At 54.0% G+C, this 92972-nt stretch carries 106 protein-coding genes, 3 tRNA genes, 1 rRNA gene, 1 pseudogene and 1 riboswitch; of the genes and pseudogenes, 33 read left to right on the top strand and 78 right to left on the bottom strand.

Going from position 1 to position 92972, the window contains the following annotated elements:
* From EJL02_RS14225 to EJL02_RS11385, 3 genes and pseudogenes are all read left to right on the top strand, one after another.
* A pseudogene (locus EJL02_RS14225) lies at positions 1-197 on the top strand (site-specific integrase); the annotation flags it as partial.
* Complete coding sequence (locus tag EJL02_RS11390) at positions 190-465, top strand: helix-turn-helix domain-containing protein (RefSeq protein ID WP_125116510.1); 276 nt, start codon at positions 190-192, stop codon at positions 463-465. The pseudogene EJL02_RS14225 and the gene EJL02_RS11390, both read left to right, overlap by 8 nt.
* Positions 446-1630 carry a tyrosine-type recombinase/integrase gene (locus tag EJL02_RS11385; protein ID WP_125116509.1) on the top strand — a complete coding sequence of 395 codons (1185 nt, stop codon included), beginning with the start codon at positions 446-448 and terminating at the stop codon, positions 1628-1630. The genes EJL02_RS11390 and EJL02_RS11385 overlap by 20 nt, the downstream gene beginning before the upstream one ends.
* Positions 1631-2157: 527 nt before the next feature.
* Here the strand turns inward: EJL02_RS11385 and EJL02_RS11380 are convergent.
* From EJL02_RS11380 to EJL02_RS11365, 4 genes are all read right to left on the bottom strand, one after another.
* Complete coding sequence (locus EJL02_RS11380) at positions 2158-3324, bottom strand: helix-turn-helix domain-containing protein (protein WP_125116508.1); 1167 nt, start codon at positions 3322-3324, stop codon at positions 2158-2160.
* 15 nt (positions 3325-3339) lie between these two features.
* Complete coding sequence (locus EJL02_RS11375; protein WP_125116507.1) at positions 3340-3990, bottom strand: hypothetical protein; 651 nt, start codon at positions 3988-3990, stop codon at positions 3340-3342.
* A gap of 222 nt (positions 3991-4212) precedes the next feature.
* Positions 4213-4989 carry an N-acetylmuramoyl-L-alanine amidase gene (locus EJL02_RS14475; RefSeq protein ID WP_125116506.1) on the bottom strand — a complete coding sequence of 259 codons (777 nt, stop codon included), beginning with the start codon at positions 4987-4989 and terminating at the stop codon, positions 4213-4215.
* Entirely contained in the window at positions 4986-5480 is a 495-nt protein-coding gene (locus EJL02_RS11365; RefSeq protein ID WP_125116505.1) for a phage holin family protein, read from the bottom strand. The genes EJL02_RS14475 and EJL02_RS11365 overlap by 4 nt, the downstream gene beginning before the upstream one ends.
* 113 nt (positions 5481-5593) lie before the next feature.
* Here EJL02_RS11365 and EJL02_RS11360 point away from each other — a divergent pair, with 113 nt between their 5' ends.
* Complete coding sequence (locus tag EJL02_RS11360; RefSeq protein WP_164510404.1) at positions 5594-6544, top strand: tyrosine-type recombinase/integrase; 951 nt, start codon at positions 5594-5596, stop codon at positions 6542-6544.
* On the opposite strand, the gene EJL02_RS11355 is transcribed toward EJL02_RS11360, so the two are convergent.
* Together EJL02_RS11355 and EJL02_RS11350 are read right to left on the bottom strand one after the other, a co-directional pair.
* Positions 6534-6968: a putative ABC transporter permease gene (locus EJL02_RS11355; protein ID WP_125116503.1), complete on the bottom strand. Its 435-nt coding sequence runs from the start codon at positions 6966-6968 to the stop codon at positions 6534-6536. The genes EJL02_RS11360 and EJL02_RS11355 overlap by 11 nt on opposite strands.
* Positions 6925-7599 carry a hypothetical protein gene (locus tag EJL02_RS11350; protein WP_125116502.1) on the bottom strand — a complete coding sequence of 225 codons (675 nt, stop codon included), beginning with the start codon at positions 7597-7599 and terminating at the stop codon, positions 6925-6927. Before EJL02_RS11350 ends, EJL02_RS11355 begins: the two co-directional genes overlap by 44 nt.
* Here EJL02_RS11350 and EJL02_RS11345 point away from each other — a divergent pair.
* Positions 7585-8235: a hypothetical protein gene (locus EJL02_RS11345; protein WP_125116501.1), complete on the top strand. Its 651-nt coding sequence runs from the start codon at positions 7585-7587 to the stop codon at positions 8233-8235. The two genes, EJL02_RS11350 and EJL02_RS11345, sit on opposite strands and share 15 nt — an antisense overlap.
* On the opposite strand, the gene EJL02_RS11340 is transcribed toward EJL02_RS11345, so the two are convergent.
* The 20 genes from EJL02_RS11340 to EJL02_RS11250 form a co-directional block, all read right to left on the bottom strand.
* Positions 8232-9128, bottom strand: coding sequence for a hypothetical protein (locus tag EJL02_RS11340; RefSeq protein WP_125116500.1), 897 nt, complete (start codon positions 9126-9128; stop codon positions 8232-8234). The genes EJL02_RS11345 and EJL02_RS11340 overlap by 4 nt on opposite strands.
* A gap of 12 nt (positions 9129-9140) precedes the next feature.
* On the bottom strand, positions 9141-11219 hold the full coding sequence (locus EJL02_RS11335; RefSeq protein ID WP_125116499.1) for a hypothetical protein: 2079 nt from the start codon (positions 11217-11219) through the stop codon (positions 9141-9143).
* Positions 11216-11599, bottom strand: a complete 384-nt coding sequence (locus tag EJL02_RS11330; RefSeq protein WP_125116498.1) for a hypothetical protein — start codon at positions 11597-11599, stop codon at positions 11216-11218. Before EJL02_RS11330 ends, EJL02_RS11335 begins: the two co-directional genes overlap by 4 nt.
* Positions 11599-14772, bottom strand: a complete 3174-nt coding sequence (locus EJL02_RS11325) for a phage tail protein (RefSeq protein WP_125116497.1) — start codon at positions 14770-14772, stop codon at positions 11599-11601. Before EJL02_RS11325 ends, EJL02_RS11330 begins: the two co-directional genes overlap by 1 nt.
* A gap of 155 nt (positions 14773-14927) precedes the next feature.
* Positions 14928-15551 carry a Gp15 family bacteriophage protein gene (locus EJL02_RS11320; RefSeq protein ID WP_164510403.1) on the bottom strand — a complete coding sequence of 208 codons (624 nt, stop codon included), beginning with the start codon at positions 15549-15551 and terminating at the stop codon, positions 14928-14930.
* Complete coding sequence (locus tag EJL02_RS14220; protein WP_164510402.1) at positions 15532-15981, bottom strand: DUF6673 family protein; 450 nt, start codon at positions 15979-15981, stop codon at positions 15532-15534. The genes EJL02_RS11320 and EJL02_RS14220 overlap by 20 nt, the downstream gene beginning before the upstream one ends.
* 15 nt (positions 15982-15996) lie before the next feature.
* Positions 15997-16506 (bottom strand): phage tail tube protein, encoded by a 510-nt coding sequence (locus tag EJL02_RS11315; RefSeq protein WP_125116495.1) that lies wholly within the window; start codon positions 16504-16506, stop codon positions 15997-15999.
* The gene (locus EJL02_RS11310) at positions 16503-16937 is read right to left on the bottom strand and encodes a chloramphenicol resistance protein (RefSeq protein ID WP_125116494.1); all 435 of its coding nucleotides are present in this window, start codon (positions 16935-16937) and stop codon (positions 16503-16505) included. Before EJL02_RS11310 ends, EJL02_RS11315 begins: the two co-directional genes overlap by 4 nt.
* Positions 16934-17314 carry a minor capsid protein gene (locus EJL02_RS11305; protein WP_125116493.1) on the bottom strand — a complete coding sequence of 127 codons (381 nt, stop codon included), beginning with the start codon at positions 17312-17314 and terminating at the stop codon, positions 16934-16936. Before EJL02_RS11305 ends, EJL02_RS11310 begins: the two co-directional genes overlap by 4 nt.
* Entirely contained in the window at positions 17311-17655 is a 345-nt protein-coding gene (locus tag EJL02_RS11300; RefSeq protein ID WP_125116492.1) for a DUF6751 family protein, read from the bottom strand. The genes EJL02_RS11305 and EJL02_RS11300 overlap by 4 nt, the downstream gene beginning before the upstream one ends.
* Positions 17631-18008, bottom strand: a complete 378-nt coding sequence (locus EJL02_RS11295; protein ID WP_125116491.1) for a hypothetical protein — start codon at positions 18006-18008, stop codon at positions 17631-17633. Before EJL02_RS11295 ends, EJL02_RS11300 begins: the two co-directional genes overlap by 25 nt.
* A gap of 16 nt (positions 18009-18024) precedes the next feature.
* The gene (locus EJL02_RS11290) at positions 18025-19200 is read right to left on the bottom strand and encodes a phage major capsid protein (RefSeq protein ID WP_125116490.1); all 1176 of its coding nucleotides are present in this window, start codon (positions 19198-19200) and stop codon (positions 18025-18027) included.
* Between the two features lie 6 nt (positions 19201-19206).
* The gene (locus EJL02_RS11285; RefSeq protein WP_125116489.1) at positions 19207-19719 is read right to left on the bottom strand and encodes a phage scaffolding protein; all 513 of its coding nucleotides are present in this window, start codon (positions 19717-19719) and stop codon (positions 19207-19209) included.
* Positions 19720-19844: 125 nt separating this feature from the next.
* Positions 19845-21029 (bottom strand): phage minor capsid protein, encoded by a 1185-nt coding sequence (locus EJL02_RS11280; protein WP_125116488.1) that lies wholly within the window; start codon positions 21027-21029, stop codon positions 19845-19847.
* Entirely contained in the window at positions 21029-22390 is a 1362-nt protein-coding gene (locus EJL02_RS11275; protein WP_125116487.1) for a phage portal protein, read from the bottom strand. Before EJL02_RS11275 ends, EJL02_RS11280 begins: the two co-directional genes overlap by 1 nt.
* The gene (locus EJL02_RS11270) at positions 22378-23694 is read right to left on the bottom strand and encodes a PBSX family phage terminase large subunit (protein WP_125116486.1); all 1317 of its coding nucleotides are present in this window, start codon (positions 23692-23694) and stop codon (positions 22378-22380) included. The genes EJL02_RS11275 and EJL02_RS11270 overlap by 13 nt, the downstream gene beginning before the upstream one ends.
* Entirely contained in the window at positions 23678-24187 is a 510-nt protein-coding gene (locus EJL02_RS11265; RefSeq protein ID WP_243114466.1) for a terminase small subunit, read from the bottom strand. Before EJL02_RS11265 ends, EJL02_RS11270 begins: the two co-directional genes overlap by 17 nt.
* Positions 24188-24229: 42 nt before the next feature.
* The gene (locus EJL02_RS11260; protein WP_125116485.1) at positions 24230-25105 is read right to left on the bottom strand and encodes a hypothetical protein; all 876 of its coding nucleotides are present in this window, start codon (positions 25103-25105) and stop codon (positions 24230-24232) included.
* A gap of 119 nt (positions 25106-25224) precedes the next feature.
* Positions 25225-25300, bottom strand: a tRNA-Met gene (locus EJL02_RS11255).
* A gap of 105 nt (positions 25301-25405) precedes the next feature.
* Complete coding sequence (locus EJL02_RS11250; protein ID WP_125116484.1) at positions 25406-25813, bottom strand: hypothetical protein; 408 nt, start codon at positions 25811-25813, stop codon at positions 25406-25408.
* A 167-nt stretch (positions 25814-25980) separates the two neighbouring features.
* Between EJL02_RS11250 and EJL02_RS11245 the strand changes: the two genes are divergently transcribed.
* The gene (locus EJL02_RS11245) at positions 25981-26181 is read left to right on the top strand and encodes a molecular chaperone GroEL (RefSeq protein ID WP_442858019.1); all 201 of its coding nucleotides are present in this window, start codon (positions 25981-25983) and stop codon (positions 26179-26181) included.
* A 59-nt stretch (positions 26182-26240) separates the two neighbouring features.
* Positions 26241-26474, top strand: a complete 234-nt coding sequence (locus EJL02_RS11240) for a hypothetical protein (RefSeq protein WP_125116483.1) — start codon at positions 26241-26243, stop codon at positions 26472-26474.
* Positions 26475-26679: 205 nt separating this feature from the next.
* Here EJL02_RS11240 and EJL02_RS11235 read toward each other — a convergent pair whose 3' ends face one another.
* The 9 genes from EJL02_RS11235 to EJL02_RS11195 form a co-directional block, all read right to left on the bottom strand.
* Positions 26680-26991: a hypothetical protein gene (locus EJL02_RS11235; protein ID WP_125116482.1), complete on the bottom strand. Its 312-nt coding sequence runs from the start codon at positions 26989-26991 to the stop codon at positions 26680-26682.
* A 1-nt stretch (position 26992) separates the two neighbouring features.
* Positions 26993-27385, bottom strand: a complete 393-nt coding sequence (locus tag EJL02_RS11230) for a RusA family crossover junction endodeoxyribonuclease (RefSeq protein WP_125116481.1) — start codon at positions 27383-27385, stop codon at positions 26993-26995.
* Between the two features lie 141 nt (positions 27386-27526).
* Positions 27527-29446, bottom strand: coding sequence for an ATP-binding protein (locus EJL02_RS11225; protein ID WP_125116480.1), 1920 nt, complete (start codon positions 29444-29446; stop codon positions 27527-27529).
* Between the two features lie 324 nt (positions 29447-29770).
* Positions 29771-29968 (bottom strand): helix-turn-helix domain-containing protein, encoded by a 198-nt coding sequence (locus EJL02_RS11220; RefSeq protein WP_442858018.1) that lies wholly within the window; start codon positions 29966-29968, stop codon positions 29771-29773.
* Positions 29969-29987: 19 nt separating this feature from the next.
* Positions 29988-30437, bottom strand: coding sequence for an RNA polymerase sigma factor (locus EJL02_RS11215; RefSeq protein ID WP_125116478.1), 450 nt, complete (start codon positions 30435-30437; stop codon positions 29988-29990).
* A 482-nt stretch (positions 30438-30919) separates the two neighbouring features.
* Complete coding sequence (locus EJL02_RS11210) at positions 30920-31108, bottom strand: cysteine-rich KTR domain-containing protein (protein ID WP_082402094.1); 189 nt, start codon at positions 31106-31108, stop codon at positions 30920-30922.
* A 9-nt stretch (positions 31109-31117) separates the two neighbouring features.
* Entirely contained in the window at positions 31118-31762 is a 645-nt protein-coding gene (locus EJL02_RS11205) for an ABC-2 transporter permease (protein WP_125116477.1), read from the bottom strand.
* Entirely contained in the window at positions 31759-32619 is an 861-nt protein-coding gene (locus EJL02_RS11200; RefSeq protein WP_164510401.1) for an ABC transporter ATP-binding protein, read from the bottom strand. Before EJL02_RS11200 ends, EJL02_RS11205 begins: the two co-directional genes overlap by 4 nt.
* Position 32620: 1 nt before the next feature.
* The gene (locus EJL02_RS11195; protein WP_054323360.1) at positions 32621-32995 is read right to left on the bottom strand and encodes a GntR family transcriptional regulator; all 375 of its coding nucleotides are present in this window, start codon (positions 32993-32995) and stop codon (positions 32621-32623) included.
* 301 nt (positions 32996-33296) lie between these two features.
* On the opposite strand from EJL02_RS11195, the gene EJL02_RS11190 reads away from it, so the two are divergent.
* The 3 genes from EJL02_RS11190 (at position 33297) to EJL02_RS11185 (ending at position 34174) form a co-directional block, all read left to right on the top strand.
* Positions 33297-33554, top strand: coding sequence for a transposon-encoded TnpW family protein (locus EJL02_RS11190; protein ID WP_125116475.1), 258 nt, complete (start codon positions 33297-33299; stop codon positions 33552-33554).
* Positions 33555-33557: 3 nt separating this feature from the next.
* Positions 33558-33707: a hypothetical protein gene (locus EJL02_RS14215; RefSeq protein ID WP_164510400.1), complete on the top strand. Its 150-nt coding sequence runs from the start codon at positions 33558-33560 to the stop codon at positions 33705-33707.
* A 95-nt stretch (positions 33708-33802) separates the two neighbouring features.
* Entirely contained in the window at positions 33803-34174 is a 372-nt protein-coding gene (locus EJL02_RS11185; protein ID WP_055145291.1) for a TnpV protein, read from the top strand.
* 60 nt (positions 34175-34234) lie between these two features.
* Here EJL02_RS11185 and EJL02_RS11180 read toward each other — a convergent pair whose 3' ends face one another.
* Genes EJL02_RS11180 through EJL02_RS11170 form a run of 3 tightly spaced genes read right to left on the bottom strand, consistent with a single transcriptional unit; the run spans position 34235 to position 37447 of the window.
* Complete coding sequence (locus EJL02_RS11180) at positions 34235-35602, bottom strand: ATP-binding protein (RefSeq protein WP_055145294.1); 1368 nt, start codon at positions 35600-35602, stop codon at positions 34235-34237.
* The gene (locus EJL02_RS11175; protein ID WP_055145297.1) at positions 35595-36521 is read right to left on the bottom strand and encodes a hypothetical protein; all 927 of its coding nucleotides are present in this window, start codon (positions 36519-36521) and stop codon (positions 35595-35597) included. Before EJL02_RS11175 ends, EJL02_RS11180 begins: the two co-directional genes overlap by 8 nt.
* A gap of 47 nt (positions 36522-36568) precedes the next feature.
* A complete protein-coding gene (locus tag EJL02_RS11170) occupies positions 36569-37447 on the bottom strand; it encodes a hypothetical protein (RefSeq protein ID WP_055145300.1) in 879 nt (292 codons plus the stop codon).
* A 250-nt stretch (positions 37448-37697) separates the two neighbouring features.
* Here EJL02_RS11170 and EJL02_RS11165 point away from each other — a divergent pair, with 250 nt between their 5' ends.
* The 9 genes from EJL02_RS11165 (at position 37698) to mobQ (ending at position 46034) form a co-directional block, all read left to right on the top strand.
* Positions 37698-37907 carry a transposon-encoded TnpW family protein gene (locus EJL02_RS11165; protein WP_055145303.1) on the top strand — a complete coding sequence of 70 codons (210 nt, stop codon included), beginning with the start codon at positions 37698-37700 and terminating at the stop codon, positions 37905-37907.
* On the top strand, positions 37904-39952 hold the full coding sequence (locus tag EJL02_RS11160) for a recombinase family protein (RefSeq protein WP_055145306.1): 2049 nt from the start codon (positions 37904-37906) through the stop codon (positions 39950-39952). Before EJL02_RS11165 ends, EJL02_RS11160 begins: the two co-directional genes overlap by 4 nt.
* Before the next feature lie 83 nt (positions 39953-40035).
* Positions 40036-40671 carry a CHC2 zinc finger domain-containing protein gene (locus tag EJL02_RS11155; protein ID WP_055145308.1) on the top strand — a complete coding sequence of 212 codons (636 nt, stop codon included), beginning with the start codon at positions 40036-40038 and terminating at the stop codon, positions 40669-40671.
* A complete protein-coding gene (locus EJL02_RS11150) occupies positions 40634-41959 on the top strand; it encodes a DNA primase family protein (RefSeq protein WP_330375650.1) in 1326 nt (441 codons plus the stop codon). Before EJL02_RS11155 ends, EJL02_RS11150 begins: the two co-directional genes overlap by 38 nt.
* Positions 41960-41990: 31 nt before the next feature.
* Positions 41991-43172 carry a ParM/StbA family protein gene (locus tag EJL02_RS11145; protein WP_330375651.1) on the top strand — a complete coding sequence of 394 codons (1182 nt, stop codon included), beginning with the start codon at positions 41991-41993 and terminating at the stop codon, positions 43170-43172.
* A complete protein-coding gene (locus EJL02_RS11140; protein WP_055145314.1) occupies positions 43169-43543 on the top strand; it encodes a hypothetical protein in 375 nt (124 codons plus the stop codon). The genes EJL02_RS11145 and EJL02_RS11140 overlap by 4 nt, the downstream gene beginning before the upstream one ends.
* Positions 43544-43746: 203 nt before the next feature.
* A complete protein-coding gene (locus EJL02_RS11135; RefSeq protein WP_055145756.1) occupies positions 43747-43935 on the top strand; it encodes a hypothetical protein in 189 nt (62 codons plus the stop codon).
* Positions 43936-44099: 164 nt separating this feature from the next.
* Positions 44100-44330 carry a hypothetical protein gene (locus EJL02_RS11130; RefSeq protein WP_055145317.1) on the top strand — a complete coding sequence of 77 codons (231 nt, stop codon included), beginning with the start codon at positions 44100-44102 and terminating at the stop codon, positions 44328-44330.
* 6 nt (positions 44331-44336) lie between these two features.
* A complete protein-coding gene (gene mobQ, locus EJL02_RS11125) occupies positions 44337-46034 on the top strand; it encodes a MobQ family relaxase (RefSeq protein ID WP_055145320.1) in 1698 nt (565 codons plus the stop codon).
* Between the two features lie 133 nt (positions 46035-46167).
* Here mobQ and EJL02_RS11120 read toward each other — a convergent pair whose 3' ends face one another.
* Both EJL02_RS11120 and EJL02_RS11115 read right to left on the bottom strand, forming a co-directional pair.
* Positions 46168-46836, bottom strand: coding sequence for a hypothetical protein (locus EJL02_RS11120; RefSeq protein ID WP_055145323.1), 669 nt, complete (start codon positions 46834-46836; stop codon positions 46168-46170).
* Complete coding sequence (locus EJL02_RS11115) at positions 46833-47393, bottom strand: RNA polymerase sigma factor (RefSeq protein WP_055145326.1); 561 nt, start codon at positions 47391-47393, stop codon at positions 46833-46835. Before EJL02_RS11115 ends, EJL02_RS11120 begins: the two co-directional genes overlap by 4 nt.
* A 401-nt stretch (positions 47394-47794) precedes the next feature.
* On the opposite strand from EJL02_RS11115, the gene EJL02_RS11110 reads away from it, so the two are divergent.
* The 7 genes from EJL02_RS11110 (at position 47795) to EJL02_RS11080 (ending at position 55057) form a co-directional block, all read left to right on the top strand.
* Complete coding sequence (locus EJL02_RS11110; protein WP_055145329.1) at positions 47795-48007, top strand: helix-turn-helix domain-containing protein; 213 nt, start codon at positions 47795-47797, stop codon at positions 48005-48007.
* The gene (locus tag EJL02_RS11105; RefSeq protein WP_055145332.1) at positions 48004-48672 is read left to right on the top strand and encodes a response regulator transcription factor; all 669 of its coding nucleotides are present in this window, start codon (positions 48004-48006) and stop codon (positions 48670-48672) included. Before EJL02_RS11110 ends, EJL02_RS11105 begins: the two co-directional genes overlap by 4 nt.
* A gap of 1 nt (position 48673) precedes the next feature.
* On the top strand, positions 48674-49681 hold the full coding sequence (locus tag EJL02_RS11100; protein WP_055145335.1) for a sensor histidine kinase: 1008 nt from the start codon (positions 48674-48676) through the stop codon (positions 49679-49681).
* Between the two features lie 100 nt (positions 49682-49781).
* The gene (locus tag EJL02_RS11095; protein ID WP_055145338.1) at positions 49782-50462 is read left to right on the top strand and encodes an ABC transporter ATP-binding protein; all 681 of its coding nucleotides are present in this window, start codon (positions 49782-49784) and stop codon (positions 50460-50462) included.
* Positions 50462-52966, top strand: coding sequence for an ABC transporter permease (locus tag EJL02_RS11090; protein ID WP_055145341.1), 2505 nt, complete (start codon positions 50462-50464; stop codon positions 52964-52966). The genes EJL02_RS11095 and EJL02_RS11090 overlap by 1 nt, the downstream gene beginning before the upstream one ends.
* Positions 52967-53008: 42 nt before the next feature.
* Positions 53009-53371: a hypothetical protein gene (locus EJL02_RS11085; RefSeq protein WP_055145343.1), complete on the top strand. Its 363-nt coding sequence runs from the start codon at positions 53009-53011 to the stop codon at positions 53369-53371.
* Between the two features lie 147 nt (positions 53372-53518).
* Positions 53519-55057, top strand: coding sequence for a recombinase family protein (locus tag EJL02_RS11080; protein WP_243114465.1), 1539 nt, complete (start codon positions 53519-53521; stop codon positions 55055-55057).
* Positions 55058-55403: 346 nt separating this feature from the next.
* On the opposite strand, the gene EJL02_RS11075 is transcribed toward EJL02_RS11080, so the two are convergent.
* The 10 genes from EJL02_RS11075 to EJL02_RS11030 all read right to left on the bottom strand — a co-directional run bounded on the left by EJL02_RS11075 (position 55404) and on the right by EJL02_RS11030 (position 64036).
* Positions 55404-57650: an AAA family ATPase gene (locus EJL02_RS11075; protein WP_125116473.1), complete on the bottom strand. Its 2247-nt coding sequence runs from the start codon at positions 57648-57650 to the stop codon at positions 55404-55406.
* Positions 57651-59231, bottom strand: coding sequence for a DEAD/DEAH box helicase (locus EJL02_RS11070; RefSeq protein ID WP_125116472.1), 1581 nt, complete (start codon positions 59229-59231; stop codon positions 57651-57653).
* Positions 59232-59711 (bottom strand): DUF669 domain-containing protein, encoded by a 480-nt coding sequence (locus EJL02_RS11065; RefSeq protein WP_243114464.1) that lies wholly within the window; start codon positions 59709-59711, stop codon positions 59232-59234. It lies immediately after the preceding gene.
* Positions 59712-59729: 18 nt separating this feature from the next.
* Positions 59730-60776, bottom strand: a complete 1047-nt coding sequence (locus EJL02_RS11060; protein ID WP_125116471.1) for an ATP-binding protein — start codon at positions 60774-60776, stop codon at positions 59730-59732.
* The gene (locus EJL02_RS11055) at positions 60776-62089 is read right to left on the bottom strand and encodes an ATP-binding protein (protein ID WP_125116470.1); all 1314 of its coding nucleotides are present in this window, start codon (positions 62087-62089) and stop codon (positions 60776-60778) included. The genes EJL02_RS11060 and EJL02_RS11055 overlap by 1 nt, the downstream gene beginning before the upstream one ends.
* Before the next feature lies 1 nt (position 62090).
* Positions 62091-62348, bottom strand: a complete 258-nt coding sequence (locus EJL02_RS11050; RefSeq protein WP_125116469.1) for an AbrB/MazE/SpoVT family DNA-binding domain-containing protein — start codon at positions 62346-62348, stop codon at positions 62091-62093.
* 84 nt (positions 62349-62432) lie between these two features.
* Entirely contained in the window at positions 62433-62648 is a 216-nt protein-coding gene (locus EJL02_RS11045) for a hypothetical protein (protein WP_125116468.1), read from the bottom strand.
* Positions 62645-62836, bottom strand: a complete 192-nt coding sequence (locus tag EJL02_RS11040) for a helix-turn-helix domain-containing protein (protein WP_125116467.1) — start codon at positions 62834-62836, stop codon at positions 62645-62647. The genes EJL02_RS11045 and EJL02_RS11040 overlap by 4 nt, the downstream gene beginning before the upstream one ends.
* A 707-nt stretch (positions 62837-63543) precedes the next feature.
* A complete protein-coding gene (locus tag EJL02_RS11035) occupies positions 63544-63798 on the bottom strand; it encodes an XRE family transcriptional regulator (RefSeq protein ID WP_125116466.1) in 255 nt (84 codons plus the stop codon).
* Positions 63799-63835: 37 nt separating this feature from the next.
* On the bottom strand, positions 63836-64036 hold the full coding sequence (locus EJL02_RS11030; RefSeq protein ID WP_125116465.1) for a helix-turn-helix transcriptional regulator: 201 nt from the start codon (positions 64034-64036) through the stop codon (positions 63836-63838).
* A 148-nt stretch (positions 64037-64184) separates the two neighbouring features.
* Between EJL02_RS11030 and EJL02_RS11025 the strand changes: the two genes are divergently transcribed.
* On the top strand, positions 64185-64808 hold the full coding sequence (locus EJL02_RS11025; protein WP_164510399.1) for a LexA family protein: 624 nt from the start codon (positions 64185-64187) through the stop codon (positions 64806-64808).
* A 38-nt stretch (positions 64809-64846) separates the two neighbouring features.
* On the opposite strand, the gene EJL02_RS11020 is transcribed toward EJL02_RS11025, so the two are convergent.
* The gene (locus EJL02_RS11020) at positions 64847-65635 is read right to left on the bottom strand and encodes a BRO-N domain-containing protein (protein ID WP_125116463.1); all 789 of its coding nucleotides are present in this window, start codon (positions 65633-65635) and stop codon (positions 64847-64849) included.
* Positions 65636-66117: 482 nt separating this feature from the next.
* Between EJL02_RS11020 and EJL02_RS11015 the strand changes: the two genes are divergently transcribed.
* Entirely contained in the window at positions 66118-67182 is a 1065-nt protein-coding gene (locus tag EJL02_RS11015; protein ID WP_125116462.1) for a tyrosine-type recombinase/integrase, read from the top strand.
* Positions 67183-67316: 134 nt separating this feature from the next.
* On the opposite strand, the gene EJL02_RS11010 is transcribed toward EJL02_RS11015, so the two are convergent.
* The 3 genes from EJL02_RS11010 to EJL02_RS11000 all read right to left on the bottom strand — a co-directional run bounded on the left by EJL02_RS11010 (position 67317) and on the right by EJL02_RS11000 (position 68263).
* Positions 67317-67401, bottom strand: a tRNA-Tyr gene (locus EJL02_RS11010).
* Positions 67402-67431: 30 nt separating this feature from the next.
* A tRNA-Thr gene (locus EJL02_RS11005) sits at positions 67432-67507 on the bottom strand.
* A gap of 78 nt (positions 67508-67585) precedes the next feature.
* Complete coding sequence (locus EJL02_RS11000; protein WP_125116461.1) at positions 67586-68263, bottom strand: helix-turn-helix domain-containing protein; 678 nt, start codon at positions 68261-68263, stop codon at positions 67586-67588.
* A 332-nt stretch (positions 68264-68595) separates the two neighbouring features.
* On the opposite strand from EJL02_RS11000, the gene EJL02_RS10995 reads away from it, so the two are divergent.
* From EJL02_RS10995 to EJL02_RS10980, 4 genes are all read left to right on the top strand, one after another.
* Positions 68596-69018, top strand: a complete 423-nt coding sequence (locus EJL02_RS10995) for a PaaI family thioesterase (RefSeq protein ID WP_164510398.1) — start codon at positions 68596-68598, stop codon at positions 69016-69018.
* A complete protein-coding gene (mutY, locus tag EJL02_RS10990; RefSeq protein WP_125116459.1) occupies positions 69015-70064 on the top strand; it encodes an A/G-specific adenine glycosylase in 1050 nt (349 codons plus the stop codon). Before EJL02_RS10995 ends, mutY begins: the two co-directional genes overlap by 4 nt.
* On the top strand, positions 70061-70546 hold the full coding sequence (locus EJL02_RS10985; protein ID WP_125116458.1) for a DNA-deoxyinosine glycosylase: 486 nt from the start codon (positions 70061-70063) through the stop codon (positions 70544-70546). The genes mutY and EJL02_RS10985 overlap by 4 nt, the downstream gene beginning before the upstream one ends.
* Positions 70547-70615: 69 nt before the next feature.
* A complete protein-coding gene (locus EJL02_RS10980) occupies positions 70616-71953 on the top strand; it encodes an MATE family efflux transporter (RefSeq protein ID WP_125116457.1) in 1338 nt (445 codons plus the stop codon).
* A gap of 70 nt (positions 71954-72023) precedes the next feature.
* Here the strand turns inward: EJL02_RS10980 and EJL02_RS10975 are convergent, their stop codons facing one another.
* From EJL02_RS10975 to EJL02_RS10895, 18 genes are all read right to left on the bottom strand, one after another.
* Positions 72024-73643, bottom strand: coding sequence for a mannitol dehydrogenase family protein (locus EJL02_RS10975; protein WP_125116456.1), 1620 nt, complete (start codon positions 73641-73643; stop codon positions 72024-72026).
* Between the two features lie 168 nt (positions 73644-73811).
* Positions 73812-74408: a folate family ECF transporter S component gene (locus tag EJL02_RS10970; RefSeq protein ID WP_125116455.1), complete on the bottom strand. Its 597-nt coding sequence runs from the start codon at positions 74406-74408 to the stop codon at positions 73812-73814.
* Positions 74409-74477: 69 nt separating this feature from the next.
* A riboswitch (THF riboswitch) is annotated at positions 74478-74581 on the bottom strand.
* 27 nt (positions 74582-74608) lie between these two features.
* Entirely contained in the window at positions 74609-75415 is an 807-nt protein-coding gene (locus tag EJL02_RS10965) for a Cof-type HAD-IIB family hydrolase (RefSeq protein ID WP_125116454.1), read from the bottom strand.
* Positions 75416-75464: 49 nt separating this feature from the next.
* Positions 75465-77489 carry a ferrous iron transport protein B gene (gene feoB, locus EJL02_RS10960; RefSeq protein ID WP_164510397.1) on the bottom strand — a complete coding sequence of 675 codons (2025 nt, stop codon included), beginning with the start codon at positions 77487-77489 and terminating at the stop codon, positions 75465-75467.
* Positions 77486-77716 (bottom strand): FeoA family protein, encoded by a 231-nt coding sequence (locus EJL02_RS14210; RefSeq protein ID WP_164510396.1) that lies wholly within the window; start codon positions 77714-77716, stop codon positions 77486-77488. The genes feoB and EJL02_RS14210 overlap by 4 nt, the downstream gene beginning before the upstream one ends.
* 139 nt (positions 77717-77855) lie before the next feature.
* Positions 77856-78545 carry a YoaK family protein gene (locus EJL02_RS10955; RefSeq protein ID WP_125116453.1) on the bottom strand — a complete coding sequence of 230 codons (690 nt, stop codon included), beginning with the start codon at positions 78543-78545 and terminating at the stop codon, positions 77856-77858.
* 79 nt (positions 78546-78624) lie between these two features.
* Positions 78625-79026 carry an ATP synthase F1 subunit epsilon gene (gene atpC, locus EJL02_RS10950; RefSeq protein WP_125116452.1) on the bottom strand — a complete coding sequence of 134 codons (402 nt, stop codon included), beginning with the start codon at positions 79024-79026 and terminating at the stop codon, positions 78625-78627.
* Position 79027: 1 nt separating this feature from the next.
* The gene (gene atpD, locus EJL02_RS10945; protein WP_125116451.1) at positions 79028-80425 is read right to left on the bottom strand and encodes a F0F1 ATP synthase subunit beta; all 1398 of its coding nucleotides are present in this window, start codon (positions 80423-80425) and stop codon (positions 79028-79030) included.
* 26 nt (positions 80426-80451) lie between these two features.
* Entirely contained in the window at positions 80452-81321 is an 870-nt protein-coding gene (gene atpG, locus EJL02_RS10940) for an ATP synthase F1 subunit gamma (RefSeq protein WP_125116450.1), read from the bottom strand.
* 21 nt (positions 81322-81342) lie between these two features.
* Positions 81343-82848, bottom strand: a complete 1506-nt coding sequence (atpA, locus tag EJL02_RS10935) for a F0F1 ATP synthase subunit alpha (protein ID WP_125116449.1) — start codon at positions 82846-82848, stop codon at positions 81343-81345.
* A gap of 16 nt (positions 82849-82864) precedes the next feature.
* A complete protein-coding gene (gene atpH / locus EJL02_RS10930; RefSeq protein ID WP_125116448.1) occupies positions 82865-83407 on the bottom strand; it encodes an ATP synthase F1 subunit delta in 543 nt (180 codons plus the stop codon).
* Between the two features lie 6 nt (positions 83408-83413).
* The gene (atpF, locus tag EJL02_RS10925; protein ID WP_243114462.1) at positions 83414-83917 is read right to left on the bottom strand and encodes a F0F1 ATP synthase subunit B; all 504 of its coding nucleotides are present in this window, start codon (positions 83915-83917) and stop codon (positions 83414-83416) included.
* Between the two features lie 59 nt (positions 83918-83976).
* Positions 83977-84234, bottom strand: a complete 258-nt coding sequence (atpE, locus tag EJL02_RS10920; protein WP_125116447.1) for an ATP synthase F0 subunit C — start codon at positions 84232-84234, stop codon at positions 83977-83979.
* Between the two features lie 76 nt (positions 84235-84310).
* Positions 84311-85030 (bottom strand): F0F1 ATP synthase subunit A, encoded by a 720-nt coding sequence (locus EJL02_RS10915; protein ID WP_125116446.1) that lies wholly within the window; start codon positions 85028-85030, stop codon positions 84311-84313.
* Between the two features lie 3 nt (positions 85031-85033).
* Positions 85034-85417 (bottom strand): ATP synthase subunit I, encoded by a 384-nt coding sequence (locus EJL02_RS10910; RefSeq protein ID WP_164510395.1) that lies wholly within the window; start codon positions 85415-85417, stop codon positions 85034-85036.
* Entirely contained in the window at positions 85414-85671 is a 258-nt protein-coding gene (locus EJL02_RS10905; RefSeq protein WP_164510394.1) for an AtpZ/AtpI family protein, read from the bottom strand. The genes EJL02_RS10910 and EJL02_RS10905 overlap by 4 nt, the downstream gene beginning before the upstream one ends.
* A 361-nt stretch (positions 85672-86032) precedes the next feature.
* Positions 86033-86443: a hypothetical protein gene (locus EJL02_RS10900; RefSeq protein ID WP_125116443.1), complete on the bottom strand. Its 411-nt coding sequence runs from the start codon at positions 86441-86443 to the stop codon at positions 86033-86035.
* A 98-nt stretch (positions 86444-86541) separates the two neighbouring features.
* Positions 86542-87669, bottom strand: a complete 1128-nt coding sequence (locus EJL02_RS10895) for a D-alanyl-D-alanine carboxypeptidase family protein (protein WP_125116512.1) — start codon at positions 87667-87669, stop codon at positions 86542-86544.
* A gap of 127 nt (positions 87670-87796) precedes the next feature.
* On the opposite strand from EJL02_RS10895, the gene EJL02_RS10890 reads away from it, so the two are divergent.
* A complete protein-coding gene (locus EJL02_RS10890; protein WP_164510393.1) occupies positions 87797-88732 on the top strand; it encodes an AEC family transporter in 936 nt (311 codons plus the stop codon).
* Between the two features lie 55 nt (positions 88733-88787).
* On the opposite strand, the gene EJL02_RS10885 is transcribed toward EJL02_RS10890, so the two are convergent.
* From EJL02_RS10885 to rrf, 6 genes are all read right to left on the bottom strand, one after another.
* On the bottom strand, positions 88788-89537 hold the full coding sequence (locus EJL02_RS10885; RefSeq protein ID WP_125116441.1) for an exodeoxyribonuclease III: 750 nt from the start codon (positions 89535-89537) through the stop codon (positions 88788-88790).
* A 4-nt stretch (positions 89538-89541) separates the two neighbouring features.
* Positions 89542-90708 (bottom strand): aminotransferase class I/II-fold pyridoxal phosphate-dependent enzyme, encoded by a 1167-nt coding sequence (locus tag EJL02_RS10880; RefSeq protein WP_125116440.1) that lies wholly within the window; start codon positions 90706-90708, stop codon positions 89542-89544.
* A gap of 5 nt (positions 90709-90713) precedes the next feature.
* Positions 90714-91436, bottom strand: a complete 723-nt coding sequence (locus EJL02_RS10875; protein ID WP_125116439.1) for an alpha/beta fold hydrolase — start codon at positions 91434-91436, stop codon at positions 90714-90716.
* A 3-nt stretch (positions 91437-91439) separates the two neighbouring features.
* A complete protein-coding gene (locus EJL02_RS10870; protein WP_125116511.1) occupies positions 91440-91910 on the bottom strand; it encodes a VOC family protein in 471 nt (156 codons plus the stop codon).
* A gap of 228 nt (positions 91911-92138) precedes the next feature.
* Positions 92139-92786 carry an HAD hydrolase-like protein gene (locus EJL02_RS10865; protein ID WP_125116438.1) on the bottom strand — a complete coding sequence of 216 codons (648 nt, stop codon included), beginning with the start codon at positions 92784-92786 and terminating at the stop codon, positions 92139-92141.
* Between the two features lie 75 nt (positions 92787-92861).
* Positions 92862-92972 (bottom strand): 5S ribosomal RNA (rrf, locus tag EJL02_RS10860); the annotation flags it as partial.

Here is a 92972-nt window from a genome sequence, read left to right as displayed (position 1 = left end):
CCGACCGACACCGTCCGCTGACCTGCCACGGCCTGCGCCATACATACGCGGTCGAGCAATATCTGACCTGCCGCAAGCAAGGGCTGGACGAGCACGCCGCCTGTCGGCAGGTATCCCGCCTGCTGGGACATGAGCGCGAGGATGTGACGCGCATCTATCTCGCGTCCCTGCGAGAAGGAGATGAGCGATATGTCTAAACACTTCTTGCTGGATGATATTGACTGTCCGGATTTGATGACCGTTTCTGACTTGCAGCACATACTCCATATTGGACGTAACACCGCATATCATTTACTTTCCAGCGGCCAAATTCAACATCTGCGCGTTGGTCGTTCGATTCGTATTCCCCGCTGCTACTTGCTTGCGTATTTACAAACCACTTGTTACAATAAGGATACCGTAACACAGCAAGCAGTCGGGAAAGGAGGCAAGGAGGCTAAATCAAATGACTGCTACGATTTATGAAAAATCCGGACACTATTATATTTTGGTGCAATGGAACGAGCATGGCAAACGCTTTCGCAAAAACTGCGCCACAGGTCTTGCTGCCACTGCCAAAAATGAACGAAAAGCAGAAAAACTCCGCCAGCAAACGCTGGCGGAGTGGGAGCAAAAAATCTGTCCAAACTACTCCGATATTTTGTTTTCCGACTATCTCCGGCTTTGGCTCGAAGAAATTGAACCTACGGTATCGCCTTCTACCTTTTATGAATACCGTCTTCAAGTCAACAACCGGATTTGTCCTTGGTTCGATGAGCGCTCCATCAAGCTGGTTGATTTGACTGCACAGGACATAGAAGCGTTTTACCGCAAAAAACTTTTTGAAGAACAGGTGAAAGCTGTAACAATCCATCGGTATCACAGCAATATTCATAAAGCGCTGCGGCGCGCTGTACAGACCGGACGGCTCCGGCAAAATCCTGCCGACAACGTTTTGATGCCGCAAAAGCAGAAATACATTGGCGCTTATTACACAGTCGAGGAACTTCGCTATCTACTCGAGCATGTACGCGGCGAATCCATCGAAGTCCCGGTCACATTAGCGGTTTGGTTGGGATTTCGTCGCGGTGAGGCAATCGGCCTGCGCTGGAGCGACGTTGACTTTGCACGCGGCACGATCTGTGTGCAGGGTTCTATCTCCACACGCTGCGGCCGCAAAACCAAAAGCGCTGATGCCATTTACTACAAAGCGCCGAAAACACCCTCCAGCTATCGTGTACTTGCTCTGCCGCGCGAACTAGCAACCTATTTGCACGATTTACACCGACGGCAGCAAAAGCAGCGGCTGTTGTTAGGCAGCGCCTACCATACGGAATGGAGTGATTATGTCTGCGTCGATTCGGTCGGGCAGCTGATCAAACCTGATTTGGTAACACGGAACTTTCCCCTGCTGCTTGAGCGCATCGGGCTTCGCCACATTCGTTTTCACGATTTGCGCCACTCCTGTGCGACTCTGCTGCTGGAAGAAGGCGCATCGCTCAAAGAAGTACAGGACTGGCTCGGGCACAAGAATTTTACCCTGACTGCCGACACCTATGCACATGTCACCGTACGCGCCCGATCGAAGCTGGCAGCCACCTTATCAAATGCGATCGTCCCAAAGCCGTCTCGCGCTTCCGGAGAGAAATGACAGAAAAATGACAGAAATCTCCCATTTCTTACCTGCACCATTTTCAGCAAAACCTACAAGAAGTTGAAAAAACCGACCTTTTCAAAAGAAAAGGTCGGTTTAGATTCTGGTGGGAGGTGGTGGATTCGAACCACCGAAGTCATAGACGACAGATTTACAGTGTGGGATAAGGCCGCAGGAAGTCTAAGAAAATAGGCGGTTGCGCCAAAAATGACCCAAAATTAAAATTTATTGAGCAATAACAATCGGGTTTTCCTGCATGTAACCTGTCTTACCATAAGCGCATTTTCCCCAACTAAATATGCTTTTTATTGCTTTATTTTGTTTCTTATACTACCCAAAAAGCAACAAGAATATCGCCAGATTACACACAGGCGGTTGAAACCTGATGTCAATGATCTAAACGATACTCTTGTGTTTCATATAAAGCTTTTTTAACCTAACTATTCTCAATGGTACTATGATTACACAAAAAAACATGCTGTTTCTCAACCAAAAAATATCTGGATGCTAAATTATAGAAGTAATTAAATAGTTCCAAAGTTTAAGTGAATAACATTATCCATTTTTTGATTCGTTTGATCAAAAAAGCCTTTCGGCAAAGAACAAATTTCTTCTACATCTTTTGGAGATAAACAAAACCTATCTACAAATGCATTTTTAGTGTAAATTCCTGCTTCAATCAATTTCCTTACAGCAATTCCAAGCATTTGCGGTATCTCAGCTGGAATTTCATCATCCAACGGTTCCACTTTTCTCATATGCTGCGCTGACATTTGCTTTCGCAAGTATAATACTTGGTTTTCTGTAAACAATCCTAAATCACTACATCTATATATGATAGCAGCAATAGAAACTTTCCATCGTTGTTTCAACGTGATCAAATGTCTAAGCGACACTGACATTACTTCGCGTCTAAAGCTTTCTTGTGGCAACAAAAAGCATGACGCAAACCGATCTGCCTGTTTTTCCACTGAATTAAAAAGTTCTTTGTTGGATAATAATTCTTCTTCTGAAATATCTTGGTGTAGAACCAAGTGCCCTAGTTCATGCGCTAGACTGAAGCGAGTTCTACATGTTGACCTTTTATCTCGCACAGAAAAAACAAACGGACGACCATCGATTCGCTGAGAGCAGGCATCTGCTTTTTCCTGTTCTGTATCAGCACCAGAAATTACAAATCCTTTGGTTTCTAATAAAAGAGTTAGATTAGGAATTGGTCCTAGTCCCAATCCCCAATCTTTTCTTAATTGCATAGCAATTTCTTCTATGCATTCATTTGTTATTCCTTTTTCAATCAAATTATCATAATTGGGAATGACTTCTTGTGGCATTGTTAGGTATTTATTGCACTCTTGGAAGACCATAAACGCCCACTTATTCCTTACCCTAATCATATCCCTATTTTTTGCATCGGCAGTCTTTCGACTACGAAAGAAGACAGTCCCTAACTTTTTATACTCATAGTCCTCCATTGTAAAAAAAGAAACCGGTAGATTTAAATATCGTGATAAATCAGCGATCGTTTGACTTTTGGGAGAAAGGTCTCCATTTTCGTATCGTGAAACAGCTTGTCTTGTTACCCCCAAAAGCTTGGCTAGCTCTTGAGCAGAATATCCGCGCGCCTGCCGAGCCTCACGTATTCTTGCTCCCAGCAAACTTACGTCCACATTCCCAAGGCCTATGCGTTTCATTTTTCTCACCTTAATTTAAGCATTTTTAATTGTAGCAATTGCAGTCTCCAACTCAATCTTAAGCGCCGCTTCGGCATCCTTAAGCGAGGAGTCTTCTATAATCAAACCATCATTATCACATGTTGTCAAGTCTAAAAACGCGTTCCATCCATTGCATTCCGCCGTCGGATAGCCAATGCCAATAAAATCCGGCTCCTGCCACAATTCATTTCGCATTGTACCGTGTGTTAAAATGAGATAATGATTTATAACATCATCATCATTTTCTTGAAACTCGTTAAAAATAATCTGATTATTTGATGCCAATGCATTACGATACTTAGCTTCTCTCGGATACGCATACTTGCTATGAACTTGGCTAATCGTCATGACACAGTCTTGTGAAAGTATCTCGACATGCTGATAATTATGTGCACGATTGGGAGCCAATCGATAACTAAGGCCACAATTTGTGGTCTCAATTAACCTTTTAAGCTGAAACTCAACAGCAATATTTCTGAAATATCCCAGAAATTCACGTCCGACTGTCCAGTTGAGTATCTCATTCCCGTCAACCAACTGATCAGCGCAAGAATATGCCAGATTGATACCTGCGCTCATCTGTCTCATCACATCCATCGGGAACGCATTGGTGATTATTTTTTCATGGTTCACAATCTGAAGCATCAAGTAGTCCTCCGGTTAAAATAATTTGATGTAACCATATTACCATTTTTAATTGAATTTGTAAACCTATTCTACCAAATTATTTTTATTTAGAAATATAAAGGGGTCGCTTTACATAATATAAGCGCCGAAACTAACTACAAAGCCATCGAAAACAACGCCAAACGCCAAAAAGCCCGAAGCACAACGCCCCGGGCTTTCCCGTGTCCAAATTGAACACCACTATTCCATTGCCTTTGCCAGCTTGGTCACCAACTCATCGCCGTATTCATACCTGCGCAGATAGTTAATCGTCTTTTCCTCCAAACCGCACTTCTCCTGCAGCGTGTCGATCGCGTCCTGCACTGCTTCATCACCGTCCGGCACGAACGTGCGGCACTGCGGCGCGGTGATCGCGGGCAGCTGGCGTGCGGCGTCGAACACCACCGAATATCCCGCCTGTGAAAGCGACCGCAGCTTGACAAAGTTGTTGCCGCCCTTTTCAATGCACTCGCAGGCATATTCCTTGCCGTCAACCAAAACGTTTTTCGTCTCGATCACTTCGTCGTCCTCCTTCTCTTCGTTCATGTAGTTCTGCGCCTCCGACCACGGGAAGTTCTTGCCCGGGCAGTCGGTACTGTTGACATCTTTGTGTCGGAGCAGCGTCAACTTGCCGTACCGCCCCATGATATCCCGCAGCAGCGCCTTGAGGCTCGCCAACTGCGCCGCCGGCATGGTCTCGGTCATGTACGCGCCCTCGCAGCAGATGCCGATCGAGCGGTCGTTGTGGCCGACCGCATGCGCGCCGAGCGCCCACTCCGGGCGGCCTCGGTACACACTGCCGTCCTTGCGGATGTAATAGTGGTAGCCGATGCCCGTCCAGCCATTATCCAGATGCCAGTCGTTGATATCCCACACGGTCGCGCTAGACGCTTCCGCGTGGTGCAGGATGACCTCGTCGGTCTTACTGCGGCGCGTGAAATTGCCGTTTCGCGGCAGATTGCATTCGATGATTTTCATTCGTCCTTGTCCTCCTCCGTCTGTTCCGGCAGCACCTTGTCCCCTGCCGCATCGACCACGCTGTGCGCTGCGTTCAGTCCGCGCACGAAGATCTCCGGCACGTCGTAACCCAGCACCACCAGATTTTCCACGATGCTTGTCAGCTCATTGAGGATGTACACGCCCAGCGTAAACCAGCCGAGCAGCCGCAGGAAAGAAAGCGGCGCGCCGATCGTCTCACCAAAGTCCACCAGCACCTCGGACACGGCGAACGACAACGCGATCACAACCCAATAGCTGACCTTTTTGCAGATGCCGTTTGCCCCTTTGGCACTCGACAGCGTGTCCGTCCGCTTGGCCTTCAGCATACCATAGATGAAATCGACGACGTTGAGCGCCAGAAACAGCACGAACACCTGCCAGTGCGCGCCGAACGCCCAGCTGAGCACCGCGACCACCGCCGCACCGATGAGGTTTGCCTTGTCCGCAAACGCGGTGAATAACTGATCCATTGTAAGTTCTCCTTTCTATTTTGGCGCCCGGCATGGGCGCTTTTTTACGTCTTTCGGTCAACCCTGTTCAAAGCTTGCGCAGTCTGGTATGCTGGCGAAAAGGAGGTATTGCCATGAACCTGCAACCCGTTTCCGCCCTGTTTGCCGAGCTGTGCGCCATAACCGGCGCGGACAACGCCCTGCGCCGCCGGCTCTGGGTCTGTCTGGACAAATACGAGATCACGCCCCGCGCTGCCCACCTGTCTTTTTCCGCCAGCTGCCGCCAGTTTCTTGACGCTAAGCGCGTGGACGGCCTGTCCGCCCGCACGCTCAAAAACTACGCCGACGTGCTGCGCCTGTTCGGCGGGTACACCCGCCAGAAAGCGCCTGCCCGCGTCACGACCGCGGATATGCGCGGCTTTCTGTCCTATTTGCAGGCCGAGCGCGGCTTGCAGCCCAATAGCGCCGCTACCTATCTCAACAGCCTGCGGTCGTTCTTCTCGTGGCTGGTGCGCGAGGAGCAGATCCCGCGCAACCCCTGCGACAAGATCCGCTCGGCCAAGCCCGACCGTCTGCGCACCCGGCAGCCCCTGTGCGCGGACAGCGTCGAGCGTGCCCGGCAGGCCTGCACCTCGCTGCGCGAGCAGCTGCTGCTGGAGCTGCTGCTATCCACCGGCTGCCGCCTGTCCGAGCTGGCCCACCTGCCGCCGCAAGCGGTCAATCTACAGGCGCGGTCGCTGACCGTGATCGGCAAGGGCAACAAGACCCGCTTTGTCTACTTCTCCACGCGCGCCAAACTGCTGATCGTCGAATACCTGCAGCGCCACCCGCACGCAACCCGCCTGCTGCCCGGCCCGCGCCAGATCGAGAAAACCACGCGCGCGATCGGCTGCCGCGCTGGGCTGGAGCGCCGTCTGGTGCCCCACCAGCTGCGGCACACTTTCGCCACACACGCACTCGAAGCCGGCATGAACATCACGATCATCCAGCAGCTGCTCGGCCACACCAGTCTGGACACCACGCAGATCTACGCGCATGTGTCGCAGGCGGCCGTGCAGCGCGCCTACACGCAGATTATCGCTTAGTGGCACCCCATCGATAAACCAACTTCGCCAACCGATGCAGTGCGTTCTCGAGCCACACGGCCAGCGCCGACAGAAAAAACCACGCGACCGCAAACGGCAGGCACACCTGCCCCCAAAGATTGAGCGGCACGTCGGAATAGTCCCACACATTCCAGCCAAGCCACCGGTTGACGATCAGTCCGGTGATCAGCTCGAGCGCGGTCACAAGCGCCGCGCCCTCCAGCATTTGCAGCCAGAGCGGCGGGTGGTCCTGCCACTCGTCGAGCAAGCCGATCAGGACGAAACACACCCCGCCCAAGATCCCCATTGACCAGTGCGTGTGTCCGCGCCAAAGGATCTCGATACCCATGTACACCAGCCCGCCGATCACGGCGAGCACGCTATGCAGCAGCACCGACGCTGCCGTAGTCGATCTCGATTGCATCCAACTCCTCCTTGCTCTGCGCCATGTAGATGGCTTCCTTGACCGCCTCTTGATACCTAAGATATGGATAAACATACGCTGCAATAGCCAGCGACAATGCCGTAAAATCCTCAACGCTAAACGTGTAGCAGCGCTTTTTCTGCGTGTGCCACTCCAGCACGGCGGGCTGATTGGCCGATACGGCCAGCTGATACTGCATGTAGTTGAGTGCCATTTCATCCTGATCCTCTTTTGTGGTGCCATAGACGTTGCCGTCTGTCCACGTCAGAGGATGAGCGGCGAGCCAGTCCGCGAGGGCCTTTTTATTGGCCGCCTGCTTGGCTTCACGCAGCGTGTCCAGATCGACCACGGGCGCGGGGTGCTCAGCCTCCCATGCGGACAGCTCCTCGGCGGTTGCGCCCTCGACCCATGTTTCCGCGTCCTCATCCCAACAGGGACAAACAAAGCCGGGACTGCCCGCGTGAACTTTGATGATGGGCGGCAGCACGTCGAGCAGGCGTTCGCCCTCGGCGAGCTTGTAGCCCTGCACGGTTTCAGTGGTTTCACCGTCCTCGTCCTGCTCCAGCAGCACAAGAACAAAGGTTTTATATGCGCCGTCCGCACCGACGACGCAGCAGTGTTTGTAGTTCATTTCTTTTTCACTTCCTTTGGTTCGTCTTTGTCAAATAAGGTCATGCAAATAGGTAGTGTCACGCAGAGCCAAGTAGATAAATTAACATATGATCGTACTATGGTAGCTTCATTTCAGCCTCATATTACCGGCTTGCCCAAATCCGGATACGGAATAATAACGCTATATTCGTATGAGGATTTCACTAAACAGAATGGTGCACAAGAGGTGTTTTACACCGATGGGGAGCGTTATTGGCGTAAAGCTGTCAATGATTCGGTATCCCCGTGGTATCGAGTCGCTACCGGTACACCACCGCAGGAATATAATCTACCACTGGTAGATGGAATCTCAGGGACAGCAAAATACTCCAAAGACCAGTTTGGAATTGTCAGAGTTTATATGGCGGCGGTGAAGGATTCGGGAACAATCACAAACAATGAGATTTTAGGGACACTTCCGGAGGGTTTTCGTCCGAAAACAAGCTTTGCGGTAGTTGGCTATGGAAATAGCAATCCTAACTCTATATCGGATCGTCATCCCGTCAATATGTATATTTCATCCAATGGAGACATAACTGCATCTTTCCTTTCTGAAACCGATGCGATGAAGATCGCATCATTATATGGAACAACAGAATTTCTGTCCGAGAGTTAACCAATTGCCAAATATGGTTCAAACGATCCGACGATAAATGTTGCAACTGACGATCCAATTCCCCAATACACCTGTACCGCTCCGGATGGCTGTATTACCAGTCGGCACGCAAACCACGAGGAGCCAGAAACATAACCTGTTGCGTCCGTATCAATGGCTTTCATAGGCCGAAATCCTTCCGGGAGCGTCGCAATTGTTGCACCATTTTGTATAGCGTTAGTTACTGATACAGAGACTCGCACCGAAACTTCATTGAATTGGTTTTTATGATAAACGCTTGTTGCGTAATTAGTGATATCAGCCGCCAGCGGTAGTTCATATTCTTGTGGCGGTGTGGCGGTGGCAAGTTTTATCCAATCTCCAACCGACTGACCGAATGAAAAAAACGTGCGAAAAAAAGGTGCCCGTCCGTTATAGTCAAATACAATTTGTGTTCCCCACACGCCATTTTCCCACCCGGGAATCGTAATGCCAACACCTGACGAACCGCCATACGGATCATCTGGGCATGTGTTGTTAAACCCAAAAAGTGATGCTGTAATCTGCGTTGCAATCGCTATATTGTCCAATGGCGGACCTATATAAGAAACCTTATTTGACAAAGACGCCCTTACGTCCGCCAGCTCCGAGACGACGGTCGTCGCCGTCCAGTGCGCCGCGTTCCACGCCTCACCGCTCTCGATGGGTGTATTGCATTTATACAAGTTTCCGTCATTCGTGCAATAGTCTCCTATTACATATGTTCCGGACGGGTTATAAGCTACGGCCGCCGCAACGGCCAGCAAACTTAACATTGCTCTATCAACAGAATCGTCGATTTCCTGTGCGGTATGGTCGAACTCGGTCACCTCGGTAACCACGCCATTCACAACTATTTCAGTCTGATGTGCCACAAAGACACCTCCTCAGTAATAAATCAGCAGAATACCGTCCGCGCCGTCGCCGCCCTCGCCGCCTTGGCCGGGTGTACCGGATGCGCCGGGCGATGACTCACTGCTACTTTGGCCATGTGTGCCGCCGCCTTCACCGCCGCCACCGCCGCCGTGACCACCATAGCCGCCCTGTCCACGGATCGTCCCGTTGGGCGCCTTGACCGGTGTTGCACCAGCACCGCCGTCACCGCCATTTGCAAAGTAATTCGTTCCGGAAAAGCGGCCGTTTTTGCCGTTTTCACCATTTGCACCGACTGCCGGGCCACCGCCATAGCCACCATAAGCGTCATAGCTTCCGTGATCATCGCTTTCACCCCGCTCGCCGGGCACATAGGTGGCGCCGTTCCACACGACGTTCGTGCCTTCGCCGCTGGACGACTGCCCATGGCCGCCTGCAACGCCCTGTCCACCCGGAACGGCGTACGCCACGCCATTGAGCGCGTCGATGTAACCGTCCTCGCTCGGAAAACCGTCTGCGGATGAATAGCTGCCAAAGGTGGTCGCACCACCCTCTTGTGCCGCGGTGCTTTGGGTTGCACCAATGCCGCCCGTGCCGATCAAAACCGCAAACTGCTGTCCGGGCTGCGCTGCCAAGGTGACGACAAACACGCGTCCGCCTTCGCCCGCCTCACCGGGTTCGCCGCCTGCGGTCGCAGGGTTGATGTTGTCCCAGCTCGATGTGCCCGTCTCGCCCGGATTGCCCAGATAGCCGCCGTGCCCGCCGCCAATCAGCACCGCCCGGATCTTACCCTTACATGCAGCCGGCACCGTGACCGTCTGGCTGCTTGTGATAATCAGCACATGCTCATAGTAGTTGCCGCCCGACGTGGGTGTGTAATTCGCTGCAACCGTACAGGACGCTTTGAGGATACCAGAAACGACAATGTCCATGTCTCGGATATAGCCGTCCTCCGCGTCGCCGAATGGGTCTGTCAGCGCAACATGGTCGCCCGGCGCTTCGCTGTGCATAACAATGTCGCTTGAGATCAAGCGCGCATTCGCGTAATATCCCATCAGGCGATCCGCGACCAGCTCAGAGTTGAGCGAATTGACCAGATAAGCCTCTTTCGCACTCAGTACATTGGGCGTTCCACCAGTCTGTCGGCGGCTGACAATGCGCGTCGTGTGCGTGTAGGCGCTGCCGGTCAGCACGCAGGACGGAGACTGCCCCAATACTGCGTAGTTGACGCCGGATTCCAAAATCGTACCGTTTTCCGCGTGCAGGTCGTGGTACGGTGCGGAAAACGTCACCAGCGCGCCGAATACCGTCCTGCCGCCCGGCGTCGTGATCGTGTCCGCTGCCACTTCACCGTCATACAGGGTTTCGACGCTATCCGACGGCAGCACCAGATAGCTATGTTCGGTCACGTCCACGCCGGTCACGGGCGTGTCCAGATCCACGCTGCCGCCCTCATAGATGTCGTCGTCCGCGATTTGAGACGCAGCTGCCGCCGCGGGGTACACGATACGGATCTCCCCCGCCGTGTCCTTTTGCAGCACCGCGCCGATCGCGAACAGCACTGCGCGCAGGTTGTCACGCCGCACGCCGACCGGCAGCCAGCCAAACAACAGGGTCGCGGCCACATCGGACGCAATCGTATACGGCACGATGCCGCCGATGATGTCCGCGATCACCGCGCCCGCAGTCTCTCCGGCGTACAGGCCGCCGTAGTGGTCGCTATCGAGCAGCAGCCCGACACCGGACACGCAGCTGACCGTGTAAAACACGCTGCCGTCACGCACTGCATTCTTAAAGAAGAACTTGCCGAGCAGTGTGTCGCCGTGGTAGGCATAGACCGGCGCGCCGTAGGCATAGGCCGCAATGCTGTGCCTATCGCCTTTGGCGATCAGCAGCCCGCTGCCCGCAGTTACCAGCATGCCCTCCGCCGCAAGCAGACGGGTCTGCGCACTCTGATCGACGACGTTCGCTGTCAGCGTATCCACGCCCAGCTCATCCGCAACCAGACTGTCGCTGACATAAAGCTGCGCGTCGAGCAGTTTGTCGTTTTCGGTGGAAAACTCCCGTTTTCCGAATAACAGTCTGTTGTTCATACCGGCACCCTGTTCGGCTTTCGCGCCTGAAATGTGATCGTGAGTTCTTCCCAGTGGTTGTAATCCGGCTCGCACAGAATGAGGTCGTCCGAACCTTCCAAAATCTCCGCTTCAAACTGGTAGGTGGTCTGCCCATACGGGAACACCACTACATGGCTTGCCACCGGCTCGCACAGCACCTCATACAGGCTGTCGTATTCGTCCGGCGTGAGCAGTGATGCGTCAATCGTCAGCTCATAGGCAAAATAGGTGCCGGTGATGTCGCGAATGGTCTTGCCCGACTGCGCCGTGCCGCTGTTCTTGCCGTCCCGGATCGCAAAGCTGCGCCGCAGGCTGGAAACCAGCACGCCGTCATATGTTACCCCGTCGATTGAAAACATCAGGTCACCAGCCCCTTTCCGGAAATCATGGATTTGCCGCGCCGGCGGCTCTCCTCCTCCACCAGCGTGAAGATACCGCGCCCGTCCGGCACGACGCGCATCGTACTGGTCGTGTTGCGGTTGATGGTCTGCACAGTGTGCTGGGTGCGCACGCCAAAGCCGCCCGGCTGATCGGTCAGGCTGCGCATGCGTGCCGAGGTCTGCGCCATGGACGCCGCAAAAGCGTTTTTCAGCTTGGCCATCACCGCCGGATAGGCCTTGTCAAACCCGATGCCCACACCCTGCGCGAGCGGTGCACCGACCAAACTGGCCGTCTTGCGAGACGGGCTGTGGATTTCCGCTTCGTCCCGCATAGCGTCCATCGCGCCGGTGATCACGGTGCGTGCCGCCGAAAACAGCACGCCCGCCTGTGACAGCATGCCGTCCATCAGTCCCTGTATGCTTTGCACGCCGATGTCGGCCATTTCCTCCCGGACGCCCTCGAGTTCCTCCGGGATCTTGTCCACGAACTCGCGCCCCAGCGTGTCGATCTCGCTCTGGTAGAACTGCGCGGCCACCTGCTGCGCGGCCTGCTGCTTCTGTTCCCACAGCGCCATATACTCGGCATAGCGGTCGTCGGTCATCGCGAGCAGCTTGTCGGTATAGGCCAGCGCGTCGTCTACGTCCATCGACGTGATCTCGCCCAGCAGACTGTCCGAAATGCCGCGTGCCTTGAGCTGCTCAAGCGCGTCGCCGTACCGGGTGATCGCGTCGATGTCCGCTTCCAAGTCGCCCAGTTCGATCCACTCGCGCGAACCGTCCTTGACCGTCTGGAACAGGTCGCCGTAATCCGCGAGCTTGTCCGACATACTCTGTTGCGACTTCTGAATCTCGCCCAGCGCGTCCTCATACTGCTTTTTGAACTCGCTCAGCGTGTCCAGCTGCGCCTGCAGCTTTTCCTGCTCCGCGTCGCGCTGCGCTTGCAGCTGTTTTTCGTTCCAGTCCGCCTCGAGCTGCGCGATCTCGCTCTCGAGCTTCTGCCGCTCGGCTGTCTCCGCCTTGGCAAGCTCGGCATACTTCTCTTTGATCGTACGCTCGTGGTCAGCAAGCTCCTCTGCTGCACGACGGTCACGCTCCGCCTGTTCCATCGCGGCGATCTGTTCCTGCAAGTCCTGTTCTTCGGCAAGCAGCTTGTCGCTCAGCCAGTCGGCCACATCAAGCACCTGCTGCTCGCCCTTGGTCATACCCAGCGCCATACCGCGCATGATCATCAGACCGACTTGATCGCGGAACACGCGCGACGGCGAATGAATGCCCAAAGCGCTCTTGGCCTTGCTGATCGCGGACGAAACCACGCTGCCGATCGCGCTGACCACGCCGGAAGCGCCCGCCTTGATGCCGTTGACCAAACCCTGAATGATCTGCTTGCCGAGATTCAGCAGCTGGCTTGGAAGCGACTTGACGCCATTTACGATCGCCTTGGCGATGCCGGACATCGCGCTGCCCACCGAGCCGAGCAGCGATTTGATGCCGTTAATCAGGCCCTGTATCCCTTGCTTGCCGAGGTTCAGCAGCGTGGACGGCAGGTTGCGCAGTGCATTATTGATCGCACTCAGTACATTTCCGGCCGCGCCCTGCACCGTACCGACCATTGCCAAAATACCGTTTTTGAGCGCGGTAATGATTGTTTTGCCGAGATCGAGCCAGTTGAACGCCAGAAAGACCGACACGATCGCCTCTATGATCTGCGGGATATTGGCGACCAGCGTCGGGATCGCTTGTATGAGCCCCACTGCCAGCTGACCGATCAGGCTAAGCGCGGTCTGGGCCAGCTTGGGCGCGTTGTCGTTGATGATACCCGCGATGTTGGTGACGATCTCGGGCACACTTTCAATCAGCGCCGGCAGGCTCTGAATGATGCCGCTGCCGATTGCCTGCACAATGGCGAGCGCGCCGTCCACCAGCTGCCCGACGCCCGACCGCAGCCCACCGCTGATCTCGGTCAGCATGGACAGCGCCGCCGGAATCAGGGTCGGCAGATTCGCGGCGATCCCCGATGCAATATTCTGTAAAATCGCCAGCGCAGCAGATAGCAGCTGCGGCGCCGCCGTCAGCAGTGCCATGCCGATGGCCTGCACAATCTGCCCCGCCGCCGTCACGATCTGCGGCAGGTTGGTTTGCAGATAGCTTAAAAAGCCGGTGACCAGTGCCGTCGCAGAGGACAGCAGCAGCGGCAGGTTTTGCACCAGCGCGCCGCCGAACGCGGTCAGCATCGAGCCTGCCGCCTGCGCAAGGCCGGGCAGCACATCGCTCAGCAGCGCCGGGACCGCCTGCGCGATTTTGGGCGCAAGCGCGGCGATCAGATCGCCGATGCCGGAAAAAATCACCTGCAACCGTGGCAGGATATTATCCGCCGCAGTCTCGACACTCGCAACAAAGCCGTCCACCAGCCCGCCGAGGTCGGCATTATCATCTGCAATGCCGGTCAACAGGTTTTTCCACGCGCTGACCATCGCCGCGACGCTGCCCTCGATGGTGGTCGAAGCCTCAAGCGCGGTCGTGCCGGTGATGCCCATTTCGGTCTGCACCGCATGGATCGCGGTGATGATATCCGAGAACTTGCCCGGGTCAAGCGCCTGTCCGGTCAGCTTTTCCGCATCCTCGACCAGCCGCTCCAGCTCGGCCTTGGTGCCGCCGTAGCCCAGCTTGAGGTTGTCGAGCATCTCGTAGTTGCCGCGCGCAAGACTCTGGTAGGTCTCGACGATGCTCTCCATGCTCGTGCCCATCTTGTTGGCGTTGTCCGCCATATCGACGACCGCCTGATTGGCCAGCTGCGCGGCCGCCTGCGTATCCCCGCCGAGGTTTTGCAGCAACGACGCGGAAAACGCCGTGATGGACGACATGTATTCATTGGCGGAAAGGCCAGCGGTCTTGTAGGCGTTCGCCGCATACTGCTGCACCGCTGCGCTGCTCTCTTTGAACAGCGTGTCCACGCCGCCGACCAGCTGCTCATAACTCGCGTAGCTGTCGAGCGCTGCCTTGCCAAGCGCCACAACGCCCGCGGTCGCCGCGGCAGCCCCTGCCGCCAGTCCCTTGACCGCGCCGCTCGCTGCGCTTTTCAGCCCCTTGAGCGTTTTCTCAAATCCGCTGTCGTCGCCGTCAATCTGAATGATAACCGAACCGTCCGCTGCCAATGGTCGCACCTCCTTCGTGCGCAAACCATCGGCAGCTCAGGCTCTACTTGGTTTTTTCCTCGATTTTGATTTCAAATACTCTCTTGCAGTTCCGCCCCTTGCAGCGGATAAAAACGCCCCTGCATACCGCCTTTTCCGCGTATGTCAGGGGCATTTCATACCCGCAGTACGGGCATTTTACCTTGTGCGGCATGTTGTGCCTCCTCAAACCGACGCTGCACGCGCGCCTTCATGGCCGCGTCGCGCTCGGCCGCCGTCATTTTGCGCCGCTCGGGTTGACGCAGTGCGTACAGGCGGCGCATCTTGCGATAGTGCCGCCGCTGCTCCTTGGGCAGTTTGTCAAGGTCCGCCACACGATAATGCACCCGCTGCATGAACGGCGTCTCGGGCGGCAGACCGAACAGCAGCCGCCGGAACTTCCACCAGTGCAGGCTGTCGCGTTCGAGGTCGATGCCGTACGCCTGTTGGAACGATGCCAGCAGCGCGTCCGCGTCCTGCGTAAAATCATACCAGCGCGCCGAGCTACCGCTCGGCGTCTCGTCGTCCTGCCCGGCTTCATCCGTGTGCGCGTAGAACCAGATCATGCGGTCGGCCGCTGCCTCCACGTCCTGTGGCACGCCGTCCGGATAAAAAGCGCGCAATAGCCCGTCCACGTCCGGGGAATCGGTCAGCATCTCGGTCTCGATCGCAACACCGATCCGGAAATCCGGATCAATACGCACCCGCGCGCCGCCGACCTCGACCGTGTCCGGCAGCTGCTCAAACGGGTTCGGCCGCATCGGTCTGCGTGCGTGCCTTTTCCGATGCCGCATGGCGCGCCGCAGCACGGCGCTGCGCCCGTTCGGCCGCGCGTCTCTGCTCACGGTTGCCCGATGCGTTGGACGTGGACGGCACGGCAAAGGCCGTGCGCTGCTTTTGCAGTACATCCTGCGTAAACGCGCGGTATGCCTGCGAAAGGTCGCGGATGTTTACCTTGCCGCCGAACACCTTGCGCGACGTTCCCTCACCGATCACGGTGTCGAAAAAGTCCATGATGTTGTCCGCCTGCTCGCGCAGCACGGCGATGTAATCGCTGTCTGCGGCCCGCTGCGGGTCCAAGCCGCGCACCGCCGCCTCGATGCGGCGCACCTCGCTGTCGAACAATTCCATGTTGGACAGTTCAAAGGTGTCGTACTCAACTTCCTGCCCGTTGATGATGTAGGTTTCCATCGAAATCCCTCCGTTTTAAGTGCCGGAATCGTCGGCATAGGTGTATTCGGTCGGCGCGGAGTTATTGCACATGATGTCGATATCGACCTCGGCGGCCGCGCCTGCGTCGCCCGAACCGTCCGAATTGACGATGATCGCCGCCTGTCCCTGCTCGCCCTTGCCGGTCAGCATGGAGAAGTAGACATAGGGCTTGACGATGGTCTGCCCCTTGCCGAACTTGATCGCGTGGCCGCAGGCGAAATCCTGAAATTCGTCGCCTTCAAAGCGGTCGCCCGTGATGTTGAACGTGCGCTGCGTGGCGGTCTTATTGGTCGACTTGCCGGTGCGCAGATAGGTCTTGTCCTCGGTCTCCGGGTTGAGCTGCGCATCAACCGCGGTCACACCGGTCTGCACCACGACATAGTCCGCGATCTTGCCGGTGGACTCGGCCGCGATGTCCATGGCAAGGACAAAGTCGTCGGTATTGGTGATGCCGGCGTAGTCCGCATTGGGCGTGACGCCGCTCATCAGCTCGGAAAGCTTCATGTTCTCGTTCCCCTTTCGAAATAGGTCAGTTTGAGTTGGATCTGGTAGCGCGCCCGGCCGTCGTCCGAGACCTGAAACGGGTAGCCACTGGTCGTCACCTCGACCGCGCGCGCCATGCGGCCGTCCGCCAGCTGCGGCAGGTGCTTGGGCCTGCGGTTCTGCGCGCGCACCCAGTCGGAAAACGCCTCATACCATTCGAGGTTATCCGTGTTCTGAGCAATCTGGTCACCGTAGAACACGCGCGAGGCGAGCACGAAATCAAGCTGCCGAATCGAAGAGCCGTCCAGATAGCGTGTGACGACCTCCGGCCCCGGTACACTATCGACCGAATAGGTCTGCGCTTCCTCCGGCAGGTAATCCACGCCCATGCGCCCCTCGGCGAGCGGCGGATAGGTGCGCAGCCATGCGCGCACCGCTTCGATGTTGGTCATTTGGGTTTCCCTCCTACATAATTTGCGACTGATTGCGTCAAATCGTCCCGCCGGTCGGCCAGCATGCGTTTGTCCCACGCCGCCCCGCGCATTGGCGCGCCGTGGTAGGTCAAGGGCTTGCCGGTGTAGTGTTTGGGCGCGCGCCCGGCCATCACCTCACCGACATACTGGTAATGCGCGTAAGGATGGGAATAGGTGATCGTGCGGCCGTTGCCCGCGATCTGTTTGGTGTTTTTGAGCGTGCCCTGCTGCATTGGAACGTAGGGGTCGGACAGGCGCGCGACCTCGTTTGCGAGGAACACCCTCGCCCGATCGCTGTCCCCCAGTCCGCGTGCCCGCAGAATAGCAGCCGGACGGATATCAGTCTTAACCTTCATGCGCCGCTCACCGCCCAGTGCTGCAAACGGCCGCGCCGGTTGTCTCCGACCGCCGAGATCAAAAAGTACTCCCGCGCCGCGAAATCCGCGGGCGCGCGCGTGATCTGCGTCACCGTCCCGCGTACCAGATAGTCGCCCGTGCACGGCGTCACACCCGGCGGCATGCTGTCCGCCGGGATGCGCACCTTGTAGGTATTCTGAACGCGCGCGCCGTCCGCAGACGGGACGGTCACCGCCTTGCCATACCAGCTGGCGCCGGTGACCTGCGTGCAGGCATAGGTTTCGCCGTCATCCCCGCGCACCGCATGCACCAGCGTCACGGTCTCATTGCAAAGCAGCACGGCGGCCCTCCTCCCTGATACAGCAGGCCGGTCATGGCCAGATAGTGGGAAACCGCGCCGTACCGGCGCTGCTCGGGCGTTTTACCGCTGACGACATAGGTCTCGCTGTACCCGTCGTTCGTGGCGCTGGCGACCTCGCCGCCCTGCTCCTGCCCGAAATCCACCTCGGCCACCGCGCATACCGCCATCCGGCAGGCATCCCGCAGCGGCTCGGGCAGTCCGTCCGACGCCCGCCCAAAGGTGACCGCCTGCACATAGGCGGCAGCGTTGCGGCTGTACTGCGGCCACGCCTCTGCGGGGATCGGGCCACCGCCATATTCATCGGTATAGAACGCATAGTCCACTTTCAGCATGCGGCAGCCCTCCTTATTACGCCTCGGCCAGCTCGACCGCCACCGGCACTGCGGCGCCCGCCACGGTCACGGTCTGCGTCGCCGGGCGGTATCCGGTCTTGCTGATGCGCGCGCTGTAGCTGCCCGCGCGCAGGTTGAATACGGCAACGCCGCTCTCGTTGGTCTTCAGGCGCGCGCCGTCCACACTTACCGTCGCGTCCGCGACCGCCGTTTCCTCCGCATCCTTTACGGTGAAGGTCACGGCCTGCGTAGTCACGGGCGTTGCCGGCTCAAGATATGCAAACGGCACATAGGTGCGGTTCGGGTCGAGCCGCGTCGCCGGATTGGGCAGCGCCCAGCCCATGCGGAACGTGACGCGCAGCGCGATCATGTCCTGCTGAGCGAGGTTGTAGACGATGTCCTTGGTGCTCGGGTCCTGAATAACGCCCTGATCGAGGATCTTGACCGTGATATCCTGCCGGATCGAGTAGACCGCCTGCGACCAGTCGCCCACAATCAGCTGCGCGACCGAGGTGTCAAATGCGCCGTTCTGCGGGAAGTACATGGGCGCGCCGTCCAGCGCGTACTGCGTTGCGCCCTGCATGTCGGTCTTGAAAATGGGCAGACCATCCGTGGTCTTGATACCGCGCAGCTTGCCGCGCATCGCCATGGAGGCCGCTGCGCCGGTCACCATGCGGCCGCCCAGCTCTACCTTGGAGATCACACCGTTTTCGCCGAGCAGCGCGTCGTACAGGTCGCTGCCGGGCGCGACGTTGTTGCCCGCCTGCCGCGCCGCGGTGATGATATCCGCGCGCCAGCCCGCCGGGCGGTTGATGCCGAAGATCGCCGCCTGATCGACGCACACGCCGATCGCTTCCTGCACGCGCGGCGTGACCTCGCCCATGATGTCAAAAGACGCATCGTCCACGACTGCCTCCGGGATCGGCACGATGACCGCCAGCTCTTCGGCGGTCAGATAGACATTGTCCCACGCCTGCTGGCTCGTGCCCTTGAAGCCGTTGTCGCCGCTGACCCAGTAGGCCATCGGCAGCATATCGAGCACCGGCATGCGGGTCACCTTGCTGGTCATGTTGGGCAAGCGGCGCGCCAGCTGCATAAAGGCAGAGTTCTTGGGCGTGTCCTGCTGAATGGTGCTGACCAGCTGCTCCTGAATCAGCGCCTCCGCCTGCTGTCGGGAAATCATATTGGGCATTGTTTGTTACTCCTTTCCGAATGCGGCTCTGAGCGCCGCGTTTGCCTGTGCGTTTTTGTCTGCGCCGGGGTCGCCGCCACGCTCGTGGCTCAAGCCCGTGCTGGTCTGCGCCTGCTGGAACAGGAAAGCCGTGTCCTCGCCCTTTTTGAGCGCCTCGAGCTGCGTGTCCAGTCCGGTCAGTTCACCGCCCTCGCCTAGCGTCAGCTTGGACACGTCGATCAGGCCGGACAGTGCCTTGGGGTTGCGCGCGCCCGAAGCCGCCAGCCCCTTTTCCAGCGCGAAGTCGAACCGCTTGGCGCGCAGATCCTTTTCCGCATCCTCCGCCTTGCGTTTCCAGTCCGGGTCAAAGCCCTCGAGCTGGCGATTGGCCTCGCCCAGCTGGGTTTTCAGGCCGTCGCGTTCCACCTCGAGCGCGCCGATCGTGCGCATGTGCTTGCCGATGTCCGCGCTGTGCTTGTCGAGGATCTTGTCGACCGTCTCCTTTTCCAGCCCCAGCTCCTCCAAAAACTTTCTGTCCATTGGTTTCTCCTTTCTCCGCTTCGCTTTGGTCTCGAGGGTCGCGTCCCCTGCGGCGCCGTAGTTTTTCGACGTCGGCACGGTCAAAATGGTATAAAAAAGCGCCCTGCCCTGCGGCAAAGCGCGTTTTATCGTTTTTTGTTCCGGTCCTTTGCATGCTCTGCAAGGTCGCGCCGCACTGCTGCGGCCTGCTTTTTGCCAAAGCCCGCGATCTGCTCGCGGCCGCTCTGGCGCTTAAGGCCGGTTTGCAGCAGGAAATCACGCTGCCGCGCCTGCCACTGCGCGATCTTGGCGCTACTCTCGTAAGTATCCAGCCCCGCCGCCTGCATGGCGCTGTATTCCCGCTTCCATCGGCGGATCTGGCGCTCAATGTACCGCTGCTGCTGACTGGCCTCGTACTCGGTCAGCCTCTTGCCGTTGTAGCGGATCGTCTTGTCTTCCATCGCGGCAAGCTGCTTGCCGGTATAAGCACGCGGGCTGCCCTCGAAATACGGGAAAAACGAGTGCCGGCAGTTCCAGCCGCCCAGCCCCGCACCCGTGCCGTAGCCCGTCGCCTTGGCAAAGTCCGGGTATTTCTTCGACTGACCCGACCGGCTATACACCCGCCCCTGCCACGCCGCGTGTTCCGGCCGCGCGCCCGCGTGCGCCGTGACCTCGACAAGGTCGCTGCCCATCTGGTCGGCCAGCGTCCACTGGGCTTTGAGACAGGTCTGGTTGACGCCGGTCACCACCGCACGGCGCACCGCCGCTTCGACCGTGGCCGTCGCGCCTGACTCGTAGCGCACCGCGTCGAGGCCGTGCTCCGCCAACGCCTTGACCGCCCGGCGCACTGCGGTATCCGTGTCGAACGCGCCTGTGGAGATTTGCAGCCACGCGCGGTCAAGCGCATCGCCGAACTGACCTGCGCCCGCAGCCGCCGTTGTGCGTGTCAGGTTGCGGAACAGGCCGTCGGTCTGCCGCAGCCCCGCGTTGCACACGGTCTGCAACTCTGCGGAAGCGTCCAGCGTCGGCGGCGTGAGACCGGCTTCCAGATAGTACGCCCGGTCGCTGTCGAGCGCCTGCGTCGCGGCCTCAAGAAACAGCTGCCGCAGCTCGCCCTCGCGTTTGCCGGTCAACGCGGACAGGCGCGCATAGATGTATTCCGCGGACGCGCCCATCTGCTCGAGCCGCTTTTTCTGGTGCTCGGCCGACGGCACCCAGTAGTCGTATGCTTGCAGCCGGCGTGCCATGTCTGCGAGGATATCCGCCTCGGCCTGTGCGTACAGCTCGACCATGCGGTCGGGCATGCCGTCGAGATAGTCCGGCCGCAGCATTAGGCGCCGCCGAACAGGTTCAGCCCGTCGTCCGCCTGCACGGCGGCACGGGCGGTCTGCTCGTCCTCCCCGAAAAACTGCACACGGTATTCCCACTTCTGTCGCACGCCGTCGCGGATCTCTTGCAGAAAGCGCTGCTTTTCCGCGCCGACGTCCTCAATGATCGAGTCGTCGAAGTTGACCGCGATGTCCGCATCGGTCGGCAGTCCCTCAAGCGTCTCGACCGCCCGAACAACGCCGACCAACGCGTCGCGCAGCAGGATCTCATGCTTTTTCAGGTTCTGGTACAGGTCGGATTTCTCGCTGACGACCTCGGTCGCGGTCTTGACCTGCCCGTCCTGAAAGTTATAGCGGTCTTTGCCCAGCCCGCATTTGTAGGACAGCAGGTTGAGCGCGGTCTGCAAGCCCGCTTCATGTGCCTCGAAGCGCAGCGCCATGTTGTGCTCGGTGATCTTATTTTCCCCGTTCTGGGTCTCTGGTACGGCGAAAAACTCGGTGTCGTTGTCGTCGAACACCGGCCGCACGTCGCCCGCATCCTCCATCTCCATGCGCGCCATGGAGAGCGGCACGGTAATGCGCTTTTTGCCTAGCCGGAACTCATTAACATAGCTGTCAAGCACCAGATCGACCTCCTTGAGCTGGTCGATCGCGTTGGCATAAACCGAAATGCCCATCGGGTTGTCCAGATCGAGGTTGTTGACCAGATTGGGCTTGATGATCTGGAACAGCGGCACCTCGCTGTGCGTATCAAAAGTCGCCAGCACGCCCTTCGGCAGGTCGGTCTCGCCGCCCAGTGTGCCGCCGCTGACGGTGAACATGTGATTTTCGATCACATACCGGCCGCCCTCGTCCAGCCGGTGGATATTCAGATAGAGCAGCTGCCGCTTGGCCTCCGTACGGCGAGACGCGAACGCGCACTCGCGAATCGTGCCGTTCTGCCATGTCAGCGGATAGACCATGCTGCCGCGCACATAGTCGATGCGTGTCTTGCCCTGCTCGCGATACTCCACAAAGGCGCCCGTGCCGAGCGCGAACGCCTTTTCGACCAGCTGATTTGCGCGGGTGCGGAACCGGTTGTCCTCGAGCACGCGCCAGACCGCGGCGTTCACCTGCTCGTCCGCAATCACGATGTCCAGCTTTTCGTTCAGCGCAAGGTTCGCCCAGTCCTCGGCCACGCTTTTCGCCATGCCGAGCGTTGCCCGCTCGCGCGTGATGCGGCCGCGGCCGTTATACTGCCGGTAAGTATGGAACGCGGGCACCTTGCCGCGGTACCAGTCCAGCCAAACCGCGATCCGGCCGTACCAGTTCTCGTCGATGCAATCATATCCCTGCTTGCGCAGGTACGGTATCACGCCCTGCATGCCGTTTCCCTCCCCAAATACAAAATGTCGTCCTGTATGCGCTCGGTCGTGTACTCCGTGCTGTCCAGACTGTCGATGTCGGTCGTGCCGTCGTCCAAACGGATATCACGCACCGGCTCGTCCGGGTCGTACACCGCCTGCGCAAACGCTCGAATATGCGCGGTACAGTGCCGCAGCATGCGGAACCTGTCCTGCGCGATCAGACTGTTGTAGAACGCGATGCGGTCGTTGATCGGCCGCTTGAGCGCGTTTTTGATCTCGACGCCCAGCCGCGCCCGCACCGCCGCGACCGTCAGCCCCTCGATCAGCGTCTGCTCGGCGCTGTCACAGCGCGCCTCATACACGCGCCAGCGCGCCTTTGCCCGGCGCACGAAATCGACAAAGGCGGCCTCCACCTGTGCCGGGGAGAGCCGCCCTTGCTTTGTGTTGTTGTGATAATATTCGTCCAGCACCACGACCTGCCGGAAGCCGCGGGTAAAGCCGGTGAGCGTAAAGCTGTGCGCGGATTTACTGCCGCCGAAGTCCACGCCAATCACCGCGTATTGGATATCCTCGGGCGCCTCGTCCAGCAGAAAGCGCTCGGTCTCGTCCGCAAACTGCGGATAAACCAGACCGTCGGTCGCCGCCCACAAGCCCTCAATGAACCGCTTGTAGAACACGCCGGTGAACATACGCTCGTATTTCTCCCGCGTCGCCTGCGACAGCGTGAGGTTGTCCGCCATCGTGAAATGCAGGTGGCAGATATGTTTTTCGCGCGCCCGATCGATCAGCTCGGTCTTAATGAAATGCCCCGGGCTTTCCGGGTTGCAGTTGAGAAACACCTTGGCGCCGTCCACCGAGCAGCGGCCGAGCATCTGCTCGATGAAGTTGCGCGGAAAAAGCGCGGCTTCGTCCGCGAGCGCCCCGGCGGCCGTCAGACCTTGCAGCTTGTCCTGCGAGCTTTCGTTGTGCGCGTCGTACAGGTAGTAGGTGTTCGTGCCAATCTCGATGCGCTGCTCGCCGCTGCGCACATAGTGATACGGGATGCCCCATGCGGCAAGGATCTGCTGCATCGGGCCGATCACGTTCTTTTTCAGCGCGCCGACCGTCTTGCCCGCCAGAATAAAGTTCTGCCCGGAAAACCGTTCCATCGACCAGATGAGGAACGAACAGATGCAGGCGATCGTTTTGCCCGAACGGATCGAGCCATCCGCAAGCAGAATATCGCAGTCCCGGTACGGACTGCCCTCGCGCCACCAGTAGAGCAGCCGCTTTTGCTGCGCCGAAAACGGCTGAAAGGCAAAGGCGCTATGCGGTGCCGCCATGGTCCTGCTCCTGTGCAAACAGCGCGGCGACCTCGTCCGGAGGGGTGCGCAGCGCCCGGACAAAGGACACGATCGCGCCCGCCGCCGCGCCGCTACCGTCGTCGTCAAACAACCGGTACCGCTTGCCCAGCAGCTCGGCCGCTTTGAGACGGTCCTTGACCGCGGTGTTCTTGTCGGCCAGCTCCTGACAGCCGTCGCCGCACAGCAGCGGCACCTGCTCGGTCATTTCGCCGCGCAAGATCGCGGTCAGCGTTTCGAGCACCTCGGTCGCGTCCGCCGTGCGAGCCGATTTGATCTCCTGCAGGCGGCGGTCGATCTGCTTTTTGATTTCAGGTTTTTTAAGGTTTTCCGAGCCGATCGCGTGCGCAGTTTTGCGGCTGTAACCCGCCCGGATCGCCGCTTGGGTCTCGTTGAGGTCGATGAGATACTCATCGATGAAGCGGCTCTGCTTCTGGGTCAGCTTTGCGATGGCGCTCACCGTCCTTTCGAGCAAAAGAAAACCGCCTACGGAGTAGACGGTTAGTTCATATTTCCCTTAGTCTTTTTGATTCAATTTTTCCTTGAGGAACTCTATTTCATCATATATTGACATTTTTGATCCTAATGATAAAGAGTCATCTTCTAATTGTTTCTCAAGTTTGCGTATCTTTAACCTAATTATCGAATCATCATTCGGATATTGCTGCAACATATGATCTAGATAGTCGTTAATGGCATTATCTTTCTTGATTTTATCTATGTCAATTATGGGAAGCATTTGTACATTTAAGTCATCAGATTTTGTTTTTCCCTTCAGTGATGACGTATTAACGGAAATTCTCATTTGCTTTTGAGAAATCCTTTCAACTTGAGACTCTAAAGAATCCAATTTATCTGCGATATCTCGCAGCATAATTGCATTAAGATCTCCTGTTGCAAAACTCTTTTGTTCATATTTTGCCGCAGAAATAGATAATGCTGTCACAAGCGAATTATATTGAGGATTTTTTTCTGTCTCTTGAATGGCGTTTGCAATCTCATCTTGCGTATCCAACACACTTCTGTAAATTAAAGACGGGTCATAATCTATGCAAGATATCCCATTGATATCGAATATACGTTTCGTTCCCGCTTCCTGCACCAAAACAACCGGTTTATCATATGCCTGTCTGATTCCTAGTTCAAACAGCACATTGGGATTTCGTGTGCTCAGATCACAGATTGCCATGGGTGCGTTTATAAGGTTCTCAATAATCTTTGCTTGGATTAAACCACTGCTGACATCCTCGTCTACACGATGCGGCGTATATCCTGCCTTCTCAATTGCAGGTGCAAAAATATCTTTGTATACGCTTTCAAAATGTCCTTTATCATACCCATCAGGATCGCTAATCGGCATAATCACAAAACACTTTCCCTTTTCGTCAGCCACGCCGCCACCTCCATGCATTTTCCCCTATAATAACATATAAGGGAAATTTTTTCAACAAAAAGCACCCCTATCACGAGAGTACTTTCTGAAGAATCGGAGCAAACTGCAAATGACTATCATGGTTGCAGAGGTCGGATTTGAACCGACGACCTCGAGGTTATGGACCTCGCGAGCTGCCGCTGCTCTACTCTGCCATATCCCTGCCCCGCGATTGCAGGGCGGGTGCGAAAGAGAGGTATATGCAGATCTCGGTTTCACTCTGCATCTTCACAGTGCCATCATACCATAGCAAAACAGGAACTAACAGGGCCTATTGTCCAAGATCTCCTGCACCTGCTCCAACGCACGGACGTGTAAGCGGCGCACCCATCGCCACGAATACTGCATCTGCACAGCAACCTCCTCCCACGTCTTGTCGTTGACGTAATACTCGGTCAGCAGTGTCGCCAGTGTATTGTCCTCGACCTGCCCGATCACCTGCAGGATCTCCGCGCGTGTCTGTTCCAACTTCTCGATCTGCCGGTCGGCCGCGAGGCTTACCTCCGCGTAGGCCGCGAGTTTATCCCCCGGCTCCCCGCCGGAAACGCGCTCGCCCAGTCCTGCCGTGCTGGACACCGCGCGCGCATACGCCCGCTGCTTACTATCCTCCAGCGCACTGAGCCGCAGGCGCAACTTGCGCGCCCGCCCCAGCCATTCTTTTGCTGTCACTGCCATACCTCCATTTCAAATAGCGCACAATCTCAGGTGCATATTCAGTCAAGGGAAATCCCTCCTGTGCATGCCGTATCTCCGCTGCAATTGCATCTTTTTGGTTTTCGCCATAATTTATCTCCTTTTGCCGAACATCATCATTTTTTCATGCGCTGGATATCCCTATGGCTTTCGGGAAGGCTATGGATGAGGTGATCTTCATGTCCTATGTCAGTCCGAAAATCCGCTCGCAGTTTGAATCTCTGTCTGTCGAACTGAAAAATGAAATTTTATCGCGCAATGTGCACATGGAAAACCTGCATGACCTGATTTCTGTATTGGAAACGATTGTCTCCGAGGGCGAGCACGCTGAAAAGCGCAACTGACTAAATTTCCATGTATGCCGCTTTTGTTCCTCACACACGCTAAAGATGAGGTGATTTTTATGGCCAAAGCAGGTATGCGCCGCCCCGATCCAAAGGAGCCGCACGGTACAGAAAGCAATCACAAAACCCATTTCCCGAAAAACGAAGTGCCGACTGTTCCGCTCATTCAGGGTGAAGCCAAACACGGCAACGCGAAGGCACGCCCCATCGTCATGGACGGCACACGCTATCCGCACAAGGTTTTTCATGAACCGCAGGCCGACAGTACGGCCGTAGATCCAAAAGCGAGGTGATCTCAATGCCCAAGGACAGCCAACCGGATAACAAGAAAGCACGCATGGAAAAATGCAACGATCAAACACCGCTCACGCGTGAAAACCAGAACCAAAACCGAAATGCCAAAAAGCATTCCGTCCCACACAACGATGTGTGACTGCCGCCGCCCTTTACCGGGCGGCTTTTTTTGCGTCCTTACGCACTTCCATTCGTCTCAATCCCCTATCGTTCCGGCGCATCAAACGCCTTGTCCGCCTCCGCCACGATCCCCTGCACAATCGGCAAATCGCACCGGCGCAGCAGCTTCATCGCGGTCTGGCAGCGCAGCCATTCGGTTTCCTGTTTCCGGTACTGTGCGAAGTCCTGCTCGAGCCGGCGCTTGAGCGCCACACCCTCCTCGCGAGTGTAGCACCCGGCAAAGTGCAGCTCATAGAGCAGGCAGAGCGCCATGTAGATCATGCGCTCAGCAGGTGTCAGATCGTCCGGCGGAGATTCCCGACGGTACGCCCGCTGGTTCATCTCTTCGAATTCCATGTCACACTTCCTCCACGCGGATCCAGATGCCCGGGATCTCTGCCCAGAACTTTTCGATGATCTCCGAACACACTTGTGCATCATCCCGCCAGAACCCGACTTCGGTCATGCAGTCCTTGAGCAGCTTCTGCAGGTTGTCCGTGTCCGGCTTAGTGGTGCGGTATTCGCCGTCCTTGTGCCGACCCTTCGGAAACAGCCATTTGACCATCAGCCGCACACCGCCAATCATCGGCGCCTCCGGCGCATGCTGCGCCAGATGGGCGGTCAGCTTGCTGCGCGCCGCCTGTACGGCGGGTGGATCATAGAGCACCGGCTTGCCATGCACCACCCGCACCCGCTTCTCCTGATGCGTGCAGGTCGGCGGGCGCATCGGCATAAAAAACTGCATTTCCATTTTGGTGAACGCCGATAAGGAAGTATTAGAAACACACTAACTTGACGGCCGACAAACAGGGATTGCAAATTACAAGCGCTATATTATTTCGCAAGAAAAACAGCCGCACCAATTGATTTCATCAATAGTGCGGCTGTTTTTTCATTCAGCTAAAGCCAATTCGGTTTGCCGAGGCTCTTCCAATACTTCTGAAAGATAGTCTTTGGGACTTAGCTCTTCATATCTTACAGACAGTTTGTTCTTTAAGTTGAACAATCGTTTTCCAGCAGTTTGAACTAGTTGCCTATAAGTATATGCATATACTTCGCCATAGTCTTCTTGAGTTTTTTTCCTACTGATAGAGGGAGAAACCTTATCGCCAACCACAAAAGCCTTAATCTTTGGTTTACAGTTTAGTTTATTGCCGTGATAAATGGCATCTACATACTCATCGGCTTGATTCATTTCATCACGGCCAATGGTAAATCCGCCCTTTTTCAACTCAATAATCAGAATTTTGTCAACTACAAAGATCTCATTTTCATCTACATCTTCTGTACAAACACAGCTCAACGAAAAGTTACTTCCAATGGCTAAGTCGGGACGTTTCAACCAATTAATATCCACATCTTCTTTGCGTTGGCTTTTCAATAGATCACTTAAAACTGTTGTAAGCGTCCTATTAAAAGTGTAATTTGGATTGTCAAACTCTACTCCGAACAGCCACTTTGCTTGACTGATAAGAGGGTGCAAAACATGAAGCTCATCAGTTGTTGGGTCATTACTTAGTTTCTCTATTGCACTAATAACCCTTAACCTTTGATCAATCTCATCTAACACTATTCGTATATCAGAAACAGACCATTGATCAAGAATTTCGTTTAGTGAATCCATATCTTCAATGTCCATTTTTGATAATTTCTCCAGCAAGGACATTCCGTTGCGAGATTGTAATACGGAAATGAGGGCATTAATAATAATATTTAACTCGTCGCCGTCAATTTCAGGACGCTGCTCTAAGTAATTTTCAAAAAAACCTTTTAAATCATACAACGCAGGAATAGAGAGAGTTTCAATCTTATCTATGTTTTTTCGGATAACATCTTTTTTGACTTCGGTTACTTTGCTTTTATAATAGTTAACACGAAATTCTCTGACAAATCGAGTCACAGCGGCATAAGCCTCATTTACGGGTTCTGTATTCTGGAATCCAGACCAATCAAACCGAACATCATCAATTAAACAATCCGCCTGTACAACAATAAGATGTCGCAATGCAAATTTTCGTCTGGCATCTTCAACTCGAGTGCTTCCAATGTTCCACGAAGGATTTCCAACAAGTCTTGCGCCTGCCCAAAAGGCAATACCATTTGTTGCGGTAGTTTTTTCTCCGTCTGGAATCTGATAGATAGATACCTCAATGGATGGTTTTAATTTTAGCGGAATTTTTTGAGTAATAATAGGCGCAATATTCTTTTGAAATTCTATTTTTTCATTGTTGACGAATACCGAAAACTCTGGGTCGAAAAGAAAGCGATAGCCAAGAGTACGCATAACTTCAGATTTAATAGGAGTTTTCTTTACCGCTTTTACGGTAAGGCGAGTTCCACTACCTGTTTTATCACTTGTATAATGCTCCCGGATGGAAAAAGCCGAATCACCGCCATCAACGCTGATTTTATAAGTGTTGCATTTTCCATCTCGCCATGTTTCAACCTGATATTGACTATCAAAGCATAACATTGAATGACGTCCTACACCATTCCGGCCATATGCCAATCTCTTCGCCTTTCCGTTAGAAGAGTTGTATTCTATGTACTGCCCCTGATGAGCAACGCGATTGTAGGCAATAGTCATCCATCTTTGTTGAAACTCTTTATCGGTCATTCCCGAGCCATTATCTTCAATGACAATTGATTGCCCTTTTTTCTCTGGAAGCGTAATTGATACAAGGGTTGCACCAGCATCCCAAGAATTTGCAACTAATTCAGAGAAGGCGATAGACATGTCAGAAACAATACTACTATACGTTCTTTCGATAAAGTCTTTTTCAAACTTGGAACCTTGCAAAACTTCTGCCATAGGATCACCTCCAATAAATTTATTATAGTGCAATGCTGTCACAAATACAAGAATGAAGCGGTACAATACAATATTCTACGCATTTAGAACGGCATTTACAAACATAAGAATGATAAGATATTCTTCGCAATCCAATCACACCAAAAAAGGCCTGTGATATCAGGCTTTTTCGACCTTTAAGTGCGTAGGTTCAGATACCATAATAGCAACGGGTGCAAGCGGATTTCTGCTTGCGCCCGCTTGATTGCCACACAGCAAAGGCGGAGGAAGCCGTCAAGGGCGCGAAGCGTTCATCTTGACCCTTGACAGCTTCCTTTGGTTTTGCTATTTCTTGACTACGATGGCTCCTACCAGCTTTGCCTGCAAGCGTTGCTTCATATACTCGTCCACGCCTATGTACGGCAAACCATCTTTGTCATAAAGCGTTCGCGTACAAATCTTGTTGATGTAACGGTCGTAATACCGCAAGACGCGCTCCAATGCCAACGGATCGCCTGCGCGGGCGGTCTCAATTACGTCCATTGGCAAAAGCACTCTGCCGTTAAAAGTCGGTTGCTTCATGTTGGTTTCTCACTCCTTTGGACTGTAAGTCTTTTCGCAGTTCATTCAGTGTTTTTACTTTGTGGCGCTGGACGGCGCTGCGGGACATTCCCGCAAGACCGCCGATCTCTCCGTCTGCCAGCTCCAAAACACAGTGCAGGATCAAAATGCTTTGCTCCTGTTCCGGCAGACTGGCAAAGGCAGCGGCAACCAGCTCGTCCCGGATATGCAGGGTATAGCCATAGGCCGTGAATAGGATGCTGTCGCTTGGGTATTCGTCCACCGTGAACAGCTTGTCCATTTCATGTTGCGGCAAAGCGCTGAACTGGGTTTCCCGGCCCCGCTGGCGGTCCAAATCCCGCAGATAGGTTTTGGCCTCGTTGCAGAGAACAGTTTTGCAAAAAGCATCAAACCGACAGCGTTCTCCATAATCGTCAGGGATGTATTTCATTTCCTCACCCCCGATCTGCGGGAGAGTGAAAAGTCGGGGCTGGTTGCGCCGCCCCTTGTGTCTATGTTGCTGCGGAAATTTCGTCCCGCACTGAAAGGCCGCAGGAACCGACAAAATTCGCCCGGTAAGTCGTAGACCGACCGAGTGGAAATGAAAGAGATATGAAGTTTTCTTACATGGTATAGTTCATATTTTTGGCCGGAGCTGCCCCCTGTCGGGTATAGGCTTTTTTTGAGACGTTATTCCGTTGAAAAGCAAGTCGTATTAACATGGCGGCTCCCTCCGTGCCGCTGATCCTGCGCCGGGCAAGAGGAAAGCGGCAGCCTTGATTTCTCAAAACCGCCGCTGGAATTTGTAGAATGAGCGCACGAAATCAACCTGCCCCGCAACGGTTTTTTCTTTTCCCCCTCGGGCGGGGCAGGCTGTTATTGTTGGTTATAAAGTAAAACAGAGCCGATAGCATCCGAGGTTTTACCTCAGTGTTATCGGCTCTGCGTCTTAGCGTCTGGCTCTTTAATAACTGAAATATTTTGTTGTCGTACACTGATTAGCGTTTCCTGCTTACATTTCGGACAATACAGCGGAAACCGTTCAAGCACCGTGTCGTATCGAATACGCAGCCGTGTTTTACTGCCACACACGGGACACATAATCCATTGAGTTTCACCCATGCCAAACCCTCAAAACAAATCAATACTTGAAAAGATTTTTTTGGATACAAACATAGAGAAAAGCCAAAGTGCGCCCCCAATCACCCAGAGCACGATATACATTACACCGGGAACGGCAGAGAACGATTGGGTAACTGTTGCCGGTACTACGACAGAATTAGCCACGCTCATAAGTACAGGGCCAGCAACGACCAGCAGCATTGCCAACAGCTTTGTTTTTTCATATCCGAATCGGTATTGAATGGGAAGGAATATGCCCATACAAATAACCTGAATCCAAAAAACAATGACAACAGACCGCACGAAATCAACAGCGGCAAGCTGGGGGATAACTTCCATTTCAATCCGGAATGCCACACAGCAATAAAGATAAATTAAAAAGTAGAGCAGATACTTTTCCTCTACGAGTTTCCCTCTGTTATAAGGAGTGGCACAAAGCAGCGCCGTTGCTTTAGGGTACATATTTTCCTTTTCGGAAACCGCAAGATTGAACGCAACAGAAGAAATAAAGACAGCTCCCGGAAGTGCAAACACTTCAAGCATTTGAGGTTGTTTCCAGACCAAGAGCACCGGCAGGCCCACCCCAATGAGAATAACCGCAGTCACATAGTTCTTTGCAATAATGCAATCCTTCTTCAACAGTTGTAAAATCATACGGGTTTACCCTCCTTCATGTAGGAAAGCATGATGTCCTCGACCGTCACTCGTTCAAGTACAGCATCCGGGAATATCCTCCTTGCTTCTTCCACTTGGTTGGTAACTCCCGTAAAACCGTATTTCGTTTGCTCCACTTTCAAGAACAGCTTTTTGGTTTCGGCGGGCAACAGGCCCTTTCCTTTCACGAGCCGATGGGCTTCCAACAGCATATCTTTATCTTCCTCGAACAGAATTTTGCCGTTGTCGATCATCACCAGCATATCCGCAGCTTTATCCAAATCAGAAGTGTTGTGCGTGGAATAGAATACAGCCTTTCCGCCCTGATCCATGAATTCTTTCAAAATTTCAATGAATTGCTTTCTCACCAGAGGGTCAAGGCCACTTGTGGGTTCGTCCATAATCAGCAGCTCCGCATGGTGGGACAGCGCCAATGCCAATGAGAACTTCATTTTCATGCCACGAGAGAGAGAAGAAATGGTTTGATCGGGTCTAAGAGAAAAAGCATCTAAGTAATGCGTATATGCCCCGTTGTCCCAATGGGAGTAGGAAGAAGCAATCAAGTTCTTCATCTGGGTCAAGGTTAATTCATCATAGAAGAATCCCTCGTCAAAGACAACTCCAATAGAATCCTTGAAAGATTTTTCTGTTTTTGATATGTCTTTACCCTTAAATTTTATGGTGCCAGCCTCATGTGAAATCAGGTGAAGAATGGAGCGTATGGTAGTGGTTTTTCCAGCGCCGTTTGCACCGATAAAACCCGTGATACAATCTTCATAAATTGAAAAGGACACTCCATTCAACTGAAAACCGGGATATGTCTTTTTAAGACCTTCCACCTCTAAAAGTGGTTGCATATTAGACCTCCTCATACAAAATATCCATCATCATGTTCAGTTCTTCTTTTGTGATTTTAAGTGATTTCGCTGTTTGAATCATATCCTGCATCTTCTGTTCAACAAGTCTGCGTTTGGAATCCCGCAACAACTCCAGATTGCTTGTTGATATGAAGGTTCCTATACCAACTTGGCTGGTTACAAATCCCTCTTGCTCCAGTTCTTCGTAAACCCGTCGTATTGTTAGAACGCTTACCGACAGGTCATTTGCAAAGGTGCGGATAGATGGAAGGGGATCGCCTTCTACCAGTTCCTCTTTCAAAATAGCATCTTTAATCTGATCTTTGATTTGCTGGTATAGGGGGGTATCAGAAGTATTTGAGATTACGATCTTCACAGGACTATCACCTCCTGTTCTAGTGTGATGTTCTATAATACACACTATACACTATCATCACAATAAAGTCAATGACCTATATACTGCAAAATCATTTAGTTCGTTGAAAATGCTCATTTAGCGGGTAGTTTTCGCCCTTTCAAGTGTATTATTGGCGAAGCAAAAAACAAGGGTTTGGGAAGCTCCCAACAAGCAAAAATCTCCGCTCCGGCAGCAGGCCGGAAACGGAGATTTTGCGGAAGTGTGGCCACACTTCCTATGCTTGCTCTGTTGTGACTTCCCCGGAAAGGACGGGAACGGGATGGAAAAGAAACGAAGCACCAAAGAGAGCGATTATTTGCCAAAATGGGGAAATCCGCTGCAAGAAACTGTCTGTTACAGGCTCGGTGGAACGGTCTATGAAGTACATACTTCCTGCGGCGGTACAGAACCGCTCTATGACAAAATGGTGCGGCTCATTCGCTCGGAAGCCATTGCTGCATCTGCTGACAAAGAGGACGAACCGCAGTATAATAAAGACAGCAACCTGTTTGTCGGGCGTTCATTACAGGAGGAATGAACCATGACAGCAAACACCAATTATCCCGACAACATTACCGCTTTATACGCCCGCCTGTCCCAAGAGGACGCGCTGGATGGCGAGAGCAACAGCATAGCCAATCAAGATGTAATATGTAGAGGGTGGTTTCTACCGCCTAATACTATTACATGACTGGCGGCTCATTTGTGGTGAATTGGTCTGGCAGTTGTGGGAAAGGAAAAAAATCCGCATAACTGCTGACATTTTAGCACGAAGGGAGCATGAAAATGAAGTCTATTTTTGAAGAAATGGGCGGCACATATACGAAGGTTGGCGATTACTATATCCCCGACCTTGCGCTGCCGGAGACCGAGGAATATCAGATCGGTAAGTATGGCCGTATGCGCCGCCGCTACTTGAAAGAGCATCGTCCCGTCCTTTATGCACACTACCTAACAAGCTGCACCCTGCATGAACATCTTGCAGAGATAGACAAATCCTGCAATCAGCGTATGGAGATCATGTGCGAAGCTATGGCACGACTGGAAGGTGTGACCGAGGCACTTAAAGCTACCGATCAAATGGAATGGGTACGGCGCATGAACAACATTCATAACCGTGCAGAGGAAATTGTTCTGACGGAGCTTGTATATTGCTAAACACATGTTAGCCCCGCATCAGCATGAATGAACGCTGGTGTGGGGCTAATTCTGTATCACTTAGCTCTTTATATTCCAGTAGCCTTTTCGGTCAGACCCGATGCGCTCGATGATTCCTTTTTCCTTCAGCTCCTTCAGACGCTGAGAAACTGTTTTTCTGCTGATAGATAGCTTATCTGCTATGGTGGTAGATGTGTATGCAGGATCTTCGGAAATCAGGGCCAGAATTTGCATGGATTTTTCATCCAAGGTTTCTGTTACCTTTTCTGTTACCTTTTCTGTTACCTTTTCTGTCACCTTGTAGGTGGCAGATCGAATAACCCGATCCTCTGACGCTGTAAACTGAATCATAATATCGCCGGGATGCACGGTGTACGCAGGAAGCGGGCTTCCATCTTCCTTGCAAGCCTGACAGATTTTCTCAATACCACGTCCCCAGCTCTCGATGAAGCCGGCCAAATAATACACATTCGCAATCGCCGTGTTGTAAGGGCGGGATGCGTGTTTGGACATCAGGCTGTCTGCCGTCCAGTTGTCTGGAAGCCTACCACAGTTAGCGATATACAGCTTATCCTCATACACGCTGATCTGAATCGGAACGCCGCTTTCATATTGCTTGTGGCATAGAGCGTTAAGAAGGGCTTCACGCAGGGCAGCGTCGGGAACAAAATAACGCTCAATGCGCTGCATCCCTTCGTAAGTGATTTTCGCTTTCATATATTTCAGATGGATGACTTCAATGATCTTGTCAATCTGTTCCAACAAGGAGCCGTGAATTTCATCCTGATAACGGAGATCGGCATCATTCTCGAAAAAGCCGATTTTTGTGTATGCGCCCAGCTGCCAGCGGTCAGGGTCTTTGCAGAACAGCAGCATCGCTGCGTTGGTATAATACCCGGCATTGGTCAGACGCAGCTTTTCCATTAAATCCGCTTTGTCCTCGTCTAAAACGCTTTGGTCGATCCGGCCCTTCTTGGCGGCAAGGGTCTTGAATCTCTTGACCAACTCATCATCAATATCATCCAACGTAAATCCCGGCAAGGGCATATTATCCCACGAAGCACCACGTTTGCGTAGAATGAAGCTCTCCAGTTCTGGGCCAGAAAGGGTCTGCATGGTGCTGCCGCTTCTATAATAATAGACACCTTTGCAGTTTATGGCAACGGGATATGGTGGAACAACGATTTCCAGATATTCTTTCCCGTCACGCTCCAGCTGATTGACATCCACCACGATGCTCATGGCATTTCGGATTTTGTTTGGAACATCCTCCAGCAGCTTGCGGATATTGGGCAGGCCGATAACTTTTCCATCATCGTCACAGCCAATATAAATCTTGCCGCCCTGTGCATTGGCGAAGCCGCAAATCCATTCCAGATAGTCATCCTTCCACTTAGCTTTCCATTCTATGTTCTGATTTTCAGGCATTATTATCACCATCCTCTGATTTATTCTTTCCCCGGCTCTTATAAACATTATACTGATTTTTACACCTTGCACTGCAAAAAGCGGAGTTAGCCCGGTTACTCAGGAACACTTTCTGACACTGCTTGCACATCCGCAACGGCTTTGTGCTGTCCACCAGCATGAAGCTGAACATCATCTGAATCCCCAACAGCAGGGAATGGAAATCCCAATAGATCGTTGGCCTATCCAACAGCTCTATATGATAGGTGGGTGCAATGCCGCCAAATGCAGCCATAGACTTACGCAGCATATTCCGGCTTTCTTCCTCCATGGAATCATAGTCATTATAATAGAAGAAAGAGGTCAGCATATTAAATGCCCAATCCTTGAGTTGCTGTGCCACCCAATCGTAAGGCTCTGCATACGCCCGCTGGAAGCTCATGGTCTTTGCCATCGGCTCGTCCATAAAGGTCATGGTCAGTGCAATCATTGCCCGGTCGCTGGACACATTCCAACTGGATTCCACACCGTTCTTGACCACATCCAGCTTATCAAAGGGGTAAAACAGGGACAGATACTTCTCCGTCTCCATCGTTTCTTCCTTGATAAAATGGTTCTTTGGCAGATATACCGCCTCATAATCCATAAAGGACGGCGTGGTGGGCAGGGCCGTCATCAGGCCCAGCAGCCCATAGTGGGTAATAAATTCCAAGATTGCCTTTTCTACCTCTGGCTCAGAGCTTTTCTTGCCGTTCATCATCAGCATCCCCACATTCAGAGCATCCAGCACAATGTCCGGGGCTTCCTTGAGTGGGTTATAGACATCCGGCCTGGCATCCTTTGCCGGGGTGATGTATTTCTTCCCGTCCTTGCCTGTTTTGATTTCATAGCGTTCATACCGCACCCAATGGGAACGGGATTGCTCAAAAAATGTATTCATAACGCAAATCCTTCCTTTCGGTCATCTGCTTATCAAATTCAATCAGATCATTCGCTGTCCTTGCTGCTGCCAAGGGCAGCTTTCTTTTTCCTCGGCTTTGATTTGTTCTCCCGGAGGATAACGGCGTCCTTGCCATAGGCTTTCAGCAAAAGCCCATATTCCTCTAAGAACTGCCGTTCCCGCAGCGTTAGGCTTCCACAGTCGTTCTGTTTTTCCAAAAGGTAATCATAAACCGCTCTTTGCAGCTTCTTGTGGATATTCTTTCGGAGCTTTCTAATGTTTCGGTCTGTCTGTCCCCGTATCATACCCACCTGTATGGTGCTGTACTGCCGGATGGACAGGTAATACAGCACTTCCTTCTGATCAATGGTAAGGCTGCGTATCAGCTCAGAAATAAATGAGCTTGCAACCAACTCATGCAGTTCATAGGGGCAAGAAAAAATGATATCCAGAAAATTGCCGCTGGCAAGCTGGCGGTATCGTGGCAGATTCAAATACAGCGGAATCATCTTCGGATTGGGAACTGCCATGTATTCTAACGGAACATCTCCCCGGAGATTTTCATGGTCACGCTCCCGTCGTTCCCGATTCCGATCCAACCTGTCCCATTCGCTGACAACGTATCGAAAGTCGTCCTCTGTTCTTGCAGCATCCTCCAGCCGTGCCAACGCCTCTGCCCGTATCTGGCGCTTTAAGCGTTTTTCGCTGACAGGAGCAGCTTCTTCCTCTTCGTCCTCCAGTTCTACGGTGTAGTCCCTTGGGTTTTCGTCCTGCTCCAGCTCTCTTTCCAGCTCTAAGGCTCGTTCTTCGGAGAGGATTTCCTCTAACTGCTCGTTTTGTATCGTCAGATCGGAGGCTTCATCCCATTCGGTTAGGTCATCACCGTCATCCGGGAACAGGAGAAATGTTCTATTTTCATCTGTCATGACCTCACCTCCGAAAATTTTTTGAATTTCTTTCAAAAACAGTTCCGATTTACACCCCGGATTTCTCCTATTAGTGAGAGGGTAATCTGATAAGCGGTTATTTAGGTTACTTTTTCAACCCGTATCAAGAGAAAGGAGGACGCAAGTTGCGGTAGCTTTATGAAACATGACACAAGATGCCACCGACTTACATCAGTCGGAACCACCATTAGTATATCAAACGAACATGAATTTTTCAAGGAGGAACGCTATGGATAAAAACAAACAGGCACAGTATATGATAAGACGTATTGGCGGCACCACCTACAAGGTGAGAGTCGCTTTCAGTGAAAGTGGGAAAGAGACAATGGAGGATAAAATTTTACGAATGATACGCAACGAAGTAGTTACAAACGACGGAACTTGTGATATAATTGGTGTACCACAAATGAGCCGTCAGTCTGAAAGGAGCGCATCATGAGCATCATTCAGACTGAGGACAAGATCACCGCCTTATACGAACGACTTTCCCGTGACGATGACCAGATTGGGGATAGCAACTCCATTGTGAATCAAAAGAAATACTTGGAGGGCTATTGCGCACAGCAGGGGTACACAAACTTTGCCCATTACACGGACGACGGATTCTCAGGCGGCACATTTGAAAGACCGGCATGGAAAAAGCTGGTGGCAGACATTGAAGCTGGCAAGGTGGCTCGTGTGATCGTAAAGGATATGTCCCGAATCGGACGTGACTACTTGCAGACCGGCTTTTACACGGAGGTTATGTTCCGTCAGCATGGCATTCATTTTATTGCCATCGCCAACAGCGTGGACAGCAACGACCAGAACAGCAATGAATTTGCTCCGTTCCTCAACATCATGAACGAGTGGTACTTGCGTGATCTGAGCCGCAAGCAGAAAACCGCTATCCGTGTGAAGGGGGAATCAGGCAAGCCTACCACCAACAGTGCCATCTACGGCTATAAGAAAGACCCGAACGACAAGCACCATTGGTTGATTGACGAGGAGGCCGCCGCCGTTGTGCGGCGCATCTTCCGTCTGACCATCGAGGGAAAAGGCCCCTATGACATTGCCAGAATCCTTTTTGAAGATAAGGTAGAAGCTCCGGCGGTCTATTTTGCAAGGAAAGGCATTGGCGTTTGGAAAAGTAAGACCGAGTTCGCATATCCTTATAACTGGAGCGGCTATATTGTGGGGCAGATATTGTCTAAGCCTGAGTATATGGGGCATACGGTCAATTTCCGTTCCCACAAGCTGTCATATAAGGACAAGACCTCTATTCCTAATCCCAAGGAGGACTGGCTGATCTTCGAGAACACCCATGAGGCCATTATCGAGCCGGAAACATGGGAGCTTGCTCAGCAACTGCGGAAAACGCCACGGCGTATTGATACCATAGGCGAAGCCAATCCCCTGACCGGGCTTTTATACTGTGCGGACTGCGGCGCAAAGATGTATAATCATCGTTCCAGAGGCGGTACAGAAGGCACTCCGTATCCGTCGGATTTCTTTGACTGCTCCTCTTATACACTGGCACATCAGAAGCATGGAAAGGACTGCTGCGGGCACTATATTACCACTAAGTCGCTGCGTATCCTTATTTTAGAGACAATCCGCACTGTCAGCCAGCTTGCCATAGCAGATCGGGAAAAATTCACCGAGAAGATACGAGCCGCTTCACAGGTCAGGCAGGTGGAGGCGGCCAAAGATGCCAAACGAAAGCTGAACAAAGACCGTAAGCGCCACAGTGAGCTGGATACGATCATTAAAAAGCTCTATGAATCCTTTGCCGTAGGCCGAATTTCTGAGGAACGCTTTGACAGCCTGCTTGCTGAGTACGAAGTCGAACAGAAAAACCTTTCCGCACAGATTGCAGAAACGGAGGAAAGCCTGACGAGCTATGAGGAAGATACTGCCCGTGTAGAGCAGTTCCTTGCTTTGGCAGAAAAGTACACCGATTTCTCCGAGCTGACTACACCGATGATCAATGAATTTATTGATAAAATCATCGTTCATGCCCCGGAGCGCATCGACGGGGACAGAACGCAGGAGGTAGAAATCTTCCTGAAATTCATCGGAAAGTTTGAACTTCCTGCCCCGGAGCTGACAGCAGAGGAAATCAAGCGGCAGGAGCAGCTACGCCAGCATCGCATCAAAAGCCGGGAGCGCTATCAGTTGATTAAGGCCGGGAAGCACACCGTTGGGCAGCCTTTTCAGCTAACCTGTAAGTGCTGCGGTCAGGGATTTGAATCCAAAAGCTCGGCTGCTATGTTCTGCGGACCGAATTGCCGGGCGAAGTTCTACCGGCAGGAAGCGGCAGAAAACAGGCGGCGTGACTGCACTTGTGAAAACTGCGGTAAGACCTTTTCCACCACAAGAAGCAATGTCAAGTATTGCAGTGATGAGTGCCGATATGAGGGGCATATCAAAGGCCAGCGGGTTCGCAATGCAGCGAACAGGAAGGAAAAACTGGCAGCGGAGACAGTTACCTCTCCGGCTTAATATTTCCAATAAAACAATAAATTTTGAGGAAGCGGTTTGCCTTATATCAGGGCAAGCCGCTTTTTCTACGCAAAGGAGGACACATGAATTTATTCGAAACCGTAAAAAACAACGTCAGCCTGCGGGAAGCGGCACAGGCGTATGGCCTTGAGGTCAACCGGCACGGCAAGGCGCTCTGCCCCTTTCACAATGACAGACACCCCAGCTTGTATGTGGCAAACGACCATTATTATTGCTTTACCTGCGGAGAGCATGGAGATGTCATTGACTTCACTGCAAGGTTGTTTGATCTCAAGCCCTACGACGCAGCCATGAAGCTGGTGATAGACTTTCATCTTGACCCGGACAAGCCGCCCAGCGCAGCGGCACTCAATGCAAAGCGTATCCGAACAGAAGCACAGAAGCTCAAAGAAAACGAGCGTCTGTGCTTTTCTGTTTTATCGGACTATTACCGTTGCTTGGAGGAATGGAAAGCATACTATGCGCCGCAAACGCCGGATGAGCCAGTCCATGATTTATTCGTGGAAGCCTGCCACAAGCTCAGTCAGATTGAATATGAACTGAACATTCTCACCTTTGGTGACAGCTATGAGCGTCGGGAAATTGTACAGGACTGGATGACGGATGGTGAAATCATAGCACTAAAGGAGCGTCTGGAACAACTGCGAAAGGAGGAAACCTATGGACGAATTGAATACCCCAATGGTTATGCCGCCTGAAGAAAGCATTCCCGATTGGTATGATGGAAAACGCATCAACGAAGTGCTGTTTTGTCAGCAGTTCTTAAAAAAGCATCCCATGAAATGTGTCAGAGGAAGGCTGTTCACAGTGGATGGACTGATTGAGGACGAGGCGCAAATCGGCAATCTCATTCTGGAGGAGATCTCCGGCTGTCTGACCTCCGGGCTTTCCAAGGTGGTGGCAAATCTGCTGGCCAGTATCAAGCTGCAAGCCTATTCGCCGCCCCTGCCCATCGAGACTGACCGTATCCATGTGGCAAACGGGACACTCTTTCTGGATGGGCGTTTCACCGAGGACAAAAGCTATTGCAACAACCGTCTGAGTGTGGCCTATCTCCCCGATGCACCGCCGCCTGTGCGCTGGCTGCAATTTTTATCCGAGCTGCTTGTCCCGGAGGACATTCCCACCTTGCAGGAGTATATGGGCTACTGCCTATTGCCTACCACAAAGGGGCAGAAAATGCTCCTGATGATTGGTAAGGGCGGCGAAGGAAAGAGTCGAATCGGACTTGTAATGCGCTCCATGCTGGGAGATAACATGAATACCACCAGCATCCAGAAGGTAGAGAACAACCGTTTCAGCCGTGCAGACCTGGAAAACAAGCTGCTGATGGTGGATGACGATATGGATATGAGTGCCCTGCCCAAGACCAACTATATCAAATCCATCGTGACCTCAGAGTGCAAGATGGATATGGAACGCAAGGGTGTTCAAAGCTATCAGAGCCAGCTTTATGTCCGCTTTCTTTGCTTCGGCAACGGCGCTTTAACCGCTTTGCACGACAAGTCAGACGGCTTCTTCCGCAGGCAGATCGTGTTGACCACCAAGGACAGGCCAGCAGGACGAGCCGATGATCCATTTCTGGTGGATAAGCTGACACAGGAGCGTGAGGGCATCTTTTTGTGGTGTCTGGAGGGTCTGCGGCGGTTGATTGGGAACGAGTATCAGTTCACCATCAGCGATAGAGCCAAAGAAAATATGGAGACAGTAAAGCGCAGCAGCAACAATGTGATCGAGTTTTTGCAATCCGAGGGCTATATCCGCTTTAAGGCCGACAGCGAAGCCAGCTCCAAGGCTATCTATGAAGCCTATCTCCGCTGGTGCGAGGACAACGCACAAAAGCCTATGTCAGCAAATCGTATCAGCTCAGAGCTGGCCCAGAATGAACGGCTTTATAATGTGGAGGCTACCAACAATGTGTACGCAGCCGGAAAGCGGGTGCGTGGATTTATCGGAGTGGAGGCGATGAACTTGCTTCCTTATTAAATATGAGAACTGGACTTCAAAACTGCCGTACATGCCGTACACGATGTACGGCAGTTCTCAACTCCGTTTTCAAAAAGCTATTTTACCGCAAAATCAGCGTTCTTTATGTGCAATGTGCTGCGATTACCGCATTTTCTTGCGGTATAAACAGCGATTTGACAAAGCAAACGCAAAATCCAAAGACCAATCGGTGTACAGCGGCGTACAGCACTGGCGTTTACCGTACAGAGCCGTACACAAACAATCTATTTTCAAGGCCGCACAGCGGCAGAAAGGACAAACTATGAACTATATGAACAATAACCCTATAATCATCGGCATCGACCACGGCTATGGGAATATCAAGACTGCACATTGCTGCTTTCCTACGGGCGTGATCATCTCTGACAAGGAGCCGACCTTCAAAAGCAATCTGCTTGTCTACAACGGCAGCTATTACACCGTGGGCGAAGGTCACAAGGAGTTTATCTCTGACAAAATGACAGACGGTGACTACTATATTCTGACCCTTGCTGCCATTGCAAGAGAGCTGAATATCCGCAAGCAGACCTCTGCCCGTGTGCATTTGGCGGCGGGGCTCCCTCTTACTTGGGTCAGCGAACAGAAGGATAGCTTCAAGGCGTACCTGTTGCAGAATGAAATGGCGGATTTCATTTTCCGTGGTGTCAGCTATCATGTGGAGTTTGCCGGAGCGGACATCTTCCCGCAGGGCTTCTCCGCTGTGGCGGACAGACTGCGGGGATTCAAGGGCATCAATATGCTTTGCGACATTGGCAACGGAACGATGAATGTCATGTATATCAACGAGCGCCGTCCGCTATCTCAGAAGTGCTTCACGGAGAAGTACGGGACAAACCAGTGCATGATTGCTGTCCGGGAAAATCTCATGCGGCAGTTTGGCGCATCGGTAGATGATACGATTCTGGAGCGTGTGATTCGCTTTGGGACGGCAGACATCAGCGAACGCTACCTAACTGCTATCCAGAACACAGCGAGGGATTACACCGCAGGCATCTTCCGCAGACTGCGTGAGCATGAGTATGACCCGGAACTGATGAGGCTCTATGTTGTCGGCGGTGGAAGCTGCATGGTGAAGAATTTCGGAGAATATGATGCCAGCCGGGTGATGATCAATGATGACATCTGCGCCACAGCCAAGGGCTATGAGCTGCTGTCTGCACAGAAAATGCAAAAGAAAGGCGATCTTGTATGAAGCAAATCTACACAACAACACTTCGGCTGAATCTGGAGAACGAAGCAGACCGCAGGGCGTGGGAGCATTTGCAGAGCCTTGACAGGCGAGAATATCGTTCAGTCAGCAAGGCAGTCGTTTCGGCGGTCAACGCTTACTTTGACCGTAGCAAGCAGCTTGCCGATGATCCCTATCTGGAAACACGGGAGAAGGAGGACGCTTTCCTCAGCCGGATCGAGGATACCATCTCACGCAGCTTGCAGAGCTGTACGCCGGTAAGCCTTGGCGGTATCCTACAGCTTATGCAGAGCGCACAGCCTGCCGCTGCTCTTGTTTCGGAGGAAACCGAGGAGGACATTTCAGCTGCGCTGGATTTTGCAGACGGCTTTTGAAATTACTTTTCTTGATTTTACTACTATGTTGGTGGCAATACAATCCGTCTTTGCTACCAAATTGGCAATTCTCAGAATGAGGAAAACAATTTACCATCAGTTCTGCAGGGAGTTGGTATCTGTGTGATACCAGTTCCCTGCTTTTTACTATCACGAAGCCGCCCAGCGGCAGAAAGGAGCCAGATATGGCAAATAAAAAGATCATGACCAAGGAAGAATTGCAGGCCAAGCACCGATTGGAGGAGGCACAAATGCGGGATCGGGCGAAAGAGCGAAAGGCCCGTACCAGACGCTTGATTCAGGAGGGCGCTGTTTTGGAGAAAGTATTTCCAGAGGCTCAGCAAATGGAGCTTGAAAAATTAGAGGACTTGTTATATGAGAAGCTACACTAATCTGCGAGGGGCGTTCCGGGCAACCGGGGCGTCCCTTCCTTTTTTATCCCGAAGGGCGCACTTACTCACCACCTGCGAAGCAGGCGGTGGTATCCCTTCCGTTGGTCGGGCTCGTGCGCTCTTCACGAACTGTCCATCGGACACTTCTCCAGAGAGGGCAGGAAATGCCGCAAGTCAGCATTCCCTGTGCAGTCGGCGCTTCTGCTGATGCAGAGATTGCTGCTTGTCGCACCAATCCGGCAGATACTCTGCCCGCCTCCTGCCTGCGAAAACCTGCCACCGGCAGCTTTATCGCAGATATGGGCAGCAATGCAGCCCATTTTCTCTTTGCAAAGAGAAACAGAAACCAAGGGGTGGCGTTTTACCACCCCCTCACAAAATACGAATCGAGGTGAACGCAAATGGCAATTTACCACTTGGAGGCAAAGGTGGTCAGCCGGGGAGCCGGACGCTCCGCCTGTGCAGCCTCCGCTTATCTCAGCTGCTCCCACATCCTCAATGACTATGACGGAGTACAGCACGATTACACCCGAAAGCAGGGGCTTGTGTGGCAGGAGGTATTCCTGCCGGACATGGCCCCACCCGCATGGCAAGACCGAGAGGTTCTCTGGAACGCCGTGGAGGAAAACGAGAAAACCAAGGACAGCCGCTTAGCCCGTGAGTTTGTGGTAGCCCTGCCCATAGAGTTGTCCCTAGAGCAATGGCAGACGCTGTTGACGGACTTCGTACAAAACCAATTTGTCGCAGACGGGATGTGCGCCGATCTGGCAATCCACGATCCTGATCCACCGGGTCATAATCCACATGCCCACATTCTCTTGACGGTGCGCCCGCTTGATGAAAGCGGCAAATGGCAATACAAAACGGAGAAGGAATATCTCTGCAGCCGTGACGGTGAGGAACGGGGCTTTACCGCTGCCGAGTTTAAGGCTGCACAGGCTGACGGATGGGAGAAACAGTACCAGTACAAGGTAGGCAGGAAGAAAGTGTATATGACACCATCCGCAGCTGAGGAACATGGATATGAGCGTGCCAGCAAGTATCCCAAAAGCACCAAATACGGGAGACAGAATCCCATTTCTGAACGCTGGAACAGCGAGGAACAGCTCCTTATCTGGCGCAAAGCATGGGCAGATGTGACAAACAAATATTTGGAGCGATACGGTCATGAGGAGCGCATCGACCACCGCAGCTTTGTCGAGCGAGGCATTGACGAGCAGCCCACCATCCACGAGGGCGTGATTGCCCGTGCTTTGGAACAGAAAGGTATCGTGTCCGACAGGTGCGAACTCAACCGTCAGATCAAGGCGGACAACAGGCTCCTGCGGGAACTGAAGGCGCAGTTCAAGAAAATTACGGAGGCGGTGAAGAACACGCTGCCCGCTATTGCAGAAGCGTTGGAAAAGCTGCGGGAAAATATGCTGATCTTCTGCTATCAGTTAGGGCATATCCGCAGCAGCAAGAAACAGATGACCGGTGCCTTGAATATTCTGAAGCCAAATCTGGCACAGTACCGCTCCCTTGTGCAGCAGATAAAGGAAACAACCAAAGAACGGAAGTCCCTACTGGCTGAAAAGAAATCCCTTCCTGCGATCCACTTTGTCAGGCACCGTGAGCTTGCCTCCAAAATAGCCGAGTTGACGGAAAAGTTAGAGGAGCTAAAAAGCGAAAAGGCTATGCTGCTTCATTCTCTGGAATACCCAGAGGACGCCACAAGCGATATCTTCCAGCGCCAGATTGACCGCTATGAAGATAATCTCAAACGGCTTGAGGCGCAGGAGAATAAGTATGCCGGAGAGCTGGAGGCTGCATTGTCTGAGTATGCCGAGCTGAAAGAGCAAGCTTCCGGCTTTGATTCCTTGCAGCTTTATCTGGAGCGGAAGGCACTTCGACCTGACAGAGAGAAAGCAGCAGCCCAACGCATTGAAGCGGCTTATGGCGACAAGTTCAGTTGGTGGTTGATGGAGAGTGGCCTACGGGATGTGTCTGGCTATCTTGACGAATATGCACAGGAAAAGACAATGGATCGAGAACTGCGGCAAAGGCGGCGATCGGAGCGGCTTGAGCGTAAGATGAAAAACAGAGATATGGAACGTTAAAAGTGCTGGAGGTTGAAACTTCAGGTGAAGTCTGTGACATAGGGGGATGGAGATAATCCCTATACGTCAAGCGTAAAATAAGCACCGGTATGGGTTTTCCATACCGGTGCTTGCAATATTTAATCGAATTCTATCACTTAAAATCAAAAGAGTTTTCCAACAACTTATCAAGTGCTGCCATCAGTTCCGCTCGAACAGCCTCTCTTTCACTTTCTCCGCCTGCATTTTCGATATAGATGGAATAGTTATCAAATGTGATATAGGCGTAATAGATCACAGTCTTAATTCCTTCGCTGTTTGCATTTGTAACGAAGTAGCCAGCTTTAACTGGCGTATCTCCAACCATAGATACATTTCCCTTGCCAATTACGGTAGTATCCATAAGATTGTTCCCAGACAGCGAAACAACAAATTTCATATCGCTGTAATGACCATCAAAGCCAACAAATGCTACATCGTCCAAGGTAAAGAGGGCATCTCCGGAAATCGGAAGATCACCGAAAATAGTCTGAACCTCATCTTTGGTCAATGCTCGTGCTTGCAAGTTCAAACTCAGAGCAGAGGCTACCGTATCTGCTTTAGTGAAAGATATGGTAGTTCCATCACCTAATGTAGCTGTTTCTGTACTTTTGCCGAATAATCCCATACTAAACACTCCCACCACGATTAGACAGAGACACGCAGCAATTGCCCCAAATTTCAGCCAAATGCTTTTTTGTTTCTTTGCCTGATAACTCGCCGTTTCTTCGATATGACGGCTACCAATGCCACCAACGGCGTCAGAGATGTTCTTTCGTGTCATAAATCATACCCCGCTTTCTGTAAATGATTTTTAAGTTTGCTTCTGATTCGGGAAAGGCGAACAGACACATTGTTATTTGTTGTACGAAGCCTCTTTGCAATTTCTGTAATGCTATCTGAGTACCAATACCTTGCTACAAACATAACCCTGCTTTCCTGATCCAAGCTGTCAAGGAAACGATCAATTTCCTGTGACAGCTCCTTTGCATCCACTTCCTGTTCAATAGTAGATGCAGAAGTTAGGCACTCTTCCAACTCATCAAGTGCAACATCATAGTAACTGTTTCGCTTTAGTGCAGTATTTGCGTGGTATTTTGCGGTAGCGATATTGCGGGTAATACGAAAAATATAGGTTCTGAGTGGGTCAGGTCTTTCTGGAGGAATTGCATTCCACGCAGCAAGGTATGTATCATTTACACATTCTTCTGCGTCGGGTTCGCATTTCAAAATGTTGTTTGCAATTCTTTTGCAAGTTGAACCGTATTTTGCAGCAAGTTCAGCTATTGCCTGCTCAGTACGAGCAAAGAACAGTTCAATGATCTTCACATCCTCTAACAAGGTATCCACCTCCTCACCTATGTACTATGGATCTGGCGGACAATCTTACAGAAGCGAGGGAAAATTTCACACCTTTATTATAGTACATTGCAATTCTATTTTCTATCGCCTCAGCAAAATCGTTTGGCACCAGTCGAGGTCGCTCGGCAGTCTGAAAATATGGTCCTTCGGTTTTGGTAGAGTTGCTCGCAGCAGAGGAGGCGTAACAAAAAATTAAAGGTAGCTGCCCGGACAGAATGGGTTGGGTGGAAAAATAAATAATATCCGAAACAGGATGACGGAAATTGTTAGCGCCGAGTTAATTCGTACACAGTTAGTGTTTAAGTGTTTACAAACAGCCCATTGATATTGTTCGTTTGTGCGTATATAATATATATAACTATTTGATGCGGAGGTAAACTATGTTTGAATACATGACAGTACAGGATGCGGCTAAACTTTGGGGAATATCGGTGCGTCGTGTTCAAAAGCTGTGTGAGGAGAATCGCATTGATGGAATTGTTCGGCTACCTCGTGCATGGCTAATTCCCCAAGATGCCCAAAAGCCGGCTGATGGAAGATATAAACAAAATAAAAATGAATTTATAGCTGACAACAAGGAGAACACACGATGAGTAAATTGTTATTAGTGGAGGATGACCAAAGTATCGTATCCTCATTATCAGACTATTTAGGAAATGAAGGGTTCAAAATCGAAAATGCTCCCGGTCAAAAAGAAGCAATAGAAAAATTGGATAGCGACCAATACGATATAGCCTTGGTGGACATTCAATTATCAAACGGAAATGGTTTTTCTGTTTGTTCTGCAATTAAAGAAAGAGGAACTATGCCAGTTATTTTCTTAACGGCTTCTGATGATGAATATAGTGTTGTGGCTGGGTTAGATATGGGGGCTGACGATTATATCAGCAAACCGTTCAGACCAAGAGAACTGCTTTCAAGGATCAACAGCGTATTAAGGAGAACTAAGAACACACAAAACATTATCAGTTACCTCGACTTAGTTGTGGACACAAATCAAGCAACCGTATCAAAGAATGGGAAAGAGATTTTGTTGTCTGCTATGGAATATAAGTTGCTGTTAGTCTTTTTGCGTAACAAAGGTATTGTCCTTTCTCGCAGAAGATTGTTGGAGCTTTTATGGGACACTACTGGGGAGTTTATCAATGATAATACATTGACTGTCTATATGAAAAGGCTACGTGACAAAATTGAAACCAATCCGCAGGAGCCGGAAATCATAATTACCGTTCGTGGGCTTGGCTATAAGGTGGGTTGATATGGACTTTATCAGAAATAAAGAAGTTAAAAGGCAAATTGTTGTCAGCAGTATTCTTATTCTATTTTGGGGCGGCATTGGCATTATCGTTGATAGCAAAGCTGTGTGGATTGTTCTGTCGGCTATCATTTCATCCAGTGCAGTTTCCCTCTTTTTCACATATCAGAGATACAAGAAAATTGCTGATTTTAGTTTGCATATTGATAGGCTGTTACATGGAGATGAAAAAATTTCTTTTGGGCAGTTTCAAGAAGGTGAGTTATCTGTTTTACATGATGAAATATCCAAGATGACAAGACGGCTTATTGAACAGGCAGAAGCTCTGAAAATGGAGAAAGGTAATTTGGCAAATGCTTTAGCCGATATTTCACATCAATTAAAAACACCTTTGACATCGCTGAATATCTTAAATGCTTCTCTGTGTAATGAGGAACTGACTGACGAAGAAAGGTATGAGCTGATCCGCGAACAGACTATGCTCTTATCAAGAATGGAGTGGCTGATAGCCACACTTCTGAAAATATCCAAGCTGGATGCAGGAACGATTACTCTAAAGCCACAGGCGGTATACTTAAAAGATGTGGTAGAAAAAGCAATTCGTCCTCTGGAGATTGCGGCAGAATTAAAAATGCAGACAATCACGCAAGTGATTCCGGCAGAATTAAAACTATCTCTTGATACTGATTGGACTGCTGAAGCCTTGGGGAATGTAATCAAAAACTGTATCGAACATTCACCAGAGGGCAGCACTATCGAAATCAAGGCAATAGAAAGACCTCTTTTGACACAGATCATTATAGAGGATAGCGGAACAGGTTTTCAGGAAAAAGACATCCCCCATTTATTTGACCGATTTTATCAAGGAAGTGGCTCTACAATCGGTAATGCCGGTTTGGGGTTGGCTCTGGCAAAGACGATCATTGTCAATCAGGGTGGTGTCATCCAAGCGAAAAATCGGGAGTCAGGCGGTGCAAAATTTGAAATCTGCTTTTATCGGGGGACTGCTTAATGCAGCCCCTTTTTAAGTGACATTTTTGTAATGAAAAAGTAATGAAGCAGTCACTTGGCTTTGCTATACTGAATTGCAAAAATATATGGAGGAACTTTTTATGGAGATATTAAGAGTAGAGAATATCTGCAAAACCTATGAAATGGACAATGCTCCTGTCCATGCTTTGTCAGATGTTTCTTTTTCCGTCGATAAAGGAGAGTTTGTTGCAATCATTGGAGCATCTGGGTCTGGCAAGTCTACCCTGTTGCACATTTTAGGTGGTGTTGACAGACCGACTTCGGGAAAAGTATTTGTGGATGGACAGGATGTTTATGAGCAAAATGAAGATGAATTGGCTGTATTCAGAAGAAGGCAGGTTGGGCTTGTCTATCAGTTTTATAATCTGATCCCGGTTTTGACTGTCGAGGAAAATATCACGCTGCCGATTCGATTGGATGGGCGTAAAATCAATCAGGAGCGTTTGAAAGAACTGCTATCCACACTCAAACTGGTAAAGCGTAGAAAGCACCTGCCAAGTCAGTTATCCGGCGGTCAACAACAAAGAGTGGCAATCGGACGAGCGTTGATTAACGCACCTGCGATTATCCTTGCGGATGAGCCAACGGGAAATCTGGACACGGAGAACACAAGGGATATTATGAAACTTCTGCGTGAATCCAATGAAGTCTATCGCCAGACAATGATCCTGATTACCCATGACCGTGAAATCGCAATGCAGGCAGACCGTATTCTGGAAATTCAGGATGGCAGACTTGTGAGGGATGAGGTGATACGCTGATGAATATGATTTTCATGCTTACACTCAGGAATCTGTTGTCGAATAAAAAGCGTACCCTACTCACACTTTTAACCATTCTTTTGTCAATCAGTATGATAACCGCTATTCTCTGTGGGGGATGGTCGTTGGTTGATTTTTTGAAAGAGAAAGAAAAAGTGTATGGTGGCGATTATGACTACTACATGGAGGATTTGACTTGGGAGCAGGTTCAAGAGCTATATAGTCAAAACAATGTAGGCGAAGTTTCGCTTCTCCGCTTTGCCGGAAACAGTTTTTACGGGGAGAAATCCAACAGTACAATGCTCTCCGTTGGCGAGATTGACGAGAACTTTACCCAAAGATTTTCGTTAAATCAGTATTTGCTTGCAGGGCGTTTCCCGCAAGATGAAAATGAGATTGTTATTTCAGAATCTTTTTTGAAGAAAAACAACATGAATACAGAGATTGGAGATACGATTTCTTTAACTCTTGGTTCAAGAATTTGGGATGAATATAATGCCCAGCTTTCCGGGCTGACAAATTATAGGGGCGAAGAAGAAAGCTTCGTTCCAACAAAAGAGAAAGCGTATGTAGTTGTTGGTATTCTGTCAGATGTGAATGACTCAAAAATCGCAGCAAACTATAATGCCTTTGCAGGTGTTGACAAAACGGCATCCGATTTTGCTGCGTATGTCAAGGCAAAGAATTTATCCAATTCGATCTATACAGAAGCCGAAGAAGTGGCTGCGGCAGTAGACAGTCATGTAGCAAAGTTTCATTCGGAATTGTTAGTCTATCATGGAATTACCGGGGGTAAAGGAGCTGCAAAACTGATTGCTTTGGTGGTCATGGTCGTTTGTCTTTTGATGGCTGCATCTGCTTCAATGATCAGCAACGCCCTCTCCATTTCCTTACAGGAACGAATTAAGCAGATGGGAATGCTATCCAGTATTGGAGCCACAAAAGGGCAAAAACGCCTTAGCGTATATTTAGAAGCCTTCCTTTTGGGAGTGGTGAGCATACCCTTTGGATTGGTTGTTGGTATCCTGCTATCTGCTCTGTTATTAAGTGTGGTCAGGGCAGCTTTTGGAGAAACATTCACTTTTGGCATCGTAGAACTGTCCTTGAAGGTAAACGGATTGATCCTGCTCGTCAGCGGATTATCCGGCATTGCTTCTTTGTACTTCGGAAGTAGAAAGCCTGTGAAGCAAGCAGCTAAAATTACAGTTATTGAAGCGATCCGCCAGTCTAACAATGCGGTATCAAGAAAGAAATTCCGTGACGGAAAAATCGTTTCTTTGGTTTTTGGCATTTATGGTTCGTTAGCAGCAAAAAATATTAAGCGTAATCCAAAACGCTTCCGAGCGATTACCGGCTCTATTTTCTTGTCGGTGGTAATTGCCCTTTCCTTATATAGTTTCTCTGATTTTATGCTTTATCAGACATCCTTGGATATGAAGGAGGACGGTTCCTGTTATACTGATGTGATTTCGATGATTCAATACAAAGATATTCCTGTCGCAATCGGGGCATTATCGGATGAAAATATCACTGCGGATGTTTCCTATTCTTTTCAGCGATATATGACCGCTGAATTTTCGCAGGAACAAATCAATCCTGATATGCAAGGATATTTTATCAATGGTACGAAAGCAGAGGTATATGTCGTAGGATTGGACGAAGAACATTTTGTCTCTTTTTGCGATGAAAATGGATTCAGTCTGGATGTGACAAATTTCAATCATGGAATTTTGCTCAATCAGACTATGGGATACTATAATTCGGCACAAAATCGGGTAATTGCAGGCTCACCGTTTCTTATTGAACCGGGAACAGAAATCATTCCGCTGGGGGCATCCGAGGATGCCTTGCCGATTATCGTGGAAGAAATCGTTTCAGAAGAAAATGCAAATATCCAATCCATGTTTGTGAGAGATCGAGCTGTCCTCATCGTGCCTTTAAGTTATTTTAACTTGCTGATAGATGATAACGCCTATGTGGAAATGAGAATACAGACAGCACAGCATAAAGAAGCAATGGAATGTCTGGCTGACAGAGGATTTCCGCAAACTGTGGACATTGCAGCCGCAACGAATAATTCCAGACAGGTATATACGATTGCAAAACTGGTAATCTGCCTGTTCTCGATCCTGATGACGGTTATTATCAGCTTGAATGTTTGTAACACTATCTCGAATACGATTCATTTGAGAAGAAGCGAATTTGCTGTTCTGCGTTCTGTTGGTATGACTGCCAAAGGATTAAAATGTACGCTATTGCTCGAAGCTGTTTTGTACGGCGTAAAAGCATTGGTTCTTGCGTTGCCTGTGAGCTTTTTGATTCATTGTGCTATCTACTACTTCATATCGTCGGGTATGACACCATTTGCTTTTTATATGAACGGCGGTATTTATGCTCTTGCAGTTATGGCTGTCGGCGCTATGGTATGTATCGCTATGCTGTTTGCTGTTAGAAGCGTATCAAAGGTGGAAATTGTAGAGGAACTGAAATTGAGCAATATGTAATCATTCAATCTAACAAAGCAACTGAAACAGAGGTAATAGAAATTGCGTAAAAAGAAACTGGTAAAGAGAGTTGCAGGCATTGCTTTGACTGTTGGTGCAGTTATACTTGCCATTGTATGTGTTGGTAAAGTAAATCGCATTCAGAACGAAAAAGATATTATTGGCACATGGAAGGATGCAAATGCTGAGGAGATATTTACCTTTCAAGAAAACGGGGAACTTGCTGTGAGTAAAGATATGCCCGATTCGGGTCTATCCTGCGGTGACGCATATTATAGTTTTTCTTACTCGGATATAATCTGTGTTACACAGGGAAATAGTAGTGTAGAATTTGAGATAGAAGTAGATCAAAACGAATTGAAAATCTTCTTCATGGGACAAGAATATCTGGAATTGGAAAAGTAATGATTACAAATAAAAGAAAACCATTGAGCCGATAATTCGCATCCTCTGCGGACTAACGGCTCTGCATATATTTTGAACGCTATTTTCAGAAACATTGTGTTTTGCAGAAAAGCCCCTTGACAAATTCCATCTCAAAAGAAAATCCTTTTGAAGTACGCAACCGACAATAGTTTCCCTAATCCAACTTTCTTCATTGACGATGGTGTGTCCGGGGTAACATTTGACCGTCCGGGCTGGAATGAGATGATCCGGCTGGCCGAGGCGGGAAAGGTCAGAACCGTCATTGTCAAGGATATGTCCCGCATGGGTCGGGACTATCTGAAAGTGGGCTATTATACCGAGAGCTTTTTTGCTGAGCGTGATATTCGGTATATCGCCATCAATGACGGCGTGGACAGCGACAAAGGGGACAATGATTTCACCCCGTTTCGCAATCTGTTCAACGACTTCTACGCCCGCGATACCAGCAAGAAAATCCGGGCCGTTATGCGGGCAAAAGGAAACGCCGGGGAACACCTCTGCACCAATCCACCCTATGGGTATCAGAAAGACCCGGCGGATAAAAAGAAATGGATTGTGGACGAGGAAGCCGCCGAGATTGTCAAACGGATTTTTGACCTGTGCATTGCGGGGAAAGGCCCCATGCAAATCGCAAAGCTGCTGACTGCCCAACACGTCCTGACTGTCAAGGCCCACTACGCCCAGCGGGACGGAAAGCCGCTGCCGGAGAAGCCTTACAAGTGGAGTCCCAAGTCTGTTGCGGGAATTTTGGAGCGGCCAGAGTACACCGGTTGCACGGTAAACTTCAAGACCTATTCCAAGTCCCACAAGCTGAAAAAACGGCTGCATAACGCCCCAGAGAACCAGCGGATTTTTCCCAATACCCAGCCCGCCATTATCGACGAACAAGTCTTTGAGCGGGTACAGGAGTTACGGGAGAACAAGCGCCGCCCGGCCAAGCAAGCCGAACGGCAAGGGCTGTTTTCTGGCCTGCTGTACTGCGCCGACTGTGGCAGCAAACTGCATTTCGCCACAGGCAAAAACATGACACCGCAACAAGACTGCTATCGGTGTTCCCGGTATAAGAGCAACACGGGTGATTGTACCATGCACTTTATCCGGGAAGAAACACTGAAACTGTTCGTTTTGCAGCGGATTTTCGATGTGACGGCATTGTTCTTTGACGATGCCATGGCATTTGAGGAAGCCGCGAGAAAGCAGCGTTTTCAAGAAGCGGAGAAAGACGCCAAGAAGCGCAGGCGTGAAATCGCCCATGCGGAAAAGCGCATTGCTGAACTTGACCGGATTTTCAAGCGCATCTATGAGGATGACATCAACGGGGCAATCAGCCATGAACGGTTCTTGAAACTCTCCGCCGACTATGAAGCGGAGCAAAAAGAACTGACGGAGCAGGTCAAGGTATGGCGGGAAGCGGTAGAAATCTTCGAGCAGGATCAAGCCGATTTTGCGAGCTTTGCAGCTATTGTGCGGAAGTATGTGGGTATCCGGGAACTGACACCCACCATCGTCAATGAGTTTGTAAAGAAGATAATCGTCCATGCACCGGACAAGTCCAGCGGCCACCGCAGGCAGAAGATCGAACTGGTCTGGAACTTTATCGGAGAAGTCAACCTGCCGAGCGACAATCAGACGGTGGAACGGCAAAGAAAAGGCAGGACGGCATGACCTTTCCGCCATGCCGCCCTGCGACAATCAAATTACTTCCTTATGAGCGGGCCCCTTTTCTGCACGCTCCTTTCCTCGCGCGTTCGATGGTGGCGTGTCAAAAGCGGATGTGTGTCAAAACCCCCTATATATATAGGGGGTTTTGACACCCCGTTTTTTGACACCATCCATGCCGCATTTTATAGGTTATTTCGTACAAGTTGACACCCACTTGACACCCTATTTATTGTCTATTTCGCCGGTGTCAACTCGCCTTTTCTGCGAAATATCACTTTTTTCGTTTCTAAAGGGTGTCAATTTTCGATTTTCGCATTTTTGACACCCTGTTTTCGCGCTCTAAAGGGTGTCAAAAAGGGGTGTCAATTTGATTTTGACAGTCTGACACCCTGCGCACTGTACCGTCTTTTTGCCGTGCAAAACCGGGGTGCTCGTCCACATGCGCCTTGACGGTGTTGCGGCTCAGCCCACAGTATTCGGCCAGATCGGCAATGCTGACTTCGCCCTTGCCTTCCAGATCGCATGCGGCAAATGCACTCTCCAGTTTGTTCAGCCGCTCCTGCCGTTTATCGACCGGCTTGTGATCCTTGCTGCCGCGCTTCCACGCAGGCGCGTCGCTGTCCGGCTTGATATCCGCCAGCAGACCGCTATGATCCGGCCGATGCAGCGGGAACTCGAACCAGAGGTTGACCGGCGGGAACCGCGGGAACTCGCGCAGCGTGCCCTCAATGCGCCATGCCGTGCGCGCCTGTACCTCGCGCCGGGTGTCTGCGACGGCGTCCAGCAACGCGTTATAGGCCGTGCCCGGCAGCAGCCGTTTGCAGGCGTCCAGCGCCTCCCGCTGGCTGCACAGCGTATCCTGCGACACATCATCCGACCGCCCTGCAGCTTCGAGCGCCGCACCGCACACCTTGCAGACCGCGTTGTTTTCCAGCTGTTTGCGCAAGTCGTCGCTGATGTCCAGTTCAATGAGGTCGAGCAGCGCGTCCGGGTCGCGGGCAAACACGCCCGAACCACTCGCACGGTCCATCGAGCGCTTGCCGCCCTGATTGCCCTTGGAATGGTGGTGACAGTAGATCACCGCGCAGCCCAGCTCGGTGCAGACCAGGTCGAACTGGTTGCAGAACGCCGCCATCTGGTCGGCACTGTTCTCGTCGCCCGTGATGATCTTATAGATCGGGTCGATCACGACCGCAATGTACTCCTTCTTGAGCGCGCGGCGGATCAGCTTGGGTGCGAGCTTGTCCATCGGGATCGCCTTGCCGCGCAGGTTCCAGATGTCGATATTGGACAGGTGCCGCGGCGGCCAGCCCAGCTTATCGTATACGTCGCGGAAGCGGTGCAGACAGGACGCGCGGTCGAGTTCCAGATTGACATACAGCACGCGCCCCTGTGCGCAGGAAAAGCCCAGCCAGTCGCGCCCTTCGGCCAGCGCAATGACCAATTCAATCAGGCCGAACGATTTGCCCGCTTTGGACGGTCCGGCAAGCAGCATCTTATGCCCCTGCCGCAGCACGCCTTCGATCAGCGGCGGCGCAAGGTCGGGCAGATGATCCCACACCTCGGACATACTCTCCGGGTCGGGCAGATCGTCGGTCACGCTCTCGATCCAATCCTTCCACTCTACAAAGTTCGCCTTGCCGATATTGACGTCGATCAAGTACTGCTTTTTGCCGCCGCGCATCACGCCCGGCATACGGGACAGGCGCGAGGGGTTGCGGTTCTGCTGGTCGAGTTCCAGCCCGTTGCGGCGGCAGACCGCATACAAGTATTCCACCCGGCTGCGGTACTCGTTGTAGTCCGCAGCGTCGATATGGACAATGGCGTGCAGACTTTTACCGCCCGAGTGCACCAGACACGCCACCGGCAGCTCCAGCTCCCGGATGAGCGCGTTCTGCCGCTCGAGCTCCATGCCGTCGCACTCAACCAGCGCATACCGGAAATCGGTCACGTTCTCGTTGCGCACGCCCTTGCCGTCAAGCGGGTTAAAGCGGATCCACGCGCCGACTGCCGGGTTGTAATCGCCCAGCACCGCGCCCACGTCATCCTTGCAGCGGGACAGCTCTTCGATCAGCCTGCCCGCCGTGCGCGACCAATCGCCCTTGGTCGGCATGTACTTGCCGTCCTTCTCGAAGCTGCGCGTCACATAGCCGACTGTCTCGGTCGAGTCGAACAGCGTCTCCAGATAGGTGATGAGCTGCTGCGCGGGATACCAGTCCTTCGGTTCTGCAAGGTCGCGTCCCTCGACCCAGTGCGGATCAACAACTCGATACGGGTCGTCCTTCGCGCCGATCTCCGCTTCCCAGCCCAGTTCATGCCCGCCGTCTCGTTCCAGCCGCCAGCCTCTGGAAAGCGCCATCTGCACGATCGTACCCGCCGTGATCGGGTTGCCTGTCCCGCGAAAGGTCTCCCATTTGCGGGCACACTCGCCGGCGTGATACCGGCGCGCGTCCCGTCTCGACCATTCGTCCCATACGGAAACCGGAAGTCCTGCTTCCTTCAGTCCCATGCCGACACCGATCCACTCCTGATAAGAAAGGCTCATCGGCTCGATGTAAGCGAGCGCCTGTTTCAGGTCCAGCTCATTTCGTTCCATTTATGCTCCTATATACTCACTCGGATTGATGTCATGCGGGATGCGCCAGCCATTGGCGGCAATGCGGTCGATCAGGTTCTTTGCCGTTTCAAACTGCCATGTGCCGACGTGCTGGAAGCCGCGTCCCTCGAGAAAACGGATCTGTTTCGGGGTGGTCAGCCCTTCCGCTCGGCGTGCGCTGAGCCGATCGAGCAGCTTGGCCGCTTTTCCGGCATTGTCGATCTCATCCGGCAGAATGCCCCACTTTTCGAGCGCGCTGCGCTGCTTGTCGCTTGCGGGCGCCATCTCCCAGCCGAATGCGGGCACATAGCCGGACAAATCCTCGGCCTGAATGGACATCTCGAATTGCAGCGGATCGACCAGACGGCTCTTGCGGCTACGCATTTGGTGCAGCTGCTTGGCGAGCGCCTCCTCGCGCGCTGCGACCACTTCCTCACTGGCGGTCTGTTCCGCTTCCTCAATGTCCACCGGCGCGCCGGCAGCCTCAATATTTTCGGTCATGCGCTGGGCGACCTCTTGGTTTTCGCAGATCAGGTGCGCCGGGTGGCACAGCTCGTGCCGCTCGGTATGCCACAGGAAGTCGAGCAGCAGCAAATGCTCCTTGCCCGGGAACAGGCGTGTGCCGCGGCCGACCATCTGGCTGTACAGGCTGCGCACCTTGGTCGGACGCAGCACAACGATACAGTCCACGCTTGGACAGTCCCAGCCCTCGGTCAGCAGCATTGAATTGCACAGCACGTTATAGTCCCCGCGCTCAAAGGCTGCAAGGGTTTCGGCGCGATCCGGGCTTTCGCCGTTGACCTCGGCCGCACGGAACCCGAAGCCGCACAGAATATCGCGGAACTTCTGCGAGGTCTTAACGAGCGGCAGAAAAACCACAGTTTTGCGATCCATGCAGTGCTTCACCATTTCCTCCGCGATCTGATACAGGTACGGGTCAAGGGCATTGCCGAGGTCGGACGCCTTGAAATCGCCCGACTGCATCCCTACCCCGGACAGATCCAGCCCCAGCGGAATGGTCAGCGCCTGAATGGGCGATAGATAGCCCTCGCGGATTGCCTTGGGCAGTGTGTATTCATAAGCCAGCGATTCGAACACGCTGCCGAGGTTGCGCATATCGCCGCGGTCAGGCGTCGCGGTCACGCCCAGCACGCGGGCATCCCCGAAGTGGTCGAGGATACGCCCGTAGCTGTCCGAAATTGCGTGATGCGCTTCGTCAATGATGATGGTATCAAAGTAATGCGGGTCGAACTGCGCGAGCCGCTGCGGGCGCATGAGTGTCTGCACCGAGCCGACCACCACGCGGAACCAGCTGCCGAGGCAGCTTTCCTCCGCCTTTTCGGTCGCGCAGCCAAGGCCGGTCGCTTTGCCGATCTTGTCGGATGCCTGCTCCAGCAGTTCCCCGCGGTGTGCCAGAATAAGCACACGGTCGCCCGCGCGCACCCGGTCTTCGGTGATTTTGGCGAACACAATCGTCTTGCCGCAGCCCGTGGGCAGCACGAGCAGGGTGCGGTGACGCCCCTGCTCCCACTCCCGCTCGACCGCCTCGCGCGCTTCCAGTTGATACGGTCGAAGCTCCAATTAAAACGCCCCCGGTGTAAAGCCGCTCTGCGGTGCGGACGACACAGCGGGCGCACCCGCCGGGTCGAGGAATTCGTCTACATCATTGGCCTCACGATCAACGCCGTTACGGTCTTTATAAGTACGCTTGGTCACCTTGCAGCGGCCGGTGCGTCCAGTCACCGCCTGCCAGTTCATGCGCAGCTTTTCCCCGTGCTGGCGTAGGCCGAGGCAGGTGAAAAACTGGCACAGCTTCCACTCGAAGCGGGTATGCAGGAACAGATTGACGTTGATGTTCGCCGGACCTTCCGGCGTGTCGATGCGCAGATGCACGATCGCCTGCGGACAGGGCGGCACCTTTTCCGAACCGCCAAAGCGGGCGCGTTCAAAGCTCTCTACGGTAAACGGATATTCTCCCGCTTCCAGCACGCGGCGCGGGCTGCCTTCGTTTTCGATCTCGTCTTCCCAGCCGAGTTCGCGTTCCATTGTGGTGTCATTCATGGGTAAACTCCTCCTTTGTTAAAACGGGATATTTTTGCGCTCCTGCAGGATGACCTGATACAACTGATCCCACGCGCCGATCAGACAGCCGTCAATGAAGTCCTTGGGATAATCCGTGATCTCCATGCCAAGCGGAAAATACCCCTTGGCGGAAACGGCGGTCTGGATGTCGGTTGCGGTAACGTTGTTTGCGCGCATCAGGTCGGCGAGTGCTTGCGGGATGCCGTCCGGAATGTCCAGCACAAGGCCGTCGTCCTGCCGGGGCGCGCAAACACCCTCTACTTTGTGCGGCGGGTTGTCCGGAGAATTGACCGGTTTCGGTTCATTCTGCGCCGTAGGTTCAGAATTCGACGGCATTTCCCCGATGACGGACGCGATCTCTGCATAAGCAAACGGCAGTTCGGGCGCAAGGCCGAAGCGGTTTTTCGCGTCCCAGCAGGGGTGGTGCGCCGTGTACATGCGGCGCTCCCCGCCCTGCCCCTTGACCTTGCCGCCCTCGGTCTTGACGGCATAGGTCTTGTAATTCGCAAACAGCACCATGTCCGCCCACTCCTTGACGAGCGGCGCGGTCTTGGACGAGAGCTTCATCTCCCAGCGGTCGTATGCGCCCAGCTCGTCCGGCTGCTCGAATTTGCGCATCTTGGCGTGCGCGGTGACGACGACGTGCACGCCGCGCTCCACGGCTTCGCTCAACTGGTTGAGCAGCCGCCCGAATTCTTCGGACAGATAGGTATAGCCCTTGCCGTAGCCAAATTCCTCGATGCTCTTCTTCTGGTATTTGTCGCAGACATATTGCGTGCACATCAGTTCGGCCCAGTCCATCGTGTCAACCACCAGCGTGCGGCACAGCGACGGGTCGCGGATCACCTCGCCGACCAGACCGAGCAGAATCGGCCAGCTGGTGGGCTTGGGAGTGCGGGCAACGTCCATGTGCCGCGTGCTGCCCTCGGTGTCGATAAACAGCGGACCCGGGAACTGCGATGCAAAAGTGGATTTTCCGATTCCTTCCGGGCCGTACACGACGACCTTGAGCGCACCCGGCAATTTTCCTCGAATGATCTCCATTAAAATTCACCTGATTTCCAAGTCGTTTTTTGTGCGGGCATCGGTGCGTCCGGCAGCGGACGCTCCGCACCCTTGACATAGCCATCCTCAATGATGATCGAGCACTCGTCACCAGTAGACACGCGGGTGGCGATCGCCTGCAAGCCCTCGGCTTCCAGCCATGCGCAGAAATCGTGCAGCGTGTGCAAATCCATCTGCTCGAGCTTGTCGAGCAGCACGAACCCGCACTGCGGATTGAGACAGCGCACGATCGCGGTCGCAACGCGCAGCTGGTCACTGCCCGACATGTTGTCCCACTTCTGCCCCTGATAAGTAAGCGCGCCATCCTCTACGCTCAGGCCATCCAGCGGCAGCTTGGCGCCGGAAAGCAGGTCGCGTTTGGCCTGCCGTGTCTGCTCCAGATCGTCCGTCAGATGATCGTACTGCTCGCGGTAGCCGAGGGCATCCTCCTCGGCCTTCTCACGGTTCAGGTTGTCGCGCACCTTGGCGTTGATCGTGTCGATCTCGCGGATGCTGCGCTCAAGTTCCTCGGTCGATTCGTCATGCAGCTGCTCCGCCGTCTTGCGCGCGGTCGTAAGATCGGCAGACTTGGCGGCAAGAAGCTCCTGCGCCTGACGCAGCTGTGCGGCAAGGTCAGTTACCTTGTGCTGGAGCGTGTCCACCTGCTGTGCGAGCATGTCCGCCATCGCCCGCTTGTGCTGATTTTCCCCATTGCGTGCGAGGATGTCCTGCTGGCGGGCGATCAAGTCGCTGGCCGAAACCAAATCACGGGGCGCGTCCGGCCAGAAGGTCTGTTCCTTGGCGTATTTCTCTTTCTGGTCTGCGATCTGGCCAATCGCGTGGCGCTGGTTGTACAGCTCGCGTTCCTTCTGTTCGAGCACAGCAAGCTGCTCCCCCACGCCAATGATCTGCAGCAGCGTGTCCGCCTTTTCGCGGTCACTCATCTGCAAAAAGCGCGGCAGATCGAGCGCAAGCTGCTCGACGAACGCATTGAGCAACTGCTGTCCCGCCCGGTTACCAGACGGATCAACAACCGTCAGGCTGCTGTTCTTGCCCTTGCGCTCGACTACGATGCCGTTGGACAGCGTAACCTTGAGATGGGGCGGAACCGCCGAGCCTTCCCGCGCCGCCTGCGACGGACGGAAGCGCTCCCCGCCGAGCGCCCATGCGATCGCGTCCAGCACCGAAGTCTTGCCCTGATTGTTGTCGCCGCCGATGATGGTCAGACCGGTTTCCGCCGGCGCGAGCGCGACCGCGCGGACGCGCTTGATGTTCTCGGTCTCCAGCCGGGCGATTTTGACAGGCTTGTCCATGTCACGCCTCCCCTTTCAGCCCGGCCGCGATCTGATGCGCATACTTCTCGCAGATCGGGCGGTCGAAAAAGTCGAACAGCTCGTCCTCTCCGCCGCAGAACACGCAGCTGCGGCCGTACTTGCGCAGAATGATATCCTCACCGTCCACGAAGATCGCAAGCGGCGTCTTTTCCGGTATTTCCATGGTGTCGCGCAGCTCCTTGGGCAATACGATGCGGCCCAGCTCGTCCACACGACGCACAATTCCAGTCGATTTCATTTGACAAATCCTCTCCTTGTGGTATTCTATCAGTGAAGTATTTTGCTTTGCCGCCTTTGGAATTGCCGTTCCGAGGCGGCTTTTTCATGAGGCATGGTTATCCTCCCATGCTTCGTGGCGCATGTGGCTCAGACGCTGCTGCCGTGCCTGCTCTGCGCGGCGGCGGTACCGCTCGAGCAATGCGAGCGTGCCGATGCACCAGCCCAGCGCGATCCATGCGAGTACAGTGACCGGCGCGCCGCAGTCCGACGCAGCTGCGACCGCAAACGGAATCAGCAGCCAAAGGGCGTAGCGTTTCACGGATTCGCCCCCTCTCCTGCCATAAACCGGTCGAACGCCTCACGCGGAATGATGTAGATGCGCCTGCCGCTCGGCATGCGATGCGTTGCGCCAAACGGCAGCTCTTTGCGGACCATCATGGTGCGCAGCGTCTCCGGCGCAATGCCCATGCGCTTGGCCGCGTCCGTGACTTTATATGTTTCGGACATGAGTGTCCTCCTTTCTATACTCCTAACCGCCTATGCCAATCTGGCAATTTCAATAACGATGCCTATTGCGGTGGCGATAGTAAATATCTTTCTCGCCGCGCGATAGAGTTTGCTACCCGTCTGGTTATACAGGATTTCGTATAGCAAGGCGAGAATTGTCGTGAATGCTACTGTATTTCGTAAATGGTCACCTCCTATCCACTTCAGCAGCTACGGATAAATCTCGTCAAGAGCTTTTTCAGCGTAATAGCATTGCGCATTTTAATATTTTTTGTTGACTTTATGTAAAATTTTTCTTAAAATAGAAACGGCCTTTTATGGCAACGCTTCAATAAGGGGGTCATCAAATTGACCAAAATTTTGAAGTTGCCCGTTCCCGGGATAAGCTGATGGCGGAGATCAGTTTATCGTTGATGCGAAGGGCTTCTTTCGCGGAACCCAAACCGTAAAATGAGACAACGGCCATAGAAACATGGGTGCTTTGCATGTGAAGCAGTTTTCGTGCGTTACTGCGCATGGGGCCAATGCCGACAGTATATGCGAGTAATGAGCGTCACTAATAAAATGACTGTTCAGGAGCGCGAACCAACAGATGCGGGTGCATATTCCGTTTTGCATTTGCATATTTCGCTCTACTGCTTCTGCAACCGAATCCGGGTGAAAAATTAGGGGGCAAAACGTCTGTGTAGCACCACAGGCGTTTTTGTTTATTTATTCCTAATTTCATCTGTGATAGCAAACAAATATTCAATCCGTAGGCCAGGAAAAAATACATTCCGAATTTTAAGGGCTTCTGCGACAGAAAACTCGGTCACACCGTCAATTTTGTTTCTTACAGTTTTATCCGTGCAAGAAAGCAGTTTTTGAATATCTGAATTTTTTACGCCGTATCTGGCCATCTCAGCCGATAGATTTCTGGGTCTTCCAACTTTATGGCTGTTTCTGTCATGTAAAACGGTCATTTTTGTTTCACCTGCCTTCTTCTCGCCACTATCTACTTTAAGTAGATATATTGGAGAAAAAAATATCGTTGATGGAAATTTGGGTAATGTCAGCAATCTGTTTTGCCTGTTTTACCGTAGCGCTTTCCGGATTATCTTCGATTTTTCGATACGTTCCACGTGAAATACCCATCTTCTCGGCCATTTCTGCTTGCGTAAAATCTCTAAGAACGCGCGCTTGTTTGACGGTGTACGGCATTTTATCACCTCCTGCCCCGCAACCTGTGATTATATGTTACTCTACTTTAAGTAGGAAGTCAAGAACTTTATGTAGAATTTCTTGTACATTTTTCTTGTATATTTCTACTCTTTGTGTTACACTATTTTTGTAGAAGGGGGTGCGACTGGTGAGTATCGGAGACAATATAAAGTTTTTGAGAGAAAAAGCTGGATTGTCGCAAGTCGACTTTGCAAAAATGTTTGGAGTAACCGATAAAGCCGTTTCTACATGGGAAAACGAAACACGAATACCGCGCATGGGTGTAATAGAAAAGATTGCGGCGGCGTTTGGAGTGACTAAATCTCAAATTTTGGACGAAGAAATGGATAGGTCGCTTCCAAACAACATTATTTTGTTACCAAAAATGAACAAAGTCCCGCTTGTCGGCCAGATTGCCTGTGGGACACCAATATTGGCGGAGGAAAACATAACAGACTATGTTGACCTCCCCGCTCATATCAGAGCAGACTATGCCCTTACCTGCAAGGGTGACAGTATGATTGGCGCAGGTATACAAGATGGCGATGTCGTCTACATCCGGCAACAGCCAGAGGTTGAGAATGGACAGATTGCTGCTGTGATCGTCAATGACGATAATGAAGCTACACTCAAGCGATTTTACCGGATCGGAGATACTGTAACTTTAAACCCTGAAAACCCAACTATTGCGCCCATGGTATTCGTCGGTGACGAAATAAACAGTGTCCGGATTGTAGGCCGCGCAGTTGCATATACGCATGTGTTAAAATAAAATCCCGCCCCGGTGTTACAACACCAGAGCGGGAACCATCAAGCAACGCATCCATATCGGACGACATACTGCTTCCCTTTATAATTGATTTCTTCCGGATACCCGTGCCGATTCAACCACAGATTGACTTTTGCGACAACGGATTCGGTATATTGTACGTTTGTTCCGGCGTGGCCGCTTGCAATGTTCTGAAAAGGGACAATCTCTTTTTCATCCGGAAGCACATCTACCTGTGCAATAATGGCCGAAACAGCTTGTGCGTGCGGATTGCCGGAGCGAGACAACACACCAAGGCGTTTTGCAATTGCCGTTGCATCAAGTAAGCGCTTGTTTACCGTAATCCCCTCCAGTGGGATTTCTACGCCGACCGGCGCATACAGACTTTTCATAGCCACTGCTACGAACTGCGGCGCCATACCGGCTTCTTTCAAAGTCTGGCGAATGATACGCGCTGCACTGTTGACTTCACCCAGACGTTGCTGCGCCTTCTGCGACGTGACGTACTCGCCGTGCTTGCGGATAGACGGGAGGACTTCGGCAGTGACCCAGTGTTTAAACGCTTTTGCTGTTTCAAGTTTACTGGAGAGGATCAGACTGTACAGACCGGATTCGTTGATGAGCCATCCGCCACGCTGTCCCAAACTCGATAACGAATTGTTATTGAGTTTATCTTCCTTATCAACATGGTCTGCCAGCGCTTTGCTTGGATTGGTATACCCAAGCACTTCTGCAACGTCCTTGCCAACGAACCACGGTACACCGTCCTTCATCAGCACTCTGATCTGCCCAAACTGTTCGTTTTTGAAAATCTGAATTTCTTTGCTCATAGCATTGTCCTTTCGCTGTTGGGTGGAAAGGAGCGGCGGGAGCATACCCCGCCATGCATAACTCCAATGCCATTTCCCCATTTCGGGGCGAGCACTCTTTCAACCGGTGAAACCATGATACGCGGTAGAAAAACACATGTAAATTGGCAAAACGAAGAATTTATTTACAAATAAGCTACGCTATTATCAAGTTTTCGGACTATTTTTCAACTGTTTAAGTTGTGCATTTTGACGCTTCACCGCGCCGTACGAAACCTTGCAAAGCTTTCATACGACTTTCGAAAACCTTATCTGTGCATTTTTCTTTTTATCATTTCGACCAATATCTGAATTTTTAGGCATTGTCAAAATAAACAAAAAAAATCCCGCCTCTGCGCTACCAACACAGAGGCGGGACATGGGGTTGATGACTAAATTTCCACACCTAATCATCAACCCCTATTTTACCATACTTTTTTCCGGTAAGAAAGGGGTTATTTTTTATGGAAGGAACTTTCCGAAAACGTGGTGACAGCTGGGAGTTCCGCGTCATGGCCGAACTGCCGGACGGTACGCGGCTGCGCAAGACCTTCTGCCGCCGCACCAAGACGCTGGCAAAGGCCGCCTACGAAGACTGGATGCAGCACAAGACCGAGCAGATCACAAAGCGGAAAACCGTCGCGGTCTGGGGCGAGGAATGGCTCGAGATCAAACGGGATTCGGTGTCCTACCGCACCTATCAGAATTACGAACTTTACTGGCGCCTCCACATCAAGCCCGCGCTGGGCAAAAAGCAGCTGGATCAGGTCAAGCCGATCGACATCGAAAAGCTGCTGGCCGTCACTTCCCACCTGAGCAAGAGCGCCCGGCACCACATCTACATCACGATCAACCAGATCATGAAAGCAGCCGTGCAGAACGAGCTATGCCGCAAGAACCCATGCGACGCGGTCAACGTGGCCGCGGACGAGCCGCTGCGCGCAATACAGGTGTTTTCTCTGGACGAGATTCAGACCATTCTCCGCCATCTGGAAAAGCCGTTCGGCACCGCGATCGCGCTCATGCTGCTTGCCGGTCTGCGCTCGGAGGAAGTCATGGGGCTGCGCTGGGGCGACATCAACCAGAAGGAACAGGTCATCACCGTGCGCCGGGTTGTCACGCGTGTGGCAAAGGGCGAATATGCGCCCGTAGAGCGCACGAAGAACGGCAAGGTGCGTCATATCCCCTACGGCGATGAACTCGCCGCACGCCTCAAACAGGCGCAAAAGACGAGCATCTATGTCGTGCCGGCTGTCCGCGGCGGATACATGACGCCGGGCAGCTTCCGCCGGCAGTATGAAACTTTCTTTGACGGCCTGCCGGTGCACATGCTTTCCCCGCACAAGCTACGGCACACCTACGCCACCTATCTGGTGCGCGGCGGCGCAGAGCTGCGCGCCGTGCAGACCATTTTGGGTCATCAGTCTATCGGCGTTACCGAACTTTACACCCACATTAACGTGGACGATCAGCGCCGTGCGGCCAGCAAACTCGCCTATTCCGGCACAAAATCCATGACCCAAATTTGACCCATTTTGCCGCGATTTTTCGTGTTTTACGGCGTCTTGTGCAGTCAAAGGTCAAAACGCAAAACATGAACTTTTTTAAACAAAACTACGGCATAAAAGAAGAAAAGCACTCCGTTTGGAGTGCTTTTCGTAACTGGTGGGAGGTGGTGGATTCGAACCACCGAAGTCATAGACGACAGATTTACAGTCTGTTCCCTTTGGCCACTCGGGAAACCTCCCATATGTAATTTTCAAACCTGTGAAAACAGGTGGAGCTGGTGGACGGACTTGAACCCCCGACCTGCTGATTACAAATCAGCTGCTCTACCAACTGAGCTACACCAGCGTTTCAGCGGCTCGCTCGCCCCAGCGACTTGTATATAATATCATATGGTTGCGCCGCTGTCAACACTTTTTTCAAAATTTATTTTCCGATTTTTATATTTTTTCCGAAAGCGTCGATCGAGTCCGAAACCTGCTGCAAAACCGTCAAAAACGCGCCGGAAAGTTCCGGATAACGTTTGCTGATTTCGTTGGGCGAAATCGAACCGCCGTGCAGTTCTTCCTGCTCCAGGCCAAAACCGCCCTCGCCCTTCGCCGCCGTGCGGATGCGCAGCTCATGCTCTTTCATGCGCGCGTCGCACAGGTATTCAAACTGATCCCGCGAGGTGCGGAATACCGCTTCCACGTTCGAAGGGTCTGCCATGTACAAATAGCGGTACACTTTATAGATCACGACCGACAGATACGCCTCCACCTCATGCGGCAGCTGCGTGCTTCCCATTTGCCCCGCCAAATCCATCAGCAGCGACACGGCCCGAACGATCTCGTTCTTCTCCCAGCCGGTATGTACCTGCACGTCCATGCGCTCGGCCGGTACGGCAGAACCGTCCCGCGCCATCGAGCGGCCCAGCAGATAATCACAGGACACGCCGTAATAATCCGCCGCACGCACGACAAAAGACAACCCCGGCTCGCGCAGACCATTCTCATAATGGCTCAGCAACGCTTGCGAGACCCCAAGGTCTGCCGCCGCGGTTCGTTGGCTTATTTTCTTTTCCCGTCGCAACAGCGCGAGCGTGCGAGAAAAATCACTGGTCATATCTCTGCTACCCCATCATAAAACTATGTCTATTATACAGCTTGTAATCGCGCTTGTAAAGAACGAAAAAGTTGCATTTCATCTGATTTTCTTTGCGATTTTGCTTTTTCTGCTGCAATTACATGATTTAGTTGCTGCATTTGAATTTTATGACTATATATGGTATTAGGCCGTTTCGCAATATGAAAAACCGTTTCCCAATCCCATGCAAAAGCGCCCTTGGTTTCCGCTTGACGGCGCTGTCAGCGGCCGATATAATAAAAAGGAAAACAAATCGCATGGTGCGGCCGTTTTTCCTGCCGCACCATGTCTGTTCCAAAGGAGTTTCGTGTATGACAATTGAACAGATTTTGAAAATGCGTCAGGAAGCCAGCGGCCTGAACAAGCTGATGCATATGCACGTGATCACGCTGGATAAAGACGGCGGCGCCACCGTCGAACTCGACCTGACCGAGGAATTGCTCAACCCGCTCGGACTGGCACACGGCGGCACGATCTACACGCTGTGCGACATTGCAGCCGGTTCTGCCGCCGCTTCGCACGGACTGGTCGCTGTCACGCTGGACAGCAACATCCACTATTACCGCCCCGGCCGTCTGGGCAAAAAGCTGACCGCCGTTGCCTACGAACGCAAGCGCGGCAAAAAAACCGCGGTCTATATCGTCGAAGTGCATGACGAGGATTGCCGCCACATCGCGGACGCAATCTTCACCATGTTCTACACCGGCCAGACGTTTGAGGACATGCAGCATTGAGCGGTGTCTCCCCCGCGATCGTTGCGCCGCTGCTGCAATGGTATGACGAAGGCCACCGCGACCTGCCGTGGCGCGCGCAGCCTACGCCCTACCGCGTCTGGGTGAGCGAAATCATGCTCCAGCAGACGCGCGTGCAGGCCGTGCTCGGTTATTTCTCCCGCTGGATGGAAGCGCTGCCCGATGTGCGCGCGCTCGCCAAGGCGGACGAGGCGATCTATCTCAAACTGTGGGAAGGTCTCGGCTATTACAGCCGCGTGCGCAACCTGCACCGCGCCGCTGTCGAGGTCTGCGAAAAATACAGCGGCGAACTGCCCGCCGATTATGACGCGCTGCTCTCGCTGCCCGGCATCGGAGAGTACACCGCCGGGGCGATCGCGTCGATCGCCTGCGGCATTCCCGTGCCCGCCGTGGACGGCAACGTGCTGCGCGTTGCCGCGCGGCTGGATAACGACCTGACGCCGATCACCGACACCGCCTTCAAAAAGCGCACACGCGAACGGTTTGCCGCGCTCATGCCGGCCGACCGGCCCGGCGACCTCAACCAGTCGCTGATGGAGCTGGGCGCGATGGTCTGCCTGCCCAACGGCGCGCCGCTGTGCGGCGACTGCCCGGTGCAGCATCTGTGTCTGGGCTATCACCATGGCAACGCCGCGCTGCTGCCGCTGCGCGCGGCCAAAAAGGCGCGCCGCATCGAAAACCGCACGGTCCTGCTGCTGCGGTATGGTACGCTGGTCGGCCTGACCCGGCGGCCAAAAACCGGCCTGCTGGCCGGGCTGTGGGAACTGCCCGCGCTGGACGGTCATCTGTCGCCGGACGAGACGCGCCAAGCGCTTGCCGCACGCGGCTGGCAAGTGGCAAAGCTGCTCTCCCTGCGGCCGGCCAAGCATGTGTTCACCCACGTCGAATGGCACATGAACGGCTATTACATCGAACTGGCAAACCGGCCGGATGAGCTGACCTTTGTCAGCCCTTCCGCCCTGCGTGCGGAATACGCGCTGCCCAGTGCGTTCCGTGCGTTTCTTTCGGTCATTGAGGAGGAAACATGAATCTCCAAACGGTTGTCCATACCATCCCGCCGCTGTACGACAGCCACTCGCGCGTGCTGCTGCTCGGCTCGATCCCCAGTCCCAAATCGCGCGAAGTCGGCTTTTTCTATGGCCATCCGCAAAACCGCTTCTGGCGTGTGCTGGCGGCCGTTTTAGGCGAGGAAGTGCCGCAGACCATCGAGGCCAAACGCGCGATGTGCCTTACGCACCATATTGCGCTGTGGGACACGATCGCCCGCTGCGATATCGCGGGCGCGTCCGACACCAGCATCCGCAACGCCGTGCCGAACGACATCGGCAAACTCGTGCGCGAAAGCGAGATCACCCGCATTTTCGCCACCGGCGGCAAATCCGCCGAACTCTATCGCAAACTGATCGAACCCACGCTGCACATCCCGATCACGCAGCTGCCGTCCACCAGCCCGGCCAATGCCGCGTGGTCGCTCGAGCGGCTGATCGAAGCCTATCGCGTGATTTTATAGAAAGAGGGCGTATCGCCAACGAGCAAACAACAATCCCCAACCGGCAAGGAGTTATTCCCCAATGCTGCGCTGAAAAAGCTGATCTGGCCGCTGGTACTCGAACAGGTGCTGTCCATCACGGTCGGCCTTGCCGATACCATCATGGTATCCTCCGTGGGCGAAGCGGCTGTCTCGGGCGTGTCGCTGGTTGACATGCTCAATGTGCTGATTATCAACATCTTCGCCGCGCTCGCGACCGGCGGCGCCGTCGTGGTGGCGCAGCTGCTGGGCGCGCGGCAAAACCGCCGCGCCTGCAACGCCGCCCGCCAGCTATATTTGGTCGTGGCTGTGATCGCGGTCGCGCTGAGCGTGCTGGTCATGCTGCTGCGCGAGCCGCTGCTGCGGCTGCTGTTCGGCTCGATCGAGCCGGACGTCATGGACAGTGCGCTGACCTATTTGACCGTCAGCGTGTTCTCCTACCCTGTGCTCGCCATCTATAACGCAGGCGCCGCCCTGTTCCGCGCGCAGGGCAACTCGCACATCTCCATGCTGATCGCGGGACTGATTAACGTGGTCAACCTGATCGGCAACTCCATCCTGATTTTTGTGCTCCAATGGGGCGTTGCCGGCGCGGCGCTTTCTTCGGTCTTTTCGCGCGGCGTGGCCGCGGTTGTCATCACCATCCTGCTGCTCAACCCCGAACATATCGTCAGCCTGCGCCGCGGCGGCCATGTGCGGCCGGACTTCCCGCTCATCCGCCGCATTTTGCAGATCGGCATTCCCAACGGACTGGAAAACAGCCTGTTCCAGCTGGGGCGTATTCTGGTTGTCAGCATGATCGCGCTGTTCGGCACCACGCAGATCGCAGCCAACGCGGTCGCGAACAACCTGGACGCGGTCGCGTGCATCCCGGGTCAGGCGATGAACCTGGCGATCATCACGGTCGTCGGCCAATGCATCGGCGCGGGCGATATCGAGCAGGCGCGCCGCATGGCGAAAAAGCTGCTGAAAATTACTTACCTGATCCTCGCCAGCTGCTGTCTGGCCACCATTCTGGTCACGCCGCTTGTGCTCAAGATTTACAGCCTGTCCCCCGAAGCGCTGTCGCTCGGCCGGACGCTCATCCTGATCCACAACTTCAGTGCTATGCTGATCTGGCCACTGTCCTTCACCATGCCCAACGTGCTGCGCGCCGCCAACGACGTGCGCTATCCCATGATCTGCTCGATCGCGTCCATGATGCTGCTGCGTCTGGGCAGCGGCTATGTGCTGGCCGTGATGTTCCAGATGGGCGCCATCGGCATCTGGATCGCGATGGTGGGCGACTGGCTGTGCCGCGGCATCCTGTTCACCGCGCGCTTTGTCAGCGGCCACTGGCTGCGCTTCGTGCCCGGCTTCCAGCTGGTTGCGCAAGGCGAAAAGCACTGATCTATGAAACCATAACAAAAGGGAGAACCAAACGGTTCTCCCTTTTTTGCATACCGCAGAAAAAATACGGTTACAGAATCCACTCTTCGGTTTTTTCCTCGCCGCAGTAACGGCGCAGCGTCTCGCGGATGGCGCGCGGGCCCTTGTTCAGTTCGTTGAACATGCGCACGACCGTCTCGCCTACGCCGATCTCAAACAGGTTGACGCCGAAGTAATACCGGTTGGACAGCAGCGGATACAGCTGCTCCTCGGAGACCTCGTCGCCCAGCTTGGGATTGCCCATCAGCGAGCGGATATGGTCGAGGTTGGTGTCCGGGCTGAGTTCAAACGGCTCGCCGCGGTCGTTGACGCCGACCAGATAACGCAGCCAGCCCGCCAGTGCCAGCGGGATATACACCAGCTTGGTGGCGCGGTGCGCCGGCAGCGTGGAGTTATAGTAAGCATACAGCGTCACGCCAAAGCGCAGCGGGATCTTTCTCGACGTGTCCGTCGCGGTGCGCTGCGGGGAGTCCTGCAGGAACGGGTTGGGATAACGCTCGCCCAGCACCTCATGCAGGAACGCGACCGGGTCGATGACGCCCGGGTCGGCGACCATCGGCATAGCCTCCTGCTCGCTCATGCGGGTGACGAGGTTGACCAGCTCCTTGTCCTTCATCTCGGCGCTGATCTGGGTATAGCCCAGCATGCAGCCGTAAACGCCCAGCGCGGTATCCATCGGGTTCATGCAGGTGCTGACCTTCATCATCGCCGACTTTTCGACGATATCGCGGCGGGTCAGGATGACGCCGCACTGCTCGAGCGGCGGATGACCGTTCGGGAACGCATCTTCGATGAGCAGGTAATGCGGGCTCTCGGAGTTGACATAGATGGCGGCATAGGTGCCCTTGGCCGTGACGAACGGGCGGGCATTTTCCAGACCGTCCTCCGTGAGCTTGTCCGCGATGCGGGTATCCGGATGCGGCGTGATCTTATCGATCATGGAGAGCGGATAGGTGTTCTTCTTGAGCAGATAGAAGTACTCATCCTCGGTGATAAAGCCCTTCTCCTGCCATGCCTGCGCCATGTAGCGCACCGCGCGCTCCAGACGCACACCGTTGTCCTGGCAGTTATCCAGGGAAACCAGCGCCAGCGGCGGCATGCCCGCGCGGCAGCGCGCCAGACTGAGCGAGGCGAGCTTGCCGAAGAACGAGCGGCAGCCCTCCGGGCCGTTGTCGCGGTCATGCGCGTAATCCGGCAGGAATTCATGCGCATCGTCCTGAATGACATAGCCCTTTTCGGTCAGGGTGAAGCTGACCATCTGCAGGCTCGGCGCCAGGAACACCTCGTTCAGGCGCGCGCCGTCTTCGCTCAGCTTGAGGCTCTCGGTGACCGAAGCCACCACCTCTTTGTTGATCGTGCCGTTGGAATACAGCGTTACCACCAGCGACAGATGGTCGCAGGCGCGGTAGCAGCGGTCGATCAGCTCTTCGTCATAACCGTCGCAGCAGATGATGCCCGTATCGGACAGGCCTGCGGTCAGCATACGCTGTGCCAGCACAGCGGGAAAAGCCCGGAACAGGTTGCCTGCGCCGAAATGCAGCCAGGTAGGCGCGTTGCGGGTGGCTTCCCGCACCGCATCGATATCGTATTGCGGCAAGCGGTAACCCTTCCAGGACGCGTTATGTTTGATGCTTTCTTTTGTCAATTTCATAAAGCAGTCACTTCCTTTCAGTGAACGGAACTTCGCCGTTCATCCCTATCGTATATAGTATACCAAAACTTTGCCGCTTTGCATAGGGAAAATCGGAAAACTCTACAAAAACTAAACACAGAACCTGACAAAAAAGCCGTCCGGCATTGCCGGACGGCCAAACAGCAGTCACAAGGTGTTTTTTTCAGCGGTGCGCGCCGCTTCCACTGTGCCCGGCAGCGCGTGATACAGCCGCAGCACCAGCTTCATCCCAAAATACAGCAGCACAGTCTCCACCGGCAGCAGCAGCAGATTTTTCACCGCGCGCGGCGCCAGCAGCACGCCCATCGCCTCACCGCCCGTGAGCGTCAGCCACAGGGTGTTCAGGCCGATGTTGCAGAACAGGTTGACGCACACCTTGGCGCCCAGCGCACGCCATATCGCCACTTTGCGCGGATACAGCCACAGGCCCCAGAACAGGCCCGCGGTGATCGCGGTGAGCGTATAACCGGGGAAATAAGCGCCCATGGTCAGATTGCCGGCAAAATAGCCGAGCACATCCGTGCACACACCCGCCATCATGCCAACCGCCGGCCCGAACAGCATGCCGACCGCCGCGTTGCACAGAAAGCCGAAGCCGATGCGCAGGTTGGGCGGCAGCTTGATGGTCAGCCCGAGCAGGTCGAGCGCGATGTTGATCGCGATCAGAAGCGCGGTCAGCGCAAGGCAGCGCGTGCTTTTGAGTTCGTTCAGGGAGCGAACGAAGATATTTTCCTTTTTGGACATAGAAAAAGACACCTCCTAAATCGATTCATTCTGTTGCCACAGCGATTTAGGAAATGCCTAAACAGTTGCAGCAGCGGGATGCGACTACAACACCGCAGGGGATTTTCGTCCCTTTCGTCCGCTGAACAACTCCCCGTCTCAGCGGCACTTAACGCATTGCAGTCTACTCTGCTTTTTCCGTTTTCTATTGTATCATGGTTTTACGGCTTGTCAATACCGAATACACGCCGGATGGTCCGGCACACGCCGTCCTCGTCGTTGGACGGGCAGATGTGCTTGGCCACGGCTTTGAGGGTTTCGTGGCCATTTGCCATCGCGTACGACTCCCCCACCGCCTGCAGCAGTTCGAGGTCGTTGAGATAATCGCCGAAGGCCATGCATTCGTCCGGCGTGATATGCAGGCTGTCGCACAGCGCGCCGATCGCCCGCCCCTTGTTCATGCCGGGCCGCATCAAATCCACCCAGTCCGCGCCGGACAGGGCGATCTGCGACGTCCCCTCAAACGAGCGAAACGCGGGCAGCAGCCGCTCTTCCGCGCGCCCCTTGCAGAACAGCGCCACCTTGCACACCGGCTCATGCCGGCAGAACGCCAGCAGATCCGGCACCAAAGTGCGCCGCACGCTGTAATGCGCGATGTTCTCCAGAAAATCCGGATCATCCGCGGTTTCGTAAAACCCACCGTCGCGCGCCGACACGATCGCGTTGGCGCCGGGCACACCGCGCACAGTCTCGACCGCGCGGCAGACCTCCTCGGCCGGCATGGCCGCAAACGACAGCACCCGCGCGCCATCACACACCATCGAACCGTTCTCGCTGATGTAAACCAACTCATCCGCAATCTCGCCGAACTGGTCATAGAGCGTATAATATTGCCGGCCGGACGCGGGCGCGAACCGCACCCCACGCGCCCGTAGCGCATGGATGAGCGGAAACAGACCCGCCGGCAGCTGCTTGCGGCTGTCCAGCAGCGTGCCGTCCATATCCGCGGCAATCAGTTTGATCGACATAACAATCCAATATCCTTTCCATCGATGGACAGGAAACGCGTCTTTTGCCTTACAGGAACAGGCTGCCCACCTGATAGATCACCATAGCGGCAAGGTACGCCAGCACCGTCTGGAATGCCGCCGCGCCGAACGCCCAGCGCCAGCCGCCCATTTCCCGCTTGATCGTGGCAAAGGCGGACATACAGGGCATGTACAGCAGAGTGAACACCAGGAACGAGTAGCCCGCCAGCGGCGTGAATACCGTGCCCAGCATGCCGGACAGCATCGCGCTGTCGCCGCCCGCGCCGTACAGCACGCTCATCGTGGATACCACCGCCTCCTTGGCGACCAGTCCGGTCAGCAGGGACACCGATTCCTGCCACTGGCCGAAGCCGAGCGGCTGAAAGATCGGCGCAATGAACGTGCCGATCACGCCGAGGATGCTGTTCTCCGCGCTTGTGGCGACCGAGAAATCGAGCGTAAAGTTTTGCAGCAGCCAGATGACCACGCTCATCAGGAAAATGAGCGTGCCGGCGCGCGTGATGAAGTCCTTTGCCTTCTGCCACATGTTGAGCACGGTCCCCTTGAAGGACGGCATGCGGTAGGTCGGCAGCTCGAGCACGAAGCCCGAAGAACCTTCCTTGAAAATCGTCTTTTTCAAGATGAAGCCCGCGAGAATGCCCATCAGGATGCCCAGCACATACAGGCTGATGACAACCAGACCCTGATGCGCGCCGAACAGCGCGCCCGCCACCAGCGCATACACCGGCAGCTTGGCGCCGCAGGACATAAAGGGCGTCAGCATGATGGTCATGCGGCGGTCGGCGTCGTTTTCCATCGTGCGCGCGGCCATAACCGCAGGCGTGGTGCAGCCGAAGCCCATCAGCATCGGCACAAACGACTTGCCCGACAGGCCGATGCGGCGCAGCAGCGTGTCCATGATGAACGCAACACGCGCGAGATACCCGGTATCCTCCAAAACCGACAGGAAGAAAAACAGGATGACGATCTGCGGCAAAAAGCTCAGCACGCCGCCCACGCCGCCAATCGCGCCGTCACAGATCAGGCCGATCAGCCAATCCTGCGTATGGGCTGCGGTCAGTCCGCCGCGGATGGCGGGCGAAATGATGCTCTGGATCAGGTATTCCATCCCGTTGCCTAAGAACGAGCCGATCGGACCGAACGTGCACCAGAACATCAAAAACATAAAGAACGCAAAGATCGGCAGCGCCCAAACCCGGTGCAGCACGATCTTGTCGATGCGCTCGGTCAGCGTCGCCTTATGTACTTTGGGCCGCTTGTAAGCCGCGCGCACAACCTCTTCGATATAGTCATACAGCGCGTCCGCCAGCACCATTTCCTTATCGGTCAAGTTGGCATGACTCTGCATGCCGGCCGCGATCGAATTGATTTCGTCCCGCATCTTTTGAGGCATATTGAGCTTGTCCATCTGCTTCCACATGACCGAGTCGCCTTCCAGCAGCTTTGCCGCATAAAACGGCAGGCTGCACTGCCGCAGCGGCAGCGGCGACAGCTGCTCGGCCGCGCGACGGATCGCCGCGCCCACGCCGTGCAGATACGGCGGCTGCTTGTCCGGCGCGCGCATGTGATGGGCCAGCCCATCGAGCAGGTTGTGCATATTTTCGCCCTTTTTGGCCGAGATCGGCACCACTGGCACGCCCAGCCGCTCGGACAGGGCGTCGCAGTCGATTTCGATTCCCTGTGCGCGTACATCGTCCATAAAGCCGAGCGCCACCACCATCGGCAGCCCCAGCGCAATCAGCTGCAGCGTCAGATACAGGTTTCGCTCGATGTTGGCAGCGTCCACGATATTCAAAATACCGTCCAGCTCGTCCGACAGGACGAACTCACGCGCGATGATTTCCTCCTGCGTATAAGGTGACAAAGAATAAATGCCGGGCAGATCGACGATATCGATGCCCACGCCGTCGTGACAGATGTGACCGGTCTTGCGGTCAACCGTCACGCCCGGCCAGTTGCCGACATGCTGGTTGGAGCCAGTGAGCCGGTTGAACAGCGTGGTTTTGCCGCTGTTCGGATTGCCGATGATGGCAATGGTCTTTTTGCTGCTCATGCATGTTCCTCCAGCACAATTTTTTTCGCTTCCGCGCGGCGCAGCGACAGGCTGTACCCGCGCAGACGCACCGCCACGGGATCGCCGAACGGTGCGATGCGTTCCATGGTGATCACCACGCCTTTGGTGATGCCCATATCAAGAAAATGCCGTTTCAGTGCGCCCTCGGCCGTTATGGATTCGACCACGCCGCTCTGCCCCGGCTTGAGATTATTAAGAGTTTTCATAGTTTTCCCCCGATGCCTGATAAAATAGGCCACATCCTGTTTTATTATAAAATGGCGGTTAGCAAATGTCAACCAAGCAGAGGGTCCGTGCCACCCTTCAAATGATACAAAAAGCGCGCCCGTCAGGCGCGCTTTTTCGTCATCGGAAGGTGTGGGCCTCCTCTTCCCGAAACATCAGGGCAAACACCACCAGCAGCGGCGCGCAGGTCAGCAGCAGCGCGCGCTCGCCCAAGGCGTCGGTCAGGAGCGCACCCAGCGCCCCGCCCAGGATAAAGAAAAGGATGATCACATAATAATGCCGCGCTTTGCGCGCCGCGTTCTGATCGCCCGTATGCTGCCAGATCAGCAGCTGTTCGGTGCCCGAACGCAGATTGCCCGTGCACATGGTTGTGGCAAACGCGCTGCCGCGCACCTTGCGGAAGCTCTCCACCTGCATCGCGCAGACAAAGGAGATCACGATGTTGACAACCGCATTCATCCGCTGCGGCTGCAGCGCGACGATCGCCAGCAGAATGATTTCCGCCAACACAATCACCTGCCGCCAGTGCAGCACCGTGTGCTTCTTTTTACGGCTCTTGCCGCGCCGCTTGACGAACTCCGCCGCCACCACGCCGAGCGCAAACGCAAGGATGGGCAGCAGATAGGAAAGCGCGCGCTGCCACTGCTGCTCGGCCAGATTCAGGCCGAACAAGACAATGTTGCCGGTCTGCGCATTGGCGAACACGCCGCCGCGGCACAGATAGGTGTAGGCGTCAAAAAAGCCGCCCGCAATTGCAAGCAGCGCGCCCAAAAGCAGCGATTCGGACATTTGTCCTTTTGTCTGTTGCATTTTTATTCCCCATTTCCTTCATGTGCTTCCCAGTATAGCAAAAAAAACCGTCCGTTTCAACAACGGACGGTTTTTTCCTTTACTTATCCCCCGCAATGCGCATGCGGTTGATTGCCTTTTTCAGTTTGACCTGTGCGATGTCGTGCTCATGGTCGCTCTCCTTCTGCTGCAGGATCGCGCGGGCACGCTCCGCCGCCTCGCGGGCGCGGTTGATGTCAATCTCGTCCGCCCATTCGCAGGTGCGGGCAAGGACGACCGTCTGCTCGCCAGACACGTCCACAAACCCGCCTGCAATCGCGGCCACGCGGGACTGGCCATTCTGGAAAATGGTCAGGCCGCCGATGCCGAGCGCCGCGGTATACGGCACATGATGCGGCAGGATGCCGACGTCGCCCTGCGTGGTGCGGACAACGATCTGATCCACCTCGTCGTCATAGAAGCACCGGTCAACCGTCATCACCTTGAGATGAAAGGTAGCCATATTATGCCCCCTTCTTTGCCTTCTCCACGACCTCGTCGATGGTGCCGGCAAACAGGAACGCCGACTCGGGCAGATCGTCATGCTTGCCGTCGAGGATCTCACGGAAGCCGCGGATGGTCTCCGACACCGGCACATACTTGCCCTGGAAGCCCGTGAACTGCTCCGCAACGTGGAACGGCTGCGACAGGAAGTTCTGGATCTTACGGGCGCGGGCAACCGTCAGCTTATCCTCATCGGACAGCTCGTCCATGCCGAGGATGGCGATGATGTCCTGCAGGTCCTTGTACTTCTGCAGAATGGACTGCACGGCGCGTGCGACCTCGTAATGCTCGATGCCGACAACGTCCGCGGTCAGGATACGCGAGGACGAGTCGAGCGGGTCCACCGCCGGATAAATACCCATCGACGCAATATCACGCGACAAAACGACCTTCGCATCCAGATGCGAGAACGTGGTCGCCGGCGCGGGGTCGGTCAGGTCGTCCGCCGGGACGTAAACCGCCTGTACGGACGTGATCGAGCCCTTCTTGGTCGAGGTGATGCGTTCCTGCAGCGCGCCCATCTCGGTGGCCAGCGTCGGCTGATAGCCTACGGCCGACGGCATACGGCCGAGCAGCGCGGAAACCTCGGAACCCGCCTGCGTGAAGCGGAAGATGTTGTCGATAAACAGCAGCACGTCCTGCCCTTCCACATCGCGGAAGTATTCCGCCATGGTAAGGCCGGAAAGCGCCACGCGCATACGCGCTCCGGGCGGCTCGTTCATCTGGCCGTAAACCAGCGCAGTCTTGTTAATAACGCCGGACTCCTGCATTTCGTTATACAGGTCGTTGCCCTCACGGGTACGCTCGCCGACGCCGGTGAATACCGAAATACCGCCGTGCTGCTTGGCGATATTGTTGATCAGCTCCATGATGATAACCGTCTTACCGACGCCCGCGCCGCCGAACAAGCCGATTTTACCGCCCTTGGCATACGGCGCGATCAGGTCGATGACCTTGATGCCGGTTTCGAGGATCTCGGTCGTGGATTCCTGCTCCTCATAAGACGGAGCGGGACGATGGATGGGCCAGCGCTCCTCGCCCTCAACCGGCGGCTTGTTGTCCACCGGCTGGCCGAGCAGGTTGAAAATACGGCCCAGGTTTTTGTCGCCGACCGGAACCGTGATCGGTCCGCCGGTATCGACCGCCTTCATGCCGCGCACCAGGCCGTCGGTGGACTCCATCGCGATGCAGCGCACGGTATCCTGACCGATATGCTGCGCAACCTCGACCGTTACGATGCGGCCGTTGTTGTCAATCGTGATGGCGCTCAGCAGCTTGGGCAGTGCGTCGGCAGCAAATTTAATGTCCAGCACCGGTCCGATAATCTGGACGACGGTGCCAATATTCTGCTCACTCATTGGCAAAACTCCTAATTCGTATCGTCCTATGCGCCGACCTCGCCCGAACCCGCGACGATCTCGGTGATCTCCTGCGTGATGGCTGCCTGACGTGCACGGTTATAGGACAGATTCAGATTTTCGATCATCTCGCTGGCATTGTCGGACGCTGCCTCCATCGCCATGCGGCGCGCGGACTGTTCGGAGCAGTAGCTCTCGACCACCGCACCGTACAGCACGCCGTACAGGTATTCGGGAATGATCGCGTCGAATACCGCCTCGGGCGAGGGATCGTATTCGGTCAGCACACGCGCGCCCGCCGGCTTGCCGCCCTGCTCCGCGCGCTCAAAGCTCGCCGGCAGCAGCTGGATGCACTTGGGCTCCTGCTGCAGGGGCGAAACAAACTGGGTATAGCAGAGGAATACTTCGTCCACCTTGCCCTCGCGGAACATGCCGAGCATGCGGCTGACGATCGCGTGCGTATCGCTGATTTTCATGGTTTCGGCAATGCCCGGATAATCCGCCGCGACCGGCCAGTCGCGCTTGGCGTAATGCTCCTGCGCCTTTTTGCCGATCGTGACGACCTGCGCGTGCTTGCCCTCCATCGAGGCGGCTGCCAGCTTGAACAGGTTGGCGTTATAGCCGCCTGCCAGACCGCGGTCGCCCGCGATGACGATATACAAACTGTTCTTCACGTCGCGGCGGCGGGTGTAGACCGAATCGCTGTCGCGCGTTTCGGCGGCCAGCCGGGTGATGGTTTCATACATCGTGTTGAAATAGGGCCGCGCGGCCAGCGCGCGCTCCTTAGCGCGGCGCATTTTGGAAGAGGCCACCAGCTCCATTGCCTTGGTGATCTGCATGGTGGACTGCACCGACTTGATGCGGCGCTTGATGTCCTTCATGTTTCCGGAAGCCATTGTTCAGTCCCCCTTCCCGCTTTAATGCTCAGAAAGGAACTTGACTTTGAATTCCTCGATCGCCTTGGTCAGCTTCTCCTTGATATCGTCGTCCATCTGCTTGGTAGCGCGGATGGTTTCCGGAATATCGCCGTAGACGCCGTCGATAAACTCGAACAGCTCTTTCTCGAACTCGGCGACCTGATCGGCCGGAATATCGAGCAGCTGGCCGGAAACAACGGCAAAAATGATGATAACCTGCTTTTCAACCGGGATCGGGCTGTTCTGCGGCTGCTTGAGCACTTCCACGATGCGCTCGCCCTGTGCCAGACGCTTCTTGGTGTCCGCGTCCAGATCCGAGCCGAACTGCGAGAACGCCTGCAATTCACGGTACTGCGAGTACGCCAGCTTGAGCGTGCCTGCAACCTTCTTCATCGCCTTGATCTGCGCGTTGCCGCCGACACGCGATACCGAAATGCCGGGGTTAACGGCCGGACGGATACCCGAGTTAAACAGCTCGGTCTCGAGGAAGATCTGGCCGTCCGTGATCGAAATGACGTTGGTCGGGATATAAGCCGAAACGTCGCCCGCCTGCGTCTCGATGATCGGCAGCGCGGTCAGCGAGCCGCCGTCCGCGATGTTGGCTGCGCGTTCCAGCAGACGGGAATGCAGATAGAATACGTCGCCGGGGTATGCTTCACGTCCAGGCGGACGATGAAGCAGCAAGGAAAGGGCGCGGTAAGCGACCGCGTGCTTGGACAAATCGTCATAAATGACCAGCACATCCTTGCCCTTATGCATGAAGAACTCGCCGATCGAGCAGCCCGCATACGGCGCGATATACTGCAGCGGCGCGGACTCGGATGCGGTCGCGGCGACGATGCAGGTATAGTCCATGGCGCCGTTCTTGACCAGCGTCTCGGCAACCTGTGCAACCGTCGAGCGCTTCTGGCCGATGGCCACATAGATACAGATAACGCCTGTGCCCTTCTGGTTGATGATGGTATCCAGACAGATGGCGGTTTTACCGGTCTGGCGGTCGCCGATGATCAGCTCACGCTGGCCGCGGCCGATCGGGATCATGGAGTCGATCGCCTTGATACCGGTCTGCAGCGGTACGTTAACCGGCGCACGCTCGATGATGCCCGGTGCGGGGCACTCGATCGGGCGCGACTCGGTGGTATGGATCGGGCCCTTGCCGTCGATCGGCTTGCCCAGCGCGTCCACAACGCGGCCGAGCATGGCCTCGCCCACCGGCACCTCTACGATGCGGTTTGTGCGTTTTACCGTGTCGCCTTCACGAATATCCTGATCCGAACCCAGGATTACAGCACCGACCAGATCCTCTTCCAGGTTCTGCGCCATGCCGTATACGCCGCCCGGAAATTCGAGCAGCTCACCGGACATGCAGTTTTCCAGACCGTGGACATGCGCGATGCCGTCGCCGACGGTGACGACCGTGCCGACGTCGGTCAGCTTGATCTGGCTCTGGTAGTGCGTGATCTGCTCTTTGATGATATTGCTAATCTCTTCGGGGCGTAATTCCATAAAGTCACCTACTTCCTTACGCGATAGTATTGGTCAGCCGCGCGGCGATCTCATTGAGACGCGTGCGCAGGCTGGTGTCGAACTGCTCGTTGCCGAGCTTGACGACAATGCCGCCGAGGATGCTTTCATCCACCGACGTTTCGAGCACCACCTGTTTTCCGGTCACGGCGCTCATTTTGGCTTTCAGCTTTTCGGTCAGTGCCTCGCTCATCGGCTTTGCCGTGATCGCGCGCACCTCCACGATGCCGTTTTCAAAGTAGTAATGCTCTTTATATGCCTGATACATATCGTGGATCAGGCCGACGCGGCCCTTTTCCGTAATCAGCATCAGGAAATTGAGCAGAAAGGTCTCAATTCGCCCTTCAAACACCTTGCGCAGGACATTCTGCTTGTCCTCCAGCGCGATGGACGGCGTCAAGAGCATTTTGAGGAAATCCGGCTCGCGCCGGAACACCTCACTGACGGCGGCCAACTCGTCGAGATAGGCTTTTTCCTTTTTCTCGTCCGCAGCGACCTCGTACAGGCTCAGCGCATAGCGCTCGCTTACAATATCAGCCACCTGCGCTCACCCCACCTTGTCGATGAAGTCTTCGATGAAGCGCTCGTGATCGGCTTCCTTGACGTCGCGCTCGACGACCTTGGAGGCGATCATGACAGAAAGGCTGGCGACCTCGTCCTTGAGTTCGTTCATGGCCTTCTTGCGCTCCTGTTCGATGGTGTTTTCAGCCTTCTTCATCATGGCAGCGGCCTGCTGCGAGGACTCCTTGAGGATTTCCTCGCTGCGCACGGTCGCGCGGCGGGTGGCGGAACCGACGATCTCGGCGGCTTCCTCCTTGGCCTTGGCCAGACGCTCGGTGTATTCGCTGCGCATCTGCTCGGCCTCGGTCTGCGCCTTTTCCGCGTTTCCGTACATGGCCTGCACTTCTTCTTCGCGCGCAGCAAGCATCTTGCGCACGGGCTTAAACAGGAACTTCTTAATGATGGCAAACGTAATGAGCGTGTTGCACATCGTCACCAGAATCTCCCACCAGCCGATGCTGACAAAGGATTGGTATATCGCTTCCGACACTGTTTTACCTCCTTCCCAAACGGAAGATAAATCCGTTCATCCTATGCAACCGGAACTGATTAGAACTGGCCGACGAACGGGTTGGCAAACAGCAGGATCAGCGCGATAACCAGCGCGTAAATACCGGTGGACTCGGCCATTGCGATACCAAGGATCATCGTACGGGTGATATCGCCCTGTGCTTCGGGCTGGCGGCCGATGGCGGCGCATGCCTGACCGGCGGTGTAACCTTCGCCGATACCAGGGCCAAGACCTGCGATCATTGCCATACCGGCACCGAGGGCGGACATGCCTGCTACAAATGCTTTGGGATCCATACTTTTTTCCTCCTGAAAAATGTTGTTGTTCAAAATTTGAGAATGGATTCGGTTTTGGATTGCTGTTCCCTGTGCGTCAGCTGCTGCCGCGCGCATCACCTACATAAGCCATGGTCAGCATACTGAAGATGAACGCCTGCATGCAAGCAGTGAAGCAGTCAAAGTACAGCGAAAGGATACCGGGTATGCCGATCTGCAGCAGCGGCACGGGCAAAAAGCCCAGGATCGCGTTTGACAGAACTTCCAGCGCACCCATGATCAGTGTCGAAATGACAAGGCCGCCCGCCATATTACCGAAATGACGGAAGGACATGGAAACCGGGGTGGCCACTTCGCTGAGCACATTGAGCGGCGCCATCACGAAGATCGGCTCCAGGAAGCTCTTGAGATAGCCGCCGATGCCGCCATACTTGATCTTGTTGAACGTGATCAGGATAAACGTGATCAGCGCCCAGCCAAGCGTGGTGTTCAGGTCGGCCGTGACCGGACGCATCCAGAACAGCGACGCGAGCGAACCGAACAGCGAGCTCATCAGCAGCGTTGCGATATAGGGCGAATATGCCCGGCACCCCTGCCCCATGGTGTTATCGACCAGATTGTCAATCATAATGACAGCCTTTTCCGCAAGCGCCTGCTTTCCCTTCGGGATCTTCTGCATGCGGTGCGTGAGGAAAATGCACAGGAACAGGATAAACGCCATCACGATCCATGCGTTGCGCATGGTTTCCGTGATCGGCAGATTGGGATTGCCGAATAGATACCCCAGTACCTGTGGGCCGTTTATTTCAACATTCACCGTCTAACCTCCTTTCCTCTGAACTACATTGCACCAGAGCAAAATCATTTTGGGAAAGAAGAGCGGCAGGACCGCAGCCAGCGGGTGGATAAACGGCGCTTTGATCGCCGCAAACACCGCAAGGCCGGTCAGCACATAGCGGAAAAAGTAACCGCGCCGCACAATGCGGGTGGCCTGTTCCGGCGGGAACAGGGCGGCTTTGGCAACATTGTTGCCGATCATACGGAACAAAACCAGCGAATAGCCTGCGCCCAGCAAAAGGCTGATACCCGCCCGCCACGCTTCACAGCCGGTCAGCACAAAAATGCCGAAGGCAATGAGCGTCAGCGGCGCCATCCCGCGCAGCATACGCGCCGATTCTTCCCGCACGATTTGCTTTCCCGTCACGGCAGCTTCTCCTTTCTTTCGCTTTCTCTGGCTTTTCGCTCGGTAAACCGCAGGAAATCCCGCAGTCCGCAGGCTGCAACCGCAATACCGAGCAGGATTCCGACGATCACGACTCCGTTGCCCCATCCAAACTTGTTGCGCAGCCAAATGGCTCCGAAACAGCATAGCACCGGCGGCGTGACGACCGTGAATCCAACCTGACTGAAATAGATCAGGTAACGCAGCACATTCCAATGATCCTTTTTTTGACTCAACCGCATTCCCCCATAAAGTCGATTTGATATCACGAGCAGAGCCGTGCCAAAAAAGGCCGAACTGCCCCATCCCACATATCAGTTTTTATTATACCTAACCTAATCAAAAAGTGAAACACTTTTTATCATAAATTTCTAAAATATTTTCGCCCTTCGTCGATTCATTATGCATTTCAGACAAAAATTTACCAACATCTTATTCACACCAACCGAATTTCCACCGATAATGTACCATTTTTGTAACAAAAACAGCACCATACTATGCCCATTCCAGACCAGTCTCATCTTGTATACAAAAAGAAAAAAGCAGCGATTGAATCGCTGCTTTTTTATCATGCTGCTATAACCGCTAAGTATCCGCTTACAGGAAGCGCTTCATACCCTCGGTCGCGGCGGACGGTTCCTCGCTCAGGGAAACCGTAAAGTTAACGCTGTGCTTCGAAGAGAACTGGTCGAGCACGTTGAGGAACTCCTCTGCCTTGGCAACGTCCTTGATCCCGGTGATCTTGTACAGGCCGTCGATGAACACACGCGTGATATCATAGTTGCCGGCGTGAATGCCGCACAGGAATCCAAGCAGGCTTGCATAATCCTTGATCGGGTAATCGGTTGCATCGATCAGGCGCGCATCATGCGAGATATCGAAAGTCAGCTTATTGCCGCGCGAAATGCAAACCACGCTTCCCTTTTCTTCTTGTACCGCGGTGTTGACCTGATCGATCAATTCCTTGGTCTTACCAGAGCCAGTACCGCCAATAATCAGTTTTACCATAGTTTATATCCTCCCAACCTTTGAGGTTGCTTTTAGTGTACCATAGTTTACCCGAAACCTCAAGCCTGATTTGTAAACTTTCCGTCATTTTGTCCATATTACGCCGGGCTGCCGCCTGCCAATTTCCCCAAGAATTCCAGCAGCAAATCCGGGATTGTGGTCATTTCGACCGCTTCCGCCGCCGTGATCGGAAGGGTCAGCAGCGTTTCGCCCCCGCTCGACACGGTCAGCTCCCCGATCTGCTGGCCGGCCTCGACCGGCGCCTGCAATGTATCCGGCAGCTCCAGATGGGTTTCCAGCTGCGACGCCTTTTCCTTTTCCACCACAAAGGACTGGCTGTCCTGCAAAACCGGCTGCACACTGTCCGCGTTTCCCAGCTGCACCGGGACCGGCTGCAGCAGATCGGCCGGCGGTGTGTACACCGTGAAGTTGGCAAAGCCGTAATTGAGCAGCGCGGACGCATCCGCCATACGGGTCTCCTTGGTCGGCGCCGCCATCACCACCGCAACCAGGCTCAGGCCGTCCCGCTCGGCGCTGGCCGAAATGCAAAAGCCTGCCTCAGAAATGTATCCTGTTTTGAGGCCGGTCAGGCCGGGATAGCTTTTGAGCATCTTATTGGTGTTGGCCAGCGAAAATTTCCCGCCCCGGATGCTGTCCATCCAAATGCCGGTGTACTCCAAAATTTTGGGATGCTTGAGCAGCTCGCAGGAGATCAGCGCCAGATCGTGCGCCGACGTGAGCGTTTTCTGCCCCATGCCGTCCAGCCCGTTGGCATTGATAAACTGCGTATTGGTGCAGCCCAGTTCCGCGGCGCGCTGGTTCATGCGCTCGACAAAGGCCGCTTCGGTGCCGGCCAGATGCTCCGCCACCGCCACGGCGCAGTCGTTTGCCGACCCCACCGCGATCGCCTTGAGCATATCGTTGAGCGACATCTGTTCCCCCGGTTCCAGCCAGACCTGTGTGCCGCCCATCGAGCAGGCATATTCGCTGCCGGTGATCATGGTATCGAGCGTCACCTCGCCGCGCTCGAGCGCCTCCATGGTCAGCAGCATGGTCATGATTTTGGTCACCGACGCCGGCTGCAGCTGCTCATCGGCGTTATAAGAATACAGTTCCTGCCCGTTTGCCGCATACAGCGCGGCGGATTTGGCGTTCAGCGCCCCCATTTCCGGCAGCGCTGCCGCCTGCACCAGCAGCATGCCGCCCAGCATGGCGGCGCAGATCATTTTTTTCACAGCCAACCACCCTTTCGCTCTATCCTATGCAGGGCGCAGGATAGGCATGCCTTTTTCATTGACAAACACGCGCGGACTGTTTTATGATAATACAGTTGGAAATCGGAGGGGTATTGTTTTGCTGGAAAATATTCAAATTTTGGTCTCACAGATCCTTGTGATGTTTTTGCTGATGGGCGTCGGCTTTGTCTGCTTCCGCCTGCACTATCTCGACAACAACGGTGCGGGACAGCTGTCGCTCGTCCTGACGCGCATTGTCGCACCGAGTGTCATCATTGATTCCTTTCAGCGGGAATTTGATCCCGCGCTCAGCATCGACCTGCTTGTCGCGGCCGGCTGTGCCGCGTTCGCCATGGGGCTGTCCATCGTAGTCAGCCAATTTCTGTTCCGCGCAAACGGGCCGCATGCAAACTTTGCAGACAAGCGCATGTGCGTGGTGTTCACCAACTGCGGGTTCATGGCGCTGCCGCTGCTGGATGCGCTGTACGGGTCTTACGGCCTGTTTCTGGGCTCGGCCTTCATTGCGGTCAACAACGTGCTGCTGTGGAGCTACGGTGTCTCCCAGCTTTGCCGCGACGCCCCGCGCGCGCAGAAAATCCGCAACGCGGTGCTCAACCCCGGCACGGTCTCGCTGGCCATCGGCCTTGTCTTTTTCCTGACGCCGCTCAACCTGCCGCAGATCCCCGCCACCTGTGTCTCCTATCTTGCCTCGCTCAACACGCCGCTCGCGATGATTGTTCTGGGCGCATTCCTCGCCCAGTGCGATCTGCGCTCCTGCTTTCGCGACCGGCAGGTGTATTTTGTCACCGCGCTTCGCCTGCTGATCCTGCCGCTATTGACGCTGGCGGTCTTTCTGCTGCTGCCGCTGGACAGTGTTCTGCGCGACTCCATGGTCATCAGCGCCGCCGCGCCGGTCGCCATGGTCTGCTCCATGTTCGGTCAGGTATATGGCACGGATTACCTGTTCTCCACGCGCGCGGTTGCAGTATCGACTATTTTATCCGCGGTCACCATTCCTTTTCTGATCGCGCTGAGCGGCCTGATCGGCGGCTGATGCATGGAGACAATCAAAAAAACAGACTGCGTTTTTTCGCAGTCTGTTTTTCTTTTTATGCGATCTCGATCAGCACCGGGCAGTGATCCGAACCATAGACGTCGCTTAAAATCCGCGCGTCCTTGACGCGGTCCACAAAGCGGTTGGACACCAGGAAATAGTCGATGCGCCATCCCGCGTTCTTTTCCCGCGCCTTGAAGCGATAGCTCCACCACGAATACGCGCCGGTCACCTCGGGGTAAAAATGGCGGAAGGTATCCGTAAAGCCCGCTGCGAGCAGGTCGGTCATCTTCTGGCGCTCCTCATCGGTAAAGCCCGCGTTGCGGCGGTTGGTCTTGGGGTTTTTCAGGTCGATCTCTTTGTGCGCGACGTTCATATCCCCGCAGACGATAACCGGCTTTTCCGCATCCAGCTTTTGCAGGTACGCACGGAAATCGTCGTCCCACTGCATGCGGTAGTCCAGCCGCTTGAGCTCATCCTGCGAATTGGGCGTGTAGACGGTCACCAGATAAAACTCGCCGTAATCCGCGGTGATGACGCGGCCCTCGTGGTCGTGCTCATCGATGCCAAGGCCAAAGGTCACCGCCTGCGGCTCGTTCTTGCTGAACAGCGCCACGCCCGAATAGCCCTTCTTCTCGGCCGAGTTCCAGTATTCATGATAGCCCTCCACCTGCGGCGCCTGCTCGGGCTGCAGCTTGGTTTCCTGCAAACACATCATGTCCGGCTGCTCGGCGGCCAGAAATTCAAAAAAGCCTTTGCCCACGCAGGCGCGCAGGCCGTTTACATTCCAAGAAATCAGCTTCATCCGGTTATCCTTTCAAAATTCCGCTTGCGTCGATGCGGCGCACCGCTTCTTCCATCCGCTCAGGCGGCACAACCAGCGCAAAACGCACATAGCCCTCGCCGTGCGCGCCGAACGAGCTGCCCGGCACGCAGATCACGCCGGTTTTTTCCATCAGTTCGAGCACAAAATCCACGGACGAAGTAAACCGCGCCGGGATCTTCGCCCAGACGAACATCGTGCCCTGTGCATCCGGCACATCCCAGCCGATGCGGCGCAGGCCGCCGCACAGCGCATCGCGCCGCGCCATATAGCCTTCCCGGTTGCGCTGAACGATATCCTGCGGCCCGGTCAGCGCGGCAACCGCGCCCGCCTGAATCGGGTAAAACATACCATAGTCGATCTGCGAACGGAACGCACGGAAGCGCTCAATCACCTCGCGGTTGCCCACCGCGAACGACACGCGCATGCCGGTCAGGTTATAGGTCTTGCTGAGCGAATTGAACTCAATGCCGACCTCCTTCGCGCCCGGGATGGACAGGAAGGAAAGCCCCTGCTTGCCGTTGAGCATCAGATCGGAATACGCATTGTCATGCAGCACGATGATGTTGTGCTCGCGCGCAAAGAGCACCAGCTTCTCATAAAATGCACGATCCGCAACCGCGGTGGTCGGGTTGTTCGGATAGGAAACCACCATCGCCTTGGCGCGCTCGGCGATATCCTCCGGAATGTCCGCAAAATCCAGCTGCCAGTTGTTTTCCGCGCGCAGCGGATACAGGCCGACGGTCGCGCCGGTCATCATCGGACCGAACGAGAAGATCGGATAGCCCGGATCGGGCGCAAGGATCAGGTCATTGTGTCCGGCGAAGGCAAAACACACATGCGCAATGCCCTCCTGCGAGCCGCAGACCGCCATGATCTCGTCCGCCTCGAGCGCAACGTCATAGCGGCGGCGGTACCAGTCCTGCACCGCTGAGATCAGCGCCGGCGTCTCGGTCAGCGAGTATTTATACTGATCCGGATCGAGCGCGGCACGGCTGACCGCCTGCATCACATGCTCGTCCGGCTGAAAATCCGGCGTGCCGATCGACAGATTGATGACATCCGCGCCGCCGGCAATCAATGCGCGTTTTCTCTCATCCAGCCGGTTAAAAATATTGCTTTCCGCGGCGTCTCCCGCTTTGATAAACTGCATTGTCCTTATCTCCCCAACAAAAATTCTACGACCGTCCGGTTAAAGCGAGACGGCTGTTTGGCCGCGACAAAATGATCGCCATCGCGGAAGGTCTCCACCCGGCAATGCGGGATATGCGCCGCCATTTCCCTAGTCTGGCTGTCGCGCACGATATCGTGTTCGCCGACAATGATGAGCGTCCGCATGGTCAGCTTTTTCAGATCGTCCATCACGACGCCGTACGGGTACACCATCAGCCCGAACACGTCGCGTTTGCGCGCCGCATGGTGACTGAACCGCCCCAGCACGCGCAGCGCACCGTACGCGGCACAGACCGGCAGCTGGAAATGCGGCTTCATGCCGGCAAACATTTCCACGTTGGCGCCGTTCAGGATCAGCCGGTCCACATACGAAGGAAACATCAGCGCAAACTTGATCGCCAGATTGCCTCCGTCCGAAAAGCCCAGAATATGCGCCTTTTTGATGCCGAGCGAATCCAAAACCGTTTTCAGATCCTGCGCCATCAGCTCGAACGACAAGCCGCGCGTGCCGGCTTCCGAAGCGCCGTGGCCGCGGCTGTCCACCGCGATCACACGGAAAAAGCGAGTGAATTCCGGGATCTGCGCTTTCCAATAGGAGCTATCCTCGCCATTGCCATGCAGCAACACCAGCGGCCTGCCGCGACCTGCATCATAATATGCAATGCGCGCATCGCCGCAGTTGACAAACTCCGGCTGAAATTCAAACATAATCTATTCCATACCTTTCCTGCATCGTTCTACAAATTCAATCGGGTGCTGGATCAGCTGCGCCGTCTGCTGGACATCGTACCCTTCCTGCAAAAAGCGGCGCGCCACGACTTCCATCGACTCCCCGACTTCTACCATATGCCAATCCGGGTCATATAACCGCACAACCCGTTGATGCCATTCTTCCACTTTGGGCGGGTGCACCAGCTCCACATCGAGGCAATCGCGCAGTTTCTCCAGAAACGCGTCGAAATCGTCCACCTCGAAATATAATTCCATGTTATTGGACTGGTGCAGAACTGTACACTTCGGGATATCCACCAGCGAATCAAAATCCTCCTGAATGGCAAAGCCTCCGGAAAAAGTGACGTTTTTGCCAAGATCCAACGCAACCGTCTGGTCAAACAAATCATGATAAAACTTTTTTGAAATCTCCACATTCCGTACCGCCAGTACGGGCAACCGATATTGGATCATTGTTTTCCCTCCGTCACAATCCGAATCAACATATATATTTGCCTGTGCGTTCCGGAATCCCGTCCGCAAAAGGCAGATTTATATATATTCATTCATATTTTATCACAGTTGATGCAAACGGTAAAGAATTGACGATTCGCTTTGCACTGTCGAAACCCACAAAAATACTTGGACTTCTTCGCGCAGAATTTGACAAGCTTCTTCTATTCGCCTACGCAGAGCAGCTCAGCCGATCAGCAGGCTCTGCAATGCAGCAAGATCCTGCACAATGTACCGCGCGCCAGCCTGCTGCAATTCCTCATAGCCGCCGAAGCCCATCGTCAGGCCAATACAGTCGATGGAGCACTGCCGCGCGCCTTCCACATCATGAAAGCGATCCCCCACCAAAACCGCGTTACTGCGATCCGGGACCGACAGCATGTTGAGCGCCTGTTCCACTACCTGCGCTTTGGTGCTGATGGTGCCGTCCAGCGTGGCGCCCGAAATGGCGTCAAAATACGGTGCGATTTCAAACCACTGCAAAATTCTGTCCACAAAAACCGTCGGCTTGGAAGAAGCGATCGCGATTTTCCGTCCTGCGGACCGCAAGGCGGCCAGAAGCGCCGGAACGCCATCAAACAGGAGATTTTCTTTCCAGCCAATCCGGTCAAACCGTTCCCGGTAGGCCGCTACCCCCTGTTTTGCCTGCGCATCATCAAAACCATAGCAGCGTCTGAACTCATCATACAGCGGAGGGCCAATAAAGTGCTCCAAGGACGTAAGATCCGGCTCGTCGATGCCGAATTTGCTCAGTGCGTACTGCACGGACTTGGTGATGCCCTCCCGCGGGTCGGTTAATGTGCCGTCCAGATCAAACAGGATATATTGATACATTTTCGAATGTCCTCCGAACAAGAGTGGATTTTCAATAAGATAAGAAAAACGCCGGTTCCAAAGAACCGGCGTTAGTGTGCGCGTCGAGTTATCTTCCCGGGCCGTCGCCAGCCAAGTATTGTCACCGTAAACGAGCTTAACTACTGTGTTCGGAATGGGAACAGGTGTACCCTCGTCACCATTGAC

It is taken from the genome of Agathobaculum sp. Marseille-P7918 (assembly GCF_900625105.1).
Taxonomy (GTDB): Bacteria; Bacillota; Clostridia; order Oscillospirales; family Butyricicoccaceae; genus Agathobaculum.
The sequence above is the reverse complement of the archived record's forward strand: the minus strand, read 5'-3'. Positions and strand labels throughout refer to the sequence as shown.

Coding starts and splice junctions, on each gene's coding strand:
- EJL02_RS11390 (WP_125116510.1), top strand. CDS start 190: ATGTCTAAACACTTCTTGCTGGATGATATTGACTGTCCGGATTTGATG.
- EJL02_RS11385 (WP_125116509.1), top strand. CDS start 446: ATGACTGCTACGATTTATGAAAAATCCGGACACTATTATATTTTGGTG.
- EJL02_RS11380 (WP_125116508.1), bottom strand. CDS start 3,324: ATGAAACGCATAGGCCTTGGGAATGTGGACGTAAGTTTGCTGGGAGCA.
- EJL02_RS11375 (WP_125116507.1), bottom strand. CDS start 3,990: ATGCTTCAGATTGTGAACCATGAAAAAATAATCACCAATGCGTTCCCG.
- EJL02_RS14475 (WP_125116506.1), bottom strand. CDS start 4,989: ATGAAAATCATCGAATGCAATCTGCCGCGAAACGGCAATTTCACGCGC.
- EJL02_RS11365 (WP_125116505.1), bottom strand. CDS start 5,480: ATGGATCAGTTATTCACCGCGTTTGCGGACAAGGCAAACCTCATCGGT.
- EJL02_RS11360 (WP_164510404.1), top strand. CDS start 5,594: ATGAACCTGCAACCCGTTTCCGCCCTGTTTGCCGAGCTGTGCGCCATA.
- EJL02_RS11355 (WP_125116503.1), bottom strand. CDS start 6,968: ATGCAATCGAGATCGACTACGGCAGCGTCGGTGCTGCTGCATAGCGTG.
- EJL02_RS11350 (WP_125116502.1), bottom strand. CDS start 7,599: ATGAACTACAAACACTGCTGCGTCGTCGGTGCGGACGGCGCATATAAA.
- EJL02_RS11335 (WP_125116499.1), bottom strand. CDS start 11,219: ATGAACAACAGACTGTTATTCGGAAAACGGGAGTTTTCCACCGAAAAC.
- EJL02_RS11330 (WP_125116498.1), bottom strand. CDS start 11,599: ATGTTTTCAATCGACGGGGTAACATATGACGGCGTGCTGGTTTCCAGC.
- EJL02_RS11320 (WP_164510403.1), bottom strand. CDS start 15,551: ATGCGGCCGAACCCGTTTGAGCAGCTGCCGGACACGGTCGAGGTCGGC.
- EJL02_RS14220 (WP_164510402.1), bottom strand. CDS start 15,981: ATGGAAACCTACATCATCAACGGGCAGGAAGTTGAGTACGACACCTTT.
- EJL02_RS11315 (WP_125116495.1), bottom strand. CDS start 16,506: ATGAAGCTTTCCGAGCTGATGAGCGGCGTCACGCCCAATGCGGACTAC.
- EJL02_RS11310 (WP_125116494.1), bottom strand. CDS start 16,937: ATGACCAACATCGAAGCGGTGCGCGCATGGCTGCGCACCTATCCGCCG.
- EJL02_RS11305 (WP_125116493.1), bottom strand. CDS start 17,314: ATGAAGGTTAAGACTGATATCCGTCCGGCTGCTATTCTGCGGGCACGC.
- EJL02_RS11295 (WP_125116491.1), bottom strand. CDS start 18,008: ATGCTGAAAGTGGACTATGCGTTCTATACCGATGAATATGGCGGTGGC.
- EJL02_RS11290 (WP_125116490.1), bottom strand. CDS start 19,200: ATGCCCAATATGATTTCCCGACAGCAGGCGGAGGCGCTGATTCAGGAG.
- EJL02_RS11285 (WP_125116489.1), bottom strand. CDS start 19,719: ATGGACAGAAAGTTTTTGGAGGAGCTGGGGCTGGAAAAGGAGACGGTC.
- EJL02_RS11280 (WP_125116488.1), bottom strand. CDS start 21,029: ATGCTGCGGCCGGACTATCTCGACGGCATGCCCGACCGCATGGTCGAG.
- EJL02_RS11275 (WP_125116487.1), bottom strand. CDS start 22,390: ATGCAGGGCGTGATACCGTACCTGCGCAAGCAGGGATATGATTGCATC.
- EJL02_RS11270 (WP_125116486.1), bottom strand. CDS start 23,694: ATGGCGGCACCGCATAGCGCCTTTGCCTTTCAGCCGTTTTCGGCGCAG.
- EJL02_RS11245 (WP_442858019.1), top strand. CDS start 25,981: ATGGCTTTCGGGAAGGCTATGGATGAGGTGATCTTCATGTCCTATGTC.
- EJL02_RS11240 (WP_125116483.1), top strand. CDS start 26,241: ATGGCCAAAGCAGGTATGCGCCGCCCCGATCCAAAGGAGCCGCACGGT.
- EJL02_RS11235 (WP_125116482.1), bottom strand. CDS start 26,991: ATGGAATTCGAAGAGATGAACCAGCGGGCGTACCGTCGGGAATCTCCG.
- EJL02_RS11230 (WP_125116481.1), bottom strand. CDS start 27,385: ATGGAAATGCAGTTTTTTATGCCGATGCGCCCGCCGACCTGCACGCAT.
- EJL02_RS11225 (WP_125116480.1), bottom strand. CDS start 29,446: ATGGCAGAAGTTTTGCAAGGTTCCAAGTTTGAAAAAGACTTTATCGAA.
- EJL02_RS11220 (WP_442858018.1), bottom strand. CDS start 29,968: ATGGACGTAATTGAGACCGCCCGCGCAGGCGATCCGTTGGCATTGGAG.
- EJL02_RS11215 (WP_125116478.1), bottom strand. CDS start 30,437: ATGAAATACATCCCTGACGATTATGGAGAACGCTGTCGGTTTGATGCT.
- EJL02_RS11210 (WP_082402094.1), bottom strand. CDS start 31,108: ATGGGTGAAACTCAATGGATTATGTGTCCCGTGTGTGGCAGTAAAACA.
- EJL02_RS11205 (WP_125116477.1), bottom strand. CDS start 31,762: ATGATTTTACAACTGTTGAAGAAGGATTGCATTATTGCAAAGAACTAT.
- EJL02_RS11200 (WP_164510401.1), bottom strand. CDS start 32,619: ATGCAACCACTTTTAGAGGTGGAAGGTCTTAAAAAGACATATCCCGGT.
- EJL02_RS11190 (WP_125116475.1), top strand. CDS start 33,297: ATGGAAAAGAAACGAAGCACCAAAGAGAGCGATTATTTGCCAAAATGG.
- EJL02_RS14215 (WP_164510400.1), top strand. CDS start 33,558: ATGACAGCAAACACCAATTATCCCGACAACATTACCGCTTTATACGCC.
- EJL02_RS11185 (WP_055145291.1), top strand. CDS start 33,803: ATGAAGTCTATTTTTGAAGAAATGGGCGGCACATATACGAAGGTTGGC.
- EJL02_RS11180 (WP_055145294.1), bottom strand. CDS start 35,602: ATGCCTGAAAATCAGAACATAGAATGGAAAGCTAAGTGGAAGGATGAC.
- EJL02_RS11175 (WP_055145297.1), bottom strand. CDS start 36,521: ATGAATACATTTTTTGAGCAATCCCGTTCCCATTGGGTGCGGTATGAA.
- EJL02_RS11170 (WP_055145300.1), bottom strand. CDS start 37,447: ATGACAGATGAAAATAGAACATTTCTCCTGTTCCCGGATGACGGTGAT.
- EJL02_RS11165 (WP_055145303.1), top strand. CDS start 37,698: ATGGATAAAAACAAACAGGCACAGTATATGATAAGACGTATTGGCGGC.
- EJL02_RS11160 (WP_055145306.1), top strand. CDS start 37,904: ATGAGCATCATTCAGACTGAGGACAAGATCACCGCCTTATACGAACGA.
- EJL02_RS11155 (WP_055145308.1), top strand. CDS start 40,036: ATGAATTTATTCGAAACCGTAAAAAACAACGTCAGCCTGCGGGAAGCG.
- EJL02_RS11150 (WP_330375650.1), top strand. CDS start 40,634: ATGGACGAATTGAATACCCCAATGGTTATGCCGCCTGAAGAAAGCATT.
- EJL02_RS11145 (WP_330375651.1), top strand. CDS start 41,991: ATGCCGTACACGATGTACGGCAGTTCTCAACTCCGTTTTCAAAAAGCT.
- EJL02_RS11140 (WP_055145314.1), top strand. CDS start 43,169: ATGAAGCAAATCTACACAACAACACTTCGGCTGAATCTGGAGAACGAA.
- EJL02_RS11135 (WP_055145756.1), top strand. CDS start 43,747: ATGACCAAGGAAGAATTGCAGGCCAAGCACCGATTGGAGGAGGCACAA.
- EJL02_RS11130 (WP_055145317.1), top strand. CDS start 44,100: ATGCCGCAAGTCAGCATTCCCTGTGCAGTCGGCGCTTCTGCTGATGCA.
- mobQ (WP_055145320.1), top strand. CDS start 44,337: ATGGCAATTTACCACTTGGAGGCAAAGGTGGTCAGCCGGGGAGCCGGA.
- EJL02_RS11120 (WP_055145323.1), bottom strand. CDS start 46,836: ATGACACGAAAGAACATCTCTGACGCCGTTGGTGGCATTGGTAGCCGT.
- EJL02_RS11110 (WP_055145329.1), top strand. CDS start 47,795: ATGTTTGAATACATGACAGTACAGGATGCGGCTAAACTTTGGGGAATA.
- EJL02_RS11105 (WP_055145332.1), top strand. CDS start 48,004: ATGAGTAAATTGTTATTAGTGGAGGATGACCAAAGTATCGTATCCTCA.
- EJL02_RS11100 (WP_055145335.1), top strand. CDS start 48,674: ATGGACTTTATCAGAAATAAAGAAGTTAAAAGGCAAATTGTTGTCAGC.
- EJL02_RS11095 (WP_055145338.1), top strand. CDS start 49,782: ATGGAGATATTAAGAGTAGAGAATATCTGCAAAACCTATGAAATGGAC.
- EJL02_RS11090 (WP_055145341.1), top strand. CDS start 50,462: ATGAATATGATTTTCATGCTTACACTCAGGAATCTGTTGTCGAATAAA.
- EJL02_RS11075 (WP_125116473.1), bottom strand. CDS start 57,650: ATGGAACGAAATGAGCTGGACCTGAAACAGGCGCTCGCTTACATCGAG.
- EJL02_RS11065 (WP_243114464.1), bottom strand. CDS start 59,711: ATGAATGACACCACAATGGAACGCGAACTCGGCTGGGAAGACGAGATC.
- EJL02_RS11060 (WP_125116471.1), bottom strand. CDS start 60,776: ATGGAGATCATTCGAGGAAAATTGCCGGGTGCGCTCAAGGTCGTCGTG.
- EJL02_RS11055 (WP_125116470.1), bottom strand. CDS start 62,089: ATGGACAAGCCTGTCAAAATCGCCCGGCTGGAGACCGAGAACATCAAG.
- EJL02_RS11050 (WP_125116469.1), bottom strand. CDS start 62,348: ATGAAATCGACTGGAATTGTGCGTCGTGTGGACGAGCTGGGCCGCATC.
- EJL02_RS11040 (WP_125116467.1), bottom strand. CDS start 62,836: ATGTCCGAAACATATAAAGTCACGGACGCGGCCAAGCGCATGGGCATT.
- EJL02_RS11035 (WP_125116466.1), bottom strand. CDS start 63,798: ATGACCGTTTTACATGACAGAAACAGCCATAAAGTTGGAAGACCCAGA.
- EJL02_RS11030 (WP_125116465.1), bottom strand. CDS start 64,036: ATGCCGTACACCGTCAAACAAGCGCGCGTTCTTAGAGATTTTACGCAA.
- EJL02_RS11020 (WP_125116463.1), bottom strand. CDS start 65,635: ATGAGCAAAGAAATTCAGATTTTCAAAAACGAACAGTTTGGGCAGATC.
- EJL02_RS11015 (WP_125116462.1), top strand. CDS start 66,118: ATGGAAGGAACTTTCCGAAAACGTGGTGACAGCTGGGAGTTCCGCGTC.
- EJL02_RS11000 (WP_125116461.1), bottom strand. CDS start 68,263: ATGACCAGTGATTTTTCTCGCACGCTCGCGCTGTTGCGACGGGAAAAG.
- EJL02_RS10995 (WP_164510398.1), top strand. CDS start 68,596: ATGACAATTGAACAGATTTTGAAAATGCGTCAGGAAGCCAGCGGCCTG.
- EJL02_RS10985 (WP_125116458.1), top strand. CDS start 70,061: ATGAATCTCCAAACGGTTGTCCATACCATCCCGCCGCTGTACGACAGC.
- EJL02_RS10975 (WP_125116456.1), bottom strand. CDS start 73,643: ATGAAATTGACAAAAGAAAGCATCAAACATAACGCGTCCTGGAAGGGT.
- EJL02_RS10970 (WP_125116455.1), bottom strand. CDS start 74,408: ATGTCCAAAAAGGAAAATATCTTCGTTCGCTCCCTGAACGAACTCAAA.
- EJL02_RS10965 (WP_125116454.1), bottom strand. CDS start 75,415: ATGTCGATCAAACTGATTGCCGCGGATATGGACGGCACGCTGCTGGAC.
- feoB (WP_164510397.1), bottom strand. CDS start 77,489: ATGAGCAGCAAAAAGACCATTGCCATCATCGGCAATCCGAACAGCGGC.
- EJL02_RS14210 (WP_164510396.1), bottom strand. CDS start 77,716: ATGAAAACTCTTAATAATCTCAAGCCGGGGCAGAGCGGCGTGGTCGAA.
- EJL02_RS10955 (WP_125116453.1), bottom strand. CDS start 78,545: ATGCAACAGACAAAAGGACAAATGTCCGAATCGCTGCTTTTGGGCGCG.
- atpC (WP_125116452.1), bottom strand. CDS start 79,026: ATGGCTACCTTTCATCTCAAGGTGATGACGGTTGACCGGTGCTTCTAT.
- atpD (WP_125116451.1), bottom strand. CDS start 80,425: ATGAGTGAGCAGAATATTGGCACCGTCGTCCAGATTATCGGACCGGTG.
- atpG (WP_125116450.1), bottom strand. CDS start 81,321: ATGGCTTCCGGAAACATGAAGGACATCAAGCGCCGCATCAAGTCGGTG.
- atpA (WP_125116449.1), bottom strand. CDS start 82,848: ATGGAATTACGCCCCGAAGAGATTAGCAATATCATCAAAGAGCAGATC.
- atpE (WP_125116447.1), bottom strand. CDS start 84,234: ATGGATCCCAAAGCATTTGTAGCAGGCATGTCCGCCCTCGGTGCCGGT.
- EJL02_RS10900 (WP_125116443.1), bottom strand. CDS start 86,443: ATGGTAAAACTGATTATTGGCGGTACTGGCTCTGGTAAGACCAAGGAA.
- EJL02_RS10895 (WP_125116512.1), bottom strand. CDS start 87,669: ATGATCTGCGCCGCCATGCTGGGCGGCATGCTGCTGGTGCAGGCGGCA.
- EJL02_RS10885 (WP_125116441.1), bottom strand. CDS start 89,537: ATGAAGCTGATTTCTTGGAATGTAAACGGCCTGCGCGCCTGCGTGGGC.
- EJL02_RS10880 (WP_125116440.1), bottom strand. CDS start 90,708: ATGCAGTTTATCAAAGCGGGAGACGCCGCGGAAAGCAATATTTTTAAC.
- EJL02_RS10875 (WP_125116439.1), bottom strand. CDS start 91,436: ATGTTTGAATTTCAGCCGGAGTTTGTCAACTGCGGCGATGCGCGCATT.
- EJL02_RS10865 (WP_125116438.1), bottom strand. CDS start 92,786: ATGTATCAATATATCCTGTTTGATCTGGACGGCACATTAACCGACCCG.